General features: G+C 71.6%; 94 protein-coding genes and 2 pseudogenes. 47 read left to right on the top strand and 49 right to left on the bottom strand.

The features are described 5' to 3' along the window. Positions 1–458 precede the first annotated feature (458 nt). Together BCD48_RS54335 and BCD48_RS33810 are read left to right on the top strand one after the other, a co-directional pair. Complete coding sequence (locus BCD48_RS54335; protein ID WP_241842203.1) at positions 459–683, top strand: hypothetical protein; 225 nt, start codon at positions 459–461, stop codon at positions 681–683. Between the two features lie 1027 nt (positions 684–1710). After that, positions 1711–2676, top strand: a complete 966-nt coding sequence (locus BCD48_RS33810; RefSeq protein WP_071052440.1) for an isopenicillin N synthase family dioxygenase — start codon at positions 1711–1713, stop codon at positions 2674–2676. A 72-nt stretch (positions 2677–2748) separates the two neighbouring features. Here the strand turns inward: BCD48_RS33810 and BCD48_RS33805 are convergent, their stop codons facing one another. The 7 genes from BCD48_RS33805 to BCD48_RS33775 form a co-directional block, all read right to left on the bottom strand. Continuing rightward, complete coding sequence (locus BCD48_RS33805) at positions 2749–3120, bottom strand: hypothetical protein (RefSeq protein WP_206745035.1); 372 nt, start codon at positions 3118–3120, stop codon at positions 2749–2751. 76 nt (positions 3121–3196) lie between these two features. Beyond that, the gene (locus tag BCD48_RS55140; protein WP_071052438.1) at positions 3197–5014 is read right to left on the bottom strand and encodes a protein kinase domain-containing protein; all 1818 of its coding nucleotides are present in this window, start codon (positions 5012–5014) and stop codon (positions 3197–3199) included. 265 nt (positions 5015–5279) lie between these two features. Then, positions 5280–6152, bottom strand: a complete 873-nt coding sequence (locus tag BCD48_RS33795; protein ID WP_198543498.1) for an alpha/beta hydrolase — start codon at positions 6150–6152, stop codon at positions 5280–5282. A 339-nt stretch (positions 6153–6491) separates the two neighbouring features. After that, on the bottom strand, positions 6492–7337 hold the full coding sequence (locus tag BCD48_RS33790) for an enoyl-CoA hydratase (protein WP_071052436.1): 846 nt from the start codon (positions 7335–7337) through the stop codon (positions 6492–6494). Between the two features lie 84 nt (positions 7338–7421). Beyond that, positions 7422–8456: an aldo/keto reductase gene (locus BCD48_RS33785; RefSeq protein ID WP_241842202.1), complete on the bottom strand. Its 1035-nt coding sequence runs from the start codon at positions 8454–8456 to the stop codon at positions 7422–7424. Continuing rightward, positions 8456–8968 carry a MerR family transcriptional regulator gene (locus BCD48_RS33780; RefSeq protein ID WP_083419595.1) on the bottom strand — a complete coding sequence of 171 codons (513 nt, stop codon included), beginning with the start codon at positions 8966–8968 and terminating at the stop codon, positions 8456–8458. The genes BCD48_RS33785 and BCD48_RS33780 overlap by 1 nt, the downstream gene beginning before the upstream one ends. A 101-nt stretch (positions 8969–9069) precedes the next feature. Continuing rightward, positions 9070–9642, bottom strand: coding sequence for a flavoprotein (locus BCD48_RS33775; RefSeq protein ID WP_071052435.1), 573 nt, complete (start codon positions 9640–9642; stop codon positions 9070–9072). A 382-nt stretch (positions 9643–10024) separates the two neighbouring features. On the opposite strand from BCD48_RS33775, the gene BCD48_RS33770 reads away from it, so the two are divergent. Then, entirely contained in the window at positions 10025–10366 is a 342-nt protein-coding gene (locus BCD48_RS33770; protein ID WP_071052434.1) for an ankyrin repeat domain-containing protein, read from the top strand. Between the two features lie 91 nt (positions 10367–10457). Here the strand turns inward: BCD48_RS33770 and BCD48_RS33765 are convergent, their stop codons facing one another. Both BCD48_RS33765 and BCD48_RS33760 read right to left on the bottom strand, forming a co-directional pair. Then, entirely contained in the window at positions 10458–11663 is a 1206-nt protein-coding gene (locus BCD48_RS33765; protein WP_071052433.1) for an acyl-CoA dehydrogenase family protein, read from the bottom strand. A 197-nt stretch (positions 11664–11860) separates the two neighbouring features. Continuing rightward, positions 11861–12892 (bottom strand): phosphotransferase family protein, encoded by a 1032-nt coding sequence (locus tag BCD48_RS33760; protein ID WP_071052432.1) that lies wholly within the window; start codon positions 12890–12892, stop codon positions 11861–11863. A gap of 358 nt (positions 12893–13250) precedes the next feature. Here BCD48_RS33760 and BCD48_RS52615 point away from each other — a divergent pair, with 358 nt between their 5' ends. Further along, entirely contained in the window at positions 13251–14504 is a 1254-nt protein-coding gene (locus tag BCD48_RS52615) for an NAD(P)H-dependent oxidoreductase (protein WP_241842201.1), read from the top strand. Positions 14505–14547: 43 nt separating this feature from the next. On the opposite strand, the gene BCD48_RS33750 is transcribed toward BCD48_RS52615, so the two are convergent. Together BCD48_RS33750 and BCD48_RS33745 are read right to left on the bottom strand one after the other, a co-directional pair. Continuing rightward, complete coding sequence (locus BCD48_RS33750) at positions 14548–17121, bottom strand: hypothetical protein (RefSeq protein WP_071052431.1); 2574 nt, start codon at positions 17119–17121, stop codon at positions 14548–14550. Between the two features lie 522 nt (positions 17122–17643). Next, entirely contained in the window at positions 17644–18408 is a 765-nt protein-coding gene (locus tag BCD48_RS33745) for a class I SAM-dependent methyltransferase (RefSeq protein WP_071052430.1), read from the bottom strand. An 855-nt stretch (positions 18409–19263) separates the two neighbouring features. Here BCD48_RS33745 and BCD48_RS33740 point away from each other — a divergent pair. Then, on the top strand, positions 19264–20067 hold the full coding sequence (locus tag BCD48_RS33740; protein ID WP_083419594.1) for a Clp protease N-terminal domain-containing protein: 804 nt from the start codon (positions 19264–19266) through the stop codon (positions 20065–20067). A 400-nt stretch (positions 20068–20467) separates the two neighbouring features. Beyond that, positions 20468–21307 carry an NUDIX hydrolase gene (locus BCD48_RS33735; protein ID WP_071052429.1) on the top strand — a complete coding sequence of 280 codons (840 nt, stop codon included), beginning with the start codon at positions 20468–20470 and terminating at the stop codon, positions 21305–21307. A gap of 182 nt (positions 21308–21489) precedes the next feature. Here BCD48_RS33735 and BCD48_RS33730 read toward each other — a convergent pair whose 3' ends face one another. The 5 genes from BCD48_RS33730 to BCD48_RS33715 all read right to left on the bottom strand — a co-directional run bounded on the left by BCD48_RS33730 (position 21490) and on the right by BCD48_RS33715 (position 24814). Beyond that, complete coding sequence (locus BCD48_RS33730; RefSeq protein ID WP_071052428.1) at positions 21490–22023, bottom strand: flavoprotein; 534 nt, start codon at positions 22021–22023, stop codon at positions 21490–21492. 242 nt (positions 22024–22265) lie between these two features. Continuing rightward, a complete protein-coding gene (locus tag BCD48_RS51670) occupies positions 22266–22430 on the bottom strand; it encodes a hypothetical protein (protein ID WP_157910598.1) in 165 nt (54 codons plus the stop codon). Next, positions 22411–22620 (bottom strand): hypothetical protein, encoded by a 210-nt coding sequence (locus tag BCD48_RS33725; RefSeq protein WP_071052427.1) that lies wholly within the window; start codon positions 22618–22620, stop codon positions 22411–22413. The genes BCD48_RS51670 and BCD48_RS33725 overlap by 20 nt, the downstream gene beginning before the upstream one ends. A gap of 26 nt (positions 22621–22646) precedes the next feature. Continuing rightward, positions 22647–22958: a hypothetical protein gene (locus BCD48_RS33720; RefSeq protein WP_071052426.1), complete on the bottom strand. Its 312-nt coding sequence runs from the start codon at positions 22956–22958 to the stop codon at positions 22647–22649. A 272-nt stretch (positions 22959–23230) separates the two neighbouring features. Continuing rightward, positions 23231–24814: a DHA2 family efflux MFS transporter permease subunit gene (locus tag BCD48_RS33715; RefSeq protein ID WP_071052474.1), complete on the bottom strand. Its 1584-nt coding sequence runs from the start codon at positions 24812–24814 to the stop codon at positions 23231–23233. A gap of 225 nt (positions 24815–25039) precedes the next feature. Here BCD48_RS33715 and BCD48_RS33710 point away from each other — a divergent pair, with 225 nt between their 5' ends. Continuing rightward, on the top strand, positions 25040–25564 hold the full coding sequence (locus BCD48_RS33710) for a MarR family winged helix-turn-helix transcriptional regulator (protein ID WP_071052425.1): 525 nt from the start codon (positions 25040–25042) through the stop codon (positions 25562–25564). 333 nt (positions 25565–25897) lie between these two features. Further along, positions 25898–26965: a type IV toxin-antitoxin system AbiEi family antitoxin gene (locus BCD48_RS33705; protein ID WP_241842200.1), complete on the top strand. Its 1068-nt coding sequence runs from the start codon at positions 25898–25900 to the stop codon at positions 26963–26965. A 486-nt stretch (positions 26966–27451) separates the two neighbouring features. On the opposite strand, the gene BCD48_RS33700 is transcribed toward BCD48_RS33705, so the two are convergent. From BCD48_RS33700 to BCD48_RS33650, 11 genes are all read right to left on the bottom strand, one after another. Continuing rightward, a complete protein-coding gene (locus BCD48_RS33700) occupies positions 27452–28339 on the bottom strand; it encodes an SDR family NAD(P)-dependent oxidoreductase (protein ID WP_071052423.1) in 888 nt (295 codons plus the stop codon). Positions 28340–28344: 5 nt separating this feature from the next. After that, positions 28345–29409 (bottom strand): phosphotransferase, encoded by a 1065-nt coding sequence (locus BCD48_RS33695; RefSeq protein WP_071052422.1) that lies wholly within the window; start codon positions 29407–29409, stop codon positions 28345–28347. A 394-nt stretch (positions 29410–29803) separates the two neighbouring features. Continuing rightward, positions 29804–30238 carry a nitroreductase family deazaflavin-dependent oxidoreductase gene (locus BCD48_RS33690; protein WP_071052421.1) on the bottom strand — a complete coding sequence of 145 codons (435 nt, stop codon included), beginning with the start codon at positions 30236–30238 and terminating at the stop codon, positions 29804–29806. Between the two features lie 73 nt (positions 30239–30311). After that, the gene (locus BCD48_RS33685; RefSeq protein ID WP_071052420.1) at positions 30312–31559 is read right to left on the bottom strand and encodes a cytochrome P450; all 1248 of its coding nucleotides are present in this window, start codon (positions 31557–31559) and stop codon (positions 30312–30314) included. A 35-nt stretch (positions 31560–31594) separates the two neighbouring features. Further along, a complete protein-coding gene (locus tag BCD48_RS33680) occupies positions 31595–32383 on the bottom strand; it encodes an SDR family NAD(P)-dependent oxidoreductase (RefSeq protein ID WP_071052419.1) in 789 nt (262 codons plus the stop codon). A 4-nt stretch (positions 32384–32387) separates the two neighbouring features. Further along, positions 32388–32618 (bottom strand): ferredoxin, encoded by a 231-nt coding sequence (locus tag BCD48_RS33675; protein ID WP_071052418.1) that lies wholly within the window; start codon positions 32616–32618, stop codon positions 32388–32390. 3 nt (positions 32619–32621) lie between these two features. Continuing rightward, positions 32622–33830: an amidohydrolase family protein gene (locus tag BCD48_RS33670; RefSeq protein ID WP_071052417.1), complete on the bottom strand. Its 1209-nt coding sequence runs from the start codon at positions 33828–33830 to the stop codon at positions 32622–32624. A gap of 123 nt (positions 33831–33953) precedes the next feature. Then, positions 33954–35423: an aldehyde dehydrogenase family protein gene (locus BCD48_RS33665; RefSeq protein ID WP_071052416.1), complete on the bottom strand. Its 1470-nt coding sequence runs from the start codon at positions 35421–35423 to the stop codon at positions 33954–33956. 183 nt (positions 35424–35606) lie between these two features. After that, the gene (locus tag BCD48_RS33660; RefSeq protein ID WP_241842199.1) at positions 35607–37046 is read right to left on the bottom strand and encodes a thiolase family protein; all 1440 of its coding nucleotides are present in this window, start codon (positions 37044–37046) and stop codon (positions 35607–35609) included. Further along, entirely contained in the window at positions 37043–37561 is a 519-nt protein-coding gene (locus BCD48_RS33655) for a Zn-ribbon domain-containing OB-fold protein (RefSeq protein ID WP_491677190.1), read from the bottom strand. Before BCD48_RS33655 ends, BCD48_RS33660 begins: the two co-directional genes overlap by 4 nt. After that, a complete protein-coding gene (locus BCD48_RS33650; protein ID WP_071052471.1) occupies positions 37558–38781 on the bottom strand; it encodes a CaiB/BaiF CoA transferase family protein in 1224 nt (407 codons plus the stop codon). Before BCD48_RS33650 ends, BCD48_RS33655 begins: the two co-directional genes overlap by 4 nt. Positions 38782–39271: 490 nt before the next feature. Between BCD48_RS33650 and BCD48_RS33645 the strand changes: the two genes are divergently transcribed. The 4 genes from BCD48_RS33645 to BCD48_RS33625 all read left to right on the top strand — a co-directional run bounded on the left by BCD48_RS33645 (position 39272) and on the right by BCD48_RS33625 (position 45402). Next, a complete protein-coding gene (locus BCD48_RS33645) occupies positions 39272–40549 on the top strand; it encodes an ABC transporter substrate-binding protein (protein ID WP_071052415.1) in 1278 nt (425 codons plus the stop codon). Positions 40550–40745: 196 nt separating this feature from the next. Then, positions 40746–42245, top strand: coding sequence for a class I adenylate-forming enzyme family protein (locus BCD48_RS33640; protein WP_083419592.1), 1500 nt, complete (start codon positions 40746–40748; stop codon positions 42243–42245). Between the two features lie 82 nt (positions 42246–42327). Further along, complete coding sequence (locus BCD48_RS47650) at positions 42328–43293, top strand: TetR/AcrR family transcriptional regulator (protein WP_241842198.1); 966 nt, start codon at positions 42328–42330, stop codon at positions 43291–43293. Between the two features lie 99 nt (positions 43294–43392). Beyond that, a complete protein-coding gene (locus BCD48_RS33625; RefSeq protein WP_071052414.1) occupies positions 43393–45402 on the top strand; it encodes an alpha/beta hydrolase domain-containing protein in 2010 nt (669 codons plus the stop codon). Positions 45403–45763: 361 nt separating this feature from the next. On the opposite strand, the gene BCD48_RS33620 is transcribed toward BCD48_RS33625, so the two are convergent. Next, the gene (locus BCD48_RS33620) at positions 45764–46399 is read right to left on the bottom strand and encodes a Clp protease N-terminal domain-containing protein (RefSeq protein WP_071052413.1); all 636 of its coding nucleotides are present in this window, start codon (positions 46397–46399) and stop codon (positions 45764–45766) included. Between the two features lie 265 nt (positions 46400–46664). Between BCD48_RS33620 and BCD48_RS33615 the strand changes: the two genes are divergently transcribed. After that, positions 46665–47183: a TrmH family RNA methyltransferase gene (locus BCD48_RS33615; protein ID WP_071052412.1), complete on the top strand. Its 519-nt coding sequence runs from the start codon at positions 46665–46667 to the stop codon at positions 47181–47183. A gap of 383 nt (positions 47184–47566) precedes the next feature. Here BCD48_RS33615 and BCD48_RS33610 read toward each other — a convergent pair whose 3' ends face one another. Continuing rightward, positions 47567–48637, bottom strand: a complete 1071-nt coding sequence (locus BCD48_RS33610) for an EamA family transporter (protein WP_241842197.1) — start codon at positions 48635–48637, stop codon at positions 47567–47569. Between the two features lie 56 nt (positions 48638–48693). Between BCD48_RS33610 and BCD48_RS33605 the strand changes: the two genes are divergently transcribed. Further along, a complete protein-coding gene (locus BCD48_RS33605; protein WP_071052410.1) occupies positions 48694–49599 on the top strand; it encodes a LysR family transcriptional regulator in 906 nt (301 codons plus the stop codon). Between the two features lie 475 nt (positions 49600–50074). Here the strand turns inward: BCD48_RS33605 and BCD48_RS33600 are convergent, their stop codons facing one another. Beyond that, positions 50075–51088: a helix-turn-helix transcriptional regulator gene (locus BCD48_RS33600; RefSeq protein ID WP_071052409.1), complete on the bottom strand. Its 1014-nt coding sequence runs from the start codon at positions 51086–51088 to the stop codon at positions 50075–50077. A 946-nt stretch (positions 51089–52034) separates the two neighbouring features. Between BCD48_RS33600 and BCD48_RS55135 the strand changes: the two genes are divergently transcribed. The 8 genes from BCD48_RS55135 to BCD48_RS33560 all read left to right on the top strand — a co-directional run bounded on the left by BCD48_RS55135 (position 52035) and on the right by BCD48_RS33560 (position 60621). Continuing rightward, entirely contained in the window at positions 52035–55013 is a 2979-nt protein-coding gene (locus BCD48_RS55135; protein WP_071052408.1) for a sensor histidine kinase, read from the top strand. After that, positions 54997–55389, top strand: a complete 393-nt coding sequence (locus tag BCD48_RS33590) for a roadblock/LC7 domain-containing protein (protein ID WP_007520785.1) — start codon at positions 54997–54999, stop codon at positions 55387–55389. The genes BCD48_RS55135 and BCD48_RS33590 overlap by 17 nt, the downstream gene beginning before the upstream one ends. 16 nt (positions 55390–55405) lie before the next feature. Continuing rightward, positions 55406–55789, top strand: a complete 384-nt coding sequence (locus tag BCD48_RS33585; RefSeq protein ID WP_071052407.1) for a DUF742 domain-containing protein — start codon at positions 55406–55408, stop codon at positions 55787–55789. Continuing rightward, positions 55770–56471 (top strand): GTP-binding protein, encoded by a 702-nt coding sequence (locus tag BCD48_RS33580; protein WP_241842196.1) that lies wholly within the window; start codon positions 55770–55772, stop codon positions 56469–56471. The genes BCD48_RS33585 and BCD48_RS33580 overlap by 20 nt, the downstream gene beginning before the upstream one ends. Positions 56472–56556: 85 nt before the next feature. Further along, complete coding sequence (locus tag BCD48_RS33575; RefSeq protein WP_131804151.1) at positions 56557–57324, top strand: hypothetical protein; 768 nt, start codon at positions 56557–56559, stop codon at positions 57322–57324. Next, entirely contained in the window at positions 57308–58234 is a 927-nt protein-coding gene (locus tag BCD48_RS33570) for a hypothetical protein (RefSeq protein WP_083419590.1), read from the top strand. The genes BCD48_RS33575 and BCD48_RS33570 overlap by 17 nt, the downstream gene beginning before the upstream one ends. Before the next feature lie 11 nt (positions 58235–58245). Further along, positions 58246–59247, top strand: coding sequence for a thioesterase domain-containing protein (locus tag BCD48_RS33565; RefSeq protein ID WP_083419608.1), 1002 nt, complete (start codon positions 58246–58248; stop codon positions 59245–59247). 390 nt (positions 59248–59637) lie between these two features. After that, complete coding sequence (locus BCD48_RS33560; protein ID WP_071052403.1) at positions 59638–60621, top strand: NAD(P)H-binding protein; 984 nt, start codon at positions 59638–59640, stop codon at positions 60619–60621. A gap of 148 nt (positions 60622–60769) precedes the next feature. On the opposite strand, the gene BCD48_RS33555 is transcribed toward BCD48_RS33560, so the two are convergent. Beyond that, the gene (locus BCD48_RS33555; RefSeq protein WP_241842195.1) at positions 60770–61942 is read right to left on the bottom strand and encodes an MGH1-like glycoside hydrolase domain-containing protein; all 1173 of its coding nucleotides are present in this window, start codon (positions 61940–61942) and stop codon (positions 60770–60772) included. Between the two features lie 317 nt (positions 61943–62259). Here BCD48_RS33555 and BCD48_RS33550 point away from each other — a divergent pair, with 317 nt between their 5' ends. After that, a complete protein-coding gene (locus BCD48_RS33550) occupies positions 62260–63270 on the top strand; it encodes a 2OG-Fe(II) oxygenase family protein (protein WP_071052402.1) in 1011 nt (336 codons plus the stop codon). Positions 63271–63380: 110 nt separating this feature from the next. After that, the gene (locus BCD48_RS33545; protein WP_071052401.1) at positions 63381–64205 is read left to right on the top strand and encodes an aldo/keto reductase; all 825 of its coding nucleotides are present in this window, start codon (positions 63381–63383) and stop codon (positions 64203–64205) included. A gap of 49 nt (positions 64206–64254) precedes the next feature. On the opposite strand, the gene BCD48_RS33540 is transcribed toward BCD48_RS33545, so the two are convergent. After that, positions 64255–65205, bottom strand: a complete 951-nt coding sequence (locus BCD48_RS33540) for a helix-turn-helix transcriptional regulator (RefSeq protein ID WP_083419607.1) — start codon at positions 65203–65205, stop codon at positions 64255–64257. A gap of 109 nt (positions 65206–65314) precedes the next feature. Between BCD48_RS33540 and BCD48_RS33535 the strand changes: the two genes are divergently transcribed. Together BCD48_RS33535 and BCD48_RS33530 are read left to right on the top strand one after the other, a co-directional pair. Next, positions 65315–67030 (top strand): MFS transporter, encoded by a 1716-nt coding sequence (locus BCD48_RS33535; RefSeq protein ID WP_083419589.1) that lies wholly within the window; start codon positions 65315–65317, stop codon positions 67028–67030. A gap of 91 nt (positions 67031–67121) precedes the next feature. Then, positions 67122–68594 (top strand): benzoate/H(+) symporter BenE family transporter, encoded by a 1473-nt coding sequence (locus BCD48_RS33530; RefSeq protein ID WP_241842194.1) that lies wholly within the window; start codon positions 67122–67124, stop codon positions 68592–68594. A gap of 312 nt (positions 68595–68906) precedes the next feature. On the opposite strand, the gene BCD48_RS33525 is transcribed toward BCD48_RS33530, so the two are convergent. The 3 genes from BCD48_RS33525 to BCD48_RS33515 are packed head-to-tail and all read right to left on the bottom strand — an operon-like array spanning position 68907 to position 72300. Beyond that, positions 68907–69557, bottom strand: a complete 651-nt coding sequence (locus BCD48_RS33525; RefSeq protein ID WP_083419588.1) for a response regulator transcription factor — start codon at positions 69555–69557, stop codon at positions 68907–68909. Then, positions 69542–70786: a sensor histidine kinase gene (locus tag BCD48_RS33520; RefSeq protein WP_071052400.1), complete on the bottom strand. Its 1245-nt coding sequence runs from the start codon at positions 70784–70786 to the stop codon at positions 69542–69544. Before BCD48_RS33520 ends, BCD48_RS33525 begins: the two co-directional genes overlap by 16 nt. A gap of 2 nt (positions 70787–70788) precedes the next feature. After that, positions 70789–72300, bottom strand: coding sequence for an alpha/beta hydrolase (locus tag BCD48_RS33515; RefSeq protein ID WP_071052399.1), 1512 nt, complete (start codon positions 72298–72300; stop codon positions 70789–70791). A gap of 293 nt (positions 72301–72593) precedes the next feature. On the opposite strand from BCD48_RS33515, the gene BCD48_RS50870 reads away from it, so the two are divergent. The 3 genes from BCD48_RS50870 to BCD48_RS33505 all read left to right on the top strand — a co-directional run bounded on the left by BCD48_RS50870 (position 72594) and on the right by BCD48_RS33505 (position 75184). Beyond that, complete coding sequence (locus BCD48_RS50870) at positions 72594–72845, top strand: hypothetical protein (RefSeq protein WP_131804150.1); 252 nt, start codon at positions 72594–72596, stop codon at positions 72843–72845. A gap of 1 nt (position 72846) precedes the next feature. Then, positions 72847–73035, top strand: coding sequence for a hypothetical protein (locus BCD48_RS33510; protein ID WP_198543497.1), 189 nt, complete (start codon positions 72847–72849; stop codon positions 73033–73035). A 160-nt stretch (positions 73036–73195) separates the two neighbouring features. Continuing rightward, on the top strand, positions 73196–75184 hold the full coding sequence (locus BCD48_RS33505; protein ID WP_241842193.1) for a DNA polymerase: 1989 nt from the start codon (positions 73196–73198) through the stop codon (positions 75182–75184). 291 nt (positions 75185–75475) lie between these two features. On the opposite strand, the gene BCD48_RS33500 is transcribed toward BCD48_RS33505, so the two are convergent. Continuing rightward, positions 75476–75802: a hypothetical protein gene (locus tag BCD48_RS33500; RefSeq protein WP_131804149.1), complete on the bottom strand. Its 327-nt coding sequence runs from the start codon at positions 75800–75802 to the stop codon at positions 75476–75478. A gap of 428 nt (positions 75803–76230) precedes the next feature. On the opposite strand from BCD48_RS33500, the gene BCD48_RS33495 reads away from it, so the two are divergent. The 4 genes from BCD48_RS33495 to BCD48_RS33480 all read left to right on the top strand — a co-directional run bounded on the left by BCD48_RS33495 (position 76231) and on the right by BCD48_RS33480 (position 81314). Further along, positions 76231–76593 carry a hypothetical protein gene (locus BCD48_RS33495; RefSeq protein ID WP_071052396.1) on the top strand — a complete coding sequence of 121 codons (363 nt, stop codon included), beginning with the start codon at positions 76231–76233 and terminating at the stop codon, positions 76591–76593. Beyond that, the gene (locus tag BCD48_RS33490; protein WP_083419587.1) at positions 76590–78062 is read left to right on the top strand and encodes a sensor histidine kinase; all 1473 of its coding nucleotides are present in this window, start codon (positions 76590–76592) and stop codon (positions 78060–78062) included. The genes BCD48_RS33495 and BCD48_RS33490 overlap by 4 nt, the downstream gene beginning before the upstream one ends. Continuing rightward, positions 77965–78669: a response regulator transcription factor gene (locus tag BCD48_RS33485; protein ID WP_071052395.1), complete on the top strand. Its 705-nt coding sequence runs from the start codon at positions 77965–77967 to the stop codon at positions 78667–78669. The genes BCD48_RS33490 and BCD48_RS33485 overlap by 98 nt, the downstream gene beginning before the upstream one ends. A gap of 335 nt (positions 78670–79004) precedes the next feature. Beyond that, a complete protein-coding gene (locus BCD48_RS33480) occupies positions 79005–81314 on the top strand; it encodes an MMPL family transporter (protein WP_071052394.1) in 2310 nt (769 codons plus the stop codon). A gap of 252 nt (positions 81315–81566) precedes the next feature. Here BCD48_RS33480 and BCD48_RS33475 read toward each other — a convergent pair whose 3' ends face one another. Continuing rightward, on the bottom strand, positions 81567–82181 hold the full coding sequence (locus BCD48_RS33475) for a TetR family transcriptional regulator (RefSeq protein WP_071052393.1): 615 nt from the start codon (positions 82179–82181) through the stop codon (positions 81567–81569). Positions 82182–82285: 104 nt separating this feature from the next. Between BCD48_RS33475 and BCD48_RS33470 the strand changes: the two genes are divergently transcribed. From BCD48_RS33470 to BCD48_RS33460, 3 genes are all read left to right on the top strand, one after another. After that, a complete protein-coding gene (locus tag BCD48_RS33470) occupies positions 82286–83341 on the top strand; it encodes an aldo/keto reductase (protein ID WP_071052392.1) in 1056 nt (351 codons plus the stop codon). 120 nt (positions 83342–83461) lie between these two features. Beyond that, a complete protein-coding gene (locus BCD48_RS33465) occupies positions 83462–84466 on the top strand; it encodes an aldo/keto reductase (RefSeq protein ID WP_071052391.1) in 1005 nt (334 codons plus the stop codon). 157 nt (positions 84467–84623) lie between these two features. Next, positions 84624–85520 (top strand): NADP-dependent oxidoreductase, encoded by an 897-nt coding sequence (locus BCD48_RS33460; RefSeq protein WP_071052390.1) that lies wholly within the window; start codon positions 84624–84626, stop codon positions 85518–85520. A 170-nt stretch (positions 85521–85690) separates the two neighbouring features. Here BCD48_RS33460 and BCD48_RS56025 read toward each other — a convergent pair. Together BCD48_RS56025 and BCD48_RS33455 are read right to left on the bottom strand one after the other, a co-directional pair. Beyond that, a pseudogene (locus BCD48_RS56025) lies at positions 85691–85846 on the bottom strand (FCD domain-containing protein); the annotation flags it as partial. 437 nt (positions 85847–86283) lie between these two features. Beyond that, positions 86284–87264: an aldo/keto reductase gene (locus BCD48_RS33455; protein ID WP_071052389.1), complete on the bottom strand. Its 981-nt coding sequence runs from the start codon at positions 87262–87264 to the stop codon at positions 86284–86286. A 225-nt stretch (positions 87265–87489) separates the two neighbouring features. On the opposite strand from BCD48_RS33455, the gene BCD48_RS33450 reads away from it, so the two are divergent. Then, positions 87490–88395 (top strand): helix-turn-helix domain-containing protein, encoded by a 906-nt coding sequence (locus BCD48_RS33450; RefSeq protein ID WP_071052388.1) that lies wholly within the window; start codon positions 87490–87492, stop codon positions 88393–88395. Positions 88396–88958: 563 nt separating this feature from the next. Continuing rightward, entirely contained in the window at positions 88959–89993 is a 1035-nt protein-coding gene (locus BCD48_RS33440; RefSeq protein WP_071052387.1) for an alpha/beta hydrolase, read from the top strand. 139 nt (positions 89994–90132) lie between these two features. Here the strand turns inward: BCD48_RS33440 and BCD48_RS33435 are convergent, their stop codons facing one another. Continuing rightward, positions 90133–91134: a LacI family DNA-binding transcriptional regulator gene (locus BCD48_RS33435; protein WP_071052386.1), complete on the bottom strand. Its 1002-nt coding sequence runs from the start codon at positions 91132–91134 to the stop codon at positions 90133–90135. 156 nt (positions 91135–91290) lie between these two features. On the opposite strand from BCD48_RS33435, the gene BCD48_RS33430 reads away from it, so the two are divergent. Together BCD48_RS33430 and BCD48_RS33425 are read left to right on the top strand one after the other, a co-directional pair. Beyond that, the gene (locus tag BCD48_RS33430; protein ID WP_071052385.1) at positions 91291–92745 is read left to right on the top strand and encodes a sulfatase family protein; all 1455 of its coding nucleotides are present in this window, start codon (positions 91291–91293) and stop codon (positions 92743–92745) included. 254 nt (positions 92746–92999) lie between these two features. After that, positions 93000–94760 carry a glycoside hydrolase family protein gene (locus tag BCD48_RS33425; protein WP_131804148.1) on the top strand — a complete coding sequence of 587 codons (1761 nt, stop codon included), beginning with the start codon at positions 93000–93002 and terminating at the stop codon, positions 94758–94760. 102 nt (positions 94761–94862) lie between these two features. Here the strand turns inward: BCD48_RS33425 and BCD48_RS33420 are convergent, their stop codons facing one another. The 4 genes from BCD48_RS33420 to BCD48_RS33405 all read right to left on the bottom strand — a co-directional run bounded on the left by BCD48_RS33420 (position 94863) and on the right by BCD48_RS33405 (position 100137). Then, a complete protein-coding gene (locus BCD48_RS33420) occupies positions 94863–96023 on the bottom strand; it encodes a sensor histidine kinase (protein ID WP_071052383.1) in 1161 nt (386 codons plus the stop codon). Next, the gene (locus tag BCD48_RS33415) at positions 96020–96676 is read right to left on the bottom strand and encodes a response regulator transcription factor (RefSeq protein WP_071052382.1); all 657 of its coding nucleotides are present in this window, start codon (positions 96674–96676) and stop codon (positions 96020–96022) included. The genes BCD48_RS33420 and BCD48_RS33415 overlap by 4 nt, the downstream gene beginning before the upstream one ends. Next, positions 96676–98457, bottom strand: coding sequence for a beta-glucuronidase (uidA, locus tag BCD48_RS33410; protein WP_071052381.1), 1782 nt, complete (start codon positions 98455–98457; stop codon positions 96676–96678). Before uidA ends, BCD48_RS33415 begins: the two co-directional genes overlap by 1 nt. 354 nt (positions 98458–98811) lie before the next feature. Continuing rightward, complete coding sequence (locus BCD48_RS33405; RefSeq protein WP_083419586.1) at positions 98812–100137, bottom strand: lactate racemase domain-containing protein; 1326 nt, start codon at positions 100135–100137, stop codon at positions 98812–98814. Between the two features lie 136 nt (positions 100138–100273). Between BCD48_RS33405 and uxaC the strand changes: the two genes are divergently transcribed. The 3 genes from uxaC (at position 100274) to BCD48_RS55130 (ending at position 103713) form a co-directional block, all read left to right on the top strand. Beyond that, the gene (gene uxaC / locus BCD48_RS33400; protein WP_083419585.1) at positions 100274–101692 is read left to right on the top strand and encodes a glucuronate isomerase; all 1419 of its coding nucleotides are present in this window, start codon (positions 100274–100276) and stop codon (positions 101690–101692) included. Continuing rightward, positions 101689–103080, top strand: a complete 1392-nt coding sequence (locus tag BCD48_RS33395; protein WP_071052379.1) for a mannitol dehydrogenase family protein — start codon at positions 101689–101691, stop codon at positions 103078–103080. Before uxaC ends, BCD48_RS33395 begins: the two co-directional genes overlap by 4 nt. Positions 103081–103584: 504 nt before the next feature. Next, on the top strand, positions 103585–103713 hold the full coding sequence (locus BCD48_RS55130) for a hypothetical protein (protein ID WP_274536609.1): 129 nt from the start codon (positions 103585–103587) through the stop codon (positions 103711–103713). Positions 103714–103784: 71 nt separating this feature from the next. Here BCD48_RS55130 and BCD48_RS33390 read toward each other — a convergent pair whose 3' ends face one another. From BCD48_RS33390 to BCD48_RS33380, 3 genes are all read right to left on the bottom strand, one after another. Then, positions 103785–104798 carry a LacI family DNA-binding transcriptional regulator gene (locus tag BCD48_RS33390; protein ID WP_241842192.1) on the bottom strand — a complete coding sequence of 338 codons (1014 nt, stop codon included), beginning with the start codon at positions 104796–104798 and terminating at the stop codon, positions 103785–103787. A 79-nt stretch (positions 104799–104877) separates the two neighbouring features. Continuing rightward, positions 104878–105426 carry a Rossmann-fold NAD(P)-binding domain-containing protein gene (locus BCD48_RS33385; protein WP_071052377.1) on the bottom strand — a complete coding sequence of 183 codons (549 nt, stop codon included), beginning with the start codon at positions 105424–105426 and terminating at the stop codon, positions 104878–104880. A 116-nt stretch (positions 105427–105542) separates the two neighbouring features. Then, entirely contained in the window at positions 105543–106010 is a 468-nt protein-coding gene (locus BCD48_RS33380; RefSeq protein WP_071052376.1) for a helix-turn-helix domain-containing protein, read from the bottom strand. Between the two features lie 354 nt (positions 106011–106364). Between BCD48_RS33380 and BCD48_RS33375 the strand changes: the two genes are divergently transcribed. Both BCD48_RS33375 and BCD48_RS33370 read left to right on the top strand, forming a co-directional pair. Then, positions 106365–107585: a phytanoyl-CoA dioxygenase family protein gene (locus BCD48_RS33375; RefSeq protein ID WP_071052375.1), complete on the top strand. Its 1221-nt coding sequence runs from the start codon at positions 106365–106367 to the stop codon at positions 107583–107585. Positions 107586–107606: 21 nt separating this feature from the next. Further along, the gene (locus BCD48_RS33370) at positions 107607–109370 is read left to right on the top strand and encodes an ABC transporter ATP-binding protein (protein ID WP_071052374.1); all 1764 of its coding nucleotides are present in this window, start codon (positions 107607–107609) and stop codon (positions 109368–109370) included. A 116-nt stretch (positions 109371–109486) separates the two neighbouring features. Here BCD48_RS33370 and BCD48_RS33365 read toward each other — a convergent pair whose 3' ends face one another. Beyond that, positions 109487–110962, bottom strand: coding sequence for a glycoside hydrolase family 43 protein (locus BCD48_RS33365; protein ID WP_071052373.1), 1476 nt, complete (start codon positions 110960–110962; stop codon positions 109487–109489). 235 nt (positions 110963–111197) lie between these two features. Further along, positions 111198–112199, bottom strand: coding sequence for a LacI family DNA-binding transcriptional regulator (locus BCD48_RS33360; protein ID WP_071052372.1), 1002 nt, complete (start codon positions 112197–112199; stop codon positions 111198–111200). 227 nt (positions 112200–112426) lie between these two features. Between BCD48_RS33360 and BCD48_RS33355 the strand changes: the two genes are divergently transcribed. Further along, on the top strand, positions 112427–114946 hold the full coding sequence (locus BCD48_RS33355) for a DUF4982 domain-containing protein (RefSeq protein WP_071052371.1): 2520 nt from the start codon (positions 112427–112429) through the stop codon (positions 114944–114946). Positions 114947–114993: 47 nt separating this feature from the next. Beyond that, a pseudogene (locus BCD48_RS33350) lies at positions 114994–115343 on the top strand (glycoside hydrolase family 3 N-terminal domain-containing protein); the annotation flags it as partial.

Here is a 115343-nt window from a genome sequence, read left to right as displayed (position 1 = left end):
ATGGCCCGGCACGGCGGCTGCCGGTGCTGCTACACCTTGCGGTCGGGCGGTTACCGTATAGAGTCACGTGCTGACTACGGAGCGATGTCGCAAGCGGGCTGGAGGCAACGGTGAATCTCGCCCCGCGCCGCCTGGAGTGGGTGCCGCTCGCGTCGGATCGAGGGAGGTCGAGTGTGATCCGACGTCACGCGGACGCACGCTCAGGTGTCATGAATATTACGTATTCGCACGGTTACCGGCTGTTGCGCGATGAACCTCACCGTGACTGAGGCGCGGCCGTGAAGCATTGTTGGGAGAAACCGAATTCTGGATGGGTGAACCTGATGCATGTTGTGAGCGGCAACACTTCTTCTGCTCGTCGGAAGCCCCGGTTAGTAGCCGAGGCCCCCTCCGTTCCGAGCCAGCCGAGGCGGCTTCACCAGCCGCCCGCCGCGGCCACGCCAGGCCGCCCCAGCTGGGTGGCTGTCCGCCTGCACGCGGCCCTCTCAAGCGCCGACCGCCCGCTTCGGGCCCGCTCCCTCGCCTATGACCTCGGTCTCTCCGCCGCCGAGGTGACCGTCGAACTGCGTCGTATGCAGGATCTCGGCGTCGCGGCCTCGCGTGACCGCCGCTGGACCATCGTCGGGGCCGCTCCCACGACCGCCGACGCGCCGGCCGCCGCCCCCTCGCGCAAGAGCGCCTGAACCGTACCGGGCCGCGGGCGGCTGTTACCCTCGCCGTTTGTACCGGGTACGGACGCTGTTTAGGCCAGCCAGGCTCCCAGTGCGGGCCTCGGCCAGGGAATGTCGATTTCCTGACAACGGTCCGCCGGTGTACCCGGTGGCAAGACCCGCATCGGCCCTTTTGGGCGGCCCTTGTGGGCCGTCGCGGCCGGGGGAAATGACTCCTCGCCGCGGGACCGCCTCCCGCTGACCGAGTCCGATCGCCGAGCCCGATCGCCGGTGCCGGTGACGAGCCGCCCGGCCCCAGTGGCAGGCCGCTCGTGCCGGTGGCGGGTCCCGCGCCTAGACGGCCAGGCCGCCGGACGTGCGGGAGAACCGCCCGGGCAGTGATGGCTGGCCGCGCGCGCCGCCCGCCCTGGCCGCCGTTCCGCGCCGCGCGCTGTCTCCGGCAGCCGGAAACCAGGCACGCCGAGCATCCGCATCTCCGGAACGCCCGCCGATCGCGCTACTCTCCGAAGTATGGGGGACACGTACGGGAAGCGAGAGACGACCGGGCCGCAGATCTACCTGCCCTGCGAGGCGTGCCGGGACTTCCAGCGGGCGCGTTCGCGCGCGCTCGACCGTCAGGTCGTGCTGACCTGGCCGCCCGGCCGCCGGCCGCAGGGCTGCACCTGCAAACAGGTCCGGCGCGACCGTGACGGCTAGGGCTCCGTCGCCGGTCGCCGGTCGCCGTCGCCGGTTTTGACGTTGCTGACCCGCCTCCGACGCGGCTGTCGGACCGCGGCCAGCCTGTCGTGCCCGGATTGGCGATGGCCACGGTCTCGTAACTCGCGGGGCCGCCTGGCGAAACGTCGATGGGCCGTAATGGCAGGTAGACGGGTACCACCGCGCGGCGCCGCTGCCTGCCGGTGACGCGTGGCTCCGCCAGGCCAGGCCCCGCGAGGCGGCGATTCGCCGAGCGCCGTGGCCGGGTGCGTGCGGGCCGCGCCGATGCTCCGGCCGACGACTGGACGGCCCTGACCATGGGCCGCGGAGGCGAGGGACCTACGTGACGACGACACCGGACTTCCCGCTGCTCGACATCGGCCGTTGGCGCGACGGCACCGGTGACCAGCGCTACCGGTTCGCCTGCGAGCTGGACGTGGCACTGCGGCAGTCCGGGTTCCTGCTGGTCGAGGGGCACCGGATCAGCGCCGGGCTGCGGGCGGACATCCGCGCGGCCGCCGCGCGGTTCTTCGCCCTGCCGGCAGGGACGAAGGCGGCCTACGCGACGGCGGTCGGCGGGCGCGGCTGGATCGCGCCCGGCAGCGAGGCCAACGCCTACTACGGCCAGGCTGTCGACTCGACCCGCGCCGACCTCAAGGAGAGCCTGACCATCGGGCGTACCTTCGCCACCGGCGACGTGGACGTCGACCAGACGTGGTTCGCCCCCAACGTGTGGCCGGCCGAGTGCCCCGAGCTCGCGGCGCTCTGCGAGCGTTATACGGACGAGGTCCGCGGCCTCTACGCTGACCTGCTGCGGGCCTGCGCCGTCGCCTTCGGCCTGCCGGAGCCCTGGTTCGCCGAGCGGGTGCGCTCCAGCCCGCACACCCTCAACATCAACCGCTACCCGCCGCGCTCGCGGACCGGAACCCCGCTCGACGGCCAGTTCCGGGTCGCCCCGCACACCGACTGGGGCGTTCTCACGGTCCTCGACCGTCAGCCCGGTTACGGCGGCCTTCAGGTCCAGGACCGCGCCGGCCGCTGGATGAACGCCCCCTACGAGCCGGACGCGTTCACCGTCAACGTCGGCGACCTGCTGGCCCGCTGGACCGGCGACCGCTGGCGGTCCACCCGTCACCGGGTGCTCCCGCCGCCGGCCGAGGCCCCGGACGAGGAACTGATCTCCCTCATCGTCTTCCTCGAGGCCGACGTCGACACGGTCGTCGAGCCGCTCGTCGCCGGCACGGCCTACGCCCCGATCGTCGCGGGCACCTACCTGCTCGAACGCGCCAACGCCGCCACGGTCGCCTAACCTCGCGGCCACGGCCACGGCCACGGCCACGGCGCCGGTCAGGCCACCCTGGTCAGGTCGCGTCAGGTCGCGTCAGTGGGGCAGCTTCTTGTCGGCGCAGACGGACAGGGCGGCGCGGGCGTCGGTGTAGATGGAGGTCGTCTCGGAGTTCAGCGCGTCCCGGTAGACCACGGCGAACGGCTGGGAGAGGTCGCCGTACTTCTTCTTGTCGGCGGTGGCGGCGGCGACGCCCAGGTCACCGGCGGCCCGCAGCCGCCGCCAGTCGACGTCGGTGGGGTGGGTCAGGGTCGGCTTGGTCCGCACGAGCGCCTCGCAGGCGGCCTTGGCGTCGCCGGGCGCGGAGCTTGCGGCCTTGCTCCCGCCACCGCAGCCGGCCAGCGCCACCGCGGCCGTGAGTGTCACGACGGCGAGGACAACCCGAACCGGCCAGGCGTTCGTGAGCATGCTGCCATCATCGACCATCGACCGCGTCCAAGACAGGAGCCAGGCGGTTTCCACCGGCGATCCCTGAGGTCCCGAGCTAGCCGCTTCCGCTCCTGCGGGCCCACAGGACGGTGCCGTCCTCGAGGCAGATGACGAGCTCACCGTCGTCACGCATCCAGAGGTACGTGCCAGACCCGTGGGTACCCGAGTTCCAGTACACGGTCGTCTCGTCGGTGCCGTAGAGCACGAGGTCGCCGTCGTCGCGCATCACGGCGTAGGCCGCCGCGGTCCCGCTGGTCCCGGACTCCCAGGCGGGGGTGACCGGGCCGGGGCCTTCGGAGTACACGACGAGGTTCCCGTCGAACTGCAGGGCCGCGACGAACCGGCCGTTGCCCGACACCAGCTTCTGGCCCTGTTCCATCCGCTGGCCGGAGTGGAGGATGGCCTGCGCCGCGGCGGGCTGGGCCGTCTGCGTGGGCGGGACCTGCGAGCGCGTGCCGCCCGTCGGCGGCGTCGTGGAGCCCGCGGCGCTCGGTGCCGGCTGTGTCAAGGCCGGCGGCGGCGATGGCTCCGTCCCGACCAGGAGCGAGGATGTCGGCGTGGCGCCGGTGGGCAGGCCGGCACTGAGGCTGGTACCGAGCGACGGCTCGCTCACCGTGCTTGGCCCACGGCTGCGCGGTACCAGCATCAGGGCGAGGGCGACGACCACGACGATGGTGAACGCCGCCGGTATCCACCAGTGCGGCACCGTGCGGCGCGGCCCGGTGCCCGGCTGCTTCGCGGCGGTGCCCGGCGCCCGCTGCTCCGCGCCGCCCGCCAGGTCGTCGGGTGTCGCGGGCTCCTGGCTCGGGTCTACCGGTTCCTGGCTCGGGTGTACCGGCCGGCCGTCCGCCGGGGTGCCGCGCGCCCTGGGCGGGGTCCCGTTGGACAACGACGGCGGGCCGGCGGGGCTGGGCAGCAACGGCGGGAGCGTGGCGTGGATGACGGGCGCGTCGGCGACGAGGACATCGTGGGACGGGGGCGGTGCCGGGGCCGGGGTGGCGGGCGTGACGGGCAGGCCGAGCGCCGCCTGGGTGCTCCGGATCGCCGCGGCGAACGCGGCGGCTGACGGCCACCGGTCCTCCCGGTTGACGGCGAGGCCCCGCCGCAGCAGCGCGCGCAGCGGCCCGGACAGGCCTATGTCGGCGTCGCGGGGCAGGCCGTAGCCGACCCGCTCGATGAAGGCGCCCGTGCCCTCCCCGGGCAGCTGCTCGAACGGCGGCGTGCCCGTCAGCATCTCGAACAGCGTCGCCGCGAGGCTCCACACCTCCGACCTCGGCGAGAACCGGCCGTGGAAGAGCACCTCCGGCGCGGCGTAGGCCTGGGTGAAGCCCTTGACGGTGACGGACGAGCGGCCCGACGCCACCCAGACCGAGACGCCGAAGTCACTGAGCAGGGGATGCCCGTCGCCGGTGAGCAGGATGTTTCCCGGCTTCACGTCGCAGTGCAGGACCGGCGGGGTCAGCCCGTGCGCCCAGGCGAGCGTGTCGGCGACGAGGACGCCGGTGCGCAGGGCCTCGGCCTGGGTGAGCGGCCCACTGCGGCGCAGCGCCTTGGAAAGGGCGCCACCCGCGACGAACCGCATGCACAGCCAGGGGCGGCCGCTGGGGGTGACCCCGGCGCTGTGGACGGAGACGACGCCCGGGTGGGCACTCAGCCGGCCCAGCGTCGCGCACTCGAGGCGGAAGGCGGCGAGCGCCGCCGGGTCGTCCGTGAGCGGCCCGGTGAACAGCTTCAGCGCGACGGTGCGGCTCAGCGCCTCGTCGTACGCCCGGTACACCTGGCCGGCCGACCCGGATCCGACGGGCACCAGCTGGCGGAAGTTGGGCGGGAGGTCGCGGTCGAACCCGGAGTCCGCCGATGAATCGACCGTCATTCCCGTCCCCCGCACCGCTGGAGTCCAGCCCTTGTCAAGCCTACCGAGATCGGGATTAAACGACCGGTAAAGGCGGCGGTGCGGACTGTCCGTGCGGCGGGGGTGCACCGTCGGTGACGCCCCCGTAGGGAGCGTCCTTCCCGGCCGGGCCGACGGGCGGAGGCGCGCGGCCGCTCCGCGGGCCCGGTGGGAAGCCTTCTGCCTGGCGGGACCGCGTGCGGACTGGGCCGGCCCTCGTTGGCCGTGCCCGGCGCCGTCCTCATGATCAGGAGTAGCGGGTGAGGAAGTCGACGAGGTGGCGGGTGAAGACGGGGCGGGTGCGGCGTTCCAGGTGGATCCAGTGGCCGGCGCCGGTCAGGTGGACGACCTCGACCGACGGGTGGTCCTCGGCCAGCTGCTTGGCGTGGGCGGTGGTGAACACGGCACCGAGCGCCTCGTCGGCGGCGAGGAGGAAGACCGGCGCGGGCACCGGCGCGGACGTGTCGAGCGCGGCCAGCATCGAGCCGTCGAGGACCGCGTCGATCACCCGCACGTCGACGTGCTTGAGGCTGAACGCGGTCGCCTCGACCGCGTCGCTGGTGTAGGCGGCCCCCATCGTCGGCGCGGACGCGGGGCCGAACGACGTGTCGGCCAGCCGTTTCGCGATCTCGTCGATGGACACGCCCTCCCGCTGCCACTGGTCTGTGGCGGCCCGAAGCCGGGCGAAGACGGTCCCGGCCGGCGAGCCGGCGTCGTCGGCGCGGGATCCCTGGAACAGCGGCGGCTCCTCCAGGAAGAGCGCGGTGACGAGGCCGGGATGGCGCTGGGCCACGGCCCAGGCGACGGCACCGCCGAGCGAGTGCCCCACCAGGGTCGCCGGGCCGCCGACGACGTCGCGCAGCACCACGGCCACGTCGTCGGCGAAGTGGGGGAGCAGGTAGGCCTCGGGCGCGCGGTCGGAGCGGCCGTGTCCCCGGAAGTCGACCTTGACGATCCGCCGGTCGGCCGTGACCGCTGGAGGCAGCCAGTCCCACACGGTGCCGCTCGAGGCCAGGCCGTGCAGGAACACGACCGGCCGGCCGTCGGCGGGCCCCGCAAGATCGACGTAGACGCCGATCCCATCCCGGTCGACCCGCATGATTGCCCGTCTGCCCACCACCGTCGCCTCCGTCCTCGATCAGCGCCGGTCACGTCAGGCTAGACCGAGCAGGCTCCAGGCGCCGCTGTTACTGAACGTCCATTCATGAGATTGCGCGGATCCGTCCCGGTTGATCGCCGCGCGGCCTGACGGAAGTCCCGGCGTCGGAGAAATTCCTGCCGCGTAGCACAATCCCGGCCGTCAGCGGTGGTAGGCCCGCGGTGAGACCGCTGACCTCGCACCGCCGTGACCTGGGCCGACGATGCTCAGTTCGGTCGCCGCCGCCCCGCCGTGTCGCCAGTGTCGCGGCGCCGCCGGCCACGGCGGCGGGTCTGGCGCGAACAGGGCGCCCGGCGCGGTTCAGGGGCTGGACTGGGCGCGGCCGCGTGCGGCCACCGCGGCCCGCCTGGACGCCACGTCGCGCGTTCCCGGCTCCCACGTCTCGGCGAGCACGCCTTCGAGCAGATGCGCCTCGGTGAGGGTGGCCGTGTCGGCCAGCTGGCGATAGTGCCGCAGCAGCCGCCGCACGCCGCGCTGGTCGTTGCTGACGATGTCGGCGGCCAGCCGCCAGGCGAACGGCAGCAGTTCCTCGTGCGGCACGACGTGGTTGACGAGACCGAGGCGCATGGCTTCGTCCGCCGTGACGAAGTTGCCGGTCAGCGACATCTCGATCGCCCGGCGCAGGCCGATGGACTGGGCGAGCAGCACGGTGAGGCCGCCGCCGGGCATGATCCCGATCCGGGCGTGGGTGTCGGCGAAACGGGCGCGTTCCGACGCCACCAGGAGCGTGCACTGCAGGGCGATCTCGAGGCCGCCGGTGACCGCGACGCCGTTGATGGCCCCGATCACGGGTTTCGAGATGACGGGCAGGAACCGGAAGAGGCCGTCCTCGCCGCGCTCGGGACCAGTGCCCTCGGGCCGCTTCCTGGCCGAGGGTGCGGTCTCGCCCGAGACCTCCTTGAGGTCGACGCCCGCGCAGAAGGCCGGGTCCGCCCCGGTGACGATCACCGCGTCGACGCCGGGGTCGTCCTCGGCGGCGTTGACGGCGTCCCAGAGCGCGTACGTGACCGCGCGGCTGAGCGCGTTGCGCGCCTGGGGGCGGTTCAGCGTCACGGTCGCGACGCGGTCCGCCACCTCGTAGCGGACGACGGGCGCGTGGGCCGCCGCGTTGGGCTCATCGGCCAAAGGAATTATGTTCTCCGTCATCGGAACGTAATTCTCGCGCCCGGTCGACCCGAGGCGCAACCGCCGGGGGCGGCGCCTGGGCGCGGCGCCACCGGCTGACCGCGGCTACCGGTTGACCGTGGACATGTCGGCGTAGCGGTCACCGCGGACGGCGTCGCCGGCCGCGGCGAGCTCGGCCAGGTCCTCCGGGGTGAGTTCGACGGCGGACGCCGCCACGTTCTCCTCCAGGTAACGGCGCCGCTTCGTGCCCGGGATGGGCACCATGTCGGTGCCCTGGGCGAGCACCCAGGCGAGCGCGACCTGGGCGGGCGTGGCGCCGCGCGCCGTGGCGATCCGCTCGACCTGCGCGACCACGGCGAGGTTCGCGTCGAGGTTGTCGCCCGTCAGCCGGGGCATGTTGGCGCGGAAGTCGTCGGCCGCGATGTCGGCCGCCTTCCGGAAGGTGCCCGTCAGGAAGCCGCGGCCGAGCGGGCTGTAGGGCACGAAGCCGATCCCGAGCTCGCGGGTCGTCGGCAGGATCTCCGCCTCCGGCTCGCGGGACCAGATCGAGTACTCCGTCTGCAGCGCGGTGATCGGGTGCACCGTGTGCGCCCGCCGGATCGTCGCCGGTGCCGCCTCGGACAGGCCCAGGAAGCGGACCTTGCCCGCGGTGACCAGCTCGGCCATCGCGCCGACGGTCTCCTCGATCGGCACGTTCGGGTCGACGCGGTGCTGGTAGTAGAGGTCGATGTGGTCGATCCCGAGCCGGCGCAGCGACGCGTCGCAGGCCGACCTGACGTACTCCGGCCGGCCGCTGACGGGGCGTGCCGCCAGGTCCGCCGGGTCGTAGACGATGCCGAACTTCGTCGCGACGACCACCTCGTCGCGACGGCCGGCGATCGCCCGGCCCACGAGCTCCTCGTTCGTGAACGGGCCGTACCGGTCGGCCGTGTCGAGGAACGTCACGCCCAGGTCGAGGGCGCGGTGGATGGTGGCGAGGGACTCGTCGTCGTCGCGTCCGCTGTAGAAGTCGGACATCCCCATACAGCCGAGGCCCTGGGCCGAGACGACCAGCCCCTGGCCGCCCAGCGGGACCTGGGCCAGCGTCGACGAGGTCGACGTGGACAAGGCGGACGACGTAGACGGCGGTGTCGGTGACATCAGGTGAGCGTCCTCTCCGTGTTGAGCTCGCTCTTGCTCGCATACATCTCGATCTTTGTGTCGATGGCCTCGAGGTGGCGGCTGACCTCGGCCAGCCGCTCGGCGACCCGGCGGCGATGCCCGGCGAGCAGCTCCAGGCGCCGGGCCTCGTTGCCGTCCCCTGCCCGCACCAGGGCCGCGTACTCGGCGATCTGGCGGATCGGCATCCCGGTACGCCGCAGCGCCGTCAGCGTGCCGATCCAGCGCAGGTCCTCGGCCGAGTAGCGCCGGTGACTCGACGAGGCCCGGGCCACCCGGTCGCGCATCAGACCGGCCCGTTCGTAGTAGCGCAGCGTGTGCGCGGTGACTCCGCTGACCCGTGCCGCCTGGGTGATGCTCAGCCCGGGCCCGGTCTTCACGTCGGTCAGGGTGCATGACGTGTTACGAGCGTCCCGACGGTCCGTGTCGTCTCGGATACCGCCGCTGGCGGCGCGGGGCTCGGGCAGCCTCTGGGCGGTGCGACCATCGACCATGCCTCGACGCTAGAACTTCGAGCGCGCTCCAAGTCAAACATCGACCGCGACGCCCTGGCCGCCCGCCTGCCCCGGGCCGCCTCCTCGCCACCCAGCGCGCGTCAGCCGGCGGGCCGGACGGGGAACCCGGCGGCGAGGTGAGACAGCCGTGCGGTGAGCGCGTCCCAGGGAAACCGCGGGCCGCCGGCCGATGCCGCGTCCGGCTGGGCCGGGGCGAAGTCCTCCCCGTCGAAAAGGACGCGCACGCCCCAGGAACGCAACGCCGTGAGGCTCGCGGCGAAGGCGGGGTGCCGTGCGAGCTCCCGGTTGGGGAACGGCGCGAGCAGGATCGGTTTCCCGGCGCCGAGGCCCTCGTTGACCAGGCCGAGCACGAGGGTGTCGGATATGCCGGCGGCGAGCTTGTTCACCGTGTTGAACGTCGCCGGCGCGACGACGAACGCGTCCGCGGGCGGAAGCACGTCCGGCTCCTCGGGGCGCTTGTACTCGGAGCGCACCGGGTGCCCGGTCAGCTCGGCCAGGCGCGCCGCGTCCAGGAACTTCATCCCGGCCGGCGTCGCGACCACGCACACGTCCCAGCCGGCGGCGAGCGCCCGCTCGACGAACGGCTCGATCTCGCGCGCCGGCTGCCCGCCGCACACGAGGACGTAAAGCACCCCGAGCTCAACCCTGGCCATGCTCCGATGTCCTACCAGGCTCGCCTGAGGCCCGAGAGCGAACCATGCCCGTGACGTAAATGTCGCCGATACCGGCCGGGCTCGCTTACCCGCCGGTCGTCGGCGCTGCGGACAGCTCCCGAGCCGATCCCGGGAGTCTTGCCGTACATACCATTGGTATTCACTCGGCGACAGCGGGCATACCCGGCGGATGGTAGTCCGCCGCGGGTTTCTCCGCTATGGGGGCATCGGGCCGATCCCCTGGTAGGCCGTATCCGGCATACCGGGCGGAACCTGGCTCATGGCGCCCGGATAGGATCATCGACCTGCAGCCGTGTCCGGTCGAGGCGTGTCACCAGGAAGGGGCTGGTGGGCTCTGGTGCAAGGTTCAGGGGTAAGCGGCATGCTCGACGGCTTGACTCCCACGCACCGCGCCGTGGAGATGGAGGACCTGCCCGCCCTCCGGGACCTCCTGGACGCCGGCGCCGACGTCCACGAGGAACGAGACGGGTTTACGCTCCTGCACCGCGCGATAGACATGGAGCTGGACGCGCACGCGCTGACCGGTGAACCGCTGCACGTCGACATGACGGCGTACCTTCTCGCCCGCGGCGCGGACCCGCGCCGGCGGGGCGAGGGTGGGAACGGCATATCGGCGAGGCATATGGCCGTGTCGAGCGGTCACTGGCTGGCCACCTGCCTCATCGACGAGTGGATCCGCACCCACACCGACGGCGGCGACTAGACCTCGCGCCGACGAGTATCGCCCTCCCGCCGGATCCGCGGGCGCCCGAGAGCGTTTGCGGGCGTCCACGGATGTCGGCGGGCGGTCGCTGTCAGCCGAGGTAGGGGCGTTCGGCGCGCAGCTCGCGGCGGGCGATGGTGCGCCGGTGGACCGCGTCCGGGCCGTCGACGATGCGCAGGGCGCGCGCCGAGGCGTAGAAGTGGGCCAGCGGCGTGTCGTCACTGACGCCGGCGGCACCGTGGACCTCGATCGCCCGGTCGATGACCGCGGTCGCCACGGCCGGCGCGGCGACCTTGATTCCGGAGATCTCCGTGGCGGCGCCGCGCGCGCCATGCCGGTCGATCAGCCAGGCCGTCTTGAGCACGTACAGCCGTACCTGGTCGATCTCGATCCGTGAACGAGCGATCAGGTCTCGCACCACGCCCTGATCGGAGAGCGGCCCGCCGAACGCCGTCCTGCTCTTCGCCCGCTCGACCATCAGGGCAAGCGCCCGTTCGGCCATCCCGATCGCCCGCATCGCGTGGTGGATCCGTCCGGGGCCGAGACGCGCCTGCGAGATCGCGAACCCCTCGCCCTCGCCCGACAGCAGGTTGGACGCCGGCACCCGGACATCCTCGAACACGATCTCGGAATGGCCGTGCTGGTCCTGGAAGCCGAACACCGGCAGGTGGCGCACGACCGTGACCCCCGGCGTGGCCAGTGGCACGAGGATCATCGACTGCCGGCGGTGCGGGTCCGCGTCCGGATTGGTCTGGCCCATCACGATGAGGATTTCGCACCGCTCGTCCGCGACACCGGTAATGAACCATTTCCGGCCGTCGATGACGTACTCGTCGCCGTTGCGGACGATCGACGTCCGGATATTCGTCGCGTCCGACGAGGCGACGGCGGGCTCGGTCATCGCGAATGCCGACCGGATGTGCCCGTCCTTCAGCGGCTCCAGCCAGCGGGCCCGCTGCTCGGAGGTGCCGAACAGCTCCAGCGTCTCCATGTTGCCGGTGTCGGGCGCCTGGCAGTTGATCGCCTCCGGGGCGATTACCGGCGACCACCCGGAGATCTCCGCCACCGACGCGTAGTCCACGTTCGACAGGCCCGACCAGGCCGGCAGGAAGAGGTTCCACAGGCCGCGTTTGCGGGCGGAGGCCTTCAGCTCCTCCATTACCGGTGGGTACGCGTGCTCGCCATGCTCACGCAGCCAGTCGCGCCATACCGGCTCAGCCGGGAACACCTCCTCCCGCATGAAGTCCCACATCCGCTCGCAGGTGTCGCGCGCCTTGGCCGACAGCTCAAAGTCCATGGCCGTCTCCCGTCCTTCTCAGCAGTTCGGGCTCCCCGCCGCCCGAGGCTTTCCCACTGTCGGAGTGTCCCGGCTGACCCGGCTGTCCCGGGCCTCCAGATGACCCGGCTGTCGCGGGCCTCCAGGTGACCCGGCTGTCGCGCTTCGCCTTCGCCGCCGACCGGTCCGGGCCCTCCCAGGATGATCGGTGCCCCGGCTCATCCCTTCCAGCGATCCAGGCCGTCGAGAGCGATCCGTTCGGGCGCGCCGGACAGGTCGCCGAAGTCCTGGCCGGCCATCACGCCGGCGGCCGCCCGGGCGGCGACACCCTGCGCGATCGCGGCGAACTTGAAGTGGGCGAAGGCGAGGTAGGCGCCGAGGTCCGCGAGGTCCGCGCCACTTCGCGACGCATAGCGCTCGACGAGGTAGACCCGGCCCGGGAAGCCGGGCTTGGCCATGACCGCCGGGATCAGCAGCGGCGACCGTTCGCCTGGCTCGGTCCAGTAGAAGAGGAGCATGCCCAGGTCGGCCAGCGGGTCGCCGAGCGTCGACAGCTCCCAGTCCAGCACCGCGCCGATCCGGCTCGGGCCCTCAGGGTGCATGAGCACGTTGTCGAGGCGGTAGTCGCCATGCACGACGGACGGGCGTGCGGGCTCGGCGAACGGGTGTGCCGCCAGCCGGCGCCCCAGCTCGTCCATCGCCGGCACGTCGCGTGTCTTCGCGGCCTCCCACTGGCGCGTCCAGGTCCGCACCTGCCTGGCCATGAACCCGGAGTGCCGCCCGTAGTCGCCCAGCCCGACCGCGACCGGGTCCACCGCGTGCAGCGTCGCGAGCGTGTCGACCAGCGCGTCCGCGATCGCCGCCCGGCTGGCGCCGTCCTCGGCGTAACCGGGCGGGAGCATGTCGCGGATCGCGTGCCCCGCCACCTTCTCCATCACGTAGAACGGCACGCCCAGCGGGCCGGACTCGTCGCGGACGAGCAGGATGCGCGCGACCGGGACGCCCGTGCCGGCGAGCGCCGCCTGGACCCGCGCCTCCCGGCCCATGTCGTGCGCGCCGCGCAGGATGTGCCCCGACGGCGGCCGCCGCAGCACGACCGACCCCGCCGGGCTTAGCAGCTCGAACGTCAGGTTCGACTTCCCGCCCGCGATCAGCCGCGGCTCGATCGTGCGCCACCCGTCGTCGCCCAACGTCTCGGCCAATAACGGGCCCACCAGCTCCGGACGGGTCAAACCGTCGAGTTCACCCACGTTGCCGCCTCTCCAAGCCAGGTGCCCGGTGCCGCCCGGAACCGGTCAGTCCCACGCCGATCCACCGCATGGCTTCCGAGCCATCACATGCGACCCGAGCCGCCACAGGCGTTCCGGGCCACCACAGGCGTTCCGGGCCACCACATGCCGCCCGAGTCGTCCCGTGCCATCCACCAGGTTGCCGTCGTAAAGATCCACTCGCGTCGTCGGCTCCGCCGCCACCGGGGTGGCGCCGGCGCCGAGGTGAGCTCCGCGACAGACGCCCCCGGGCAGAACGAGGCAATGGAATCCGATTGTTGTCGACCGTTGGCGGACGTGTACTCGTCAGTGTGACAACGATCCGGCCAAGGAGGCGACTATGGCTGCCCGCGGCGACGGCAAGATCGGGCGGGTTGTGTCCGGGCTCGTCGGGCGGGCCGTCGCCGTCGGGCGGGCCGGGCGGCTGCGGGCTCTCCTCGAGGCCGGCATCGTTCCCGATCTGTCGGGCGGGTCGTCGGCTGGAGCGGCGACGCCCCGAGCATCCCGCCGCGCCGCGCCGGCTGCCCCGATGCGGCCGCAGTCCCGGCACACGCTGGAGCTTCTCGCGATATGCGCCGCCAGCCTCGTTCCGTGGACGATCCTTCTCGCCGTGACGCTGCCGGAGAACCGCGAGGTCCACCAGTGGCGCGCCGCGTGGGTGGGCTTCGACTCGATACTGATCACGGCCATGGCGGCCACCGTCGTACTCGGCTGGCGACGTCACCGCGCCGTGTTCCTGACCGGACCGGCTACCGCCGTCCTGCTCATCTGCGACGCATGGTTCGACATTTCGTTTGATGTCGGTACATCCGATGTCTGGGTGTCGGCCGCGCTCGCCGGCTTCGCCGAGCTTCCGCTCGCCGCCTTCCTCATCCAACGCTGTTACCGGCTGCTCCCGTCACCGGTGCGCTCGGGACAACGTCCGATCCGGGCCGATCCCGAGATACCCCGGCAACCGGCTCGTCCGCGAATCCTCACCACCACCGCGAACGCGGCGACGGACCCGAGCGGAACGGGAGAACCCGCGCCGATCAGGATCGGCGTCATCCTCGGTTCAGAGCGGCCCCATCGAGGGGGCGAGCAGGTGGCCACGTGGGTCCGCGACGTGGCCTCGCGCCGCGGTGACGCCGAGTTCGAACTGGTCGCCCCACACGACTATTCGCCGCCTCCGCCGGACGTGCCGCTGTCGTCCCTGGCCAGCCATGACCGGCACGACCACGCGACTGAGTGGGCAGCCAGGATCGCTTCCTTGGACGGGTTTGTCATAGTCGCCTCGGACCGCGACCACGGTATTTCCCGGATGTTCGAGGGCGCGCTCCAGCGCCTGTACGCGGAATGGAACAACAAGGCTGTCGGGTTCGTGTCGTATGGCGTTGTCGGCGGCCAGGCGGTCGAGCGCCTGCGGCTGATCGCTGGTGAGCTGATGATGGCGGATGTCCGTGAACGGTTGGTTCTGTCGCCCATGGCCGATTCCGGGCCCTCCGCCGTCTTCGAGGCCGGCGACGAGGACCTGGCCGCGCTGCACACGATGCTCGACCAGGTCGTCAGCTGGAGCGCGGCGCTCGCTCCGCTCCGCTCTGTCGCCGCTGCCTGACGACCCATCGTCCGGGGTCGACCTTCCGGCGGGTGCGGCTCGTTCAGGGGCCGCCGGCTGATTCCAGCTGGTGCCGCAGGGACCAGTAGAGATTCTCCAGATCGCGGTCAGTCTCGCCGGTCCACGAGGGGTTTGCCTGTTCGGCAAAGAGATAGGCGCCGTACTCGCTGGTCATCGAGACGTGGTCGCCGGATGCCGCGTGGGCACGCATCCGCAGCGCGAACAGACCGGGATGCGCGGGGTGGACGACGAGGCCGCCCTGCGTGGCGGCCAGGGCGGCGTCGGGACTGCCGGACCGCAGGTGTTTCTCACCGAGCAGGAGAGCGGCCCGCAGGGCCTTGAAACGGCGGGCCGCATCGGCATCCGTCCCGAGGGCGGGTGGCGGTGGGGGAGGGTCAGCAGGCCGCAGTACTTCCACCGAGATTGGCCCGCTGTCCGAGGAGTCGCCGTCCGGGCCGGCGACCGAGATCGTGTCCGACTCGGACTCCTCACGGCGGCGGCGCCGGGAGGAGGAGACGGAGGCGACGGTCGCGGCCCCGAGCAGGCCGGCGGCGGTCACCCACGTCTCGGCCTGCCATTTCGGGACGTCATGCGCACCCCGGCTCGGCCCGATGTGTTCCGCCGTCCCATCGCTTCCCGAGCGGCCATCGGCCGTTCCGCCGGTCCCGGGCGTCTGGGGTCCGGTGCCGGTGCCGGGCGAGGGCGCTCCGGGACCGGTCGGCGAACCGCTCGCCGTCGTCCGGCCGGGAGACGCCGGGCCGGCGGCGGATGACGGCCCTGCCTCGGGTGTCGTCGTCGGTGACGCGCCCGGCGTGGCCAGCGTGCTGGCCGGCGGCGTCGGCCGTGGTGTCGGCGCGGGTGGTGGCTGCGCGCCGCCCGGCGACGCCGTGGGCGGCTGCGTCGACGTCCGCGGCGTTTCCCCTGCGGGCGCGCCCCCAGGTGATGCCGGAGTATCGCCGCCGCGTGGAGCAGGAGCCCCGCCCGGAGCAGGAGCCCCGCCCGGAGCCGGAGCACCGCCGGGAGCCGGGGCACTGCCGGGAGCCGGGGCACTGCCGGGAGCCGGAGCGCCGCCTCCAGGAGCCGGGGCGGCGCGCCCGGCCGCGTCCAGGACGGGCAGCGCGAGCCGCATACCCGGATTGATCAGGTCCGGGTCGGCGAGGCGGTGGCCGGAGGGATCGGCGGCGCCGCGGTTGGCGGCGAAGACGGTGTCGACCGCGGCGGGCATCTGGGCGGGAGCCGCCTCGGGGTAGCCGTCCTCGACAATCGACCAGAGAGACTCGCCCTGCTGGACGGTGTGGTTACCGGCCGTGGGGAGCAGCGCGACCGGCTGCCCGTCACCCCCGGCCGCGCCGGAGACATCCGGTCCGGCCGGACCGTTTGGGTCCTCCGCATCGACTCGACTGGTCGGGTCCCCGGAACTAGGACCGGAGCCGTCGAAGCCGAAGCCGAAGCCGAAGCCGGAGTCGGAGTCGGAGTCGAAGCCGGGATCGGCGGAGGCGACTGGACTGACTGGGTCGACCGGACCGGTCGACGAGGCAGGCCCAGCCGGAGTGTCGACGCTGTGGTTCATCGGGCTGGCTGTGTCGGCCGGGCCCGGACTCGCGGTCGCGGTCGCGACGGTGGCCGGGCGCTGGTCCTGCTCCGTGGTTGCGAGCGCGGCGCGGCTGGACATCAGGGCCGCCACGACGACGCCCGCGGTGGTGACCAGGCGGGCGGCGCCCCGCCGGACGAACGGTGGTGCCGGCGCCGCGTGCCGGCGCCTGCCCCGCGCCTCGTCGGCGGCTCGCGCGGCCGGGCCGGACGGGGCCGCCTCACCGCTCGGCCTGCCGCCTCGACCGCGACGCGTGCCGCTCGGCCTGCTGCCCGGCGCGCCGGGCTCGAACCGTCCGCTGCTTCTGGCTGCCCCGCTGGTCCCTCCCGGCCGGGCGGCCCGGTCCCGGCCGGTCGCCCGTGCCCGCTGGGCGGCGATCTCGAAGCCGACGCAGACGACGAGCCATGCCCACAGCAGCCAGCTCACCGCGGCGACGACATCCCACCCGGCATACGGCTGGCCCGCCATGGGCAGCGGGTTGGCTCGCCAGGCCCACAGCACGACGGGGACGACGACCAGGAGCGCGACGAGCGACGCGAGCGCGGCCAGCCCACGGAGGATCTCGGCCACACCTGGCCAGCCGGCCAGCGCGCCGTCACCGGCCCATGCGCGGCCGCTTCGCCCACCGCCGCTCCACGTCGGGGCCGGCCGACCCCGGGAGGCCAGCGAGCCCCGGCGGGGCGGCGACGTCCAGCGGGGCGACGAGCCGACACCATGCGGCCAGCCGCCGTCGCCTGCCGGGCCGCCGTCCGTCAGGCCGTCGTCCGCCGAGCCACCGCCCGTCGGGCCACCGCCCGACAGGTCGCTGACTGCCCGGCCGGTGCCTGCCGGGCCGAGGCCGGCGGCTGCGTCCTCACCGGTGCCGGTGCCGGTGCCGCTGCCGCGGCCCGCCCGGGCGTCCCAGCGACCGCGGTCGCTCACGCCCCGCCCGGCGCGCGACGACCCGCGTGCGCCGCCCCGGCCGGTCACCAGCTCGGCGGGATCGGGCCGGCCGCGTGGCGCGGTGCGTGGCGTGGTCGCCGTCATCGGGCGGCTCACGCGGCCGGGCGACGGGGGCGGCGGTGAAAGCCGGGACGCATGGGCCCTCCCAGTAAGGCATGGCATGGGGACGCCTTCGCGCTGGGGCGCGGCATCCCACCAGAACCAGTGGCGAGCGCGATGCGCTGACAACTCAGCCCGGATGGCTCGTCTCGGCCCGGATGGCTCGTCGCGAACGGCGGAACGACGCGGCCGCGCGACCGACACAGGTGCCGATCGCCCCTTGAGTATTGGCTGTCTGGCAGAAATTGCGGCGCCGGACCGTCCGGACAGTCCGGCGTATTCGTTGACAAAGAGGTGCTACCACACAAAGCGTTGCCTGCGTAGTCACGTCCGGCAACCTGTGGATAACTGCTCGCCTCGGTTGCGTCAACGTTCGGTAGTGGAAGTCGTTCGGCTGGCCGCCCGCGAGGATCCGCCGCGGGTCGCCGGTCTTCCTGGGCTCGGTGGACCCGGTCGGGCTGGCGATCTGGCCACCAGCCGCGGCACGGCAGGACCGACGCGCGCCCGTCAGGCACGGGCCCTGCCGTAGAAGGCTTCGGTCACGTAGGGGAGGAGGACTCGGCCGTCCTTCTCGTGCTTGGCGCACAGCGCGCGGACCTGACGGAGGAACAACGGGCCGGCGGCGGCGATGGCGCGCTGGCCCTGAGTCGACGACGAGCCCATGGCGACGAACTCGTTGATCGTGAGTGGCTGCCGCCACTCCGTCGCGCGGCGTTCCACCTCGTCGAAGTGGGCCGACAACTCCGTCTCGACATCGATGGGCTGGAAGGCGCGGCTACGGCTGTGGAAGGGCGAGATCTCCTCGAGAAGGTTCTCGTACTCTGCGGCGAGGCCCCCTACCTGGAAGTCGCGGCTGTTCTGGACGACCATGCACACCCCGCCTGGCCGCAGTGCTCGGGCGGCGGCAGCCAGGAAAGCTGGCCGGTCCATCCATTGGTACGACTGGGCGGACACGACGAAGTCGATGCCTGTGAACCGCCCGAGGAACTCCTCGGCCTTGCCCTGTTCCCACGCCACCTGCGGGAACTTCTCCTTACCGAGGGTGATCATTTCCCCGGACACGTCGACCGCATGCACCTCCGCGTCGGCGGGAAGCTGCGGGAGCAGCGCCTCCAGAGCGATCCCGGTGCCCGCGCCCACGTCCACGACCGTCGGCCGGGCGTCCGCCGGCAGCAGGGTGACGGCGTGGGCGAACAGCTCGACCGGGTACCGGGGCCGGGTTCGTTCGTAGCTGTCGGCGGGCCCGTCGAGCTTCGTCGGGGGAGTAGCCATTCTCCGATGATCCCCGCGCCCGCGGCCGGTCTCCGAGGCGGGGCTGCCAGTGTCCTCCACGCGGTGACCTGTCGTAGATGCGTGGTCGCCGTCTGAGAGCGACCGCCGTATCACGCCCGCGCCCGCCCGGCCGGGCTCACCTGCCCACATGCGCTCGCGCCGTGCCGGATCGGGGCGCTTGCATCGCTGGTACCGACGATGACGGGCGAACGACCATGCCGCGGGTATCGACACTTCCCTTGTCTTGCGGCACTATCGAGTGAATGCCGGCCGGGCCGGCGCGGATCCCCCCGTACCGCGCCGACCGACCGGCATCCTCTATGCATCTCGGCTCCCGCCGAGCCGCGCGGTGCCGCTCGCGCCGCCCCGCCGGCTGTCCGCTCGCACGCGTCTCCACCGCCGGCCAGAGACTGGCGATGCCGTGCTTGCGCGCCGGCCGCCGCGGGTCCCTCTCCCTCTTCCGGTCCCGCTCTCGGTCCCGCTCCTGCTCTCTGTCCCAGTCTCGCTCCCAGTCCGGCGTCGGCGCCTTGCTCGCAGGTCTCGCGGGGATGGGTGTCGGTGGGGCGCCGGACGCCGGTTCTCATCCACTGTCAGCGATCATCGGTGTTCGGCCGGCGGGGCTCGGTTGTGATCCCCGGGCGGGTATGCGGACTGGCGTCGCATGGCCCGATTTGTCTCGTCTGGCGCATACCCGGCTCGTGATCAGTGCGGCCCACCGCCTCCCGGGCATGCCAAAGATCGCTGGCCGGGTATGTGGACCGGCGTCCACGCCTGGTCAACGAAGATCGGCGACGGATGGCCCGGTGTCGTCAACCATAGGTTGACGACGATCTCTCGTCAACCTATGGTTGACGCATGGTGGAACCAGTGCTGATGACGGCACCCGTGCGGCTCGACGACCTGATCGACGCAATCAAGACGGTGCACTCGAACCCCCTCGACCAACTCGCCGATGCGGTCATCGCGGCCGATCACCTCGGCGACGTTGCTGACCACCTGATCGGGCACTTCGTCGACCAGGCGCGCCGTTCGGGCGCCTCGTGGACGGAGATCGGCCGGAACATGGGCGTCACCAAGCAGGCCGCGCAGAAGCGCTTCGTGCCGAAGGACCCCGGCGAGCCGTCGGACCTCGATCCGAACCAGGGCTTCGCCCGCTACACCCCGCGGGCCCGCAACGTCGTGATGTCATCCCAGAACGAGGCGATCGCGGCAGGCAACGACCAGATCACCCCCGCACACCTCGTGCTCGGCCTGCTGGCCGAACCTGAGGCCATCGCGGCGAAGGTGATCGTCGCGTCCGGCGTCTCGCTGGACGTGGTCCGCGCCGCCGCCACGGAGGCGCTGCCGCCGCGCGTCGAGACGAGCTCGGCCGGGGGAGCGGGATCCGCGGCGAAGCTCGTCCCGTTCGACGGCCGGGCCAAGAAGGCGCTGATGCTGACCTTCCGCGAGGCGCTGCGCCTCGGCCACAACTACATCGGCACCGAACACATCCTGCTCGCCCTGCTCGAGTTGGAGAACCTGGAGGAAGGCAGGCCACTGCTCGGTGACCTGGGCATCACAAAGGGCACCTCCGAGGGACACATCGCCGGTCTTATCGCCCAAGTGGTCGCCGCGGCCCAGGCCGCCGCCCGTCCGGACAGTGAGGCTGGCGGTGCCTAGTGCCGCCCCCCACCAACGTTCGCCCGCCAGCACGCGACTGGTAGATCACCACCACCGTGTCGCCGTAGTCGTGAATCGGGCCAAATCGCGACCGCGGCGACATGCCCGTGGCGATCATGAACAGTCGCGGACGGGGCGGACCTTTGCCGGCGCGGCACCAGAACGAGGTGCCATGAACGCGTCGCTCTGGGGCATCGGCGCCGCGAAGGCGCGCACCCGGCCACGGCCTCACCATGCCGGACGTGACCCGTGCGGTCACCGCGGCGCACGCCGGCGCCGGCCAGCCGATCTCATGGAATGACACGGAAGCCACCGGCCGGACCGGCCGGTGGCTTCGGTCGGAGGAACGTGGTGCCTTCCGGTGCGGAGCGCGTTGCATCGGCTGTGCGAGTCTGATCCGGTGACGGACTGGCTGGCTCCGCCGGACGAGCTCATGGTTCTGACGACCGAGCGGCTCCGGCTGGTGGAGGTCGAGGCGCCGCGGCTGTCGGCCGAGGAGCAGAACCTCACCAACCGCGCATGGGACGACGCCCTCCTGGCCCAGCCGAGCATGTTCGACGGGTCGGTGGCCGCGTCCGGCGGGCTGGCGCGGGAAGGCCCTGACGGCTTGGTGCTCGCCTGGATCCGGACGACATACCGGCGCTACGTGCTGCGTAAGGTTCCCGGTGCCACCTGCTGGCTTCCGCACCTTTTCGTCAGCATTCTGCAACCGACGGACGACGAGCGGCTGCTGGTCGGGCGGATGGCGTCGTGGACGGCCGCTCCCGGCCGCTGGCAATTGCCCAGCGGGACAGGCGAGCCACCGAAGGCCGAGGGCGAGCCCTTGGATGTTGACGGGCTTCGCGCGCTCGCGGCCCGGGAGTTGCGAGAAGAGACCGGAACCGAGGCGGCGCCCGAGGACCTCGGCCTCCAGTGCCTCGTGCTCAGCACTCAGGGCGATGTCGGTGTCCTGTTCCATGCCCCGCCCAGGCCCGTCACGTCGCTGCGCGACCAGTACGCGTCCCTGCTCGAGGCCGAGAAGGCGCGCGGCCACGACCCGGAACTCGACCAGATCGCGTTCGTCTCGGCGCCCGGCGACCTGGCGGCCCTTGACGGCCCCACTGCCGACTACCTGGCCCTCGTCCTCGATCGGCACGGCCAGCACGGCCAGCACGGCCAGCAAGGGCTTGGCCGGGCGGGCCGGGAGACGGGCCCAGGCACCCCCACTGGCCCTCGCGCCGAGACCGCGGGATCAGGGTAAGAGAGACAGGATGGGTGGGTGAGCGATCCGAGGCGTTGACGGGGCGCTGGCCCGGGCCGGGCTTCGCGAGGTCGACGCCTCGGCGCGGCGCCGGGCCGAGTACTCGTCGGATGCGTCGAACTACCGGGTCGTGCCGGCGGCGGTGGTGTTCCCGCACGATGGCGACGAGGTCGCGGCGGTGGCTAGACCTTGACGTCGAGGGCCTGAACGGCGAGATCCCAAGGAAAAGTGTCGATCGTTCCGCCGCGCGGCGGGTGCGGCTCGAAGGCGCCTGGGCCGTAGAGGACCGTCACCCCGCTGGCTCGCAGCTCGTCGACGCTGCGCGTGAAGACGCGGTTGGCGGCGAACGCCGAGTTGACATAGGGCAGAACGATGATCGGCACACCGGCACCTGTCAGCTCGGCCAGCAGGGTGAGTGGGTAGGTGTCGGCGATGCCCGCGGCCCACTTGTTGATGGTGTTGTAGGTCGCCGGCGCCACGATGACGGCGTCGGCGCCGGGCAGGCGGCCAGGCTCGCCGGTCGTCCGGAAACGCCCGCGCAGCGGGTGGCCGGTGAGCTCCTCGAGCGCTGGCACATCGAGGAAGTGCTGCCGCGCCGTGTCCGTGGGAACAAGATAGGTATCCCAGCCGGCCTGCCGGGCGCGCGTCACCAGCCGCCCGACGTCCCCGGCGGGCCCCGCTCCGCACACGATCACGTAGACGATGCGCCGGCTCACCAGGCACCCCTCCCTCGCACCGGCCTCACCAGCCAGACCAGCACCATTCGGCGCCAGTCCGACATCAACATCACGAGAATGCCACCCGCTCGCTACCCGCAGCGCGGCGGGTAGCGGCGGTAGCGGCCTGGCAGGCCGCCCCGGCCTCCGGCGGCGGACACGCCGCCCACCCTCGTCAGGCGCCGCGGCCCTTTCCGCCGCCCGCCCCCCAGCCCGTGTCGAGGCCGGTCGGCCTTCGGCGTTCAGGTCGTCGGCGAGGGAGCTACGCCCAGACAGGCGACTACCCTGTCGAGGTCAGGAGCCAGGAAGATCTGGGAGTAGAAGCCACCCGCGGGGCGGGCGTCGACATGCCCGACTACCAGCTCCGGCCCGGGGAAGGCAGCGAGATCAGCGACGGCCTCGGGCATTCCCGATCGACGGCTGACCGACTCGCGCCACCGTCCCCGTCCGACGTCCGCAGAGCCGGTACCAGTGCTCCGCGGACTCCACGTCGTCGTCCCAGACCTCGAACGTCGCACCGGCCGCCAAGGCGTCGCCACAGAGCCGGGCGACCGCGCCGCCAGCCGAGAGCAGATCGGCGAGGCGTGCTCTGTCCATGGGCCGCGCCGGTCGTCGGCCGGTCGTCAGGAGGATCTGTCGGTGGCGGCTATGCCCACGAGGCCGCCGATGACGGTGCCGATGACGACCGGGAAGCCGTCGGGCACCTCCTTGTCCATCAGGACCATCGCGATCCAGCCGCCGAGCGAGCCCAGCATGGCGACGCCGAGAAGGCACAGGACGAGATAGCGAGGCGCGCCGAACCACCGTTGGGAACCCATGGGCGTCACCAGGCCGGGTCGGGAGCCGGTAGTAGCCATCGGCTTGGAACGGGAGCCGGTGGCCGCCACCGGGCTGGGGCGGGAGCCGGGTGTTGTCTCGGTCTCATCTGTCGACATTTGGGTCCTCCTCGCGGCAGGCCACTTGTGGACCGGCGCGCCAGCCGCGGCCCAGAGACAATCCGTGCTCTATACACCTACCCCCGCCGAGATCGGGAAAAGCGTAACCGGTCGGGCGTAGCCGTCGGTGCGGGGGACAACGAGAAATCCCCAGCCGACGACGCCGGCTGGGGATTCTCCTGGTGCTGTGCTGCTGTGCTGTGCTGCTGTGCTGCTGTGCTGTGCGGAGCCGTGCGGCCCGAGGCGGGGCCCTCGCGCGGCAACCGCGCTGCCTACTCGACCGCGACGACCTGGCGGGCGGGCACGCTGGGCCCGACGGCCTCGGCCTCGGCCGCGGCCGAGGCGTGGGCGGACCCCGCGGGGTGGCGCGGCAGGAGGAGGCTGGCGACGAGGCCGATGGCGGACAGGCCGATGATCCACCAGAAGGTCGCGCCGAAGGCCGCGCCCACCTTGTCGGCGATCGCCGCGGGCAGCTTCTGCGCGGACGACGCGGCGAGCGCCCCCTCCCCGCCGCCGGCGAGGCCCGGCAGCCGGCTCGCGATCCCGCGCTGCAGCTCGACGGCGACCAGCGCGGTCGCGAGCGAACCTCCGACCCGCTGCAGGATGTTCAGCGTCGTGGACGCCTTTGGCACATCCGTCGGCGCGAGCGTCTGGTACGCGGCGCCCATCGCCGGCATCATCGCCGCGCCGAAACCGAGGCCGCGCACGAACAAGGACAGCGCCAGCACGACCTCGTTGGTGTGCGCGTCGACCTGGGTGAACACCAGGGTGCCGAGCAGCGTCACCGCCATGCCGACGGGGACGACGTAGCCGGGGCCGCGGCGGTCGGAGATCTTCCCGGCGAGCGGCATGGCGATCATCGCGCCGAGGCCCTGGGGCGCGAGCAACAGGCCGGCGGCCATCGCGCTCTGCCCACGGGCGACCTGGTAGTACAGCGGCAGCAGGAACATCGCGCCGAACAGCATGGCGCCGATGACGAAGGTGGCGATGCTCGCGACGCTGAACGACCGGTTGCGGAACATCTTCATGTCGAGCAGTGGATCGGCCCGGCGCACGGCGTGCACGACGAACCCGACCAGCAGGACGACGCCGAGCGGGATCGCGACCTGCACCTTCGTCGCGCCGAAGCCGCCGCTGTTGCCAGCCTCGGACAGGCCGTAGACGAGTGCGGCGAGCCCAGGTGAGATCAAGGCGAGCCCGAAGACGTCGAGCCGGTGGTGCGATGCCCCGTGGTCGCTACGCTCCAGCACCCGCCAGGACAGGAACAGCGCGAGAATGCCGATCGGCAGGTTGACGTAGAAGATCCAGCGCCAGCTCAGGTTGTCGACGATCAGACCGCCGATGACCGGGCCGAGTACCGGGGCGAGCAGCGTCGGGACGCCGATGATGCTCATCACCCGGCCCATGCGCTGCGGGCCGGCCGCCTGGGCGAGCAGCGTCATACAGATCGGCATGATCATGCCGCCGCCGAGGCCCTGCAGCACCCGGAAGAGGACCAGCACCGGCGCCGACCAGGCCAGGCCGCACAGCGCGCTGCCGATCACGAACAGGGCCAGCGAGATGTTCCACATTCTGAAGGCGCCGAACCGTTCGACCGCCCAGCCGGCCAGCGGGATGACCACCGCCAGCGCGAGCAGATAGCCCGTGGTGACCCAGGAGATCGTGGATAGCGACGTGTCGAACTCGCTACCAAGGTCGTGGATGGCCACCGAGACGATCGTGGTGTCCAGGATCACCATGATCGCGCCGAGCATGACGGTGCCGGCGAGGCGAAGCAGGGCCGGGTCGAGCTTGTCGGTGACCGGTCCTGGCGCGGCGCTGGCCGGCGGTGGGGCCTCGGTGGGTTGGTCGGGCACGATGATCTCCCGGGGAGAGGGCGGTAGACGCGGGGAGGTCGGTCGCGCCGCCGACCATTCCGGGTCGGCTACGCCGACCTGGAGGGCCCGGACGCGGCCCCTCCGGCGAGCGGACGGGACGAGAACGATGCTGTCGTCGCCCAGCATGCGGGCGATCGTTGAGTGGTGTCAAACATATTGTTGCAACAATGACCGCACCGTGACGTCAGCCGCTACCATCAAGGCATGATCGAGGCCGCTGGGCAGGTTGGCGGGGAGGCGGCGCTCACCCAGGAGGCGACGCTCGCCCGGGAGACCTGGCGCGCGATGCTGGCGCTGACCATGGGCGGCGAGGCGCATACCCGGATGCATGACGTCTGCCAGGCGGTGGACCTTACTCCGGCCGCCATGAAGATCCTCATGGTGCTCGCGTCCGGGCCGCGCCCCATGCGCGAGCTGATCGAGACGTTCCGGCACGACCCGTCATACCTGACCAGCGTGGTGGACATCCTGGAGCGCCGCGGCGTCGCCCGCCGCGAGCCGCACCCGACCGACCGACGGGCCAAGACGGTCGCGATGACGGAGGAGGGCCAGCAGGTCCTGGCCCAGGCCCTGGAGATACTCACCGTCCCGCCGCGCTCGCTCGGCGTGCTCTCGCCGGCCGAGCAGGAGCAGCTACTGGCGCTCCTCATGCGCGTCCTCGCCGCCGAGCCCGCAGTCCCAGAGGCGATGCGCCCTTGCGTCCCCGCCAGCTTCGCCCGGCCCGTCTGAGGCCGCGCCACGTGGGGTGGTCATATGGCGGGCGCTCCGCGCCCGCTACCGTGCACCGCTTGTCGGGCGCTGAGCGCCCCACCGTCGCGCCGCCAGGATTCCCCGATCGAGGGCTCGCTGGCCGCGTCCAGCACTTACGGTGATTGACTGCACACGGCTGAAGCGGCCGCTGACGGCCCATCGTGGCCGGCCGGTGTGATTGCCTGGGGCGCGCCCCAGGCAATCTGGAGTGCCGTTCGGCCGGAGCCTCGTTCCGAACTGGAATCGTGGCATTTGGGCAAGCCTATTGGCAGGCTGAGCTGACACACTTCACGGCACCGCGATCGATGTGTGTTGGATGAGCAAGCCTATTGGCTGGGTGAGCTGACACGCTTCGTGTCAAGTTGCGCCCTGCGAGCGCGGATGGAGCCGGAGCCGGTACTGGGGCAAGGTCGGCGCATGCAGATCGACCTTCGGGACTGGGAGAACGCCCGGTGGGGCGCCCTCATCCGCGCACAGGCGGCGGCGTTCACCGTCGAGCAGGCGAAACGACACGGTATACCTGACTATCGTGTGTGGGCGCAGGTGGCCGCTCAACGGTGGCAGCGGGTGCACCCGAGAGTCTATGCCGCCTATAACGGGCCGTTGACGGCCGACACCCGGCTGTGGGCCGCGGTTCTCTATGCCGGGCCCGAGGCAGTTCTCTGCCGGGAGACCGCGGCGCACAGCTGGGGTCTCCTGGACGAGCCGCCTCCGGTCATCCATGTGCTCGTTACCGGGCCGATGAAGCTCACCTCGGCTGAGGGAGTCCAAATCCACCGCACTCGCCGGTCGTTGACGGCTATGGATATTTGCCGCTCGGACGCTCCGCCGCGTACGTCGCCCGAGCGCACAGTCCTCGACCTCGCCGAGCAGCTCGACGACTTGGAGGCACTCTGTGAACTGGTCGCGAAGGCAGTGCGTAGCCGTATTACGACGGGCACGCGGCTGAATCAGGCACTGGAACACCGCAGCCATGTCCGGCACCGCAAGTTGCTGGAAGAGTGCTGTTTGCTCGCGGCCGATGGTGCGCACTCGTTGCTGGAGATGCGACACGCGCTGCTGTGCCGGCGGCACGGTCTGCCGGAACCGGCTCGGCAGGTCCGTTTCCAGGGGCAGGGCGGCTGGTACACCTTCGACGGCTTCTACGAGCGTGAACGGCTCGTCGTCGAGCTGGACGGATGGAAATACCACGGGCATCACGAGGCGTGGTTAAAGGGCCAGCTGCGCGATTTTGACATCAAGGTCGACCATCTTGAGATCCTCCACCTGCCAGGCTCGTTGGTACTCGCCAACCCCTGCGAGGCCGCCCGCCGACAGGCCACCGCGCTCCACCTGCGTGGCTGGACCGGCAGCCTCCGCCCATGCCGAAGCTGCGCGTGAAGCAACGTGCCTGGAGGTCGTTTCTTGCGAGCCGTCGAAGGCCCACGGTGTCGCCGCGGCCAGCGTGAACGGACCGCGCGTCGGCTCCGACCGGCGGGAGCTCACGCCCGCGCAGGCTGACGTTCGCCACGCGCCCAGCGCGGCCCTCGTTGTGCCTGCTCCGTCCGTCCCCAACGTGCCTTGTCGCTCTCGCCGCCGGCCTGCCGAAGAATGCCGGTCTGACACGCGGGCCGGGCGTAATGCCCTGTCCGCGGGCCGGGCGTTACGCCCGGCAAGCCGGACGGCCGCGTCAGGCGTACCGACCGACCCACTGAGCCGTCGACCCACCGGCTGACCGATCGGTCGTCCGGCTGCCGGACGGCCGTGCCAGGCGTACCCACCCACCGGCCCGTCGACCCACCGACTACCGACTGACCGATCGGTCGTCCAGCGCTCCTGCTGCCCCTCGGCCGCCCCCAGGGCCGGCCAGGAAGCACCTTCACATCTTCAGGAACTACCAGGTGTACCGGGCCAGCCGGGCAGGAGGCCGAGGTCACGGCATACCAGCTGGGCCTCGATGTTGCGGCCGTCCTTGGTGGAGCGCATGGGAGGCGACGAGTCCTCCATGACCGCGTCGGCGGCGTCGGGGTTGGCCACCAGCCAGGCGACCACCGCGCCGACCACGTCGGGCGGGGCGGCGCCGGACGCGTCGAAGCCGAAGCCGCCCATGTCCTGCGCCATCCGCTCGGTGGCGATAAAACCGGGCTGGACGTTGTAGGCGCGGACCCCGCGACCCGCCACCTCAAGGTGGAGGACGCCGGCCACACGGTGCAGGGCCGCCTTGCTGAGGCCATAGCCAAGGCCCCAGCCTCCCTCGCCGGCGGCTGCCGGCGGGTCGTGGAAGCCCGCGCCGGACGTGATGTTCACGATGCATCCGGACCCGCGCTCGAGCATGCCGGGCAGCACTTTCTTGATGAGCGCCAGGGGAGCCAGGACGTTGGCCTCGAGGTGCAGTTCCAGCAGTTCCAGTGGGGTTTCCTCCAGGTAGTCCATGTGACCGGGGCCGACGTAGCGGCCGTTGTTCACCAGCACGTCGACCTGCCCCCAGGCCGCCAGCACAGCGTCGGCGGCGGCGACCACCGAGGCGCGATCGGTCAGGTCGGCGGGGACGGTGAGCGATCGCGCGCCTTCCGCCTCCACGAGCAGGGCCGTCGACGAGAGCGACCCGGGGAGGGGACTGGTGTCGGAACGGCGCAGGGTCGAGGAATGCTCGCGCTCCTCCCCGTCCTTGACGGTGCGGGCGGTGATCGCGACGTCAAAGCCGGCCCTGGCGAGGTGCACGGCGATCGCCTTGCCGATGCCGCGGCTGGCGCCGGTGACTATGGCCGTCGGCATCGCGGTCAGCCCTCGTCGACGAGGACGGCGGTCAGGGAGTCGTGGTCGGCGACGGCGGTCCCGATCCGGGTGAGCAGCACGTTGGTGATCTCCGGCTTGACCTTGAGGGTGATCCCCCAGAGGTAGAAGCCCTCGATGATGCCCCGGCGGAACCCGGTCCAGGCGTCGTCGAGCGGCGGGGCGTCGACGCCGCCGGCGCGCAGCTCGTCGAGGTAGTGGCGCAGCAGGTCGCGTTCGTGGCCGCGGCGGTCCTCGACGGTCAGCGCGGACGCGATGTGGTAGCCGACGTCAACCCACCACGGGCCGCGCTGCGCGAGCTGCCAGTCGACGAACGACGGCCGGCCCTCGGGGTCGAGGTAGACGTTCCCGACGTGCGGGTCGCCGTGCACGACGCACCAGGGGGACGCGGCGGCGACCATGGCGGCGAAGCGCCGGTAGGCGTCGACGAGCCGCTGGGCGTCGCGGACCTCGGCTGGCACGCCGGCGCCGATCGGGCCGGTGAAGTTGCCGTTGATCTCCTTGAAGCCGCGGTGCTTCAGATGGCCGTCCAGCCGGGGCGCGAGCCAGCCGACGTCCGCGAGCGCGGGTACGCCCCAGGTCGAGGCGTGCAGCCGGGCGAGCTGGGAGAGGCTCACCGCGGCCTGGTCCGGGGTGTACGGGGCGAGGGCGTCGAGGAAGACCGAGCCCTCGGCGACGATGTCCCGAGTGATGACCAATCCGGCGCCGTGCTCGGGGTGGACGTCGGCATAGACGGCGCTCAGCGTGCGTACTCCGGTGGAGTCGGCCAGATCCCGGTAGAAGTACGCCTCATGCTCTCCCGTGCCCGGTACAAGAGTGCCAGACTCGGTGAAGAACCCCTTGACGCACAAGGCCAATGGCGCCTTGTCCTCGCCCAGGCCATCACAGTCGACCTCGAAGCGGGCGTTCGTCGCGACCCGGGCGATGACGGGACCCCGGGTGACCCCGTTGACCCGGATGCCGGGGTACTGCTTGCTGAGGATCCCGGCCAGCCAGACCGGGGAGAGCATCTCGTCGAGGGTGTCGGGCACCCGGGGCGCGACCGTGCTCATAAGGCGGCCCCGACGGCGGCGCTGTCGCTGGAGGTTGGGACCGCGGCGCGCGGCGCGGGCGCGGTCTCCGTCGGGACTCGGGGGAGCATCTCTTCTCCTTGGTCGCGGTGGTTGGCACGAGGCCATGAAAACGGAACGGCGGCAATCCTGACACCGTGGGCGGCGAGTTCTCCCTGGTGGTCATGCTGTCGGCGGGCTTGCTCACGAACGCCGGACGACTCACGAACGCCGGGCGACTCACGAACGCCGGGCGACTCACGAACGCCGGGCGACTCACGAACGCCGGGCGACTCACGAACGCCGGGCGACTCACGAACGGCCGGACGGCTCACACCCGGCCCGGCGGGACGGCTCGCATACGGTCCCGGCGGGACGCTCACAACAGCGGTGGTGCTCACGAACGGCTGAGCACCACCAGCGGAATGACCCTTTCGGTGCGCGTCTGGTAGACGTCGTAGTTCGGCCAGGCGGCCGTCACGATCTTCCAGAGGCGTGGTTTCTCCTCGGGGGAGGCTGCCCGGGCGACGACCGGGATGTGCTCGGCCTTCACCTGGATCTCGGCGGCCGGGTCGGCCTGGAGGTTCAGGTACCAGGCGGGGTGCTTGGGCGCCCCGCCGGTGGAGGCGACGACGAGGTAGTCGTCGCCGTCGCGGGCGAAGATGAGCGCCGACGTGCGTGCCTGGCCCGTGCGGCGGCCGGTCGTGGTCAGCAGCAGGATCGGGACGCCGTTCCACAGGTAGCCGACCTCGCCGTCGGTCTCCCGGTAGGCCCGGATGTGGTCCTCTCCCAGCAGGGTGAGTTCGGGCCGGACGTAGGTTGGTTCGCTCACGGAGTTCTCCGGATGTCGGATGGCGTGGCGGGCCTGGACCCCCGGTGGTGGGCTGGCGGTCCGGGCCCGGTCATCAGTCGAACAGGACGGGGATGGCGGTCGCGCCGCGCTCGTACATGCCGATGTAGCGCGGGGGCTCGGCGCCGGGGTCGAGGCGCAGGTTCGGCAACCGGTCGAGCAACGCGTTGATCCCGACGCGTATCTCGGCCCGGGCGACGTGCATGCCGAGGCAGATGTGCGGGCCGCCGCCGAACGCCAGCGACGGCCTCAGCTGCCGGGACGGGTCGAACTCGTCGGGCCGGTCCCAGCGCAGCGGGTCCCGGTTCCCCGCGCCCACGCAGATATGCAGCACCGACCCCTTCGGCAGCCTGGTCCCGTAGAAGTCGACGTCGCGGGTGACATGCCGGGAGAACATCGGGTCGGTCGGCATCCAGCGCAGCGACTCCTCGATCGCCGGGCGCAGCAGCGACGGGTCGCCGCGGACCGTGCGCAGCACGTCCGGGCGCTGCAGCAGCGCGGTGAGCGTGATGCCCATCTGTTTCCAGGTGGTGCCCGACCCGGCGGTGAGCAGCAGCAGCGAGAACGAGTAGATCTCGGCGTCGGAGAGCCGGTGCCGGCGGCCCTCCTCATCGGTGATCTCGGCCTCGGCCAGGACGCTGATCAGGTCATCCGTGGGCGACGCGCGGCGGGCCGCGACGATCGGTCGCAGCATCTCGATGACCCTCGGAGGGTCATTGAGCGCGGCGCGCAGGTCGAGCGCCCGCTCGACCGGCACCCCGAAGCTGCCGGTGATCGTCAGCACCGGGATCGCCGCGCAGAAGTCGACGTTGAGCTCGGCCCGGCCGTCGCCCGCGAAGCTGTCGACGAGCAGGTGGACGGTCTGCTCGATCCAGTTGCGGATCCACCACTCGGCCCGCTTCGGGACGAACGACGGCTGAACGAGCGCCCGGTAGCGGCGGTGCTCGCCGCCGTCCATCGACAGCATGCTGTTTGTCGCGCTGGCCGGGCCGGTCTGGATGTTCACCGGCTCGGGGGAGGCGGCGAACGTCTCGGCGTCCCGGTAGACGGCGTCGCAGGCGGCGTAGCCGAACACGGAGAAGTGCGGCCGGTCGTCGAAGGGCAGGCCCTGGAACATCAGTGGCTCATTGACGCCGGTGAGCTCGTGGACGGTGCCGGCGTGCACCGGCCCGGTCTCCCGCAGCCGGTGCCAGACCGGGTAGGGGTCCTGTTCGAATCCGCCGCCGGAACGGGCGTTGTACGAGCCGCGCAGGTCGAAGAGTTCCTGGATGCGTGCTCGGTCGAGGGTGGCGATCTCGGTCATGGAAATGTCCGCCGTTTTCGGTTGGGGCGTCGCGGCTAGCGCGCGACGTAGCCGCCGTCGACCGGCAGCAGGACGCCGGTGACGTTCGCGGCCCGGTCGCTGACCAGGTAGATGGCTGCCTCGGCGCAGTCCTCGGCGGTGATGGGCCGGCCGAGCGGGTGGTTGGCCCCGGTCGTCTCGGCGACGCGGCGCAGCGTCTCCTCGTCGGTCGCCGCCATGCCGCCGGCCGCCATGAACCCGGTGAACGGCATCCCGGCCGGGCAGATCGCGTTGGCCCGGATGCCGAACGGCGCGCCTTCTATCGCGGCGGCCTTGGTGAGCTGATGCACCGCGCCCTTGGTGGCGCCGTACACGGAGCCGCCCCAGCTGACCAGGCCGGCGACCGACCCGGTGTTGAGGATGACCCCGCCACCGCCCTGCTCCTTGAACCGAAGGATCGCGTGCTTGGTGCCGAAGAACACGCCGGCGAAGTTCACGCCGACCAGGCGCGCGAAGTCCTCGGCCGTGTGGTCCTCGAGCTTGCTGCCGAGCCGCGGCGTCGGGATGCCGACGTTGTTGAACAGGATGTCGAGCCGGCCGAACGCCTCGGCGGCGGCGGAGATCATCGCGGCGACGTCGTCCTCGTTCGACACGTCGCAGCCGACGGCGATCGCCGTCCCGCCGGCCGCCTCGATCTGGCTCACCGTCTCCTTGACCGGTTCCAGCCGGATGTCGGCGCAGACGACCCGGGCGCCCTCCTCGGCGAACCGTAAGGCGGAGGCCCGGCCGACGCCGGAGCCGGCGCCGGTGACAATGGCACTCTTCCCGTCCAGCAGGTTTCCCATCAGGTCACGCTTCCTTCTTGTCGCCGGCCAGCAGCGCGAGCGCGCTGGTCGGGCAGGCTTCCACCGCGGTGCGGACCGCCGCCTGGTCGGCGCCGTCCGCCTCGCCGACGACCATCGCCTTGGCCTCGTCGTCGTGGGTGAAGAAATCCGGGGCGTAGACGACGCAGATCCCGCTGCCGATGCACTGCTCCCGGTCGACGGCGACCGACCAGCCAACGGGGGCGGACGCGGCCATGGCTCAGGCTCCGGCGAGGACGGGCGGCTCGGCCGGGGTGAACCGGTAGAGGCGCTCGGCGTTGCCGCGCAGCAGCTTGTACTGGGTCTCGGCGGGCAGGTGGCCGATGACGCTCTTCACCGTCTGGATGCAGTTCGGCCAGGTCGAGTCCGAGTGCGGGTAGTCGGTCTCGCACATGATGTTGTCCTCGCCGATCTCGGCGAGGCTGGCGATGCCGTGGTGGTCCTCGATGAAGCAACCGTAGATGTGGTCGCGGAACGTGGCGCGGACGTCGAGGGTGTCGAGGTCGACGCCGGTGGAGCCGCCGTGGTCCATGAACTTCGCGCCCCGCTGGACCCAGTAGCGCTGCTTGTCGAGGACCTGCTCGGCGCGCTCCAGGTAGTACGGCATCCAGCCGATCTCGCCCTCGGACAGGGCGATCTTCAGCTTGGGGTAGCGCTGGAACATGCCGGAGAACAGCCAGGAGAGCATGGCGCCCGAGGTGCGCATCGCGCCCCAGGTGAGGTTGGCCAGGAACGGCGTGTTGGAGGCGATCTTCGGCACCTGCGACGAGGAGCCGACGTGCATGGAGGCGACCATCTCCAGCTCGTTGGCGGCGGCCATGACCGGGTCCCAGTAGCGGTCCGGATCGTGAATGGTGGGCAGGCCGAGCGGCTCGGGGTTCTCGGAGAAGGCGAACGTCGTGGCGCCCTTCGCGGCGCAGCGCTCCAGCTCCGCCGCGGCGAGCTTCGGGTCCCACAGGGGTATGAGCGCGAGCGGGATGTAGCGGCCGGGGGCGGCGGCGCACCACTCCTCGATCATCCAGTCGTTGTAGGCCTTCAGGCAGACGAGGCCGAACTCGCGGTCACTCGCCTCCATGAACAGCTGCCCGCAGAACCGGGTGATCGTCGGGAAGCACAGTGAGGCGAGGATGCCGGCGCGGTCCATGTCCTTGACCCGCTCCACCGGGTCGTAGCAGCCGGGCCGCATCTCGCTGTAGGGCAGCGGCTCGGGGCTGAACTCCTCTTTCGTCTTGCCGGCGACGGCGGACAGGCCGGAGCTGGGGTAGCGCTTGCCGTCGTACACCCAGTAGTCCATGCCGCCTTCGTTGACCATGTGGGGGGCGCGGTCGCGGTCCTTGCTCGCGACCCGGTCGATCCACACGTGCGGCGGCTCGAGGATGTGGTCGTCAACCGAGATCAGCCAGTTCAGCCTGGGGTCGTCAGATGACATGGGGTACTCCTTGTGCTGAGGCTTGTGCTGGGGCGTGCCAAGACATGCTGGGACGGGAGGCGGGTGCGAGCCGGGTCCGGAACCGGTTCCGGGACTGGGACTGGGACGGGATCCGGGATCGGGTCAGCGCAGCTCGCCGATGGACAGGTGCTTGACCTCCTGGAAGGCGCGGATGCCGTCGGGGCCGCGCTCGCGGTCGAGACCGCTCTGCTTGTAGCCGCCGCTGGGGGCGTAGGCGCTGAACACAGAGGTGTTGACGTTGACCGCGCCGGTGCGCAGCCGGCGGGCGACGGCGGTGGCCGTGGCGACGTCCTTGCCGTACACCTGGCCGGACAGGCCGTAGACGCTGTCGTTCGCGATCCGCACGGCGTCGTCGAGGTCGCGGTAGCCGATCACCGACAGCACCGGGCCGAAGATCTCCTCCTGGGCCGCCGGGTTGGCGTTGTCGGGCACGTCGAGGACGGTGGGCTCGAAGTAGTAGCCGCGATCGAGGCCGGCGGGCCGGCCACCACCTGTGGTGACCTTGCCGCCGTGCTGCTCGGCCAGCGCCACGTACCGCTCGCAGCGCGCCCGCGCCGCGTCGTTGATGACCGGGCCCATCATCATGCCCGGGTCCGACGGCGGACCGACCTTCAACGACCCGTAGGCGCGGCTGACCGCCTCGACCACCTCTTCCTTGCGGTCCGCGGGCACGAGCATCCGGGTGGCGGCGACGCAGGCCTGGCCGGCGGTGGTGGCCACGACCATGATCGCCCCGGTCGCCACACGGTCGACGGCGTCGGGCAGGTAGATCTGCGCGGACTTCCCGCCGAGCTCCAGCGAGACCCTTTTCACCGTCGGCGCCGCCTGGGCGAGGATCCGCTTCCCGACGGCGGTCGAACCGGTGAACGACACCATGTCGACGGCCGGATGCGTCGTCAGCAGCTCGGCGCCGGCGGCGCCCTCCTCCACGACGACGGACAGGACTCCCGGCGGCAGGCCGACCGCCTCCGCCGCGGCGCCGAACACCAGCGAGGAGATCGGCGTCAGCGGGCTGGGCCGCAGGACGACCGAGTTGCCTGCCATCAACGCCGGGATGACCTTCTGGAATGCCATGATGATCGCGCCGTTGTACGGCGTGATCGCCGCGACCACGCCGATCGGCTCGTGCCGCCGGACACTGAGCGCCACCCGGCCGAGCACCAGCTCGTTGACGGGGACGGGGCTTGCTTCCTCGTGCCGCATCGACTGGTAGAGGTCGATCGTCGCGCGCCCGAGTGCCAGGCCGGAGGCGAACTGCGCCCGTTCCGCGTACGCGACCGGCTGGCCGGCTTCGGCGATCATCGTGGCGACGAGCGCGTCGTGCGAGGCCTCGATGTGGTCGAGGAACGCCAGGAGCACCTTCGCGCGTTCGGCCGCGGGCTTGTCGGCCCACACTCCCTCGTCGAAGCTGCGCCGTGCCTCGGTGATGGCCCGCTCGATCTCGGCGAGCGGTGTCACGCCGATCTCGGCGACCGTCGACTCGTCGGCCGGGTTCTCCACGGCGAACGAACCGTCGCCATCCACCCATCGCCCGGCGACGTACGAACGCCGTTCCTCGATGATTGCCGGCACCCCGGCCTCCCAACTGGACTACTGGATTCGCGTACCTGGGTTCGCGCCCCCCGCGGACCGCGCGCGCCGGGTCCTGGCGCTGGGTTCGGAACGGGGCTGCGTTGTCGTTGTCGTTGTCGTTCTCGTTGTCGGAGCGGTCCGCGCTCTCGGCGCGGACCGCGCGTTAGAACGGGTCAGAACGGGTCAGAACGGGACGGCGCTGTAGACGACGGCGCCGCCGTAGTGCGGCGACGAGTGGCAGGCGACGCCGATGGTTGCCTTGTCGCGCTGGCGTTCGCCCGCGCGACCGGACAGCTGCAGATAGCACTCGAGCATCTGGGGGACGCCGTGCATGCGGCCGTTCCCGAGCGCGCCGCCGCCGGACAGCGCCGGCAGCCCGTCTGGGCGGTCGGCGTCGATGCCACCGGCCTGGACGAAGCGGTGCGCCTCGCCGACCGGGCATAGGCCGAGAACCTCCAGCCAGAAGTACACGAACGGCGAGAACCCGTCGTACACCTGCGGAAGGTCGATCTCGGCCGGCCCGACCCCGGAGCGCTCCCACAGCCGGCTGGCCAGGCCGAAGCCGGCGTCCATGATGTCGTCGAGCGGCCAGTGCTGCGCCAGCCGGCGCCGCGGCGGCAGGCCGGACGCGTAGCCGGCGATGTAAACCGGCTTGTTCGGCAGGTCCGCGGCCCGCTCGGCGGAGGTCAGGACGAACGTGGCGACACCGTCGACCGGGATGTCGCAGTCGTACCGGCAGATCGGGTCCACCAGCGTCTGCGCGGCCAGGTACTCCTCGGCGGTGAGCGGCTTGCCGTGCCAGTACGACCAGGGGATGCGTGCGCCGTTCTTGCGTGCCTCCACCAGCACCGCCGCCATCGCCTCCCGGCTCGCGCCATAGCGCGCCAGGTACTCGTTGTACGGAAGGGCGATCATCTGCAGCGGGCCGAAGAAGCCCTGCGGAACGGTCCACTGCTGCCAGCCGACCGCCGCCTTCATCGGGTTGGCGTGATAGCTGCCCACCGGGTTGTGCAGGGCCCGGTGCAGCAGTACATAGTCGGCGGTGCCGCTCGCGACCGCGTTCACCCCGAGCGCCAGCGACCCGGTCAGCGCACCCACGCCGTCGAAGCCGGCGGTGTAACGCGCGTCGGCGCCGAGATGCGCGGCCATCCACTGCGACGACACGATGCTCGTCCCGTCCTCGACCGCGTGCGCCCCGGCCGTCGGGAACATGGAAGCGCTGACGAACCCGTCGACGTCGGCGACCTCGAGGCCCGCGTCGGCGATCGCCCGGCGGGCCGTGTCGACGGCGAGGACACCCAACGGTTCGGGCGCGTGCCGGCGGACGAGGCTGTGGGCGTAGCCGACGACGGCCACCTCGTTGCTCGGCCGGCCGCGTCGTTGCTGGCCGCTTCGAGCCCAGCTGCGCCGCTGCCGGTCGCTGGTCGCCCCACTGGCGCTGCCGCCGCTGTGCTGCTGGTCGCCCCGCGCCCGGTCGCCCCGCGCCCGGTCGCCCCGCGCCCGGTCGCCCCGCGCCCGGTCGCCCCGCGCCCGGTCGCCCCGCGCCCGGTCGCCCCGCGCCCGGTCGCCCCGCGCCCGGTCGCCCCGCGCCTGGTCGTCGCGCGCCGCGTCGTTCTCGCTCATGCCTCACCCGCCAGCTCGAAGGCGGGAATGGCGACCTCTGGCGCCACGTCCTCGAACGCGACGGTGACCGGGGTGCCGACGCGGAGCGGCGCGTCGGGCCCGTCGAGGAGCCGGCCGATCAGGCGCAGCTCGGACTGTTCGGCGAGCTCGACGTCGACGAGGACGAAGGGCACGTCGAAGCCCGGGAGGAATGACTGGCGGACCACTGTCCACGACCTGACGGTCCCGCGGCCGCCGACCGGCTGAAAGGTGAAGCCCGGGTCGGTGCTGCCGCAGTGCGGGCAGATGATGTCGGGTGGGTGGGTGAAGGCGCCGCAGCGGGCACAGCGAGCGATCATCAGCTCGTGGCGGGCGACCGCGGCCCAGAACGGCGCGGACTGCTCGTCCGGCACTGGCAGCGGCCGACGAGTGGGCGTGGCGGCGGGTGACGCCGTGGACGCGTCGGTCGGCGCCGTGGAGGTGTTGGCCGGCGTGGAAGTGTCAGCCGGCGTGGTCGGGGGTGCCGGGGCGGTCACGGGATGACCTTCGCTTCGTTCAGCTCGCCGATCTGCTCCCAGGTACGGCCGAGCTCCAGCAGGATTTCCTCGGTGTGCTCGCCATGCTCAGGGGCACGCCGCAGCGGCGGCGGGCGCTCGTCGAACTGCACCGGAACGGTCGGCAGCCGGTAGGTCGACCCGTCCTCGACGTGGACCTCGCCCAGGTAGTCGTTCGCCAGCACCTGCGGATCGGTGAGCAGCTCCTCCACCGCCTGGACCGGCGCCCAGGGCGCGTCGATCCCGGACAGCAGATCCTTCCACTCCTCGAAGGTGCGGCTGGCGAACTCGGCGTCCAGCTCGGCGACGCAGGCATCCCGGTTCGCGCCGCGCGTCCGCAGGTCCGCGAACCGCGGGTCGGCGGCCAGGTCGTCGCGTCCGAGCAGCTGGCAGAAGTCCGCCCAGTAGCGGTCAGCCTCGAGGAACACCAGCTGGATGTGGCGCCCGTCCTTCGTCCGGTAGGTGCCGACCAGCGGGTTCGGGCCGCCGGTGCGGCCGGGCATGGCTCGCGGCTGAGTGCCGGACAGCGCCGAGAGCACGTCAGACGACAGCGTCCACATCGCCGTCGCGAGCAGCGAGACGTCGACGACCGAGCCGGAGCCCGTCCGTTCCCTGCGCAGCAGGGCCGCCGTCACGCCGAACGCCAGCGCCATCGCGCCGTTGCGGTCGCCCATCGCGCCGCGCTGGCTGATGGGGTAGTCCCGCTCCGGCGGGGTCAGCACGTGCGCGAGGCCGCCACGCGCGAAGAACGCCGACGAGTCGTAGCCCGGCCGGTCGGCGTCCGGCCCGCGGGCGCCGAAGCCGTGGCCCCGGGCGTAGACCAGCCGCGGGAAGCGCTGGCGCAGGGTGTCGGCGTCCAGGCCAAGACGGGAGAGCGCCCCGGGCCGGAAGTTCGTCAGGAACACATCCGCGGTCGCGAGTAGCTCGTCCAGCAGGGCTCGTCCCTGCTCACGGCGCAGGTCGAGCGCGATCGAGCGTTTGCCTCGGTTGGCCAGGGCGACGGACAGGTTGACCCCGCCGCTGTCGGTTCCAATGCCCTGGGTGGCCAGGCCCCGGTATGGGTCGCCTTCGAGGCGTTCGATCCGGATGACATCCGCGCCCCAGTCGGCCAGCAGCGCGCCGGCGACCGGGACGAACACCCATTGCGCCAGCTCCACGACGCGGACGCCGTCCAATGCGCCTGGAGCCTCGGGTGGGTCCAGCGGGTCTACCGGGCCTGCTTGGCCTGACGTGTCTAACTCGGCGTCGTCCACTCGACGGACCTCCCCTCGCGTCGTGCCGCACCCCTCGGCCGTGCCGCAGGATGTCACGACGCCTCGCACTGTAGAACGGGACTCTCGTTGCTGAGAAGCCCTCAATTCACTTCTAGGTAGAGCTTGACGTCCCCGTTGAATGTTGCGAGCATGCGTGCACTCCCGGTGCGCGGACGGCTCGAGCCGGCGCCGAGGTCTCGTTCGGCGGCCATGTCCGGCTGCTCACACACCTGCGGCGGGTCCCCGATCCCGAGGCGCGCCGCTGAACGCTTCGATTGACGGCTGCGGCGTGCCCTGGGCGTGGTTGCCCGCCTGCTCGTCGTCCCGACTGATCATTCCCAAGCCGTCGCCGCTGGGCGGGGCTTCGACCACGAGGTGAGGGCAAGTGGCACACACGAGGGGCCTGCTGGGCAGGCCGAATCGCCGACGTTCACGGCGGATGACCGGCCGGTTATCCGGTTTATCCCGGTCTGCCGGGTTATCCGGGCTGGTCTTGGCACTCGCCGCGACCGTTGGCCTCGCGGCCTGCGGGAGTGACGACGGCGGTGGTGGCGGCACTCCGGCCGCCTCGACAAGCGCGGCGACGTCGTTGCTCGGCCCGTCCGCGCCGGCAAAGGGTGCGCCCGTCAAGATCGGGATCGTTACCGAGGGCAAGTCGCAGGTCTCGGACATGTCGGCCCAGAACACCGTCGCCGACGGTACCGCGAAGTGGCTCAACGAGCACCGCGCCGGCATCGCCGGCCGGCCGATCGAGCTGGTCAAGTGTGACGCTCTGGGCGACCCCGGCAAGGCGACCGACTGCGGGAACAAGTTGATCGAGGCCGGGGTCGTCGCGGCCGTGTTCGGTGAGTCCGCCGTCATGCAGGACGCCTGGAAGCCGCTGCACGACGCCGGCATCCCGGTGATGCTCTACGCCACCAGTGAGCGGGCGCTGCTCGCGGACAAGGACTCGACCTTCATCCTGTCCGACCCGTCGGCCGGGCCTATCGCCGTGCCGATCCAGGTGGCCAAGGACAAGGGCTACAAGAAGGTGACGTCGATCGTCATCGACGTTCCGGCCGCGCTCGGCCTGGAGACGACGGTGGCGCCCGGCAAGTACAAGGACGCGGGCCTGGAGCACGAGCTCATCCGGATCCCACCGGGCACCGCCGACATGACGCCGCAGCTTGGACCCGTCGTCGCGGGCGACCCCGGCATGGTGTTCGTGCTCGGCAACGACTCGTTCTGCATCAGCGCCTTCAACGGCCTGCGCGCGGTCGGGTACACCGGCCAGATCACCAGCATCGCCCAGTGCATCACCGACGCCACCCGCAAGGCGGTGCCGGGTGACCTGCTCAAGGGCATTGAGATCACGGCGTCGGCGCCGATCGGGACCGACAACCCCTCCACCCAGCTCTACAAGGCCGTGGTCAGCGCGTACGCCAAGGGTGTGGACACCAGCCAGATCGGCGGGATGAGCATGTTCAGCGCGCTCGCCGGCTTCCAGATCGCGACCTCCAAGATCAGCGGCGACGTCACGCCCGCGAGCATCCTCAGCGCGGTCCGGGCGATGCCGGAGGCGGAGCTGCCCGGCGCCGGCGGGCTGAAGTTCAAGTGCGACGGCAAGGCCACCCCGCTGTCGAGCGCCGTGTGCACCCGCGGCTCGCTGGCCGCAACCCTCGATGCCAAGGGGAATCCGAGCAGCTACGAGTTGGTCGGCACCTCCGCTGCCGGCTGAGCCGGCTCGCGACCCCGGGGCCGGGAACCATCCCGGCCCCGGGCCTGCGCGGTTCGCGCCTGCCGATCGGCGACGTTTCCACCAGGTGCCGGCGAATCCGCCACGTTCCGCGGAACAGCCCGGCCCGCGGTAGGCAGCCCCACAGGACAACGACTCCGAACGTGAAATTTTGGACGGAACGTGGAAGGGACGGGCCGTGGAAGCCGCCTTGGACACCGAAACCAGCAAAGTCGAGGCCGGCGAGGGTGAGGTCAGCATCTCCCGCCGGATTCGGCAGCTCGTCGAGGAGAACCCGACCGACGTGGTGTTCCGCCACATCGGGCTGGACGGCTCCGAGCCGGCATACACCTGGCCGATGCTGGACCGACGTGCCAGCCAGCTCGCCGCCGCTCTCGCGGACCGCGGTCTGCGAGCCGGCGACCGGCTCGGGATCGGGCTGCGCAACTCGCCGCAGTTCGTGCTCTCCGTGCTCGCGACCTGGAAGCTCGGCGCCGTGCCGGTGCCGGTCCGCTGGGATGTGCCCGACTGGGAGCTCGAACGACTGCGCCAGGTGATCGACCCGCGGATCTACCTGGGCCCGCAGGACATCGCCTGGATTGACGAAACCGAGCGGCTCACGGTCCCGGACCTGCCCGACGTCGTCTCTCCGCACGTCAACGGCATCTGCAGCAGCGGCTCGACCGGGACCCCGAAGATCATCCTTTCCGAGCGGCGAAGCATCCACGACCCGCGTTATGCCGGGAGGCTGCTCGAGAACTGGCGCCCGGTGCGCGAGCCGCAGACCATCCTCGTGCTCGCGCCGATGTACCACACGAACGGTTTCTCCACGCTGTTCAGCCTGCTGATGGGCGACCGGCTGGTGGTGATGGAGAAGTTCGACGCCACCCGGGTCGTCGACGTCATCGAACGGCACCTGGTCACCACGTTCACCGCGACCCCGACAATGCTGCAGCGGATCGCCGACCTTCCCGGCATCGACGGCCGCGACCTGTCGAGCATCGACTGGTTCATTCAGGGCGCGGCTCCCATGCCACGGTCGCTCGTCCACCGGTGGGCCGGGCTCGTCGGCCCCGAACGCATCGTCATGGCCTACGGCATGACCGAAGGGCTCGGTCTCACGGCGATCCGTGGCGACGAGTGGCTCACCCACCAGGGCAGCGTCGGCCGCGGCATCGGCGGCACCGAGCTGCGCATCCTGGACGCCGACGGCGCCGAGTCACCACTCGGCGAGATCGGCGAGATCTACCTGCGTTCCCCGTCCTATGGCGGATACCGGTACCTGGGCGACGCCCCGCGGCTGCGCGGCACCGACGAAGGCTTCCACACCGCCGGCGACATGGGCTACCTGGACGCCGACGGCTACCTGTACCTCGTCGACCGCAGGGTCGACCTGATCGTCACCGGCGGGGCCAACGTGTTCCCCGCCGAGGTCGAGTCCGCGCTCATCGACCACCCCGCCATCGCCGACGTGGTCGTCGTCGGCCTGCGCGACCCCGAATGGGGCCGCCGGGTGCACGCCGTCGTCGAACCGGCCGACCCCGCGAACCCTCCGTCCGCGGATGACGTCATTGCCTACGCCAAGAACCGGCTCGCCCACTACAAGGCGCCCAAGACCGTCGAGTTCGTCGCGGCGATTCCGCGCAGCGAGGCGACAAAGGTCAACCGCGGCGCCCTCGTCGCCGCTCGTGGCGGCTGATCCGGGTAATCGCGGCCACAGTCCGGGCGACCCGCCCGGACTGCGCGCCGCGTCCGCCCCGACGAAAGGTAGCGTCGAGCCTGTGTCCTGGGCAGAACGCGCCGCCGACCGATCGCCGTCGGTCCGCCGCTCACGCCTGCGCACCATCCAACAGGCAAAAGTGATCGTCCAGGCGGCCCGGCGGCTGGTCGACGAGAAGGGCGACCAGTTCACCACCCAGGAACTGGCCCGCGAGGCCGGCGTCGCACTGCAGACGTTCTATCGGCATTTTCCCGGCAAGGACCAGCTGCTGGTCGCCGTCATCGAAGACATGATCGCCGAAAACGCGGAGCTCTATGCCGCCGCCGCGAGCCACCTCCCCGACCCGGTGACCCGCCTGCGCTTCTACATCACCGAGATCCTCTCAGGCCTGACCGTGGCCGACGGCGCGGGTGACGGCGGCCTCGCCGCTGTGGCCGACGGCGCCGCCGGCGAAAACGCCCCTGGCACTGACGGCGTCCCTCCTGGCACTGACGGCGTCCCTCCTGGCACTGACGGCGTGCCAGGTATTGGCGGCGTCCCTGTGGGCGACGTTCCCGGCGTTGGCATTGGTGGCGTCGGCTCGGCCGGTGGTGGCGCGGTCGGCGAGGCCTCCGTCGGCGCCGGGCGGCGCGGCGGACCGGGCGACGCCGACGCGGTGGATGGCACAGCACGTGCCGGCACCGGGCCGCGTTTCATCACCGCCCAGCACTGGCGGCTGCACCAGCGTTTCCCGGAGGACATGGCACACGCCATCCAGCCGATCACCGATTTAATCGCCCGCGAGCTGCACGAGGCCCAGGCCGCCGGCCTGCTGCACCCGACCGACCCGGACCGGGACGCCGCCCTCATCACGAAGCTGGTCATGACCGTCTACCACCACTACGCCTTCGCCCCGCCGGGCGAGGCGACCACGGCCGTCACCGAACACCTCTGGTCCTTCTGCCTCACCGGTCTCGGCGGCCCCGCACCCGCCGCGCGTCCAGCGGCGACGGCGACCCGCGCGTCCACCAACGGAGAGCGCGTCTAGTCGGGCTTTGTCTGAAGCGGCTCTCGCGTTTCCGCGGCGCGTGGCGCGGGGTGATCGGATGCGTGGCGGCTGGTCAGCCGATGTGTGACGATCCGGGGCATGGCGTTGGTCGGCCTGCGGGACGAGAGCGTGTCGGCGTTCGCGGACGGGCGAGAATGGGGGACAGCCGGCGCCTACGAGGCAGTCTCCGCGGTGGCTGGGTTCGCCGTCGACCCGGGCGCCGCGGCCAACCGGGGGATCGTCGATCTCGAGCGCGTCGCCGGCGCGGACGGCCTGGCGCGTTTCGAGGCCGACCTTCGGGTGCTGCGCCCGCGCGCCGGCGGCAACGGCGGGCTGGTCTTCGTCGTCCCGAACCGGGGGCTGCTCGGCGGCATCCCGTTCTCCGCGGGCGCGCCGATACAGCTCGCCGACCTGGACACGCTCGACGCGGGCGACGGCTTTCTGCTCGCCCGCGGCTGGACGGTCGCCTGGTGCGGCTGGCAGTGGGACGTGGCGCGCGGCGAAGCGAGCGTTGGTCTCACCGCGCCGACCGTCGACGTCGGGCCAGGATGGCTACGGATCGAGTTCCGTCCGGACACGGACCAGCCGGACCATCCGCTTTCCGACTCGTCGCCGTTCTTCGCCTTCACCGACTTCCCGACCGTCGGCGTCGACGACCCGGACGCGTTCCTCACCGAGCGGCTGACCCCCGACGGGGCTCCCCGGCCGGTTCCTCGCGACCGGTGGCGGTTCGTCGACGCGACGACGGTGGCGCTCGACGGCGGGTTCCGTGCGTTCCACTGGTACACGCTGACCTACCGGACGTCGCTGTGCCCGGTGGTGGGAACCGGGCTGCTCGCGGTTCGGGACGCGGCCTCATGGCTGCGCCGGACTGGAGACCTGACGCATGCGTTCGCCTTCGGCGTCTCCCAGTCGGGCCGGTTCCTGCGACAGTTCCTGTATGAAGGCCGCAACGTCGACGAGGCAGGCGCCGTTGTCTTCGGCGGCGTTTTCGCCCATATCGCGGGTGCCCGGCGCGGTGAGTTCAACCACCGATACGCCCAGCCCTCGCTCACCCACCCGCTCGGCTTCACAAACCTGCCTCCGTACGACACGGCCGGCCTCCTCGCCCCGCCCCGCGCGGCTGCGGCGAGCAGCGGGGCAGTGAGCAGCGGGGCGGCGAACAGCGGGGCGGCGAATAATGAGGCGGGGGACCACGAGGCGGAGGTCCCCAGCGCGGTGCCGAAGCTGTTCCTGACCAACAGCTCCTGGGAGTACTGGCGCGGCGACGGCGCGCTGGTACACATCCATCCGGAGACCGGCGAGGACCTGCCTGACGACCCGGACGCGCGCGTCTACCTGCTGCGCGGCACCGACCATTTCGGCGCACTAACCCTCAAAGAGTTCATGCCGGGGGCGAACCCGACCCACGCGCATGACGTCGGCCCGATCCTGCGCGCCCTGTTCGTCGCGCTGGTGGAATGGGTCTGCATGGGCGACGACCCGCCACCGAGCAAGGTTCCCCGCTGGAAGGACGGAACGGCGTCGACGCGCGAGGCCGTCCTGAAACAGTTCGCCACCACGATCGACGCCGCCGCCACCACGGCCGCCGTCGCCATCGCCACCGACGCCACCGACGCCACCGACGCCACCGGCGGCGCGTGGCTCCCGGATCTCGACGCGCTGAACGTCACCCGGGACATGGATCTCGGACCCGGCGCGGAAACCGGCACCGGCCGCTGGCCGCCGGTGTTCGGTGCGGCGAAACCAGCTGTCGTCGCCGCGGTCGACGCCGATGGCAACGAGACCGCCGGCGTCGCGCTGCCCGTCGTCGCCGTCCCGGTCGCGGCGTACACCGGTTGGAACCCGCGTCGCCCCGTCGCCGGGCTGCCGAACCCGCTGTACGAGTTCCTCGGCAGCATGTTGCCGCTGCTCACCGACCCCGGATTCCCAGCCCGCGACGCCTACGAGTCGGCGGTCCGTGCCGCCGCCGCGGGTCTCGTCGAGTCCCGTTTCCTGATTGCCGAGGACGTCGAGTCCACCGTTCGCGAGGCGCTCACCGTCTATGACCGCGCGGCTGTTCCCGGACGGTCGCCCGGCGGCCAACCGGGCGCCACACCAGCGGGCTGACGCCGGCCTGGCCCGCGCCGCGCGAGGGAGGCCGGCCCGCCGATGCGACCTGGGCTGGCTGGCCCGGTGCCGGGAGCTCAGTGCGGGGGAAGTTCAGTGCGGGGGAAGTGAGGAGCCGGGGAGCGGGCCCGGCCCTGGGACCAACCTGGCCCGTGCCGCTGGTGCAGCCGATGCGGCTGGTGCGGCCGAGGGATCGTCGGACATGCACCGGCCCGGCATACGCGGAACGGGGGGAGCCGCGCGTGCCGGGCCAGCGTGCACAAACTACACCAAAACCATGGGCGAGGTTGATCCGCGACCGCATCCGTCTTCGGCGACGGACTTCCCCGGTCCTCGGCGACGGTCGGGCCGTCTCCGAGGATCAGGCGGTGGCACGGGCGCGCTGCGCGAGCAGGGTTCGCTCACTTTGGCGAACCTCGACCGCCAGGGCGAAGTCGCGGTTGTCGAGGGCCTCGTCCTTCGCCTCGCGCAGGGCCGCGATCTGGGCGTCGAGGTCGCCCGACACCGAGTCGAGCAGGGTTGGGCCCGGATAGGGCAGGACGCCCAGCGCGACCAGCGTCCGCCGGCGGGCCTCCTCCCGGTTGAGCCGCAGCCGGTCGAGGATCTTGGCGCCTTCGCCCCCGTCCTCGCGCAGCAGGCTGAGCAGGATGTGCTCCGGGCCGACGTGGGCGTGGTCGGCCGTCTTCGCCTCGAGCCGGGCGCGTTCCAGGATCCATTCCGCCCGCTGAGTGAAGGACGGGCGACGGTCTCGCCGGGCCTTTCCTCGCATCGTGGCTGGCCTGGCGAGGCCGCGGCCCACGACGGCCTCTACCGCGGAGCGGGCGTGTTCCAGCGTGACGCCGAGCGACGCCAGCACCCGGGCTCCGGCGCCAGTCCGCCGGTTCAGCAGGGCGAGCAGCAGGTGTTCGGTGCCGATCTGTTCGTGGCCGAGGTCGAGGGCCTCTTCCTGAGCGACGGTGAGCAGACGGCGGGCAGGGTCATTGAACAGGTCATGCATCGGTGAGCTCCCCGGCGCGGCGTCCCCCCGACCGCCCGATGAAGTTGATCGTTTGTTGTTATTCCATTCTCGTGGACGGCGGGGCCCCATGTGGCCGTTAAGGCTGAAATGCCCGTCGCGCGCGGTGCGGAGGCCGTGGCCCCGCAGTCCCGCGGAGACGTTCGGCGGGAGGGCGCCTCGCCGGGGGCCGCCGAGCGCCGGCGCGCGGTACCTTTGATCGCATGACGTCACCCATGTGCAAGGGGGCCGCGCTCCTCGTCACCGCATGAGCGGTGCATCCGTGCGCACGCCGGCCGAGCTGCGTCGGCTTCGCCGCCAGCGGCCACATCGTTGCTGGAACCATCTGCTGGCCGCGCCGTTGTGGCCGAAGCACGGCGTCAATCTGGGCACGTTGCTGCGAACCTGCGACGCCGTCGGGGCCTGTCTCGCCGTGCCGCGCGGGCCGCACTGGATCTCCGAGGCACTCGCTCAGGGAAACACCCTGCGTCACCGATCGTGTGTCCACCGCGTGGCCGACCCGCTCGACTGGCTGGCCTCCCACCGCGCCGCCGGAACCGCGATCGTCGGAGTGGAACTCGCGGAGGGCTCGGTCCGCCTCGGCGACCTGCCGGCGGCGCGCGGTCGCACTGTGATGGTGCTCGGCCACGAAGGCACCGGGATCCCCGACGAGGCTGTGCCCCTGCTGGATACCGTCGTCGAGATCCCCATGGTGGGCACCGGGCATTCGCTGAACGTCGCCGTCGCCGGCTCGCTCGTCCTCTACCGGCTCGCAGGTCTCCTCTGATGCTGACGCCCCAGCCAGCCGTGGCCTCCGCCCGCCACGATCATGGCGGTGTGCGCCGCAACGCGCCTGGCGGCTACCGTCTCGCCCAACGGCTACATCATGTAGTCGTGCATGTACGGCTCAGGTGGTCGCTGGCGGGCGATCGCGGGTGGCCAGGGTGATTGCCCAGGCCCGCCGCGGGTGCCCTCCCGACCCGGCTCCGTCCCGACAGCGATTCGTGTCAGATAGGCCAGCCCATAGACAGGCTGAGCTGACACGCTTCGGGGCACCACTGTCGATGTGTGTCAGATAGGCCAGCCCATAGACGGGTCCACATGCCACGGTTCGGCGCTCGGTGGGCTCCTCGGGCGTGGGCCGACCACTATTTCCCTGTGGGCGGGCGGTCAGAGCGGGCGGCCACGGGCGTTGGTCCCGACCACCGCGGGGGATCGCGGCCTGTCCGGCCGGCCCGTTGCCGCGGCAGCGGCGATCGGACCAGCCGGAGTGGGCGGACGAGGCAGAGTGGTCGGGCTGGTCGTAGTGGTCGGGCCGCGGCTCCCGCGGCGCAGGGGGAGCCGGAGCGTTCGGGCCATCGAGCCGGACAGGACGCCGCCCACCACCAGGGCGGCGCCGACGATTTCCAGCGCGGTGACGCGCTCGCCCAGAAGGACGGCTGAGGTGGAAAGGCCGACGACCGGGACGAGCATCGAGAACGGTGCGACGAGCCCGGCGGCATGCCGGGCCATCAGCCAGCTCCAGATGCCCGAACCGAGCAGGGTGCCGATCAATACCGTGTAGGCGAGCCCGGTGAGCGCGCCAGGCAGGTGGTCAGTCGTCGAGAATGCCGCGCCGATCCGGTGCGGGCCTTCGACCAGCAGCGACAGAGCGAACATTGGGACCGGCGGCACCACCGACATCCACAGGGTCAGGTGAAACGGGTTGGGCGCCTTCGCCCGGGCGTTGCAGATGTTCCCGATCGCCCAGCCGAAGCCGCCGGCCAGTACCAGCAGGAACGGCCCGATCGCCGCCGTGTGCGACCTCTCCCAGCCGACGACCGCGAGACCGAGCACCGCGACCGCCAGGCCCGCCAACCGGCGCGGCGTGACCGTGTCGCCGAACAGCGTCGCCCCCAGCAGCACCGTGAAGGGCGCCGACGACTGCAGGACCAGAGAGGCGACTCCCGGCTGGATCCCCGCATGCATGGCCCAGTACAGGAAGAGGAACTGCAACGTCCCGAAGCCGAGCCCGTAGCCGAACAGCCACCGCGCTGGCACCGGCGGCCGGGGCACCAGCAGCAGCGTCGGTACCGCGATGATGGCGAATCGCACCGCGGCCAGCAGGAACGGCGGGAAATGCTCGAGCGAGGCGTCGATGGCGAGGAAGTTCACGCCCCAGGCCACCGCGACGATCATGGCGAGGAGACGGTGACGAGCGGGCATGCGGTGACTGTCGCGGACGCCAAGCTGTAAGGACAAGTGAAACTTATCTGTGGATTCCTGTAGGCCACCTACAGGGTCTGTAGCCTGGCGGCGTGGACGTCCGCCACCTGGACCTGCTGTGCGAGCTCGCCGCGCGCGGCAGCGTTACCGCGGTCGCCGCGGCCACCCATCGCACGCCGTCCGCCGTCTCCCAGCAGCTGCGCACCGCGCAGCGCGAGTTCGGCGTCCGCCTCGTCGAACCGCACGGCCGGGGGATCCGGCTCACCGAGGCGGGCCGCCTGCTGGCCGACGCCGGCCGCGACGTCGCCCGGGTGCTCGCCGAGGTGCAGGCGCGGTTCGACGAATTTCGCGGCGAGCCCGCCGGCGTCGTCCGGGTGGCCGCCCTTCCGAGCGCCGCGACGCTGCTGCTCCCCGGGGTGCTGAACGAGCTCGAGACGACGGCGGTCCGGCTGGAATGCGACGATGTGGACCTCGCCGAACACGAGTACGCCGCCCTGGTGGCCGACTACGACATCGTCATCGGCCACTGCCTCGGCAAGGGACCGCCACCGGGCGCCGACGACCTCGTCAGCGTGCTGCTGGCCCGTGAGCCGCTCGACATCGCGATGCGTGCCGACCATCCGCTTGCCGTCCTGGAGCGGGTCGCGGCCGATGATCTCGTCGAGGTCGAGTGGTACGGCGTCCCGGTCGGCTACCCGTTCGACACCGTCCGCCTGGCCGTCGAGGAGGCGACCGGACGAAGCGTGTCCGTCGTCCAGCGGCTGCGCGACAACCGGCTGGTCGAGGCTCTTGTCGCCCGCGGCGACCGGGTCGCCGTTCTGCCACGCTTCACCACGCCGACCGGCGGCGCGATCACACTGCGCGAGGTCGCCGGCATCGAGACCGGCCGCTACCTGATCGCGCTGCTACGCCCCGATCGCGCCGAGCGTCTCGCCGTCCGCCGCGCCCTCGCCAGCTTCCGCCACCACGCCACGACCATCGCGACCCGCCCTACCTAGGCGGTCCCGCCACCCACATGCAAGCGGCGACATGGGTGTAGACGCATACCGGCAATCCATCCACGCAACTCGGCCATCGCTAGTGACGGCGCATCAGCGCGGTACCAACCCAGCCACCTCGTCAGCCCGGACCCAGCTCTACCACCGCCATACGCCAGGGCCCGGCACCACGCAGGGAGCAGGGTCACTGCGGGATCGGCGAAGCCGATCTGGGAGGTCAGGTTCAGCGCCTGACAGACATTCCATGGGCCCGGATGTGCAGCCGCGGCAGACCGCGACGCCGTTCCAGCCACCAGTAGGCGAAACTCGGCCACAACTGGTGACGGCGCATCGGCGCAGTGCCAGCCCAGCCATGTCGTCAGCCCGGTCCGGGCCCTGCCACCGCCATATGCCAGGGCCCGGCACCACGCGGGGAGGGCGCCCAGCGCCCGACACGGGGCGAGCGCGCCCAGCGCCTCGCCCCGACCGGAGCGCCTCAGGTCTCGATCGGGGGGAGGAGGCCGAGGCTGGCCGTGACGGCGCCGAGCTCGAAGCGGCTGGTGACGTTGTGAGCCTCGTAGAGGTCGGCGACGTCCCGGCGGACGGTGCGGATGGTGACGCCCAGCTCGGCGGCGATCACGTGGTCGGTATGGCCCTGCGCCAGCAGCGCGAGCACCGCGTTCTGGCGGCGTTGCACGGCGGGGTCGGCGGCGGGCGGGGGGGCCGCCAGCGGCTGCGCGTCGCGGTGAATGCGTTCGATCATGTCGGTGATGATGACGAGCAGGCTGGGGGCCTCGATGACGAGCGCCCCCCGGTCCAGGTTGTTCGGGTCGACCGGGAGGATGGCCGCGCGGGCGTCGGCCACGACGGCGCGCATCGGCACATTGGAGCTCTGGCGGACCCATCCCAGCGGCGGCAGCCGCCGCGTACCGCTGGCCGCGCGGGCCGCGGCGACATATTCGGGCGCCCACACGGACGCGACCCGTACCCCGCGCTCCACGGCGCGCGCCATCCCCCACACCAGGTCCTGGATGTACTGGACCTGCCCCGGGCCCGCCGGGCTTTGCCCGCCGAGCAGGAAGTGCACCTGGGACTCGGCGCTGTCGACCAGCTCGGCGATCTTCAGCAGAATCTGGTGGTGGTCGAGGATCGTGACGACCCGGTCGTGGGGGCCGGGGCGGCGCCGGCCGGCCAGGTAGTCCGCGAACAGCCCGCTTCGGTATAACGCCGCGCGCTGCTCGACCATGACCGAGCGGCTGGCCTCCAGTTCGACGCGTTCGGACGCGTGTTCCGCCTCGAGCACCAGCGCCGGGTCCTGGGCCTCCCACGTGTCACCGACGAGGCGCAGCAGGCCGCGCTGCATCTGCCGGTGCACCTCGGCCTGGACCTGCGGCACCGGCCTGCCGACCCATTCGGCCAGCGACTCGATGTCGGAGTACCGGTGCCCGGCGGCCGCGCGGTAGACGGCGACGCCGAACTCGTCGAGGCCGAACAGCTTCTCCAGCAGCACCGGGGCGTCTCCCTCTGTAGGCGGCGCGGCGTGGGGAGGAGGGTGGCCCCGCGCCGCGCCGCCGCGCTCCGGGCTAGGGGAGCGGTGTGGTTGGACGTGTGGTCGGACGTGATCAGACGCCCGTGGGACGTCCATCGGGACATGGCCAGCGGCGATCGACGCCCGCCGGGCCTCGGTCGCCGTCGGGTTGGACGCGCTCGGACGCCCGTTGGATGTCCGGGTGGCGCCCTCCTGCCGTCTCCGGGAGGCGGCAGGAGGCAAGCGGGGCAGTAGGTAAGCAGTGGGTAAAGACGCCAGCGGACGTCCACCGGAGGTCCGTTGGACGTGGGGACGGGTGGGCGGGTGGACCGTCTGAGCGGTCGGCGATCGGCGTAGCTGCGCCGCTACGCCTGGTCGAAGGGTGTGCCGGGCACGCTACACCACGACACGAGCACGGACTATCCACATGGGCGCCTCTATGACCCCTATAGGACGCGTGTCCCACATAGGACCGTTCATCCTGACCCCTATAGGACGCGTGTCCCACATAGGACCGTTCGGTGACCTATCCGCGCGGTCCGTGGCGGGTTAGCTTCTGCTGCACCGCCGGGGCTCGGGACGGCACCCGCAATCAATGGCGAGAAAGGGGTGCCGCCTCGCCGCAGCCACGTCCCCCTCCGTTCCTGTCGGCGCCGTCGGTGCACCCCCCTCCTGTGCCGGCGCGGCCCCGGCGGCTCTTGGCTCTCAAGTCCGTAACGCTCCTGCCCCTTCGCGTTTTTGTTACCTACATCCACCTCTATCACGTCATGGCCCCATGTTTTGGCCCCGCCGCGTATCTGCTCCACACCCGCGGCGGGAGCCCGTGTCCCGCGGCCGTTCCCACGGCCTTCCGTGTCCCGCCCCTGCTCCTCCGCCCTCTGCCCCAGGGCCCCAATGTCGTCGTTGCGCTTCTGCCGATGGGAGCGAGATGGAGAACTGGCCGGTTCGGTACCGGTTGGCGGTCGCACTGGTCGTGCCGCTGCTGGCGCTCGCTGGGCTCGCCACGCTGCTCGTGACCGGGCAGGCGGGCGCGGCGCACGCGGCCAGCCGCAGCGAGGCCGCCGCCCAGCTGACGATCAAGGTGAATGCGCTGGTCCGGGCGTTGTCGCAGGAGCGCTACGCGTCGTCGTCCTACATTGGCTCGGCCTACCACGCCCTGGAGGCGGAGACCAGGGCCTCCCGCGCCCCGGTGGACCGGGCGTACGCGGAGGTCAAGAGCGTCGCCGGTTCACTGCCGGACGACCCGCGCCTGGTCGCCGCCGTCAACGCCGCCGAGACCCAGACCGACAAACTGCCCGGCCTGCGCCGCCAGATCGACACGCACGCGCTCAAGCCCGGAACGGGCACGGATGTCTTCAACGGCATCGTGCGCGCCTGGCTCGGCGTCACCCCGGCCCAGGCCGGCGTCGGCACGACCGACCCCGAGGTGGTCCGCACCGTCGCCGCCCTGACGGCGATCAGCAACGTCGCCGAGCAGTCCGCCCAGCAGCGCGGCTATGTCAGCATCCTGCTGATCCTGAAGCGCCTGGACCCCGACAACTTCGGCCTCATCCGGGCCGCGAGCGGCGCCGAGGCGGCCTGGGTCAGCCAGTTCGACGTCTACGCCGACCAGGGCCAGCGCCAGCTCTACGACCAGGCCGTCGGCCCGACGCTGGGCCCGGTGACCGCCCTGCAGGACCGGGCGCTGCGCGCCGCGCAGACCGGCGGAACCGTCGACGTCACCGGCACCGACTGGCTGGCCGCCGCCAACGCGAAGATCGACCAGCTGCGCAACGTCGAGGCACAGATCACCCTGGACCTCGCCGATCGCAGCAGCACTCTCGCCTCGTCGGCCAGGACCCGGGCGTGGCTCGCTGGTCTGCTCGCCGGCATCGTGATGGTGATGACGGTGGCCGTCTCGGTCATGATCGCGCGCCGGCTCGCCCGGCAGCTGCGGGCCCTGCGCGAGGACGCCCTCGACATGGCCGAGCAGCGGCTGCCCGCGGTGACGGCCGCGATCCGCGACCGCCGCCCCGTCGACGCCGACGTCGGGGCGGACAACGCGGCGCGCGGACCCGCCGACGAGATCGGGGACGTCGCCCGCTCGCTGCGCGAGGTCTACTCGGCGGCCGTCCAGTCGGCGACGGAGGTCGCCGCGCAGCACTCGCTGTCCGCCTCGATGCGCAACCTGGCGCGGCGCAGCCAGACGCTGATCCACCGCCAGCTGAAGCTGATCACCGACCTGGAGCGCGACCAGCAGGACCCGGACATGCTCGACCGGCTGTTCAAGCTCGACCACCTGGCGACCCGCATGCGCCGCGAGGTCGAAGGCCAGATCGCGCTGTCGGGCGGCCGGCCGAGCCGGGTGTTCCGCTCGCCGGTGAAGCTGGTCGACGCGATGCGCGCCGCCGTCGCCGAGGTGGAGGCCTACACCCGGGTCGAGGTGAGCTCCGCCATCGACATCCGCATCGTCGGCCCGGTCGTCGGCGACGTCATCCACCTGCTCGCCGAGCTGGTGGAGAACGCCACCCAGATGTCGCCGGAGAACACCATGGTCACGGTGTCCGGCAGTCCGGTCGGCACCGGGGTCGCGGTCGAGATCTCCGACCGCGGCATCGGGATCGTCACCGAGACGATGACCGAGCTCAACGCGCGCCTGGCCGATCCGCCGCCGTTCAACCCGGAGCAGCAGGGCGACAAGCTCGGCCTGTGGGTCGTCGCGAACCTGGCGGCCCGGCACGGGATCGACGTGCAGCTGACCCGCAGCGCCTACGGCGGTGTCACGGCGGTCGTGCTGCTGCCCTCGGAGGTGCTCGTCGACGACAGCGCGGCGGTGCCGCCCGTGGTCGACGACCCGCTGCGCGCCGCGCTCGACCGGATCAGCGCCCTGGAGCGCCTCGACGCGGCCGGCGTGGGCTACGAGAACCCGTTCGCGGTGGGCAACGGCGGTCTCGCCGCCACGGGGAGCGGTGCGGGTGACGACGGTCTCGCGGACGACGGGGCGTACCTCGACGACCTCGACGTCAGCTACGACGGCGACCCGTCGCAGGTCCTCACCGTTCGCGAGAGCTTCTTCCGCCCCCTGCCACGGCGGGAGACCACCTCGGGCGGCTCGAACGGCGCCGGCGCGGACGACGCGAACGGCGCGAACGGCGCTGGCCGGCCGGGCTCGGACGGGGCGGGTTCCGATGGGGTGGACCCCGCGGACGCCGGCGCGACGGGCCCGACGCTGTTCGACGCCGTCCGGGCCGACTGGGGCAACACGCTCGAGCTCCCGCCGATCACGGTCGGCTCCCCGTCCGGACCCACCCAGCGCCCGCCGGCCGCTCCCACCGGGCCAGGCGCGTCAACGGGACCGGGGGCGTCAACGGGACCGGGGGCGCCAGCCGGACCGCCGACGCCGACGGGACCGCTGACACCGGCGGGACCGACGGCGACGGGACCCGCGACGCCTACCGGGCCGGCGGGGCCAGCGGGGCCGAAGAGCCCGGCGGCGGGACCGGCCGGGCAGAGGCCGGCCGCGCCAAGGCCAGCCGCTCCGAGGCCGGCTGCGCAGAGGCCGGCTGCGCAGAGGCCAGCGACGCCGAGGCCGGCCGCGCCGTTCGCACCGCGCCCGCAGGCTCCGCCCGCCCCGGGAGCCGCGTCCGGCTCTGGGGGGCCGTCGGCCCTGGCGGGGGCGACCAGCCTGGCTGGGGCGGCGGGCCTGGTCGAGCCGCCGCTCGGCCACCTGCCGCACCGCCGCCGCGGCGAGCACCTGTCCGCGGAGCTGCGCGGCGGCCGGCGCGTGGCCGCCGCGGCGACGCCGGGAGCCAAGGGCCCCGGGCCGGACCCCGAGAAGGCTCGCAACCTGGTCACCTCATTCCGGGCCGGCTTCCGCCAAGGGCTTCCCGGCGACGACGAAAGGATGGGCGATGCCTCCCACCGGTAATCTCGGATTCCTGCTGAACGATCTGGAAAGGCGTATCTCCGACGTCCAGTGGGCGGTGGCGCTGTCCTCGGACGGCCTACAGCTGGCCCGTTCCTCCGGCCTTTCCCGGGAGGGCGGCGACCACATCGCGGCCGTCGCCTCCGGATTCCGCTCGCTCGCGCTCGGCGCGTCCCGGTACATGAGCGGCGGGGATGTTCGCCAGACCATTGTCGAAATGGACGACGGCTATCTGTTCGTCGCCGCGATCGGCGAGGGCTCCTGCCTGGCGGTCGCCGCCTCCGCCGCCGCGGACCCGGGGATGATCGCCTTTGAGATGGCCCGACTCGTGACGCGCGCCGGCCAGGTCCTGACCCCGCCGATGCGCGTCCAGGTCTGACGGAGGGGGGTGCACCTTGCCTCGGGACGACGAGGAGCTGCCCGACGAGGCAGCCGGACCGGTCGTCCGCCCTTACGCCGTCACGGGCGGGCGTACCCGGCCCCACAGCGCGTTGGAACTGGTCGCACTGGTGGCAACCACCTCGCACGGGGTGGCTCTCGCACGGCGGCCACCTGCCGGTATGCCCCCCGAGCAGCGTGAGATCGCCTTCCTGTGCCGCCAGCTCCAGTCCGTCGCGGAGATCTCGGCGCGCCTTGACCTGCCGCTGGGTGTAGCCCAGGTGCTGGTCGCCGACATGGCCCGCGACGGTCTCGTCGTCGTGCACCGGCCCGAGCGCCCCGACTGGCGGCCCGATTCCGAACTGCTCCGAAAGGTGCTCGATGGCCTTCAGCGGCTCTAGCGGCCCGACCCGCCCGGGTGGCCCCCCGAATGGCCCGACCCGCCCGGGTGGCCTCCCGAACGGCCCGGCCGGCGGGGACGCCGACCCGGATGTCACCACCACCCCGTTGAAGATCATCATCGCCGGTGGTTTCGGGGTCGGCAAGACAACGTTCGTCGGCTCCGTCAGCGAGATCCCGCCGCTGACGACCGAGGCGCACATGACCGCGGCGAGCGTCGGCGTCGACGACATCAGCAGGATCGCGGGGAAGACCACCACGACCGTCGCGATGGACTTCGGCCGGATCACGCTGCCCGAGCAGGACGTCGTCCTCTACCTGTTCGGCACCCCCGGCCAGGACCGCTTCTGGTTCATGTGGGACGAGCTGACGGTCGGCGCGGTCGGCGCGGTCGTGCTCGCCGACACCCGCCGCCTGCCCGACTGCTTCGCCGCGATCGACTTCTTCGAGGACCGGAAGCTGCCCTTCGTCGTCGCCGTCAACCAGTTCGACGGCGCGCTCGTCCACCCGGTCACCGACGTGCGCAAGGCGCTCGACATCGAGCACCCGGTGGTCATGTGCGACGCCCGCCACCAGCCGTCCACCCGGGCGGCCCTTATCGCCCTCGTCCGCCACGCCCTGGAAGCGACCCTCGCCGAAGAGGCCCGCGCCGCCCGGCCCCAGCCAACCCCGCAGAGAACGTGACACCAGGAACGGGCTTTCGGGCACGCGAGGCTTCGCCATCGTCGCGCACCGGTCGGCCCTAACCCTCGAGGGAGGGCGTGTAACGATGAAGCCTTCGACGCGACCGATGCCGGTGGCACCGCCGGTAATGCCCGAGTACCCCCCGCTACCACTGCTGCTGTCCGTCATCGAGATGGAGGTGGACGTCGACCGGGCCCGGCTGATCGCAGCCGAGGAGCCGGGCGGCGCCGCGCTGCCCGCCGTCGTCGTGCGGATGCCGGCCTACGTGGCGGGCGCGCTCGCCAAGGTGCTCGACACCTGGGCGATCGTCTGCCAGGCGGCCGGTTCCGATGACACCGCCGAGTGGGTGACCGCCGCCCACGCCCTCCTGCTGGCCGGCCGCGAGGCCGCCGACGGCATCCCGTACCCCGAGCTGTCCGACCTGCGCCATTCCGTGCCGGACACCCTCTCCACGTTTCCCGCCCCCGCCGACGACCTCCCCGTCCCCGGTCCCGGCGTCTCGGTCCCCGCCCCCGCCGTCCCGTCCGCGCCCGTGCCCTCCGCGGCCGAGCCGCCCGCCGCGCTCGCGCGTGGAGACGACCACCGCGTCGCCGGCCGGCCCCTCGGCCAGCGCGCCCCGGCCGGCGCCGAGCCGGCCGCCGCCGGCCGCCGCGGGGACAGCCGTCGCGTCGCCAGGGTTCCCGCGGGCGCACGCGGTGCGGCCGCGGTGACCGAGCCGCGCTCGGCCGCCGGCTCCGTCGAGGGCCGCCGCGTCGGCGGTCTTGCCGGGCCGCACGCCGCTGGCGACGGTGCGAGGAGCCCCGCCACCGGCACGCTGGTGGACGGGCGTCGCGCCGGTGACGAGTGTGCGTGACCTGCGCGTCCACCCCACGGTCGCCGCCCTCCTGCCAGCCGACCTGCTCGCGGCGCTGCGCCACGGGCCGCACCCCAGCACCTATCGGTGCCCGGTCTGCGAGGGCGAGGGCGACCTCGCGATGGGCGAGGCGACGTCGCTGGTGCTGCGCCGCTACCCGCACCGCTTCGTGCGGCGCGTCCAGCTCGTCCACGCCGAGTGCGCGCCGTCCACGGTCACCGTCGCACCGGCGGCGCTCGCGGAGGAGGAGCTCGCCGCCAGCGGGTCGAGCATCGTCTACGCGGACCTGCTGGGCATCGGCACCGCGGCGCTGACCGGCTGCCGGCCGCAGCCGCTGCTCGCCGTCGATGACGACGACGACCTGATGACGACCGATCCGCGCGCCCCCGGCGACCCGTGCCGGCTGCGGCCGGGGGAAGTCATCGACCCGGCGGTGTCGCACGCGCTCGCGACCGGGCTCGCGCTGCACTCGTCACTGCGGGATGACCCGCCGTTCGTGGCCGGCTGGACGGTCAGGATCGGCCCGGCCCTCCTCGACCTGGTCCACCCGCGCGCCGACGGGCGGCAGGGGATCGAGCGGCTCAACCACACGATCCCGGCCGAGTGGCGCGCCGCCGTGCGCGCCGCAGGGAACCAGGTAACGCTGCTCGTCGGCCGGATGGGCTTGTCCACCGCCGTGCGCGCGCCCTATCTGCCCGCGCGCCGCCCGCGGGCGCCGATCCCGCCGTCACCGACCCCTACCGGCCATCACCCGGCCCAAGGCCCGGTCCCGGCCCCGGCGGCCTGGCATGCGAGGCCGCGGGTCGCGTCGGCGACGTCGCCGGCGGCCACGTTCGCCGTCCTGTCCGCCGTGAGCGCCGGCCGCGTCGCGGCCGGACGGGTCACCGTCACCTGGGCAGGCCCGGATTGAAGCCCACCGACATGCCCGTGGCCACCCGCCCCGCGCCCCGGCCCGCCCCCCGGCGTGCGCCCGCCGGCGCGGCGGCGCGGAGCCGCCGCCCGCCGCCGCTGTTCCTCGTCGGCGGCCTGGAAGGCCCGCCGCACCCAGGCCTCCCGCTCGCCGGCGCGCTCAGTGTCAGCACCGTCTGCCGCGGGCTCGACCTCCCCGGCCGCGACGGCGCCCGCGCACCGCTCGGCGACGTCCGCGCGATGGCGGTGCACCTGCTTCCGTCGGTGCTGCTCGACCAGCCGGGAGGCGGCCCCTACCAGCTGGGCGGGTACGGGTTCGGCGGGGTCGTGGCCTACGAGCTGGGCCGGCTGCTGCGCGGCCTCGGCCAGCCGGTGGCCCGGGTGTTCCTGTTCGACGCCGCGCTGCCGCTGCCCGGGCAGGCCTCGCCGGCCGACAACCCCAAGCTGGCCGTCCGTGAGCTCGCCCGGATGCGCCACCTGGCCTGCGTCTGGCAGGGCGCCTGCCGCTGCGGCGTCGACCACGGGGTGCCGCTCAGCACGCAGGGCGTCGCGATCGCCCGCGCGCTCGGCGCCACCGACCCCGACCGCTACGAGGACCACCTGCTCGACGCCGTCGACACCTACTCAGCCGCCGTGCGAGCCTATGCGGCCTACCGCCCGCCGCCGTCCGACCTGCCCGTGGTCCTCGTCCGCCCGGCCAACCCGGCGAACCCGTGGGGCCAGCCCTCCCAGCTGCGCCTCTCCACGTCGCCCTGCCTCGGCTGGGAGAACGCGGGCATCGCGGACCTGACCACCGCCGTCATCCCCGGCGACCACATCACGATGTTCGCCAACCCGTACCTGTGGGATGTCGCGACGATCGTCCAGCGTTTCCTGTTCAACCCACAGCCCGCTCCCCGCCCCGCGCCCGCCAGTCGCCCCGCGCCCGCCCTTGGCCCGGCGCCCACCGGCCGCGTCCGCGCGGCCGGACCCGACCGCCAGCGCCCGGGCGTCGGGCACGCCGGGCGCCGGTAAGGGTCATCAACCGGCACCGGTAACGGTTCTCGTCCGGGCGGTCGGGGACGGTCATCGTCCGCCGAAGCCGCGTCGTCTGACCGCGTCGCCTGACCGCGGCGGATGACCGCGGCGGATGACCGCGGCTGACCCGCGTGCGGCTACCAGCGGTTTTGGGTGGATGGGTCGAGGGGAAGCAGACCGGAGGAGCGCCGTGGACGCTGGGGACGGCGTGGACGCCGGAGGCGCTCGGGTGCCGAGGGCTGGTTGAGGCGCGGCCGTCAGCCGGGGACAGAGCCGCCTGCCTGGCGCGGAGCGCGGGTAGCGCGGCACTTGGCATTCGGTCGGAACACAACCCACGGTCCCGGAACGTGGCCCAGTGGGCCGCGGCCGCGGCCGGAGGAGGCGATCGTGACGGACACGGGCCCGATTCTGGTGACGGGGGCGGCGGGCGGACTCGGCGGGGTGGGCCGCTCGGTGGTCGAGCTGCTGGTAGCCCGGTCGTTGCCGGTGCGCGCAATGGCGCACCGCGATGACGAGCGGGCGGACGCGCTGCGCGCGCTCGGCGTACCGGTCGTCGTCGGCGACCTCACCCGGCCGGAGGACGTCGCGCGGGCGCTGGACGGCTGCCGGCGGATGTTCTTCAGCATGAGCGTCTCACCCGAGTACCTGGAGGCGGCGGCGACGGTCGCCGACGTCGCCCGCGCCGTCGGCGGCGCGGCGGGCGACGGAGCGGGCGGCCTGGAGACGCTGGTCGCCATGTCCCAGCTGACGGTGTCGCAGATGACGGCGCTTCGGCTGAGGGAGTCCCGCCAGCAGCGGCTGCACTGGCTGTCTGAGCAGGTGCTCGACTGGTCGGGGCTGCCGGTGACACACGTGCGTCCGACGGCGTTCCTCGAGAGCCCGCTGTTCAGCGCGCTCGCCGCTTACACGCTCCGCCACGACGGGACGCTCAGCCTTCCGTTCGGCTCGGGCCGCACCTCGCCGATGGCCGCGCGTGACGTCGCCCGGGTCGTCGCCGAGCTGCTCGCCGAACCCCAGGCGCACCGTGAGCACGTCTACGAGCTGACCGGCCCGCGATCCCAGGACATGACGGGCGTCGCCGAGGAGTACTCGCGGGCGCTCGGCAGGGACATCCCATATGTGGACGTCCCGCCCCAATGGTGGGCGGAGCATGTGCTGCCCGTCGCCGGCCTCGCGCCGCACGCCCGCCAGCACATTCTCACCCTCGCCCGCATGCACCACGAGAACCGCTTCGACCGGCTGACTCGCATCGTCGAACAGGTCACCGGCTTTCCGCCCCAGACCGTCGAGTCCTACGTCGCGGAGCACCGCGACCAGTTCACCCCGGTCGCCTCCCGCCCCACCGCGGGCGTGGGCGGCCGGCGGCGATGACGGACCTCCCACCCCGGCCGGCCCCACCACTCAGCGCGTGCCGGCGGACAACACCAGGAGAACGCTGGTGTGCCAGGCCCGGGAGGCCCGCTGCCAGGCGGCGCGTCTCACCAGTGGCCCGGGGGAATCCCGCCGCGGTCCGCCCAGGTCAGCCGGCGGCCGGCGGCTCGGGCTGGGCGGGGATGGCGGGGTAGGCAGCGGCCAGCGCGGCCCAGCCCTGCGGGATCGCGCCGAGACCCGCGCCCGTCTCCGGGTTCCAGTACTCGGCGAAGCCGGAGACGAGTGCGGCACGGCGGCTGGCGTCGGCGATCGCCTCCGCGAGCGTCGTCGCCTCCCAGCGGCGGGCGGCCTGGTAGAGCATGTAGTTCAGCTGCGGCCAGGCCGGGCCGCGCCAGTACTGTTCGGGCTGGTAGCGAGGGTGGCCGGCGGGCAGGAACCGCAGCCCGAACGGGGCCGCGTAGCCGGCGGCGTCCTCCGCCTGGGCGAGCGCAAGCCGGGCCCGCTCGGGGTCGGGCGTGACGAGGGCGGGCATGAGTCCGTCGAGCGTCGGAAGGACGGTGCTCGGGCCACCACCGACGATCGGCTTGTCCACCCAGTGGTGCTGCTCGCCGTCCCACAGCAGGTCGTCGATGGCGGCCGCGAGCTCGTCGGCGCGGCGGTGCCACTCCTGCTTGCCGGTGAGCGCACCGAGCTCGCGGGCGGCGTGCGCGGCGAACGCGTTGATCGCGGCCGGGGCGACGACGAACTCCCGCGACCACACGGCCGCGCCCTCCTCGTCGAACTTCGTGGCCTCCACCAGCTGATGGTCGAAGATCGTGAACGCCAGGCGTGACCAGGCCGACCGGCCGATCCAGTCGTCGAACCGCGGCGAGTCGTCCGACCCGGACTCCCACGGGTGGACGATGAACAGCAGCCCGTCCGCCGTCATCCGGTGGTTCCACAGGTAGTCCAGCGCGCGCTCGATCCGCTCGAGTGTGCCGGGCGCGAGCGGCAGCCCGCGCTCGGTCAGCACCCGGGCGGCATGGGCGTAGATCGGCGGCTGGGTGAAGGAGGAACGGTCGGTAAGCGGGCCGGAGCCCTCCGATGGCGCCGCGTAGCGCATGTGCGGGACGAAGCCACTGGGCAGCTGCGCGTCCAGGCACGACGCGAGCTCGACCGCCGCGCGCGGGTCGCCGAGCGCCGCCCACGAGATCGAGTGGAAACACGAGTCCCACAGCCACAGATGCGGGTAGACGTCCGGGTTCGGCACGCAGTAGCCGTCGCGCCAGCACCGCTCCAGTACCGCCGCGGCCCCGTCCACCTCACCGAGGATCATGCGCATCAGGCTAACTCGCCGACCGGGCCGGACGCCGACGACCCAGCAAACGCCCGACGACGGCCTGGGCACAGCGAGACACCGCCGGCCTCGCGCGCGATTACCTGGTGGACGGTTCACCCTGGCGCTCCTGCATGATCGTGCCCGGCATTGACCGGGGCGCGCGGGCGCGGCTAGCGTCGGAGGCGTCCTCGGGTATCTACCTCCAGCGTCGGAACGGCGGCCCGGTTACCCAGGTCTGGCTATCCGGCCTTGGCTACCAGCCAAGGCCATCCAGCCCTGGTCACCCAACGCTGGTCACCCAGCACCGACCTGGAGACGCGATGGACTTCTCTGCCGCTGCCGCTGCCGTTCCCGCGGCCTCTCCCGCCGCGCGGGTACCCGTGCTCGACCTTCCGGTGACATCCGCCGACGCGTTGGTGGACGCCCTGCGGCGGAACTCGTGCGTGTTCCTGACCGGGCTCGACGAGTTCTCCGCCGACGGGTCGTTCGGCGCGGACCTGGCCGCGATGGTCGAGGCTTCCCGGGAGTTCTTCGCCCTCGAACCGGAGCAGAAGGCGCCGGTGCGCTGGTCGGGCTCGGGGGAGTGGGCCGGCTGGCAGCCGCTCTACGAGGGCGGTGCGGACGCCCTGCTGCTGGAACGCTACGAGCTGGCGCTCCCCGACCCGTCGGGGTATGTCGACGACGTCGAGTGGGCGGCGTCGTTCCCCCTGTGGCCGAAGCGGCCGGCGAGGCTGACGGTGACCTGGACGACGTACTACCGGACGGCGCGGGCGCTGACGAACCGGCTCGTCGAGATGATCGGCGAGGCGCTGGGGCTGCCGGGCGCGGACCTGCCCGCCTGGACGACGCGGCAGCACTCCAACCTGTGCGTGAACCACTATCTTGCCCAGCCGGAGGCGCCGGCTCCCGGCCAGACCCGGCAGCGCCCGCACGCGGACATCGGCGGGCTGACCCTGCTCTGGGCCGACGGCCGGTCCGGGCTCGAGGCGGCGCTTGGCCCGGACGGCGCGTGGGTGCCGGTCGAGTTCCCGCCCGGCGCGGTCCTGCTGCAGGCCGGCGACCTGCTGCACCTGTGGACCCGCGGCCAGATCCCGAAGAACCTGCACCGCGTCGTCAACCCACCGCGTACCCCCGGCGCACCGGTTCCGGACCGGTACTCGGTCGTCTTCTTTCACCACCCGGACCTCGACACCTGGGTCGCCCCAGCACTCCCCGGGCAGACCGCGGCCGCCTCCGCCGCCGATGGCCCCGCCGCGGCCGCCGAAGGCCCCGGCACCGGTGCGCGCGACCACGTCCTGGCCCGCCAGCGCGCCGCCTACACGTTGCCCTGACCCCGGCCGTCCACCCGGGACCCGCCGCGACCTACCCAGGGCTCGCCGTCGACGCCGCGGCTGGCCGCCCCAGGGGCAGGACGGTGAAGCGGCGATGGGAGGGTCGGGGCATGGGGATGGCGCCGACGCGGGTGATGAACGATGGCCGTGAGCTGCCGGTGGTGGGAATCGGGACATACAAGATGACGGACGCGGCGGCCGGGGTCCGGGCCGCGCTGCGAGCCGGCTACCGGCTCGTCGACACCGCCTCCGCATACGGAAACGAGGACGCCGTCGGGAAGGGCATCGCGACCAGCGGCCTCGGGCGGCACGAAATCGTGGTGACGACCAAGCTGCGCGGCCTCGACCAGGGCTATGAGTCAGCCCTGCGCGCGTTCGAGGAGTCACGCAAACGGCTCGGGCTCGAGTACGTGGACCTTTTTCTCATCCACTGGCCACTGCCGCGCCTGGACCGCTACATCGACTCCTGGCGCGCCATGATCAAGCTTCGTGACGACGGCGTGCTGCGCTCGGTCGGCGTCTCGAACTTCACCCCCGCCCACCTCGGCCGGCTGGTCGCCGAGACCGGCATAGTCCCGGCCGTCAACCAGATCGAGCTGCACCCGCACTTCACCCAGGACGCCCAGCTCGCCTACGACACCGGGCTCGGCATCGTCACCCAGGCCTGGCAACCACTCGCCCGCAAGACGGCCCTGCTGTCCGACCCGGTCCTAGCCGTGATCGCCGACCGCCACCAGGTCAAGCCCGCCCAGGTCGTCCTGCGCTGGCACCTCCAGCGCGGCGTCGTCCCCATCCCGAAGTCGTCGTCGCCCGCCCGCCAGCAGGCCAACCTCGACGTCTTCGGCTTCGAGCTCACCACCGACGAGATGGTGACGATCGCCGCCCGCCCGCAGTCCCGCTCCGGCGGCGACCCCGACGTCGACGACATCCGCTGACCCGCGCACGTGCCGCCACCGCGCTCGGCGGGCTCGGCACGTGCGCGGGTCAGCCCTGGAGGCGGCCCGCGGCCGTGGCACGAGCTCGCAGCTCGGCCAGGCGGTCGCGGCTGGCGTCGTCGATCGGTGTGTAGACCACCAGCCGGACGCCGGGCAGCGCGCCGACGTCGAGGTGGGTGGTCCGCGCCGCGATCTCACCGACCTCCGGGAAGCGGAACCGCTTGTTGCAGGGGCGCGGCGGGGCGACGTTGTGCGTCGCCCAGAGGCGGGCGAACAGGGGGCTCGCCGCACAGAGACGGTGGACGAAGTCCTGCCACTCCGGGTCGCCCAGGTGCTGGCTGTAGCGGTAGCGGAACACGGCCACGCCCTCGGGGGCCTGCTCGTCAAGGTTCACGATCGGGTTGATCTCCGGCGGGGCGGTGAACATGAACCAGAACGAGTTCCGCTCGGTGGCCGGGGCGTTCACGACGTGCGGGAACATCGCCGCGTACGCGTCGTTCCAGGCGAGCACGTCGGAGCGGGCGTTCACGAGCGAGGCCGGCAGCGGGTCGAGGCCGTCCAGGATGACGCGCAGGTCCCGCGTCGCCTCCTGTGGCTCGTCGGGGGCGGCCGCCGCCTGTGGCACGTCGGCCAGCCGGAACAGATGCTCGCACTCGGCGACGTCGAGCCGCAGCGTCCGCGCCACCGCGCCGAGCACCTGGGCGCTGGCGTTGATCGGCCGCCCCTGCTCGAGCCACGTGTACCACGTGACGCCGACCCCGGAAAGCTGGGCGACCTCCTCCCGGCGCAGGCCGGGGGTGCGCCGGCGCGGGCCGGGCGGCATGCCGACGTCCTCCGGGCTGACTCGCTCCCGGCGGCTACGCAGGAACGACGCGAGCTCCGCGCGGCGCTCGCTCGCCCGCGCGCCTGACCTCGCCTCACCGGGCGGCCGCTCCGCCGGCCGCGGCTGCCTCGGCCGGCGCGGCGCGGGCACGTACTCGATCTCCGTCGGCTGCGCCATGGTCACGCCCTCCAGACTGCCCGACGGTGGCCCGCTGTGCCTGGTGCTGACAGTACCAGTATGGACAGGCTCTCTTTACCGGTATCCGTGATGGCGCAGGCTGACAACCATGACAGAGACGACCGAGATGGCCGGGCATCACGTGCCCCACCCGGCCGCGGGCGGGCCGGTCGAGGCCCGCACTCCCACCGACCTGCACCGCGTCATCCCCCGCACACCTCAGCAACCCACGGCCCAGCCGCGTTCCCAACCGCCGGAAACAACAGAAACAACAGAAACGGCGGAGACGGCCGAGACGGCGGAGACGGCGGAGACGGCGCCAGCCGAGGCAGTGCCCCGCGTGGTGGTGCCCACCCAGCCGCGGCCCACCGACTCGGCCGCACGACCGGCCCCGGGCACCCGGGCCGGCAAGGTCGCGGCTGTGGCGGCGGCCCCGGCCCCGGCCCCGGCAGGACGCGGCGGCGGGCTCGCTCTCGCGGTCCTGCTGCTGGGCCAGTTCATGGCGATCCTGGACGTCAGCATCGTCAACGTCGCCCTGCCGACGCTGCGCGCCGACCTGAGCACGTCCGACGCCGGCCTGCAGCTCATCGTCGCCGGCTATGTGCTGTCCTACGCGGTGCTGCTGATCACCGGCGCGCGCCTCGGCGGGATGATCGGGCACCGGGCGACGTTCCTCGCCGGGCTCGCCGTGTTCACCATCACCTCCGGCGCCTGCGGCCTCGCGCCGGGCTCCGGCACACTGATCGGCTTCCGGTTCGTCCAGGGCGCCGGTGCCGCGTTGATGACGCCGCAGGTCATGAGCATGATCCAGCGGACCTTCACCGGGCCGGCGCGAGCCAGGGCGCTGGGCCTCTTCACGGCCGTGGTCGCCGGCGGCGTCGTCGTCGGCCAGGCGGCCGGCGGACTGCTGGTCAGCGCCGACCTGTTCGGCTCCGGCTGGCGGCCGGTGTTCCTGCTCAACGTGCCGATCGGCGCGGTGCTGCTCGCGATCGGCCCCCGCGTCCTGCCCAAGGACCGCGGCGGGCACGGCGTGCGCCTCGACGTGCCGGGACTGCTGGTGGTCAGCCCCGCGGTGCTGCTCTTCGTGCTGCCCCTGATCCTCGGCCACGACGAGGGCTGGCCCGCGTGGTGCATCGCGTCACTCATCGCCAGCGTGGCGCTGTTCGGCCTGTTCGCCGCGGTGGAACGCCGCGTCGCCGCCCGCGGCGGGCAGCCGCTGATCTCCGGGCCGGTGCTGCGCGCGCCCGGCCTGCTGCCGGCGGTCGGCGTGCTGCTGCTCGCGCCGGCGACCTGGGGCGCATTCCTGTTCACCACGACGCTGCATCTGCAGGGTGACCTGGGCATGGGCCCACTCGGCTCGGGGCTTGCCTTCATACCGTGCGTCGCCGCCTTCGCCCTGGTCAGCCTCAACTGGCAGCGGATGCCGGGTCGCTGGCACAGCCGCCTGGTCCCGGCCGGGTTCGCGCTGGCCGCCGTCTCCTACCTGTGGATCGGCCCGCTCGCCGGCGGCGGCGTCGGCTACGAGCTGATCACCGCCGTGATCGGCCTGGGTCTCGGCGTGATGCCGATCGTCATGACCCTCGCCCTGCAGCACGTCCCGGTCGAGAACGCGCCGGACGCCAGCGGCCTGCTGCTGACCGTCATGCAGCTCGGCCAGGTCACCGGCATCGCCACCGTCGGCACCGTGTTCCTGACCGTCACCGAGAACAGCCACTCCACCGGCCACGCCGAGTACGCCACCGGATGGGCCCTGGCCGCCGTCGCCGTCGCCGCGGCCGCCACCGCACTCCTTCTCGCCCGCAGGCGAGGCTCCCTCACCGGCTGAAGCACGGCGAGCAAGGCTCGGATGATGCTCCGGGTGGTCGGGCCAGTCGAGGCCCGGCCACCCGGGGCTTGGTCGCTCCTATGTTCTGTATGTGGAACAGCGCCATCTCGACTCGCCGGACGCCGCGGCCGACACACTCGACGCCTCGGGCGCGGACGCAACGGCCAGCGCGACGGACGCAACCGCCGGCGCGACAGACGCGGCAGCCGGCACGGCGGGTGCCATGGCAGGCGTGGCGGGCGGCCCGCCCGGCGCGGCCGGTCCGGGCGACCAGGCCGCTTCGGGAACTCGGGCCGCTTCGGGAACTCGGGCCGCTTCGGGAACTGAGACCGCCTCGGGAACTGAGGCCCCCTCGAGAGCTGGGGCGGCCTCGGGGGTCCGGGCCGCTCATCTGGTCAGCGCGGGCGTCGTCACGGCGCTGGTCGGGTTCGCGAGCGCGTCCGTCGTGGTGCTCACCGGGCTGCGGGCAGCCGGGGCGAGCCCGGCGCAGGCCGCCTCGGGCCTGCTCTCCGTCACCGTCACCCAGGCACTCGGGACGCTGTGGCTCAGCCGCCGGCACCGGATGCCGGTGCTGCTCGCCTGGTCGACGCCGGGCGCGGCGCTGCTCGCCTCGACCGGCGCGGTCGACGGCGGCTGGCCGGCCGCCGTCGGGGCCTTCCTCGTCGTCGGCGGGCTGATCCTGCTCACGGCGCTGTGGCCACGCCTCGGCGGGCTCATCGCGTCGATCCCCGCGCCGATCGCGCAGGCCATGCTCGCCGGCGTCCTGCTCACGCTGTGCCTGGCCCCCGTCCACGGGCTGGTCGACCATCCGGCGCTCGTCGCGCCGGCGGTCGTGGTGTGGCTGGTGCTGCTGCGGCTCGCGCCGCGCTGGGCGGTGCCGGTGGCGTTCGCCGCCGCGGTGGTAGCCATCGGGATCTGGCTCGGCCGCCACGGCGGTCTCGACGGTCCGCTGCTGCCGCGCGTCGAGCTGACGGCGCCGACGCTGACCTGGGCGTCGGTGCTCTCGCTCGCCATCCCGCTCTACATCGTCACGATGGCGTCGCAGAACGTCCCCGGCGTCGCGGTGCTGTCCTCCTACGGCTACGCCGTCCCGTGGCGGGAGTCGATGACGGTGACCGGTGTCGGCACCGTCGTCGGCGCGTTCGCCGGCGGCCACGCGATCAACCTGGCCGCGATCACCGCGGCGCTCGCCGCGAGCCCGGAGGCGCACCCCGACCCGAGGCGGCGCTGGGTCGTCGCCCACCTCGCCGGCTGGACCTTCCTCGTCCTCGCCCTGGTCTCGACGATCCTGGTGACTGTGGTGACCGCCGCCCCGGCCGGCGTCACCACGGCCGTCGCCGGCCTCGCCCTCGTCGGCACGCTCGCGTCGTCGCTGACCTCGGCCCTGGCCGACCCGGACGACCGCCAGGCCGCCATCGTCACCTTCGTCGTCGCGGCCAGCGGCATCACCCTTGCCGGTGTCGGTGCCGCCTTCTGGGCACTCGCCGCTGGCCTCCTGATCCGCTCGGCCCTGCGCCACCGGCCCGCCGCCCCGGCGGCCGTCCCCACGCCGCCGCGAGACTGACCGACCGGGCACCTCGGCTGGCAGGCGACCTGCCCTAGACCGCCACTACAATGCGCGACAAGACGGGCACGGCTGTACGGGCCGTGGAGGCCCGTTCCCGAGGCGACCGGGGTGATAGCCGGGCCGCCAGGCGGGCGGCAGCGGTGCCGCCTCGCCGGCACTGAGTCCCGAACCGTGCCATCCCAACCAGCCTATAACCGATGGTCGGCATCGCATGACCCCGCTTTTGGTGACTTTCCTGGGTTGACGATTTACGTACCCAACACCACAAGGACAACACCCATGTCGGATACCGGGGTCCGGAGCGGTCGGTCAGTTCCGCAGGTAGGTCAGGACGGCGAGCACCCGGCGGTGACCGTCCTCCGTGGGGAGGTCGAGTTTCATGAAGATGTTGCCGATGTGCTTGGCCACCGCGGCCTCGCTGATCCCGAGCATGCGGGCGATCGACGGATTGGAGCGGCCTTCGGCCATCCGGGCGAGCACCTCACGTTCCCGCGGCGTCAGCCGGTCAAGTGGGTTGGTCGAGCGTTGCCGGTTCAGCAGCTGGCGCACCACGTCGGAGTCGATGACGGTCTCGCCGCCGGCGACCCTGGACACCGCGTCGGTGAAGTCGGCGACTTCGCCGATGCGGTCCTTGAGCAGATAACCGACCCCGGCCTGGCCGGACGGGCCGAGCAGCTCGGCGGCGTACGCGGTGGCCGCGTACTGCGACAGCACCAGGACCGCCGCGCCCGGGTCGCCTGCCCGTAGCGCCACCGCGGCGCGCAGCCCCTCGTCAGTGAGAGTGGGCGGCATACGGACATCGGTGATGACGAGGTCGGGCCGGTGCTCCCGGGCGGCCCTCAGCAACGAGTCACCGTCACCGACCGCCGAGACGACCGTATGGCCGAGACCTTCGAGCAGGCTGACGAGACCGGCACGCATGAGGGTGGCGTCCTCGGCCAGCACTATTCGTAGCGACACGGAAGATCGATCCGCACTGTGGTGGGCCCTCCTCGCGGGCTGCTGATCTGCAGAGTGCCATCCATGACAGCGACGCGGTCGGCCAGGCCGCGCAGACCCGTGCCCAGCGAGGGGTCGGCGCCGCCCTGCCCGTCGTCGACGACCGTCAGTGTCAGGCGTTCGTTCGCCGCCACCACGCCGCTGACCCGGATGTGGTCTGCCGCGGCGTGCCGGACCACGTTGGTCAGGGCCTCGGAGACGACGAAGTAGGCGGTGGACTCGACCGCGGGCGGCAGGCGTCCGGGCAACACGACGTCGACCTCGACCGGAATCGGGCACCGCTCGGCGAGTTCGCCCACCGCCTCGGCCAGCCCGAAATCGGTGAGAACCTGGGGATGGATGCCGCGGATCTGCTCTCGGATCGCGGCGAGCGCCATCCGGGCCTGCTGCTGCGCCTCACCGACGAGCGTCCCTGCCCGTCCGCTGTCGCCGGCGAGTTCCACTTCGGCCAGGCCCAGATTCATCGTCAGGAGTACGAGGTGCTGCTGGGCGCCGTCGTGCAGGTCGCGCTCGATGCGGCGGCGTTCGGCCTCGAACGCGTTCACCAGCCGGGTGCGCGACTGGAGGAGTTCGTCCACCTGCCGGTTCATCTCCGTGCTGGACGGCGCCAGCAGCCACCTGGCGAGTCCCGCCTGGGCACCGGCGAGAACGGCCAGGCCGTAGAGCGTGAGAAGCGTCGCGGGCACCCCGACCAGGCCGGCCGCCGCCCATGCCTGGGGAACCGTGTGGACCGACCAGGTACCCAGCTGGATCTGGACCAGGTCCGGGACCGTCGCGACGAACAGTGGCAGAGCCAGCAGCACGGCGCAGACGAACAGGGCGAGCAGCGCGCCCGCGTCGAGGACGAGCAGGAGCGACAACAGGCAGGCGGCATAGCCGAGTTCCCGCCAGGTCGCGGCCTCGCGTACCCGGCGCCGCGCCCACGTCAGCGCGCCCCCACTGATCGGCCTGTGCGGGCCGCGAAGCGGGTCCGACGCCAGGAGGCGGAGCCGGTGACGCTCCAGCGCGCCGATCGGCACCCCGATCAGCGGGAGCGACGGAGGGAACAGCAGCAAGGGGACGACGGCGACCCAGGCACCCAGGCTGACCGCCACCGTGCTGCCGACGTAGGCGAGGCTTCGCCAAGGCCACGTGGACACCAGGAAACGGACCGGACTGCCCGCCATCGCCCGCCACACGCTGGCCGCCATTCTCAGGACCCTACAACGCAGTCTGTGTCGCGGGTCGGGAAAGCCCCGTCGACCAGATACCGGTTCACGGTGCCGTCGACGCAGGCATTTTCCGCGGCCAGGTACTCGGTATGCGCGAAACCGCCGCGCAGAGTCACCATCCGCGAGCCCGTCAGTGCCCCATGCATCGCCTGCTGTCCCGGATACGGGGCGACCGGGTCGCCGTCGGCACCGACGATCAGCGCCGGCACGTCGGTGCGAATCGTTGTAGGCTTTTCCGCCGGCCGCGTCGGCCAGAACGCGCAGGGTGTGATGTTGTGGGCCAGGGGCCCGAACAGCGGCTCGTCATGACGGTGGCTCTCGATGTCGCGGAAATACGTGTCCGGGTCGCGGGAGGCGGCGCGATCGGCGCAGATGACGGCGGTCCCGGCCCGGTCGGCAGCGTAACCGGCGCCGGTGAACAGGCCGGCGAGAAACGTCTCCAGCGAGAATGTGGGCGTCGCCGGTCCACCGCGCGCGGCGGCGTCGAACACCCGCAGTTGCTCGGCGAGGTCCGCGTAGCCCGCGGTGCTGTCGTCGTAGAGGTGGGCGAACAGGAAGTACGGCAGGACATGCGAGTCCACGGTGTACGTCCCGACTTTGAGGGGGCTGCGCGCACTTGCCTGGTTGATGCGGTCGACCGTGGCCAGCACCTCGCCGGGGGTGCCGCCGAGGCCGTACTCGCTGTCGCGGCCGGCCGCCCAGGTGGCCCAGTGCTCCAGTGCTGCCTGGATCGCCGGCGCGGCGTGGGAGATCAGACCGGGGCCGAAGACGTCCGGGTCGACGGGGCTGTCCAGCACCACCCGGTCAGCATGGGAACCGAACATCTGCAGGTAGACCGCGCCCAGGTACGTGCCGTAGGAGTAACCGAGGTAGGAGAGCTTCTGTTCGCCCAGGGCGCGGCGGATGAGGTCCATGTCGCGGGCGGTGTTCCGGGTCGACGCGTACGGCAGGAGGTCGAGATTGCCTCGGGCACATCCGGCCGCAAGCTCCTTCGTCAGCGTGACACTCTCGTCGAAAGTGCGCCGGTCGGGGCCGGCGGAACGCAGGAAGGTGTCGGTCTTCCACTGGCACTCGATCGGGCTGCTGCGGCCCACGAACCGCGGGTCCATCCCGATCAGGTCGTAGCCGGCCGCCACGTCCGGCATCAGCTTGTTGATGAGCACCGTCTCCATTCCGCTGCCGCCCGGGCCGCCCGGGTTGAGCATCAGGATCCCGCGACGCCGGCCCGGATCAGTCGCTTTGATCCGGGCCATCGCGACCGAGATCTTCCGGCCGTGAGGGTGGTTGTAGTCGACCGGTACGGTCACCTCGGCGCACTGGGCACCCGCGGCGTCGAGAGCCGCTCCCAGTTCGTCGGCCGGGCCGGTATGACAGCCATGCCAGTTCACCGACGGCTGGCGGGTGCTCCCGGCCGACGCCCAGGTCGTAGACGATGCCACGCCAAGCACCAGTACACCGGCGACGACGATCGTCGTGAGCCCTCGAAATCTCATGTGCCGACCGTAGAAAACACCCGTTCGGAACGCGATGGCGTGGACGCCAGTAGCCGTGGTAAAGCATTCTGGGCCTGCGGGGTATACCTGGCTCTACCACATCCGAACAGCCCGCCTGCTATCGGCGCGAGCCTGGTCTTCGACGAACGCGCGCAGCCCGCGACAGGAGTCCTCGACCTCGGCCCACCGGGCCGAAAGGGCGTTGGAGCTCAACCCCGGTGCGCGGATCGCCGCCGAACAGAACCGGGCCTTCCTGCACCGCGCGATCCGCCAGCGCGGCTGAGGACGCCTGGTTGAAGCAGTACGACTCCGACCAGCCGGAAGCTGGGCTGCTGTACCTCTGTCATTGCGGCTGTTCGTCGTGGGAGGCGCTCGTGGTCAGCGGCCCAGCGAAAGGCCAGATGTGGGCCGACGATACGGGCACCGACGGAGGAATCCAGCCGCTGCGCGACGATGGGAGCAACCGCTGGGGTTCGCTTGATGGTATCGGCGGTGGTTGGACGGCGCGACAACCCAACTGTCCCTATGCTCCGGCGGGAGGCTGACATGCGGTTGGGAACACATATCATCTCGTTCGATCATCCGGATGGGGCCGCGGGGCTTGGGCCGCGGCTCGCCGACGTCGGTGCCGCGGCGGAGGCGGCCGGGGTGGGCTGGCTGTCGGTGATGGACCACTACTTCCAGCCGGCGATCGCTCATGACCGTCGCGGGCGTGTTGTCACGGCCTTGGTTTAGCCCCATTCGCGACGGCGACAACGCGGGGCGGTGATCAGCCGGTCGCGTGCCGCCGGGCGGCCGCCGGCGGGGGCGGGGGCGGTTTGTCGGTGGTGTGCGGCAGCATGCGGGTGTGGCCTCGGCAGCGCGTCCCCCCGGTGCGACGGCATCGGGTGGCGCCGTGCGCGCGGTGGAGGCGCTGCGCGCGGCCGGGGTGGGGCGCGGTGGCGCGGTGGCCGTGGTCGCGGTCGCCGGAGTCGGGACGGCATTGGCGTGGGACGGCGGCGGGTGGGCCGAGGCGGCCGAGGCCGGCGGAGTGCTGGCGGAGGTGGAGGGCGCGGTCGGGCCCCGCTGGGTGTGGTGGTCGACGCGGGGGAAGGGATCGCCCCTGACCGTGGCCACCGGCGGTGGCGGGCCGGCGCTGTGCTGGGATCTGGCGGCGGTGCACCGGGTGCTGCGCGGCGGGCATCGGGACGATCCGGGAGCGGTGTGGGCGGCCGCTCGCGGCCTCCCGCTCCCGCCGCCGCCGCACCGGCCGCGCCGCGACGGGCAGCTCGACCTGCTCGCCGTCGTCGACGACCACGCGGACGGCCCGGAGGCCGGCGACGCGGACGATCCGGTCGGGCCAGACGGGCAGCTGCGGACCGGCTGGGTCGAGGAGACGCTGCGCGGCACTGCTACGGGCGGGTTGGGTGAGCGGCTGGTCAGGGCGGGGCGGTTCGCCCGGCTCGCGCTGGTCGTGATGGCCGCGCAGGAACAGGCGCTGCGGGCTCTGCCCGACCCGCGGGCACGGCCGGCCCGGATTCCGCTCGCGGTGCTGACGGCGCGGGCCGAGTCGGCCGCCGAGCTGCTCGCCCACGAGCTGTGGCGTGACGGCCTGCCCGTCGACCGCGCGACGGCCGAGTCGACGATCCGCGAGATCGTCGGGCCGCGGTCGCGGGACGCGGCCGGCGAGGCGGCGTCGAGACGGGAACGAGACGCCCCAGTGCTGCGGCATCTGGGCGCGTCGGTCGACCTGCGCAACCCCGCGTCGATCCGGGCGGGCCTGGCGGCGCTCGGGATCGACGTGCCGGACACCAGGGCGGGCCGGCTGACGCCGCTGCGCGGGACGCATCCGGTGGTCGACGCGCTGCTGGCCTGGCGCAAGGCCGAGCGGATCGCGACGACCTACGGCTTCCGCTGGCTGGACACCCACGTCGGCGCCGACGGCCGGCTGCGCGGCGAGTGGCACGGCAGCGACGGCGCCGCCGGGCGGATGACCGCCGCCGCCGGGCTGCACAACCTGCCCGCCGACCTGCGGGTCCTGGTGGTCGCCGAGCCTGGGTACCGGTTCGTGCGCGCCGACCTCGGCCAGATCGAGCCGCGGGTGCTGGCCGTCGTCTCCAGCGACCCGGAGCTCACGAAGGCCACGGCGCAGGACGACCTGTACGCCCCGGTCGCGGCCCGGCTCGCGGTCGACCGGCCGACCGCGAAGATCGCGGTGCTCGCCGCGATGTACGGCCAGACGACCGGTGCCGCCGGACAGGCGCTGCGCCAGATGCGCGAGACCTACCCGGTGGCGCTGGCCTATCTCGACGCGGCCGACGCCGCCGGCCGCGCCGCCGCCCTCGGCCGTCCGCTTGACACAGCCTCACCTGCCGGGACGGCGGCCGGACATCCGTCGCCCCCGCCCGTCCCGGACCGGAACGGTCCGGCATCTCCGGAGCGGGCCTCGCCGGACGTGCCCGCTCCCCGAGCGGGCGAGGCGGCCGAGGGCGCGCTGCGGACGTTCGGTGGCCGGCGGATCCCGCTGCGCGCCATCACCGCGGACGCGGCCGCAACCGCAAACCCGGCCGCAACCGCAAACCCGGCCGTGGACCTGGACCTTGGCCGGGCGAGCGCGGCCTGGGGCCGGTTCGCGCGTAACGCCGTCGTCCAGGGTGCCGCCGCCGAGCTGTTCAAGGCCTGGGCGGTGACAGTCCGCCAGGCTCTGGTGCCGCTCGGCGGTGAGATCGTGCTCTGCCTGCACGACGAGCTGCTCCTGCACGTCCCCGCCGAGCACGCCGACCGGGCCGTCGCCGCGACCCGGCACGCGCTCGCGGCGACCGCCGCCTACTGGGCCGCCGGCAGCCCGGTCCGCTTCGTCGTCGACATCGCCGTCGTCGACCGCTGGTCCGATGCCAAGGCCTGACCTCGATGTGTCCGCCGTCGATGTGCACCTTGGCTCGGCGGTGAGACCCCGAGGGGGATTACGGCGACGGCCGGACGGAATAGTCCCACTCATGCCCGCCCATAGGTCGCGCCCGGCCGCGGGCGCTTCGGGGCGACCGGGCCCCGACGAAATGCCTTCCGCATGGCTGAGCACGAACCGCCGACGGCGTTGCCGACGGTGATGTGCTGGCCGGAGGATTCGTCCACCCGACGGCTGACAGCGAGGCGAGAGGCCGTACCTCACGCGGCCCCCGACGCGCGAGGGCCGTCATCAGGTCGTCGCGGCGGGCAGCGCGGCGCGCCTCGATACCAGCTGGCCGACCAGGAGGACGAGCAGAACGCGTCGCCACCGGCGGCGGCACCGGTGGCGACGGGGCGGCGGCCCGCCGACCGGGTCGGTCATCGAGGGCTGCGTCGGGTGCTTTCGGGGATCGGCTGGTTCGGCGATCTTCGGCTCCGGCCTGACCCTGGCCTGCCCGAGCATCTCGGGCCGCGGCGGGACGGAGCCCTCGGTCCACACTGGCGGCGCGGTATCGGTCTCGGGCCATTTGGGTACGGTGTTGCCGGGACTGGCTAGCCTGCTATCCACGTTCTCCACGCTCCTGTCCGCGCTAGAAGCGGTCCGACGGCGCACGGAATTCCGGCGGCGCGGGTTGTCATGCGCCAGCGTCGGTTTCGCCTTTTCGTCATCCTGTCCGGAGTCCTTCGGCTTGTCGTCGTGCGCACGCCGACATTCCCCCTACGTATTCCGTGGTACTCCGCGGTGGCGTCGTGGCGCGGCGGCTAGGCGGAGCGGAACTGAGGCCCGGCGGGCCCAACCAGCCAATCGGGTGGGTAGCGAGCGGTGCGCTGGGGTGACTGGCTGGACTGGCTGATCGTGAGCCGGCGAGGCTCCTGCGGGCCGACGCGGCCAGGCGGCACGTACTGCGCTCGTCGTACGCGGAAATGTCGGCGCAGGGACGACGACCGGGCAGGGGTCGGCAGGGCAGCCTGGAACGGAACCCGAGATAGAGACGGAGACCGCTCGTGGCGAGTGTCCTGTATCGGCTGGGCCGACTTGCCTATCGGCGGCGACGGTATGTCGTCGTGCTGTGGGTGGCAGCCCTCGCCGCTCTTGCCTTCGCCGCGGCGAAAGCACCGCCGGCTCCCGACGAAGCGTTCTCCATTCCCGGTACCGAGTCCGAGAAGGCGTTTGATCTCCTGGACGAGCGCTTTCCGGGGACGACGGCGAACGGGGCGTTTGCTCGGATCGCCTTCGTAGCCCCGGCGGGGCGGGCGCTGCACCGGCCGGAGATCGCGCACCAGGCGGCAGGCGACCAGCCCGCGCCGCCGCCGCCGGCCGCCGTCGCCGTTGGTCCCGCTTCCGCCGAGTCCGCCTCGGTCCGATGAGGAGCCCCCGCCCGGCCGGCCATCCCGGCAACGCCGTGCTGCACCGGCCGGCGAACACGTACCGTGGGCGGCACGGTTACAGCACCCGACGGGAACTCCTGATCATAGCGACGGTCTGGCGACGGTTCGCGAGCGACCACCGCGGGGCGACCACCGCCGTGGTCGCACTGCTGATGTTCGCCGCGGCCGGGCCTGGTAGCCGCATCGCTCCCGGCAACGCCACCCGCCCGGACTCCGCCTGGCCGGCGGTGATACTCGCCGCGATCTCTTGCGTCACTCTGCTGTGGCACGAACGCCGGCCACGCACGGTCGTGACGGTAGCCGCCATCTGCGCCGCCGGCATAGCGCTGCACGGCTACCTCCTTAGCATGCTGCTGATCGCCCCGGCCATGGCCGCGCTCTACTGGCTGGCCGACCACACCGACCGGACGACCGCGATCGTGTTCACCGGCGCCACCGCCACCCTGGTCGTGACGGCCGCACTGATCGGTGATCCAGCCAGTTACCCGCTGGTGTTGAAGACCATCGGCCCGATCGCCTGGCTGATGCTCCCCGCCGCGCTTGGCAACACCGCGCGGCTACGCCGCGCCTACCTGGCCGCCGAGCGGGCCCGTGCCGAGCACGCCGAGCACACCCGGGAGCAGGAGGCCCGCCGACGTGTGATCGACGAGCGCACCCGGATCGCCCGCGAACTGCATGACGTCGTCGCCCACCACATGACCCTGGCCAACGCCCAGGCCAGTACTGCCGCCCACCTCGCCGTGACCCGGCCCGAGCAGACCAGGGAGATCCTGGCCGGCCTCGCCGCGACCACCTCGGCGGCGCTTCGGGACCTCAAGGCCACCGTCGGCCTGCTCCGGGCCGACGACAGCCCGAACGCGCCGCTGGAACCAGCCCCCGGGCTGGGCCGGCTACCCGACCTGACCGCCGCGTTCGCCGAGGCTGGTCTCGCGGTCACCGTCGACGTGGCCGGGGACCCGCGGCCGCTGTCCCCCGGGGTGGACCTGACCGCGTTCCGCGTCGCCCAAGAGGCATTGACCAACGTGGCAAAACACGCGGCCACCGACACCGCGCACGTACAGATCACCTACTTCCGCGACATGCTCACCATGACCGTCACCGACCATGGCGGCGCGACGGGCCGGCCCCACTCCACAGCGGCCGGCGTGGATGAGAAGGAGGCGGGTACCGCGAGCGGCCACGGACAGGCGGCCGGCGGCCGGGCGACCGGCGGATTCGGCCTCATCGGCATGCGCGAACGCGCCCGCTCGGTCGGCGGCGAGCTGACCGCCGGTCCCCGGCCCGACGGCGGCTTCCAGGTCGCCATCTGGCTCCCGCTGCAGCCCACCTCCGCCACGAAGGCAGGTACCGATGACGATCCGCGTGCTACTCGCCGACGACCAGGCTCTACTGCGGGCGACCTTCCGGATGCTGATCGACTCCCAGGAGGACATGACCGTCGTCGCTGAGGCCGCCGACGGCGGAGAGGCGACCACCCGCACCCGTCAACACCACCCGGAGGTCGTCGTCATGGACATCCGGATGCCCGGGACCGACGGCCTGACCGCGACCGCCACCATCTGCGCCGACCCGGACCTGGCCACCACGCGGATCCTCATCCTCACCACCTTCGAGCTCGACGAGTACGTCGCCCACGCACTGCGAGCAGGCGCCAGCGGATTCCTCGGCAAGGACGTCGGGGCCGAGGAGCTCCTCTCCGCGATCCGGCTGGTGGCCGCCGGCGACGCCCTGCTCTCACCAACCGCCACCCGCGCGCTGATCACCCGCTTCCTCGCCGTGCCCGAACCCACCATGACCCGCGCGACCTCCGACACGCTGAGCGTCCTGACCACCCGCGAACGAGAGGTAGTAGCACTCGTCGCCGAGGGCTACTCCAACGACGAGATCGCCGCCCGCCTCGTCATCAGCCCACTCACCGCCCGCACCCACGTCCATCGGGCCATGGCCAAACTCCACGCCCGCGACCGGGCCCAGCTCGTCGTCATCGCCTACCAGACAGGCCTGGCGGCCCCGCCTCGCCGACCCGAGCGGCCAGACCTGCCCAGCGCGTCGTGACGACGGTCTGTCCCTTTGACCGCCGCGGGCAGTGCCGGAGTCTCGCCGGCTTCCCTCCTACGACGTCCCTCCCAGGCCCGCGGCCCGCAGGACCGGGTCAGACGGGCCCGGCAACGGCACGAAGCGAACCCTCCGCACCGCGCGCAGGATTCTGATCGAGGCGTCCGCGAAGCCGGCCGGACGAGGGAGTGCCGTGCCTCGCGCCGGCCGCGAGCACCCGCCGCTCATCTGGCGTGCCCCTTGGTGGGCACGGGCCGACACATCGTGCGAATGCGGCCACGCTCGGAGTCCGAAACCCTGGTTCGACGCCAACCATTGGGGTTAGTTTGTCGCGAATGAGGCGAAATCGCAGCTACACCTCCGCCGGGCGAACGCTTCTCGCCGCGCTGTGCGCCCGTCACCGCTGGGTCGTCGTCGGCCTGTGGGCCGTCTGCCTGGTGACGCTCGTTCTCCTCGCACGCGCACAGGGCGCCCGCTTCGACACCGATGTCGCCGTCCCGGGCAGTGACTCCGCGCGTGCCCTCGACCTCGCCGGCCGGGCTTTGGGCGGGACGGATCTTCCGGACACCGAGACGGTGGTGCTGCACGCCCGCCATGGAACGGTCGACGACCCGCTGGTGCGGGCGCAGATTGCCGCGATGCTGGCGCAGCTCGGCAAGGTGCCGAAGGTCGCCGGCGTCGTCGACCCGTTCTCGCCGGGCGGCGCGGTCGTCCTCGGCGTCGACCCGGTGAGCGCGAACCGGCACACCGCGGTCGTCTCGGTGATCGTGAAGGGCTCGGCGCTGCACCCTGACCGGGCCACCGCCCAGCGCCTCGTCGCCGCGGTGCGGTCCTATGACGGGCCCAACCTGCAGGTCGAGATCGCCGGCCCGGATGCGGCCGCGGTCAACGCCACCGCCATCTCCTGGTGGCCGATCCTCATCGCCCTCGCGGCCGCCCTGCTGCTGCTCGGGGCCACCCTCCGTTCTCGCGGCGCGGTCGCCGTCTGTGCCGTGACCACCGCGGTGGCGACCGTGACCGCGCTGGCGATCGCCGTGCTGCTCTCCCACGCGACGACGATGACGGTGTACGCGCCGCTGCTCGCGGCCGTGGTCGCGGCCGGGACCAGCCTGGGCGGTGCGGTCGTCGTCGTGCACCGGGCCCAGTCCGGCCTGCGGGAGGGGGGCGGCGCGCTCGAGGCGGTGACGCGGGCCGCCGCGCAGACCGGGTTCGCCATCGCGTGCGGCGGTTTCTGCGTCACCCTGGCGATGGATGGCGTCGTGGCGCTGGGCCTGCCCTTCTTCAACGGGGTCGCGCTGGGCTCGGCCGCTGCCGGGACGGCGACTGGTCTGGTGATCCTGACCTTGCTTCCGGCGCTGCTGGCGATCTGCGGGCCGCGGCTGCTCGGCTGGACGGAACGCCAGCACCTGACGACCAGCGGCCGTGGCCTGAACCAGCCGCCGGGGCTGCGGGCGAGGTGGGCTGGCTGGGTGCATCGCCGTCCGCTGGTCGCCGCCTGTGCGGCGGGCTTCCTGCTGTTGGCGCTCGCCGCGCCGGCGTTGACCCTCAAGCTTGGTGGTGCCGACGACGGCGCCGAGTCGACGTCGTCGACCACCCGGCGGGCCTACGACCTGTTGAGCACCGATTTCTTTCCCGGGTTGAACGGGCCGATGCTCGTCGCCGTCGACCTCGGCCACGCGCCGGCGGCGGTGTCCCCGGACGCCGTGGTGGCTGCGCTCGCCAAGGCTCCCGGGGTCGCGCGGGCGGCGGTGAACCTGAACAACGCGCAGGCGGGAGTCGCCGTGATCCGGGTCTTCCCGACGGCCGGCCCACGCTCGCCGGACGCCACCGCCCTGCTGCACCGGCTACGTGACCAGGTCCTCCCACCCGTGCTGGCCGGCACCGGTTCGCGGGCCTATGTCGGTGGTTCCACCGCCCTGTTCGCCGACATGGCGGCGAACTTCCACGGTGCGACGACCGGGTTCCTCGCGGTGGTCCTGCTGGCGATGTTGGGCTGTGGGCTCCTGATGCTGCGGTCGGTGACGATCGCGACCGCCCTGGCACTCACCAGCGCCCTCGCGGTGCTCGCCGCGGCCGGTGTCCTTGCGCTGCTGTTCCAGACCGGCCTGGTCACCCGGGTGCTGGGACTGGCGACCGGGCCGGTCGAACCGTCGCTGCTGGTGATCGTCCTGGTCGCCGTGTTCGGTCTGCTCCCGGGGCTGAACCTCGGCCTGCTCGCCCGGCTCATGGAGCCTGCCGCCGCCCCCGGACTGGGCCGACAGGCTCGTCGCCGCAACGCCTCCGGGCCCGTCCGGCTCGGCCATGCGGACGTCGGCCACGTCATGCTCACGATGAACCTGGTGATGCTGTTCCTCTTCGCCGCGGTCGCCGCACAGCCGGCGCGCCTGATGAAAGTGACTGGATGCGGCCTCGCCGCCGGCGTCGCCATCGACGCGTTTGTACTGCGCGCGACGCTGCTGCCCGCACTCCTCCACCTGCTCGGCCCCCGCCGGCGCCGGGGCGTGCCGGACCTCGCCTGGACGCAGCCGCTGGTCGGCGGACCGTCCGACCAGGCGGCCGCCGCACGGGACGGCACCGAAGCCGCGACAGTGCCGATCCGCATCCGCCGACCGGAGCAGACGGCGCCACGGCCAACCCGCCTGTAACCGCCCGCCCGACCGCCCCCTCGCACCCCAGCGAGCACCGACGTAGGCGAAAATCGGCCCGGCGTCGATGGCGAGAGCTACGGCGTCACCTCGCTGGCGAGGATCTCCTCGATCCGCTCGGAGATGTCCCGCCGGCCGCGACGCCCAGCGGCAGGCGACCATCGACCGAAAAGCGAACAGCGCTCGCATAAGAAGTCGTCGCGGCCACGAATCCGTCTATGGAACAGTCCCGTCGTTGGAGGCAGGCGGTTGTCACCGCGTGGCGGTGTGAACCGTGGCGAGGGCGTTGGCGTACAGGCTGTGGATGTCGGCGTTGCCGTCGGAGCGGGCCCATTCGTGGATGGCGGCGTCGGCGCAGCCGAGGACGGCGGTGACGAGAGCGCGGGCGCGGGCGTCAGGGGTGGTGTCGTGGCCGTGGTCGAGGCGTGCGCGCACGTCGGGAATGAGTAGTTCCTGCCAGAGGAGCTGCTTCTCGATGCGTCGTGCGCGCAGCGACGGGGTGTGGGTGAGCATGGCACTAGCGCGCAGGCTGCGTTCGGGGTGGTCGACGAAGCTGCTCAGGAGGAGGGCGGCCGCGTGACCCAGGGCTTCCCAGGCGGACTCCTGGGGCGGGCGAGCCTGGAGTGCGTCGCGGACGCGTTCGCCGGCGGTCACGAAGCTTCCGAGGACGACGTCCTCCTTGGTGGGGAAGTGGCGGAAGAAGCTGCTGCGGGAGACGCCGGCCTTCTCGGCGATCTGGTCCGCGGTGGTCTCGTCGAATCCGTTGGCCAGGAACAACTCCATGGCCGCGGCGGTGATCTCGGCGCGGACGGTGGCGCGCTGCCGTTCGCGCAGCGACGGCCGGGGGGTCGCCGGGTTCGCCTTCATACGGCCAGGTTAGCGGATCCCCATTCAAACTGACACTGAGTGTCATGTAGGGTCTCAGTGTCAGTCATCCGAGGTGTGTCCCTCTGGTCGAAGGCAGGCTCCCCATGCAGTTCAGGACCCTCGGTCGCACCGGCGTTCAGGTCAGCGCGCTCGGGCTCGGGACCATGAACTTCGGAGCGTTCGGGAACACCGCCGAGGCCGAGACCACCGGCATGGTCCGCCGCGCCCTGGACGCGGGCATCAACATCATCGACACCGCCGACGCCTACTCCGCCGGTGTCTCCGAGGAGCTTGTCGGCAAGGCGCTCAAGGGCGTCGACCGCGACGACGTGGTACTGGCCACCAAGTTCCGCCTGCCGCTGGGAGATATCACCAAGCTGGGCGAGACGAACAAGCACGGCGGACCGAACAAGCAGGGCGGGTCGCGCCGTTGGATCGTCAGGGCCGTCGAGGACAGCCTGCGCCGTCTGGGTACCGACCACATCGATCTCTATCAGATGCACCGTCCGGATCCGGCCACCGACATCGAGGAGTCGCTGTCGGCGCTGACCGACCTGCAGCGCGCGGGAAAGATTCTCTACATCGGCTCGTCGACGTTCTCCGCCGCGGAGATGGTCGAGGCGCAGTGGGTGTCCGAGCGGCGCGCGCTGGCGCGTTTCGTCACCGAGCAGCCGCCGTACTCGATCCTCGTACGCGGCATCGAGGCCGACGTGCTGCCCACGGCGCAGAAATACAGCATGGGCGTGTTGACCTGGAGCCCGCTGGCGAGCGGATTCCTGTCAGGCAAGTACCGGCCCGGCGTCGAGGCGGAGCAGTCGCACCGCGACAAGCTCAGAGCCGGCCGCCCGATCCCCACCGACCGCGACGACACGCTCAAGCGCGAGGCCGCGGAAATGCTCCACACCCTCGCCGGCGAACACGGGATGTCACTCGTCGAGATGTCGATCGCCTTCGCGACCAGCCACCCCGGCGTAACCAGCGCGCTGATCGGTCCGCGCACCATCGAGCAGCTCGAGGCACAGCTACCCTGCGGAGACCGCGTGCTGTCCGCCGAGGTCCTCGACCGGATTGACGACATCGTCGCCCCCGGTCGCACGGTCAAGGCCGGCGACTCCCACGCCGTCAACCCCGCCCTCGACGCAGCCAACCGCCGCCGCTGAACCACACCCCGCCTCTGTCCCCGCCGCCGGCCATCCCGGGAACATCACCACGGCCGAGTTCCGGACTACTCAAGCAACTGATGCCGCGTTTCCACCACGCGAACCTGGGAGGACAAGACGATGGAACGCCGACGCCTTGGCACGGGTGGGCTCGACGTCTCGAAGCTGTCGCTCGGTGCGATGACCTTCGGCTCGGGGATGCCGCCGATCACGAAGGTCGACGAACGGAACGCTCGCGCGATGGTCGATCGGGCGCTCGACGCGGGTGTCAACCTGGTCGACACCGCCGACGTCTACGCCTCCGGCCAGTCGGAAGAGATCCTGGGCGCCTGTGTTCGACACCGGCGTGACGACGTGCTGATCGCCACCAAGGTCGGCTTCGGTTCCCTCGAACCAGGGGCGTTGGCGTACGACGCCGTGGTCGCGTCGTGCGAGGCCAGTCTCCGCCGGCTCGGCACCGACTGGATCGACCTCTACCAGCTCCATCGCCCTGACCGCACGACGCCCATCGAGGAGACTCTCCGCGCGCTCGACGACCTCGTGGCACGCGGGCTGGTCCGCGCTGTCGGCACCAGCAACTTCCGGGCCTGGGAGACCGCCGCGGCCGTGGCCAACCAGCGAGCCCTGGGCCGCACACCGTTCAGCGCCGCCCAGCTCTACTACTCGCTCGTCGGGCGCGAGGCCGAACATGACCTCATCCCGCAGTGCCGCGCCGACAACGTCGGGGTCATCGTGTGGAGCCCGCTGGCGGGCGGGTACCTCACCGGGCGCTACCGCGACGGCGGGGACGGCGGGCGCCTAAGTGCACATACGTTCCCTCCCGTCGCCCCCGGCCTCGGCGCACGCGCTCTCGACGCGGTCGGCAAGGTCGCCGCGTCTCGTGGCGTGTCCATGGCGCAGGTCGCACTGGCCTGGGTGTTGGCGCAACCGGGCATCACCTCGGTCATCGTCGGCGCGAGCACGCTGGAGCAGCTTGACGACAACCTTGCCGCCGGCACGCTCGAGCTCGACGCCGACGAGCTCGCGGCCCTGCACGCGGCCAGCGCGCTGGCACCTGTCTACCCCACCTGGTGGGACGCGGCGATGGGTATCCCGGGCCCGAACGACTGCGCCCAGCAAGCATGACGAATGGTGGCCGCGGAGCGCGCGATCCTGAGCGTCGGGATCGGCACTGCCGTCTGCGTCGTCCTCGTCAACGCCTTCTGATCCTTCTGGCTGCGCGAGGGGAGGTCTACCGATCCGGTACGAACTGCTCGGAGCCCACGACTCGCAGCAGTTCGAGGTGGTCGATGTCGCCGGTGCCGGGTGGCGCGGTGTAGGTACCCCGGCCGGTCCCGGGTCCGGTCAGGTCCTGGTCGAGGTGAAAACGGCGGCGATCAACCCAGGCGAGGCGGCCATCCGTGCGGGCGCCTTCGCGCAGCGCTGGCCGGCGATGTTCCCCTCGGGTCAGGGCAGCGACCTCGCCGGGATCGTGGCGGAAGTCGGCCCGGGCGTGACGCGGGTCATGGCCGGCGATGAGGTGATCGGGTTCACCGACAACCGTGCCAGCCACGCCCAGTTCGTCCTTGTCGAGCAGGGGAACCTCACGCCTCGCCCGTCCGGTGTCCCCTGGGAGGCGGCCGGTTCCCTCTACGTGGCCGGGACGACGGCGTACGCGGCCGTCCGGGCGGTATCCCTCGCGCCCGGCGACACGCTCGTGGTGTCGGCCGCGGCGGGCGGGGTCGGCTCCATCGCCGTACAACTGGCCACTGCCGCCGGCGCTACCGTCATCGGCCTGGCCGGCCCGGCCAACCATGACTGGCTCGCCGGCCACGGCGTGATCCCGGTCGTATACGGCGACGGGGTCTCGGACCGAATCCGGGACGCCTCGGGCGGCCGGGTTGACGCGTTCCTCGACGCCTTCGGCGGTGGCTACGTCGACCTCGCGATCGACCTCGGGGTGCGTCCGGAACGGATCGACACAGTCATCGACTTCGCGGCGGCGGAGAGGTACGCCGTCAAGACGGATGGTAACGCCGCCGCGGGAACGGCCGAGGTGCTCGCGGAAGTCGCCGCTCTGATCGACAAGGGCGTCGTTGAAATCCCGATCGCGAAGGTCTTCCCGCTGGCCGAGGTGCGCGACGCGTATCGGGAACTGGAGCGCCGGCACACCCGCGGGAAGATCGTGCTGCGTCCCTGACGACCCCGCCGGCGATGTTCGCAGCCTTGGCGGCTACCCGACCAGGTTGGTGAGAACCGGCAGCCGGCTGCGGCGCGAGGCGCCCAGCCGCTGTCCGGTTCGGTCGCAGGGCGCAGGGCGGCGGCGAGTTCGCGGTGTTCGTCCGGGATGTGTGCGAGGTAGTCCTCGGAGCCCTGGGCGATCCGGGTCAGCAGGAACAGGTGGACCTGGGACCGGATCCCCTCCCAGGCCTCCCGCAGGCGCCGGTGGTGGGCGGCGGCGAAGACGGCGTCGTGGAACGCGATATCGCACCGCGCCATCTCGTGCTCGTCCTCGACGCGCCGCATGCGGTCAGTCGCTGTTTCCATGGCCGTGATGTCCAGCCGTCGCCACCGGCACCGCCCGCGGCTTGGTCACCCAGCTGCGCACCGACACCCATTTCGCGCTCGATGGTCAGGCCGACCCAGCGGCGCCGTAGGACGCGGACCCGGCTCGGTCTCGGTCGGCCTGGTCAGACGCAGTCACTGCTCTGCTTGCGGACCTAATCGGAGACGAGGTAGCCGAGCGCGCGGGATGACCGTCGTCCTTCGCGCTCGGCGGACGGGGCCGACCGAAGACGGAACGACAGGAAGCAGTCTCTGCGTTGGCGACGCTAGTCGCGCGGTGGGAGCAGGCCGGCAGCCCCACCAGCCAACGCGACCAGACGGGCTGAACCGCTTCCTACCGGGCGCACGCGTCATCCCCCGTGACTGCCCATGCTGTTCTCCTTGTCGCGTGCGGCGGGTCAGCGGTCGATCGTGGTCATGTTGGCTTCGTCGTGGCGCTCCCCGGCGGCAGGGTCGAGGGTGTTCAGCCGTTCGATCTGGTCTGCGGTGAGTTCGATGCCGTCGGCGGCGGTGTTCTCCTCGACGCGGGCGACGCGGCGGGTGCCGGGTATGGGTGCGATGTCGTCGCCGCGGGTGAGGAGCCAGGCAAGGGCGGTCTGCGCCGGGGTCGCGCCGATCTCCGCGCCGATCGCCGTGACGGTGTCGACGATGGCCAGGTTGCGCTGGAAGTTCTCGCCGGTGAAGCGCGGGTTGGTCTTGCGCCAGTCGTCGTCGGCGAAGTCGTCGACGGAGCGGATCTGCCCGGTCAGCAGCCCGTGGCCGAGCGGCGAGTACGGCACGAATCCGATCCCGAGCTCGCGCAGCAGCGGCAGGATCTCCGCTTCCACGTCGCGGGTCCACAGTGAGTACTCCGTCTGCAGCGCCGACACCGGCTGCACAGCGTGAGCGCGCCGGATCGTCGTCGCGGACGCCTCGGAGAGCCCGAAATGCAGCACCTTGCCTTGCGCGATCAGGTCGGCGACCGCCTGCGCGGTCTCCTCGATCGGCGTGCTCTGGTCCACTCGATGCTGGTAGTAGAGGTCGATGTGGTCGGTGCCCAGACGCCGCAACGATCCCTCGATAGCGGCCTTCACATTCGCCGCACTGCTGTCGACGACACCAGGGCCACCGCCCGTGTGCGAGAACAGGCCGAACTTCGTGGCGATCTTCACCTGGTCGCGGCGATTCTTGATCGCCTGCCCGACGATCTCCTCGCTGAGGAACGGTCCGTAGATCTCCGCGGTGTCGATGTGCGTCACGCCGAGATCGAACCCGCGGTGGATGGTGCGGATCGACTCGTCGTTATCTAGGGCACCCTCGGAGGTGTAAGTGCCGGCCATGGTCATCGCGCCAAGGCCGATGCGGGAGACCTCCAGGGTCCCGAGGTGGGCGTTCTTCATCAGGTTCGTCCTTCCGGTGTCGTTCGGGACCTGGCCAGCTGTTCCCGGTCCCGGTCCCGTTTCCAGGTCAGACCTGGTCTCCCGTGGCCGCCCGAGGTCCGTCGCGGCCCGCTCCTCGGGTGGCGACACTGATGCAACCCGATCGCGGGCGTGCGAAGAAGTCACCGCTGGCAGGTGTACTGACAGCCCACCCCTCGCCTGCGAGTTCGTGCCTAGCCTGGACCGGTGGGTAACCAGGGCGAGGTCAAGGCGTTCCTCACGTCCCGCCGCGCGAAGATCACCCCCGAGCAGGCCGGGCTGACCAGCCACGGCCGCGGCCGGCGGGTCCCGGGACTGCGGCGCAGCGAGGTCGCCGACCTGGCGGGCGTCAGCGTCGAGTACTACGCCCAGCTCGAACGCGGCAACCTCGCGGGCGCCTCCGACAGCGTGCTCGACGCCGTGGCCCGAGCCCTGCAACTCGACGACGCCGAGCGCGCTCACCTGCTCGACCTCGCGCGTGCTGCCGGCCCCGCCGCCCGCACCCGCCGCCGGCCCGCGACCCAGCAGGTCCGGCCCAGCATCCAACGCCTGCTGGACCTCATGACCGAGATCCCCGCGATCGTGAACAACGCCCGCCTAGACACCGTGGCCGCCAACGCCTTGGGCCGGGCGCTGTTCGCGCCCGTCTACACCAGCCCTGTCCGCCCGGCCGGCCAGCCCGTCAACCACGCCCGGTTCACCTTCCTCGACCCCCACGCCCGCGACTTCTGGCTCGACTGGGACCGCGCCGCCGACGACAGCGTCAGCACCCTGCGCACCGAAGCCGGCCGCGACCCGCACGACAGAGACCTCATCGACCTCGTCGGGGAACTCGGCACCCGCAGCGACGCCTTCCGCGTCCGCTGGGCAACCCACGACGTTCGCCTCCACCGCACCGGACGCAAACACCTCCACCACCCCGCCATCGGTGACCTTCACCTGAACTTCGAGGTCCTCGACCTGCCCGCCGACCCCGGCCTGACCCTCATCGCCTTCCACGCCGACATCGGCTCGCCCAACGCCGACGCCCTGCGCCTCCTCACCAGCTGGGCAGCAACCCAAAACCTGACCGCCGCCCCCGATGCGGCCAGAAATCCACGAGCCAGCCGCTGATCCGACCGACGAACGGCACGGGAATGTCGTAGGAAACGGGTCGAGGCCACGGAGCGGCCCGCGTCAAGGCAGGATCGACACAGGTGCACGCTGGGTCGAGCGCTCGCTCGCGGGCAGCCCGCAGCGACACGGCTGTCCTGTCGGATCAGGCCATCGTTAGCTGCGGGCCGACAAGGGCGTACGACTTCCCGGACCTACGCCGCTACCTACGCCGACAACGCATCACCCCACGCATCGCCCGGCGCGGCGTGGAGCGCGCCGACCGTCTCGGCCGGCACAGGTAGAAGATCGAGAGGACGACCGTGTGGCTCGGCGGCTACCGCCGCCTGACCATCCGCTACGAACGCCACGGCCGTAGCTTCCTCGGGTTCCTGACTTGCGCGCGCTAGCGCCGTGGTGGTAGTTTTGCACCCGAAGACGCAAGATCGTTTTAGTGACGTCGCGGCGAAAGTGGGCCGGCGCGTTGGTGATGCCGCTCCGTGGAAGGCGAAAACGGAGCCTGCTCCGGTTAGGCGGTCGAGTGCCCCACGCGTGCCATCAACAGTCGGGAATGCGAGGGCAAGATGGGGAAATTTGATTCTCCGGCGCCGCCCATGGACGAGGAATGCGCTGCGACCTGGCGGTTCCTCATCGACACGCAGTTCGGCGGAGTTGTCCCTGAGATCACCGAAGAGATAGTCCCGCTGGCCCGCGCATACAAGCTGCCGACCCGTGAGACGGTGCTCAAAGAATTCCCTGTCTCTGAGGAGGAGCGTTCAGTCCCGGGGCCGGATGCAGAGATCATCGTCTCGGTTTTCACGCCGCGGAATCATCCCGGAACTGGCCCTGGAATCGTCTGGCTGCATGGCGGCGGAATGGTGGCCGGCCATCGTTTCGGGGCGGAGTCGGCCTTGCGGCTCGCGGTGGCGTCCAGCAGCGTCGTCGTGTCGGTCGAATACCGGATGCCTCCTGAAGCCCCCGACCCCACGCCCGTCGACGACTGTTACGCCGCGCTTCTCTGGACCGCGGATCACGCCGCCGAGCTGGGGATCGATCCGGCCGCGCTCATCCTCGCCGGCGGCAGCGCCGGCGGAGGCCTCGCCGCAGGTACAGCCCTACGCGTACGCGACGATGGCGGCCCTACCCTCGCCGGAATGCTTCTCCTGTCCCCGATGCTCGACGACCGGATGCAGACGGCCTCGGCTCACATGACCGGCGTGCTGTCGTGGAGCCGGACCAGCAACGAGACCGGATGGCGCATGTTGCTGGGGGACCGTGCCGGCACCGACGACGTCTCCGCCTATGCGGCGCCCGGCAGGGCGACCGATCTGTCGGGGCTCCCGCCAACGTTCATCGACGTCGGCTCCGTCGACCTGTTCCGCGACGAGGCTGTTGCCTTCACCTCCACGATCTGGGCGTGTGGAGGCGACGCCGAGCTTCATGTCTGGTCCGGCGGATTCCACGGTTACGAGGGCTACGCGCCCAACGCCCTACTTACCGTTGACACTCTCGCGGCCCGCGAGCGATGGCTCACACGCGTACTCGCCCGCGCCCGCGGCCACCATTCCGAGTTCGAGGCCGCGCGGGAAGTTCGCCCTCGAACGGAGGACCATTCGTGAAAAGCTGCCGTGGCGACCGCGGATAACACATCCATGCCCTCACCGGCGTCCGGCGGGCTACCGTGACGAGGCCCGGATCATCGGTGTCATTCGACCCCATGGGCTACCGTTCGCCATTCCCACGGAGCTCCCGGCCATGTCAGGCGGACTCTCGGACGATCAGTCGTGGCTGCACCGCTGCCGCCAGGGCGGGATCGAGCTCGCGGCCGTCAAGCAGCCGTCGGAGGGAGGAGGCGACGGCATGGGCGAGGTCCGGCACGAGGAAATGGGTGGTGGTCAACGTGGGGCGAAGGATGGCCCCCAATGGCTGGTTGCCGGATCCGACCACCGCGATGTCCCTCGGGACGTCGAGGCCAGCCTCGCGCAGGGCGTAGATGAGCATAAGGGCGAACTCGTCGTTGTAGGCGTAGACGGCGTCGGGCCGGTGGGCCGGGTTGCGCCAGCGGGCGACGGCCGGGGCTATGGAGCTGACCGCGAGGCTGCAGTCCACGCGTTCGACGAGGGCGTTCTCAATCTGCGCGGCCTCCACGACCGCCTCGAAGCGCCGTTCGGCCAGGGCCGCCCATTCGCCCCCGGGCACCAGACAGGACAGCCGACGATGCCCCTGACTCAGTAGATGCCGGGTAGCGACGCGGGCCACCGCGGACGGGTCGATCGGCACGCTCGGGGCGTACGGTCCGGCCGGGACGCCGCTGAGCAGGACCGCCTGCACGCCTGCCTGCCGTAGCAGCGCGACAGCCGGCTGGGTCCCCCGTGACGTGTCGAGAAAGACGGCGGCGGGGCGCAGCTCTGCCCACATACGGGCGCCCTCCACCCCGGAGGCGGTGTGGTCGCCATGCAGCAGCAGGTCCAGGCCCATCCCGGCCAACTCGCGGCCCAGATGGGCCAGAAACACGTCCTGGCCGGGCAGCGACCCGGACCGCGGCATGGGCAGCAGCACAATATTGCTTCGGCCCGCCCGCAGCGCCCGCGCCGACGCGTTCGGCGCGTAGTGCAGGTCCCGCGCCGCGGCCAGGACCCGTTGCCGGGTCGCCTCGCTGATCGGGTGGTCGGTGCCGTTGAGGACATGAGACACCGTCGCCCGCGACACTCCCGCCCGGCGGGCCACGTCGGTACTGGTCGGCCGCGACACGGCGCTCATGCGGTCCTCCTACGGTCGTGCGGACGGCCGGGACCTGCCCTGCCCGGCGACACGGACTTCCCTCGGGCGGGTAACACGTGTCACTATAACTGGTGACACGTGTTACCGGCGAGCTTCGACCCCACTCACGCTTGTTCACGCACGAGGAGCGTATTCATGGTGGATACCCGTCCGAATTTTGTGATTTTCATCCCCGATCAGCTCCGCGCGGACGCGCTCGGCGCATTCGGTAACCGGCACGTCCGCACTCCGAACTTCGACGCGCTGGCGGCCCGGGGTACCCGGTTCACCAACGCCTACGTGCAGCATCCGGTGTGCGTTCCTAGCCGTGCCTCGTTCCTGATCGGCTGGTATCCACATACCTCGGGCCATCGCAGCCAGAACCACCTGCTGCGGGGGCACGAGCCGAACCTGCTGCGCATCCTGAAGGACGCCGGATATCACGTCACCTGGGCCGGTCGCCGCGGCGACACGTTCGCCCCGGGGGTGACCGAGACCAGCGTGCACGAGTACGGGTACACCGAACCGCCCCCTGTCAGCGCTTACCGGCCCGAGTTGGCGACCTGGCCCGGCGGGGATCTGTGGGCGCGCCTGTTCTACTTCGGCCGGACGGCGGGCAACCTCGACCAGGACGAAGCCTCGATCCGCACCGCCGAGCAGAGGCTGGCCGCGCCTCCGGACAAACCGTGGGTGCTGTTCGTGCCCGTCATCGCCCCGCACTGCCCCTTCCGCGCGCCCGAGCCGTGGTTCTCGATGTATGACCGCGACGCGATGCCCGACCCGATTCCGCCGGGCGACACCGAACCCCGGTACGTTCCGGCGCTCCGCGACCTGCACGGGCTGGAACGGGTGACATCGGAGATGTGGCGCGAGGTGATCGCCACCTACTACGCCATGGTCTCGCGTATGGACGACCATCTCGGGCGGGTCCTGTCCGCTGTCGAGCGGACCGGGCAGGCCGACAACACGGTCACGATGTTCTTCGCCGACCATGGCGAGTACCTCGGGGACTTCGGGCTGATCGAGAAATGGCCCTCGGCGATGCATCCCTGCATCACCCGCGATCCCCTCGTCATCGCCGGCGGCGGGCTGCCCGAGGGCCAGGTCCACGACGGCATGGTGGAACTCGTCGACGTCCTGCCCACCGTGCTCGACCTGGCCGGCATCCCCGCGCCGCACCGGCACTTCGGGCGCAGCCTGGTGCCCGTCCTGCACGACCCCGGCTCCGAACACCGCGAGTACGCGTTCACGGAGGGGGGCTTCACCATCGAGGAGGAATCCCAACTGGAGCACTCGGTCTTTCCTTACGACCTGAAGACGGCACTGCAACACCGCCAGCCCGACCTGGTCGGCAAGGCCACCGCGGTACGTGACCGGGAATGGACCTACGTATGGCGGCTGTACGAACCCCCGGAGCTCTACCACCGAGTCACCGACCCCGACGAGCGACACAACCTCGCCGGACGCCCAGAACACTCCGAGGTGGAACGCCGCCTGAGCCAGGCGCTGCTGCACTGGCTGATGACTACTGCCGATGTCATCCCCCCCGATTCTGACCCACGCATGCCCGACGTCGACCTACCCGCCCCACAACTCGTCCACTCCGAATAGACCTCCGAGGCTCCGCGTTGTCGCCGCGCCAGTGGGTGGGCGACCACCGTGGTCGCCGTCGCGTCGGGTCGGCGTCCAGCTAACGCTCTACTTACGCGGCTTCCCGATATGTTCCCGCTGGCCTCTGGACGAAGCCGCGACCGGGTCGGCGAGGAACCCATGACACAGTGCGGCGGGGGTCCCTTCTGTCCTGGGTGCCCGGGCGTAGACCGAGCGTCATTGCTGGGCGCCGGCCGATGGGAATGGATACAAGAATGCAGCATGACAATTCGCCAGCGTTGGCGGAGGAGCCGGATTCTCCGGCCGGCGGGGCGCCGAGGCGGTTCAGCCGGCGCGGCATGGTGGCTGGTGTCTCGCTGGGCGCGGCGGCAACCGCCGCCGGATTTCTGGTGCCACGCGGGTTCGACCAGTCGACGCCTGCGCGCGCGGTGGGGAACGACGCGGAGGACAGGGTGCCGGGCCTGCCCGCGTCGCTGACAAAAGTGGTGGACTCCTGGGCGAGGGAACCGTCGTCGCATCCGCTCATCGGTGACTGGCGGCGGGTCGGCTACCGTCGCGGCGCGGCGGAGCCGCGGAGGCCTGATCACATCGTGGCGGCAAGTTCCGTCGGGATCAGGCCGGGCGGGTCGGAGGATGTGAGTGGGCGGCTCCAGAAGGCGCTGAGCGACCTTGGGGCCGCGGGCGGAGGCGTGTTGAGTCTCGACGCCGGCCGCTATGTCCTGGACAACCCGCTGTTCATGCACGACTCGAACGTCGTGCTCGCCGGAGCGGGCAAGAACCGCACCACGCTTTTCTTCAAGCGGCCTCTTCGGGACACCATCCGGGACACCACCGCCTGGTCCTGGACCGGCGGGCAGATCTTCTTCCTCGCCCGGGAGCGCCTCGCCGCGCTGCGGTCACCTGACCAAAGCCAGGGCCGTGGTGAGGGCTGGCTCTCCGGCCCACGGCTTGCCAACGTCGCGCCCGCCGTCCGCGGCACCCAGGTACTCCTCGTCGACGACACCAGCGCTGTCAAGCCGGGGCAGATGGTGGTACTTGAGGTCGACGATCCGGCCGACAACCAGCTACTCCGTGAGATCGCCGGAGACGTGCCCGGAGCGGCCAGCTATGACTGGGCGAAACGCGCTCCTGGGCTGAACAGAACGACCTGGACCTGGCCGGTCGTCGTGACGGACGTCCTCTCGTCACGGACGGTCCGGATCGAGCAGCCGCTACGGATCTCTATCCGCCAGTCAACCCCGGCGCGTCTGGTGACCCTCGGGCCGACCGTGCATGACAGCGGCGTCGAGGGCCTCACCATCGAGAACGCGCTGCTTACCCAGACCAAACACAACCAGAATCCGGGCTCCAACGGCGTGTGTTTCCAGGCCGTCTATGACTGCTGGGCCAAGGACATCCACGTGCTCAACGCCGACATGGCCTACGGGATGACCTCCGCGAAATCCTGCACCCTCACCGGGATCTCCGCGGGAGGTCGATCACTCCACCACTTCACCATCTCCCGTGTGGCGTCACACGACAACCTCATCCAGGACTTCGTCCTCGAGGACTTCACGATCCCCGCCGTCCCGGGCTCCTACCTGCACGGACTCAGCGTCGAGGCGCTCTCCAGCGGCAACGTCTGGCGACGCGGAACACTGCACACCGGCACCTTCGACTCACACCGGGCGATGTCCTTCGAGAACCTCCGGACCAACATCACGGTTACCAACAAGGACGCGGTTCCGGGTGGCGCGCTGAACGCCGGCCCCTATTTCGGCGCCCGTATGGTGCACTGGGGTGTCACCGTTACCAACAACGAGAACCTCTGCATGGACATCACCGACCAGGCGCCACGGGCGCTGACCGTCGGCATGGATGGACTGACAAAACCCGGTTCCCGTCTCAACGGTGCGGGGATTGATTTCGAAGGCGACCTTCAGTCCGAACGCCTTGAGTTCGGCACCAGACTCCAACGACAAGCACGAGACCTCCTCGACGTCCAACGAGCCGTCCGCCCCACCGCCACCTTCTAGAGGGCCAAAGGGCGTGCGGAAATGATCTTCCTTCGCACGCCCGGCGGCCGTGGTCCCCAGGATCACTGAGGGGAATCCGGCGAGATGCCACCGAGCGCGGCGTCAGCTCACGGCGAGGGGCAGCTCGACGCGGGCGGTCACCTCGCCGGGCCGACGGCTCCACCTGATCGTGCCGCCGTGAGCCTGGAGGACCGCCTGCACGATGGACAGCCCCACTCCCGGCCTACCCGGGACGGACTCCGTGTCGTCGGTCAGGTCAGAAACCGAGTTGGCGACGCACAGTGACGCCGTGCGGCCGTCGTCGCCCGGGGCGACGGTCACGGTGACCCAGCCGTCCGGTCGGTTGTGCCGCGCGCTGTTGTCCAGCAGATTGCGCGCGAGGCTCTCCAGTAGCGCCCGGTCACAGGCGACCTCGGCGGTCCGCAGGTCGACGTCGAGTCGGATCCGGGTGAACGACGGCGTCTCGACGACCCGGCCCAGCACGTTCCCGACGAGCTCGTCCAGCGGGAACGTCGTCTTCTCCAGGTCGTTCAGGTCGGTCCGGGACAGCACGAGCAGCTGCGACACCAGCCGCTGGCTGCGGTCCACGGCCTCCGAGACGGTCCGCAGCCGCCGCTGGACGTCGGCGTCGGCCGTGTCGTCGAGCAGCATCGCGAGTTCGGCCCGCGACGTGGCCAGCGGGGTGCGCAGCTCGTGAGCGACCTGTCCGGCGAAGCGGCGCTGGGCGACGAACGCCAGGGACAGCCGGTCGAGCATCGCGTCGAACGTGTCGGCGAGCTCTTTCACCTCGTCGTCCGGGCCATCGATGGATACCCGGTCACCGAGGTCGGACGCGGATGCCGAGCGGGCCCGGTCGGTCATCTTCCGGATAGGTCGCAGAATGCTCCCCGACAGCATCCAGGCGGTGGCCACCGCGCCGACAAGCACTACCAGCAACCCGACGAACGACCAGCGGCGCGCGTTGCCGAGAGCCTGGTCGAGACGACGTTGTTGCACCTCCCGGGCGACCTCGTCCACGGTCTTGCCGTTCCGCAGCCGCGTATCGTCGAACTTCGTCGAGAACAGCTGTTCGGGATGAGCCTCGATGTAGCTGAGGCCCGTCTCCTGACGGACTCCCATCTCGGCCATCAGCGCGCTGTGGAACGAGTACACCGACGGATACGGTACGTTCCGGAACGCAAAGGTGTTGACCACCAGCGTGAACGACCCGGCGACAACCAGGCTCAAGGCAATCATCAGGGCGATACGAGTGCGGATCTTCATGCCAGGCGGTATCCCACCGCCGGGTTGGTCACGATCATTGGCGGGTCCCCGAGTTTGCGGCGAAGGGTCAGGATCGTGACCCGCACCGCGTTGCTGAACGGGTCCAGCCGTTCGTCCCACACCCGCTCCATCAGCTGCTCCGCACTGAGGCACGCCCCGTCCGCGAGCATCAACGTCTCCAGTACCGCGAACTCGCGGTTCGTCAGCCGCAGGTCGCGACCGCCGCGCTGGGCCGTCCGTCGGGCGGCGTCGAGGGAGACGTCCCGCCACTGCAACACGGGTCCGGCGGCGTGTGGGCTACGCCGGCCGAGCGCCCGAAGCCGGGCGACCAGCTCGCGCATGTCGAACGGCTTCGGAAGATAGTCATCGGCGCCCAGCATCAGCCCTTCGACGCGTTCGGAGACGTCGTCCGAGGCCGTCAGCATCAGGATGCGCGTGGCTGCTCTCTCGCCCACAATCTTTTCGCACACGGTGTCACCATGCACACCGGGAAGATGGCGGTCGAGTACGACGATCTCGTACTCGACGACACCAATCTTGTCGAGCGCCTCCTCGCCGTTGTACGCCACGTCCACGGCAAATCTCTCCCGCCGCAGGCCACGGGCGACCGCGTCGGCGAGCGGCGCGTCGTCCTCGACGACCAGCACGCGCATCAGGCAGCCGGGCGCCAGCGGCGGCGGAGGGCGAAGGCGGCGGACTTGGGCCGGCGGTCGCGGGTGAAGACGCCCTTCTTGTTGCCGTCGACCCGCATGATGCCGGGCTTGGTGGCGAAGTCGGCGAAGTTCCACACGTGTTCGCCGACGACGGCGTCGATCCGGTCGAAGACGCGGTGGTTCATCTCCAGGTACTCGACCTGGTATTCCTCGCTCCATGGTGCCGCGGGCATGGTGTGCAGCCCGGAGACGGTGTCGGCGCCGTACTCGGTGACGATGATGGGCTTGCCATGGGCGGCCCAGGCCTCGAGTTCCGCCTGCCAGTTGGTCTCGGCCCCGGCCAGGTCGCCGGTGTTGAGGTACCAGCCCCAGTAGCGGTTGAGCATGATGACGTCGGTCAAGGGCCTGAGCAGGTCCTTGTCCGGTGTGGCGAGCAGCATGTTCACGAAGCCGACCGGCCGGGTGGGGTCGAGCTTGCGGGTCAGGGCGAACAACGGCTCGAAGTACTCCACCGAGGCTGGTGTGGTCGACTCCGGCTCGTTCGCGACGCACCACAGCACGACGCTGGGATGGTTCTTGTCCCGGGCCACGAGTTCGCGGATTGCCTGGGCGTGGACCTCACGGCTGGCGTCGTTGATGGTCTCGGGTGAGAAGGTCGAGAACGAGCGGCCGCCACCGACGATGCCGCTGGCGATGGCGGTGTTCTGGCCGACCGCGGCGGTCTCGTCGATGACGACGAAGCCGTGCCGGTCGGCGTAGTCCAGAACCTCCTCGGCATAGGGGTAGTGCGAGGTGCGGAAGGAGTTCGCGCCGGTCCATTCCATCAGGGCGAAGTCGTGGACCATGAAGACGTCGTCGTGGCCCTTGCCGCGGACGGGCAGGTCCTCGTGCCGGCCGAACCCGGTGAAGTAGAACGATTCGCCGTTGATCAAAAACTTCGTTTCCCGCACCTCCACGGTGCGTATGCCGACGGGGAGCGCGTAGGCGTCGACCACCTCGGCGCCGTCGATGACCTCCACGAGCAGGTCGTACAGGTAGCCCTCACCGGGTCGCCATGGGTGTACGTCGGCCACGGTGAGGACGCCGGCTGTCCCAGCGGCCCTGGCCACCTCGGTTCCTTCGGCATCCGTCAGGACGGCGCGGACGGCCAGGGCGTCGCCGTCCGTCACGTCGACCCGGTAGTCGACGGTGCCGCCGGCGCCCGCGAGGCCCGTCACGACGGTGACGTCGCTGATGTGGGCCCGCGGGGTGCTGTACAGCCAGACCGGCCGGTGCAGGCCGGCGTAGTTGAAGAAGTCGTGGAAGTAGACCTGTTGCCTGCCGGTGGGGGTGTCCTGGACGACGCCCGGTGGAACCGACTGCCAGGTCAGCTCGTTGCTGACCACCACCGTCACCCGGATCTCGTGGCCTGGCTGTGCCAGTTCGGTGATGTCGGCCTCGAACGGGGTGTAGCCGCCTTCGTGCCGGGCGACCTCGACGTCGTCGACCCAGACGACGGCGCGATGGGTGGCCGCGTCGAACCGCAGCGCCACGCGTTGCCCCGCCCAGCCGCGGGGCACCCGCACCGTCGTCTGATACCAGGCGTCACCGACATGGTCGTGCGTTGCGGCGTCGGCGAACACATCGTTGTAGCTGGCAGGTACCGGAACCTCCCGCGCCTCGGCCAGCCGGCCGCGCCACCAGCCGTCCTCGTGGCCGCGGGTCTCGGGGTCGAGGCGGAACAGCCAGAGTCCCTCGATGCGTCGGCGTTCGCGGGTGGCACTGTCCTGGGGGCGCAGCATTGGTGTCCTTCCGAGATGGAGACTCGGGACGGCTGCGGGTGCCCGGTCCGCGTCGAGGCCGGCACGGCCAGTCCCGGCCCGTCCGGTCACGGCATCTGCGCAGTAGGTCACACGTCCGTATGCCAGGGCAATCGGTTGCCATCAGTTGCCTGGGAGGCGCTCCGTCTCGGGGTGGCGCTGGGAACCGGACGTAGGCGCACAGCGGTCTGGACGAGCGATGGCCGCGTCACCACTGGTCCGCTAGCGCGCTGTCCAGGTGATCCGCCGGGCTGACGCGACGAGGTTCTTGCGTGGCCGGCCATACCGACCGCCGCATGACCAACCGGCCTGGCTCACTTTCAGCGACCGCGCACACTATCGAAGCCGGAAGAGGATCTCGCCTGCGTCGGGGACGACGAACGTTTCGGGGTCCGCCTGGCAGGCGGCGACGTCCACTTGGGCCGGGTCCAGGTAGTCGAGGTTCACCGCGCGGACGATGTCCTCGGGAATGCCGGTGGCCAGGGTCACCCGTACTCGGCATCGTTCTCCGGCGCGCTCGTCGTAGGTGCCGGCACCCCGCAGATGGGTGGAGTGAGCGAGCACGCTGCGGTGTACATGCCGATAGCGGTCCCATTGCTTCATGAAGTAGTCGCGGCAGTGGTAGCCGATATCCAGGATCTCGGGATGCGTGCCGGCGACCTGCGTGATGTGCGGGGCGTAGAGGATGACCTCGCCGCCGTCGGCGACGACGGGCTCGAGTTTGTAGAAGCCCTTGGCGGCGGTCCAGATGTCGTCATACTTCTCGGGCATGACGGACAGCACCCGCCGGACCGGCGCGTCCAGGTAGCTCACGTGGGTCGCGGCGGAGACCTTCGCGGCCGCCGCCCAGGCCGCCCTGGGCTCGCCGAACGCCGCCGCGTGCAGCGCACCGCTGCCGGACCGCGCCACGACGCACAGCGCCAGGGTCTCGGCCGGGATCAGTGCCGCGGCCTCGTCGATGAGCGCGCGGACTGGTGTCGTGCCCGGCCTGCCGATGATGCCGGCGCTGGTGATCAGGGCGCCCAGCCAGTGTGAGAGGTCAATGACCTCCGGGCCGGCGACTCCCGGGAAGAAGTACTTGTTGCCGCCGGAGAAGCCCACGACCTCGTGTGGGAAGACCGGGCCGACCACGAGGGCGACGTCGTGCTCGACGACGGCGCGGTTGAGCCGGACCGCTACGTTCTCGCGTAGCCGACCCTCGGAGATCTCCGCCACCCGCTCCGCGGGGATCGTTCCGAGCGAGACGAACGTCCGGGGATCCCGCCACTCGTGGTTGCGGATTTCCATGCCCGGATAGCGGGCACCAGGGTTCCCTGCCGGGTGGCCGAGGTGCCTGGCGAGCTGGGTCTGGGTCATCGCGGCGTGGGTGCCGAGCGCGACGAGCGTGGTGAGCCGGCTCGCCCGGCCGGTCAGTGCTCCGTGCACGGCCGAGAGCAGCAGCGGCAGCGGGCAGCTGCGGGTCCCGTCCGGGACGATGACGCAGACACTTCGGCCGTCGACGTTGTGCGCGGCAAGCTGCTCATGGATGAATGCGGCGACGTGGTCGTCGGCGAGCAGATTGGTTGGGCCACCGATGATCGTCGCCTGGTCCGCCGTGTCGGCGAACGGACCGGCGACGTGGCCGGCCTCGGCATCCGCGATGGGGATATTGGTCCAGGCCATGCCTTGTACCGTGCGCCCGACCCCGGCCCTGGACAAGGACGTGGTGGCAAGAGATGGCAACACCGGACCGTCACGGTAGAGGCAACAGGTGGCAATCGATTGCCACCTACGTCGGCGCGCACCAACGATGACCGCTATGTCCGCCTCCGTAGTCCTCGCTCGGCACCCCGACCGACTGTTGCCGGCAGAACCGGGTGTCCGCGCTATAGCCCGGCGGCTGTATGACTCCGTGCGCGACCTGCCGATCCTCTCGCCGCACGGCCACGTTGACGCCAGCCTGCTCGCCGACGATTCGCCGTTCCCGGACCCGGCGGCCCTGCTCGTCACGCCGGACCACTACGTGACGCGTCTGCTGCACGCCAGCGGCGTGCCGCTGGACGATCTCGGCGTCGGGCGTGGCCGGCTGCCGGACGAGGAGTCCCGGACGGTCTGGCGCCGGGTCTGCGCGCACTGGCAGGTCTTTCGCGGCACGCCGGTGCGGTACTGGCTCGAGGCGGAACTCGCCGAGGTCTTCGGCGTGGAGGAACGGCCGTCCGCCAAGAATGCGGATGCGATCTACGACCAGATAGCCGCGTGCCTGACCAGGGATACGCACCGCCCGCGCGCGCTGTTCGACCGGTTCGGCATAGAGGTGCTCGCCACGACCGACGACCCGTGCGACGACCTGGCGGCCCACGCGCGGCTCGCCGCCGACCCGACGTTCGCGGGCCGGGTCCTGCCCGCGTTCCGCCCGGACCGTTACCTGGAGGCGGCCCGGTGCGGGTGGGCGGCGGCCGTGGCCCGCCTTGGCGAGGTGGCCGGCGTGGACACCGGCAGCTATGGCGGCTGGGTATGGGCCATGGAACGGCGACGGGCCTACTTCATCGAGCACGGGGCGACGTCGACCGACCACAGCCACGACGACGTCGGCACCGAGCCGCTGGCGGCGGCCGAGGCCGAACGCCTCTACCGGGCGGCGCTGACCGGGGACGTCACGCAGGCGGAGGGCGTGGCCCTGCGCCGGCACATGCTTTTGGAGATGGCGCGGATGTCATGCGACGACGGGCTGGTGATGATGCTGCACCCGGCGGTGCGCCGCGGCCACCACGGGCCGACCCTCGCCGTCCACGGCCCGGATACCGGACACGACATCCCGGTCCGTGTCGAGTTCACTGACGCGCTGCGGCCACTGCTGGACCGATTCGGTACCCACACGAACCTGCGCCTGGTGCTGTTCACCCTCGACGAGACGACGTACTCGCGGGAGCTCGCCCCGCTGGCCGGCTTCTACCCGTCGGTCTACCTCGGCGCCCCGTGGTGGTTTTTGGACGCGCCCGACGCGGTCCTGCGTTTCCGCGCCGCCGTCACCGAGACCGCCGGGTTCACGCGCACCGCGGGCTTCATCGACGACGCCCGCGGCTTCTGCTCGATCCCCGTCCGCCACGACATGTCCCGCCGCCTCGACAGCGGCTTTTTGGCCCGGCTGGTGGCCGAGCACCGGCTCGACGAGGACGAGGCGTTCGAAATCGTGGCCGACCTGGTGGCGAGCCGGCCGCGGGAGGTGTTCCGGCTGTGAGCCCGGCTGGACGGCTGCGCAGGCGGGACCCGGCGGCGCCTGTCCGGCTCGTGCACCTGGGGCTCGGCGGCTTCTTCCGCGCCCACCAGGCCTGGTACACCGACCAGGCGAGCGACGCGGACGACTGGGGCATCGCCGCGTTCACCGGTCGGCGCCCGGACCTCGCCGAGGCGCTCGCCGCCCAGGACGGCCTCTACACCGTGGTCACCCGCGGTGTCGGCAGCGACGATTTCGCGGTCGTCCGTTCGGTCTCGAGGGCCCACGCCGGCTCCGACCACGAGGCGTGGCTCGGCCACCTCGGCTGTCCGGACGTGCGGGTCGTCACCCTGACCATCACCGAGGCCGGCTACCTGCGCGGCGCGGGCGGCGGGCTCGACACGGCCGACCCACGTGTCGCCGCCGACATCGCGGCGCTGCGCGCCGACCCCCGCGCCCCGGTCGTCACGGCGCCCGCCCGACTCGTGGCCGGCCTGCTGGCGCGACGATCCCGGGACGCCGGGCCTCTGACCCTCGTGCCCTGTGACAATCTGCCACGTGCCGGATCCGTGCTGGCCGCGGTGCTGCGGGAGCTGGCCGCCGCCGTCGACATGGACCTGCCCGGGTGGATGGACGGGCAGGTCCACGTGGCGTCGACGGTGGTCGACCGGATCACTCCCCGGCCGACCGACGCCGACCGGCGGGCTGTGCTCGCCGCCACCGGGGTCGACGACCACGCGCCGGTGGTGACGGAGCCGTTCACGGAGTGGGTGCTGGCCGGGGAGTTCCCCGGCGGGCGGCCTGCCTGGGAGAGCGCCGGAGCGGTGTTCACCGACGACGTCGCCCCGTTCGAGGACCGCAAGCTCTGGCTGCTCAACGGAGCCCACTCGCTGCTCGCCTACGCGGCCCCGGCCCGGGGGCACACCACTGTCGCCGAGGCCGTGGCCGACCCGGTCTGCCGTGGGTGGCTGGGGGAGTGGTGGGACACCTGCGTTCCCCACCTGGCGCTGCCGGCGGCGGCCGTGGCGGCATACCGGGAGGCGCTGCTACAACGGTTCGCCAACCCGCGGATCCGCCACGAGCTGGCGCAGATCGCCGCCGACGGCTCGCAGAAGCTGCCCGCCCGCCTGCTACCCGTGCTACGCCGCGAGCGCGAGCGCGGCCGGCTGCCCGCCCCCGCCGTCACCGCGCTCGCCGCCTGGGTGACGCACCTGCGCGGATCGGGCCCCCCAGTGACGGACGTTCGCGCCGCCCAGCTCCTGCCCTTGGCCGCCGCCGGCGGCCTCGCCGACGCGGTGCCGAGGGTGCTCGCGGCCCTCGACCCGGCCCTGTCAGACGATGCCGATCTGGTCGGCGCTGTCCGCGCCCAGACCCGCTCGATGCTCGCTGGCGGCGTGTCACCGGCTTCGTGAACGGGCCAGGTTCACGACGCCGGCCACGTGCCCGGCGGCCTCCTGTCCTTGACGGCTGACCGGGGATCTCGGGTGCCTGCGGCTCGAGCCGGCATCGGTGCCCGCGCTCTGAGGCCCGGCAGCGCTAGGCGACATGTTCGGCGAAGCGCCGGGCGACCAGGCTCACTGTCTCGCGGATCGCCAGGACCGACCGCAGCAGGTGCTGCCGATACCCCATTCTGCCGGTCACGCCGTTCATCACGACACCAATACGCTGCGTGGCCATTCACCCCCAAGGGAAAGCGCTTTCCAAGAAATAGACGCCCGGGGGGCGCATGGCAACGTGTTCTGGGCCGCCTCCAATCGACCGAGTCGTCCGATCTTGCTGCTGTGACTATGCTTTGGGAAGCGCTTGCCAAGTGAGGTGCCCTGTGACGTCGTCCGCGGCCGGAGTGGGCCCGTGCTCCGTGACGTACCGTGCCCTGCCGGTGGGCCAGGTCGTGGAGCTCGCCGCCCAGGCGGGTCTTGGCGTCGTGGAGTGGGGAGCCGACAGGCACGCCCCGCCCCGGCGACCTGCCCGCGCTGCGTGCGGTGCGAGCGACGACCGAGGCCGGCGGACTGACCGCCCGCACGCTGCGCTCCTGGCTGTGCTGACCGCTCCCGCCGGCGTCCTATCCTGCCGGCCCCTCGCTGTCCTGGCCGTCCTCGTCGTCGGACGAGGGCCCTCAGCGCCCGGGAGTGCTGGCGCGCACCACGACCTCACCACGGACCCGCCGGATACGCGGGGACCCACCGGGCTCGGCGGTGACCACCAGGTCCATCGCGAGCGCGCCCATCCGCTCCAGCGGCAGGCGGACGGTGGTGAGACCCGGCGTGATGTCGCGCAGGGTGCTGATGTCGTCGAACCCGGCGACCGCCAGGTCGCCCGGGAGCTCGATGCCATGGTCCCGGCAGGCCGCCATCGCGCCCACCGCCATCACGTCGTTGACCGCGAACACGCACTGCGGCCGCAGGTCCCGGGCGATCAGCTCGGTCATCGCCGCGTACCCGCCGTCGCGGGTGAACGGCCCGGTCACCACCGCGGCCGGAGAAAGGTCGCCCCCGGCGCGGGCGATGCCGTCTTTGAAGCCCTGCAGCCGGTCGCGGGCGGTGAGCAGGTCCGTGGGGCCGGCCAGCGCCGCGAACCGGCGATACCCCAACGCGGTGAGCTCCTGGCCGAGCTGCCGGGCGCCGGCGCGGTTCTCCACGACCACGGTGTCGATCGGCAAGGCCCGCTGGCTCACCGCGACGACGTGCCCGCCGGTCTCGGTGAACGTCTCGACCTCGCGCCGCAGCGCCTCCGTGACGTCCCGGTCGCGGGTCCGGCTGCCGACGAGGATCATCGCCCGGCCGCGCTGCCCGCGCAGCAGGGTGAGGTGCTCGGCCTCGGTGCCGTAGCGGCGTTGCGTGCTCACCAGGGTGACGAGCAGGCGGTGCTCCTCGGCCGCCTGCATCACCCCGGCGGCGATCGACGAGAAGTACGGGTCGGCGATGTCGTGTACCAGCAGGCCGACCACTTCGCTGCGCCCGCGCGCCATCGCCTGTGCCTGGGCGTTGGCCGCGTAGTTCAGCTTCCGCGCCGCCTCGGCGACCCGCAGCCGCAGATCCTCGCGCACCCGCCGGCTGCTGCCGTTCAGCGCGCGCGACGCGGTGGCCAGCGACACGCCCGCCTCGGCGGCGACATCGGCCAGTGTGACCACGCCAGCACGCTCTCCGTTCGGCGGCCTCATGTCGGGTGGGTGCCCGTCACCGGGTGCTCGCGTCGGAATGTACGTCAGGCTATCCGCGCGAGGTCGTCGCGCCGCACCGGATGCGCGAGCGGGAGGCCCGCGGCCAACCGCGCGGCCTCCCGCGCGACGGTCTGGCCGAGCCGGGCGAGCTCGTTGCCGGCCGAGCCCGAGATGTGTGGGGTGCGGAGCTGCCCTCGCGGTAGCTGTCGCGCAGCCCGAACGCGTTCTTGCCGGTGAGCAGGATCGCCGCCACGGTGTACTCCGCGACCGGCAGCGCGTTGGCCGCCACCGCGCTCGACACTTCCACGCCGCGTTCCCAGCAGGCGTCGCTCACCAGGCTGCGCACGCTCCCGGCGGCGTGCAGCACCGCGCGCAGCCGCGGGGCTCTCGCGAGCACCGTCTCGTCGAGCCTTGGGCAGCCCCAGCCGGTGACCAGGACCTCCGCCTCCGCCAGAAGGGGCGCCACCGCTGGGTCGGCGAGATTCATCGTCGCCAGCGCCGGGTCGATGCGCACGGCCTCCCGCAGCTGACGCAGGACCGGCGGCGGGAACAGGCCTGGCAGGAATGAAGGTGCGAGCGCGAACAGCGCGTCGGGCATGGTGCTCCCTTGGCTCCGGCGGCGAGGGTGGGCGTCACGCTAACCAGAGCTCTTCCCTTGGTCAACCCTTTCGGGAAAGCGCTTACCGGTCTACAGTTGACCCGCGCCGACGAGCATCAGGGTTCCGCCTGCCCATGCGAGGCGGCCGAGGCGCCGTCGTGATCGTCTCTCCGGAGCAGGTCCGCCACGGCATCCAGCGCGTCCTTGACGCGCTGGACCTCGGACGGGTCGCTGGTGCCGATCGCCGTGATGATGGCCTGGTCGATCTTTGCGACGGGACGATGCCGCGCTCGGTCCCTCGCGTCGGCCGTGGGCTGGACCAGGGTCCTGCGCCGGTCCTCGGGGTCGCTGATCGTCTCGACGACACCGGCCTCGCGTAGCCGCGCCACGCACGCCGAGATCTGGCTCTGAGGGAACTGGACGCGGGCGGTGATCTCCGAGATGGAGCTGCCAGGGTTCTCGAAGACGTCGAACACGACTGCCCGGGTGGGGCCGGACAGGCGCAGGATGCCGACCTCCGGGATCGACTGCTCGCCGAGCTTCATCAGCCTGCGACCCAACTGAAACAGCTCGAATCCATCCATGGCATCCTTACATCAGGGATGATACATCTATGTTGATGGAACTCCGGTCCTGGCTCAGTGTGCCAGGCGCGCAGGCCGGGCCCCGCCTGTCAGCCGGACCCGAACGCCGAGGGGAGACCGCGTGCTGATCCGTTTGTCTGGGCCGTATGCGCGCCCGCGCGGACGCGATGTTGACCTCGTGGCCGCCTCCGGATCGTCCCGTGCTCTGGTGCGCTCCATCTTCCCGACCTGAGCGCGGACGTGATCGACAGGGGCGTCCTGACGGGCGACACCGGCCACGCCTGGCGGGGGACGCCTCGGATGGTGACGATTCGGTAATTCTTGATCCCCGAGAACAGTGGGAGTGGGAGACGTATGCCAATAGCTCTGGATCGCCGTACCCGGTTCGACGCCGACGTGCGCAAGATGGGGATGGAGGACTTTCTCGCGAGCGAGTTCCCCGACCTCGCCGCGCGTAACGGTGCTCTTGTGGTGCAAGGGATCGAGGCATTCGACGCGCCGCCGCTCGCTGTCGAGGTCGGCGACCGGTCCTGGTCGTTTTCGGGCGCCGGCGGCGGCCTGGCCGTGTCTCCGGGTATCGCCGACGGCGCGCTCGTAGTGACGTTCGACGAGGACGCGTTCTCCGACTGGGTGCAGAACCAGCGTTCGTTCAATGCCATGATCGTCGCGCGTGAGCTGCGTTATCGTGGCGGCAGCGAGCGGGACGTGTCGGTCTGGGACTCGCTGTGGCTGGCATTGCTCGAGGGCTGGCCGCTCGTCGACGACGGGATCGAGTTCCTTGACCGTCATGGCGCGTCACTGGACCTCGGCCGTGTCTTCACCCCGGATGACGACCCGGCGGACGTCGCGCACTTCCTGCGCGAGGCCGGTTTTCTCCATCTGCGAGGCTGGGTGGACCCGACCGACATGCAGCTGGTCTCGGACGATATGGACCGGGCGCTCCCCGACTACCACGAGGGTGACGGCCGGTCCTGGTGGGCGACTGTGGCCGACGGAACCCGTCTGTGCGTCCGGCTGCAGGAGTTCGTCGGCAGGTCCCCGACGACCGCGTCGATTCTGCGCAGCGACCGCTGGGACCAGCTGCGTCGTACACTGGCCGGGAGCGACGATCTCGTCCAGAAGCAGGGCGACAGCCGTGCACTGGAAGCGCTCATCAAGCCCCGAGATGTCGTGGCCGGCGCGTCGGACGTGAGCTTCCACCGCGACTGCCACTTCGGCCGGCACGCCTACCAGTGCTCCGGCACGGTCGTGGGCATCGCCGTCACCGCCAGCAGCGAGGCGAACGGGCAGCTACGCGTCATCGCCGGTTCGCACCGGGTGCTGATGCCGGTGGAGATCGCCAAAACCCGGCCCTACCTGCCCGTCGTCGCCGTCCCGACCGATCCGGGCGATGTCACGGTGCACCTGAGCTGCACGTTGCACGAGTCGACGCCGCCGCTCGTCCAGGAACGCCGCGTCATGTACACGGGGTTCTCGCTCGTTCGGCGCGAGACGGACGCCGAGGGCGCCCGGGCCCTCTCCGAGCTGCGTGAACGGGTATCCCGGATTCTTCTCGAACAAGGTGGCCGGCCGTGACAGGGCACCGCGAACACCTCAATGGAACCTGACCGCCGCGCGCGGGAACCGCACGCGCTGCGCACATTGTTCGAGCACGCCGGTGACGGCGGGCGGCTCCTCGTCGGCGGCTACCTGCTCATTCTCGTCGACGCCGTCGCGCAGAGTCTCACCCCTGCCGTGTTCCGGGTCGTGCTCAACCGCATCCAACGTGATCCGCACCAGTTCGTCCGCGCGGGTTGGCAGGGACCCGTGTTGGGCGCGATCGCCATAGCCACGACTTTCCTCGTCGCGGCCTACCTCGCGCATACCTGGACCCGCCGCGGAGCCGCGCGGTGGGCCAACAACCTGCGGCGCGCCTTGTACGAGCATGTGCAGCGACTGTCGATGGACTTCTTCCACCGCTCGCGCGTCGGCGACGTCGCCGCCCTGATCAACCAGGACACCGAGCGCCTGGAGCTGGCGGTCTGGCAGGGCCTGGTGTTGTGGTGGGCGGCGGCGCTGCTGGTCATCTCGGTGGGGCTCATCGCGTGGGTCGACCTGTGGATGGCGCTGCTCGCGCTCGGGTTGCTCGCTGTGGCCGTCGTGTGGACGCTGCTGGTCCTTCCGCGGCTTCGCCGCCACAGCCGCGACATCAGAGACGAGCTGGGCAGGACGTCCGGGACACTCGCCGAAATGCTCGGCGTGAACGCGCTTCTCAAGGCGTTCAACGCCGAGGACGACGCCCTGGACCAGGTCCGCGGCGGAACCGAACGAATTCGTATCGGCTCGGAGATCTTCGCACGGCTCCAGCACCGTTACGCCGACCCCCTCGGCTTCCACCTCTCGTTCGTCGCACCCTTCCTGCTCCTGTTCATCGGTGCCTGGCGCACGGCGACAGGCACGCTCGAGATCGGTGACGTGGTCGCCATCTGGGGCTTCTGGCTGCGCGGGTCGAACGCGCTCACGCAGGTCATGACCACCCTGCCGGAGGTCATCGCCGGCCTGACCGCGAGCGAACGCACAGCAGAGCTGCTTCACGAACGGCCCGCGGTGGCTGACCGCCCCCACGCACCTGCCCTGGCCATCACCCGCGGCGGCGTCGCCTTCGAACAGGTCTCGTTCGCTTACCCGGGAAGGGAGTCACGCCTGGTCCTCGACCAGTTCGACCTGACCATCGAACCCGGTCAGGCAACAGCGCTCGTCGGCCCGTCCGGCGCGGGGAAGTCCACCGTCGCCCAGCTGCTGCTTAGGTTCTTCGACCCGACCGGCGGCCGCGTGACGATCGACGGTCATGATCTCCGCGAGGTCACCCAGGCCTCGGTGCGCGCCGCCGTGGGTGTCGTCTTCCAGGACTCCGTCCTGCTCAGCGGCTCGCTGGCACGCAACCTTCGAATGGCCAAGCCGACGGCCACCGACGAGGAGATCATTTCGGCGCTGGAGGCGGCGAACGCCTGGGAGTTCGTAAGAATGTGGGACAGCGGAATCCATGCCGAGCTCGGCGAACGCGGCGTCACGCTCTCCGGCGGCCAGCGACAACGCCTCGCCATCGCGAGGGTGATGCTGAAGGACCCGGCGATCGTCGTCCTGGACGAGGCGACGAGCGCACTCGACGCCACCAGTGAGCGTCTCGTGCTCGGCGCCCTCGACCGGCTCCTCGCCAACCGGACGTCACTCGTCATCGCCCATCGCATCGCCACCATCCACAAGGCCGACCAGATCGTGGTTGTCGAACGGGGACGAGTCGGCGACATCGGCACCCATACTTCGCTGCTTCGTTCGTCGTCGACGTACCGCTCCTACTGCCGCGAGCAGGCAGTCGCGTGACATAGAGCAGGAGATGAGGTCCTGCGGGGCGGCCGGCGGCGATGAGGGCGAGGCCCCCACCTGGCCGCCTCCGCTCCGCGGCCCGCCTCCGACGGTTCCAGCCGCGGTTGACCGGCTCAGGGCGTGCCCGGTTCCAGGGTGAGGTATTCGAATCGCGCCAGTACGGCGTCGGTGCCGATCGCTTCGACCCCGATGACGCGTCCGGTGAAACCGCCGGCGACCTCTGTCGAGAGGTAGCGTCCGTCGACCCTGGCGAGTGGTCGGAATTCGCCGCCGGTGATGTGGCCGAGCTCGAGCTGGTCGGGGCCGGCGCGGAAGGTGGCGGCGTCGGCGTGCGCTACGGCGCGAACGGCCAGTGCGTCGTCCGCGCTGATCCCGGCGGTGGTGGCGAGGGTCTGGTCGAGCGGGCCGAGCACCATTCTGGCGGTGAGTACGTCCCCGCGCCGTTCGACGGCGGCCCAGTGCGCGTCGTCGATCCGGACGGTCAGGCAGACGTCACCCTCGGGGAGAGTCGCGGTGGCCTGCCAGTGCGGGTCCTGGGCGCGCACGGCCAGCAGATGCTTCGCTTCGCCCACGTCGGGTGCCCGGCCCGCGGCGAGGGTGATGCCGCCGCCGGGTCGGTGGCGGGTGAAGGTCTGAGGGTCGGTCCCGGGGGAGATCCAGCGGGGGTGCAGCGTCGGCGTGAGGAACTCGTCGGCGAAGGAGTTGGCCCGGACCGGCACCGTGAACCGGTCCTCCGCCACCACTGGCCAGCCGTCGGCCCAGGTGATGCCGGTCAGGAACGATTCACGACCGTTGACGTGGAACTTGGGGAACGTGCCGCGTGGGCATACCCCGAGGTGCACCATCGCCCATTCGCCGTCGGGAAGCTCGACGAGGTCCGCGTGGCCGGTGCTCTGGACCGGGTGCTCGGTGCCGCTGTGGGTGAGGATCGGGTTGGCGGGGTTGCCGGTGAAGGGGCCGGTGATGGAGCGCGAGCGCGCGATCGACACGGCGTGGCCGCGGTCGGTGCCGCCTTCGGCGATGACGAGGTACCACCAGCCGTCCCGGCGGAACAGGTGCGGGCCTTCGGGGTGCGCGAGCCCAGTCCCGCTCCATAGGCCGTGGGGCTCGGAGAGCAGCTTCCCGCTCTCGGGGTCGACGGCGGCCTGCATGATCTTGCCGGGGAAGCACCACGTCAGGTAGCAGGTGCCGTCCTCGTCCCAGGCCAGGTCGGGGTCGATCCCGACCGTCGCGCCGCCGGTGTGGACCGGGTCGGTCCAGGCGCCGGCCGGGTCGGTTGTCTGGACGATGAGGTGGCCCCTGCGGACGTCGGTGAAGTTCGTCGTGACGAGCCAGAATCTGCCGTCGTGGTGGCGCAGGGTCGGCGCGAAGATCCCGGTGCTGGCGGAGGCGAGGCCCGGGGCCACGTTCAGCTGGGCGGGGCGGTCGAGCACGTTGCCGAGCTGTTCCCAGCCGATGAGGTCCGTGCTGTGGAAGATCGGTACCCCGGGGAAGTACTCGAAGCTCGAGGTCACGAGGTAGTAATCCGCGCCGACCCGGCAGATCGACGGGTCCGGGTGGAAGCCGGGCAGGATCGGATTGACGTTCATGGCACCTCAGGCTAGCGCGCGCTAGTTCCTCGATGGTCGGTCGACCGGGGACGACTGCCACGGCTGTCGGCTCGCGCTCCGGCCGTGCCGTCGTAGGTCGTGACCGGATTGGCGGAGACCTTGCGACTACCCGAGGCCGCGCGGATGGCGAGACTCGGTCGTGTCGCGCAGCTTGGCGGCAAGCGTGGTGCGGATCCGCGTGCTGTCAGGATGCCCGACTTCGCCCGTCGGCGGTTTAGGTGGTCTCACGTCGCACGACGGTGAGATTCGGCAAGGTAAGCGAGGCGGGCAGTGGGCGACGGTCGACCCGGTGCAGCACGAAGTCGGCGAAGCCGCGTCCCAGGGCGGCGGTGTCGATCCGGATGGTGGACAGCGCGGGTACGAACATCGTCGCGATCGGGGAGTCGTCGTGGCCGATGACCGCGATGTCCGCGGGCATTCGCAGGCCGGCGCGGACCGCCGCGCTGGCTATCGCGGCGGCGACGTCGTCGTTGAAGGCGACCACGCCGGTGATGCCGGCGTCGATCCATCGGCGGACCGCGTCGTCAGGGGAGTCATCGCGGTAGTTGATGCGCTCCAGGCCGAGTGCCGCCAAACCCTGAAAGCGCGCTCGGTCGGATGCGGCTTGGTGTCGAGCGAGGACCATTGAGGATGTTCGGGCCTCGACGAAGGCAGCAAAGATCAGATTGCGGTGGCCGCGTTCGTGAAGGTGGTCGACCTGGAGTTCCGGCCCGGCGCTGATCGCGAGTGAGACATCAGGAGGGTCCGGGCGGTCGGGATCTGGATAGATCTGCCGGACTCCGCACGCGAGCATGGACGCGACGTCGGGTGAGTTGAACGGGATGGTACCAACCACAAGATCAGGGCTGAGAGACTCCCAGAGTGGCCGGGCTGCCTGGTCGGGGTGGCGGGTGTAGGTCACCAGTGAGTAGCCGGCCTTGTCCAGCGCGAGGGAGACCTCGTCCAGGTAGTCCTGCATCCGGAACTCCACCGGCCAGTCGGGCAGGACGAGCAGGATGATGCGGCTGCGTCCGCTGGCGAGGGCGCGTGCGGCGCTGTTGGGTCGGTAGCCGAGGCGTTCGGCGGCCTGTAGCACCCGTTTGCGGGTGCTCTCCGGGATCGTCTGGCCCGGGGTGTTGTTCAGGACGAACCCGACGGTCGCCCGCGAGACGCCCGCTTCGCGGGCGACGTCCAGGGCGGTCACCCGCCGACTGGTGGTCGGCTCTGGCACGGCCACCGCCCGCCCTCCCGTCACGTTGGTCCGAAACACGTTGGACTTGTGCGCGCTAGTCGCCGATGCTAGCTTACATCCCACATCACTAGCACCCGCTAGTGATGTTGGGCACGAGGTGTGTCGTCCGGCCAGGTTCGCCGCCTCATGCCCTTGCCCGCCGTAGGGCCGACCTGCCTTCGGCTGTCACCTCTCGTGGCAGCCAAGCCTGGCACACGACCGGGAGAGCTGGATTGATCCGTAGATCGTTCAACGACGGCTGGTCGTACCGCCGCAAGCCCGACGCGTTCCAGGCGCTGCTCGGCCGGGCGAATGACGGGTGGGAGGCGGTCCGGCTGCCGCACGACGCGATGGTGTGCCGTGAGCGGGACGGTTCGGATGCTGAGGCGGGTCACCGCGGCTACTTCCCGGCGGATGGCTATGAGTACACGAAGACGTTCTTTGTGCCGGTGGAGTACCGGGCGCGGCGGGTCACGCTGGAGTTCGAGGGCGTCTACCGCCATGCCCGGGTCTACCTCAACGGCGACCTGGCGGGGCAGTGCGCCAGTGGCTACTCCACCTTCCGCGTCCGCGCCGACCATCTGCTGCGGTACGGGGCGGACAACGAGGTGCGGGTGGAGGCGCGCAGCCAGGACGACAGCCGGTGGTACAGCGGCGGCGGCATCTACCGCGACACGAGCATCATCGTCGCCGACCTACTGCACCTGGCGCTCGACGGCGTGCGCGTCACGACCCCGGTCGTCGACGACGACCTGGCCATCGTGGTGGTGGCAACCGAGATCCAGAACGAGTCGGCTGTGACGCGGACGGTCGAGGTGGCCAGTGAGATCGTGGACGCCGATGGCGAGGTCGTCGCCAGGGACGTCGCGCCGGTCACCGTGTTTCCCGGGGACGAAGCCGTCCTGCGCCAGCGGCTGACCGTGGTCGGGCCTCGATTGTGGGGTGTGGAGCATCCCTACCTCTACACGTGCAGGACGACCGTCACCGCCGGCTCTGATCGTCTCGACGAACAGGCGACGCCTTTCGGCATCCGCTCGCTGACGGTCGATGCCCGCCGGGGCCTGCGGATCAACGGTGAACCGGTGAAGCTGCGCGGCGCCTGCATTCACCACGACAACGGCGTGCTCGGCGCGGCCACCATTGACCGGGCCGAGTGGCGTCGGGTGGAGATCCTCAAGCAGGCCGGCTTCAACGCGATCCGCAGCGCTCACAACCCGGTCAGCAGGGCGTTGCTCGACGCGTGCGATCAGCTCGGCATGCTCGTGATGGACGAGCTGAGTGATGTCTGGACCCGGTCGAAGTCCGCGCACGACTACGCCGACGACTTCGCCGGCCAGTGGGAGTCGGACGTGCGCGCGATGGTGACGAAGGACGTCAACCACCCCTGTGTCGTCTTCTACTGCATCGGCAACGAGATTCCAGAGGTGGGCACAGCGCCCGGGGCGGTGCTCGGTCGCCGGCTCGCCGAGAAGGTCCGTGAGCTCGACGGCACCCGGTTCGTCACGAACGCCGTCAATGGCCTGCTGGCCGCCGGGCCGGACCTGTTCTCGGTCATGGCCGGCGGCGGAACTGGGTCCGCGGAGAAGCCCAGTGCGGACGCCGCTTCAACGGGCGACACGACCGGCGACGTCAACGACCTGATGACTCGCTTTCGTGAGTTCATGCCGACGTTGATGACCTCCGAGATCGTCACCACGCGGACCGCGGAGTCCATGGCGTACCTGGATGTCGCTGGCTACAACTATCTCGACTCCAGGTATCAGCTGGACCGGACGCTGTTTCCCAACCGGGTGATCGTCGGTACCGAGACGTATCCGTCGGACATCGATCGCAACTGGCGGCTCGTCCAGGACAACAGCCACGTCATCGGGGACTTCACCTGGACCGGCTGGGACTACCTCGGCGAGCCGGGGATCGGCCGGGTCGAGTACCAGAGCGACCCTGAGGCGTCGGCCGGCGCGATGCTGGGTCATCAGGGCCCCTATCCGTGGTTGGCGGCGTGGTGCGGTGACATCGACATCACCGGTCATCGTCGTCCGGCCTCCTACTACCGGGAGATCGTCTTCGGGCTGCGGGCCGAGCCCTTCATCGCCGTCCACCGCCCCGAGCGGTATGGCGAGCCGGTCCGGCTGGCGACGTGGTGGTCGTGGAGTGACTCCCTCGCCAGCTGGAGCTGGGACGGCCGGGAGGACAAGCCGGTCCGGGTCGACGTCTACTCGGCCGCGGACGAGGTCGAGCTGCTGGTCAACGGCCGTTCGGTCGGCAGGGCGCCGGCGGGGGAGAAGAACCGGTTCATCGCCGCGTTCGACACTGTCTACGAGCCCGGTGAGCTGACCGCCGTCGCCTACGCCGACGGGCACGAGACCGGCCGGATGTCCCTGCGGTCGGCAACCGGTGACGTCCGGCTGGACGTGACGGTCGACCGGGCCCGGATCACGGCTGATGACCGCGACCTGGCGTTCGTGGCCGTCAGCCTGGTCGATGCCGAAGGCAACCTTTACAACACGGCCGACCGCCGGGTGGTCGTGGAGGTTGCCGGGCCGGGGGTGCTGGCGGGTTTCGGCAGCGCGGACCCGCGGTCGGAGGAGAACTTCTTCGACACAATCCGGACGACCTTCGACGGGCGGGCGCTCGCTGTCATCCGCCCGACCGCGCCCGGCGCGATCACCGTGACCGTGACGGCCGATGGCTGTCCACCCGTCGCCGCCCGCCTCGAGGCGGTGCCGGCGAGCCGGGCGGAGGAACCGCGATGACGGACACGCTCTCTGGACGGCCGGGCGAACTCGGCAAGGAGTCACGCATGAGCCGGGACGCCACCTCGAGTCCAGCGGATCGGGCGACCGAGCTCCTGCGGACGATGACCGTCGAGGAGAAGGCGCAGCAGGTCACCTCGACGATGCCGACCGGGCTTCTCGGCGTCGACGGCTTGCTCCAGGACGCGGCGGAGCGCGCCCTGGGGCTGGGGATCGGTCACGTCGCGGCGCTCGGAATGCTGGGCCACAAGACGCCCGACCAGGTGGCGAAGGCCGTCAACGAGATCCAGCGGTTCCTGGTCACCCGTACCCGGCTCGGCATTCCGGCGATCTTCCACGTGGAGGCGCTGAACGGGGTGGTGTCACCCGGGTTCACGTCGTTCCCGACGGCGATCGG

It is taken from the genome of Pseudofrankia coriaricola (assembly GCF_001854805.1).
GTDB lineage: Bacteria > Actinomycetota > Actinomycetes > Frankiales > Frankiaceae > Pseudofrankia.
The sequence above is the reverse complement of the archived record's forward strand: the minus strand, read 5'-3'. Positions and strand labels throughout refer to the sequence as shown.

Bases quoted from the DNA above. Each gene is read 5' to 3' on its own strand.
- BCD48_RS33805 (WP_206745035.1), bottom strand. From the start codon at position 3,120: ATGCTCACGAACGCCTGGCCGGTTCGGGTTGTCCTCGCCGTCGTGACA.
- BCD48_RS55140 (WP_071052438.1), bottom strand. From the start codon at position 5,014: ATGACGGTCGATTCATCGGCGGACTCCGGGTTCGACCGCGACCTCCCG.
- BCD48_RS33790 (WP_071052436.1), bottom strand. From the start codon at position 7,337: ATGACGGAGAACATAATTCCTTTGGCCGATGAGCCCAACGCGGCGGCC.
- BCD48_RS33785 (WP_241842202.1), bottom strand. From the start codon at position 8,456: ATGTCACCGACACCGCCGTCTACGTCGTCCGCCTTGTCCACGTCGACC.
- BCD48_RS33780 (WP_083419595.1), bottom strand. From the start codon at position 8,968: ATGGTCGATGGTCGCACCGCCCAGAGGCTGCCCGAGCCCCGCGCCGCC.
- BCD48_RS33775 (WP_071052435.1), bottom strand. From the start codon at position 9,642: ATGGCCAGGGTTGAGCTCGGGGTGCTTTACGTCCTCGTGTGCGGCGGG.
- BCD48_RS33770 (WP_071052434.1), top strand. From the start codon at position 10,025: ATGCTCGACGGCTTGACTCCCACGCACCGCGCCGTGGAGATGGAGGAC.
- BCD48_RS33765 (WP_071052433.1), bottom strand. From the start codon at position 11,663: ATGGACTTTGAGCTGTCGGCCAAGGCGCGCGACACCTGCGAGCGGATG.
- BCD48_RS52615 (WP_241842201.1), top strand. From the start codon at position 13,251: ATGGCTGCCCGCGGCGACGGCAAGATCGGGCGGGTTGTGTCCGGGCTC.
- BCD48_RS33750 (WP_071052431.1), bottom strand. From the start codon at position 17,121: ATGACGGCGACCACGCCACGCACCGCGCCACGCGGCCGGCCCGATCCC.
- BCD48_RS33745 (WP_071052430.1), bottom strand. From the start codon at position 18,408: ATGGCTACTCCCCCGACGAAGCTCGACGGGCCCGCCGACAGCTACGAA.
- BCD48_RS33740 (WP_083419594.1), top strand. From the start codon at position 19,264: ATGGTGGAACCAGTGCTGATGACGGCACCCGTGCGGCTCGACGACCTG.
- BCD48_RS51670 (WP_157910598.1), bottom strand. From the start codon at position 22,430: ATGCCCGAGGCCGTCGCTGATCTCGCTGCCTTCCCCGGGCCGGAGCTG.
- BCD48_RS33725 (WP_071052427.1), bottom strand. From the start codon at position 22,620: ATGGACAGAGCACGCCTCGCCGATCTGCTCTCGGCTGGCGGCGCGGTC.
- BCD48_RS33720 (WP_071052426.1), bottom strand. From the start codon at position 22,958: ATGTCGACAGATGAGACCGAGACAACACCCGGCTCCCGCCCCAGCCCG.
- BCD48_RS33710 (WP_071052425.1), top strand. From the start codon at position 25,040: ATGATCGAGGCCGCTGGGCAGGTTGGCGGGGAGGCGGCGCTCACCCAG.
- BCD48_RS33700 (WP_071052423.1), bottom strand. From the start codon at position 28,339: ATGCCGACGGCCATAGTCACCGGCGCCAGCCGCGGCATCGGCAAGGCG.
- BCD48_RS33695 (WP_071052422.1), bottom strand. From the start codon at position 29,409: ATGAGCACGGTCGCGCCCCGGGTGCCCGACACCCTCGACGAGATGCTC.
- BCD48_RS33685 (WP_071052420.1), bottom strand. From the start codon at position 31,559: ATGACCGAGATCGCCACCCTCGACCGAGCACGCATCCAGGAACTCTTC.
- BCD48_RS33680 (WP_071052419.1), bottom strand. From the start codon at position 32,383: ATGGGAAACCTGCTGGACGGGAAGAGTGCCATTGTCACCGGCGCCGGC.
- BCD48_RS33675 (WP_071052418.1), bottom strand. From the start codon at position 32,618: ATGGCCGCGTCCGCCCCCGTTGGCTGGTCGGTCGCCGTCGACCGGGAG.
- BCD48_RS33670 (WP_071052417.1), bottom strand. From the start codon at position 33,830: ATGTCATCTGACGACCCCAGGCTGAACTGGCTGATCTCGGTTGACGAC.
- BCD48_RS33660 (WP_241842199.1), bottom strand. From the start codon at position 37,046: ATGAGCGAGAACGACGCGGCGCGCGACGACCAGGCGCGGGGCGACCGG.
- BCD48_RS33645 (WP_071052415.1), top strand. From the start codon at position 39,272: ATGACCGGCCGGTTATCCGGTTTATCCCGGTCTGCCGGGTTATCCGGG.
- BCD48_RS33625 (WP_071052414.1), top strand. From the start codon at position 43,393: ATGGCGTTGGTCGGCCTGCGGGACGAGAGCGTGTCGGCGTTCGCGGAC.
- BCD48_RS33620 (WP_071052413.1), bottom strand. From the start codon at position 46,399: ATGCATGACCTGTTCAATGACCCTGCCCGCCGTCTGCTCACCGTCGCT.
- BCD48_RS33615 (WP_071052412.1), top strand. From the start codon at position 46,665: ATGAGCGGTGCATCCGTGCGCACGCCGGCCGAGCTGCGTCGGCTTCGC.
- BCD48_RS55135 (WP_071052408.1), top strand. From the start codon at position 52,035: ATGGAGAACTGGCCGGTTCGGTACCGGTTGGCGGTCGCACTGGTCGTG.
- BCD48_RS33590 (WP_007520785.1), top strand. From the start codon at position 54,997: ATGCCTCCCACCGGTAATCTCGGATTCCTGCTGAACGATCTGGAAAGG.
- BCD48_RS33580 (WP_241842196.1), top strand. From the start codon at position 55,770: ATGGCCTTCAGCGGCTCTAGCGGCCCGACCCGCCCGGGTGGCCCCCCG.
- BCD48_RS33575 (WP_131804151.1), top strand. From the start codon at position 56,557: ATGAAGCCTTCGACGCGACCGATGCCGGTGGCACCGCCGGTAATGCCC.
- BCD48_RS33565 (WP_083419608.1), top strand. From the start codon at position 58,246: ATGCCCGTGGCCACCCGCCCCGCGCCCCGGCCCGCCCCCCGGCGTGCG.
- BCD48_RS33555 (WP_241842195.1), bottom strand. From the start codon at position 61,942: ATGCGCATGATCCTCGGTGAGGTGGACGGGGCCGCGGCGGTACTGGAG.
- BCD48_RS33550 (WP_071052402.1), top strand. From the start codon at position 62,260: ATGGACTTCTCTGCCGCTGCCGCTGCCGTTCCCGCGGCCTCTCCCGCC.
- BCD48_RS33545 (WP_071052401.1), top strand. From the start codon at position 63,381: ATGGGGATGGCGCCGACGCGGGTGATGAACGATGGCCGTGAGCTGCCG.
- BCD48_RS33540 (WP_083419607.1), bottom strand. From the start codon at position 65,205: ATGGCGCAGCCGACGGAGATCGAGTACGTGCCCGCGCCGCGCCGGCCG.
- BCD48_RS33535 (WP_083419589.1), top strand. From the start codon at position 65,315: ATGACAGAGACGACCGAGATGGCCGGGCATCACGTGCCCCACCCGGCC.
- BCD48_RS33520 (WP_071052400.1), bottom strand. From the start codon at position 70,786: ATGGCGGCCAGCGTGTGGCGGGCGATGGCGGGCAGTCCGGTCCGTTTC.
- BCD48_RS33515 (WP_071052399.1), bottom strand. From the start codon at position 72,300: ATGAGATTTCGAGGGCTCACGACGATCGTCGTCGCCGGTGTACTGGTG.
- BCD48_RS33510 (WP_198543497.1), top strand. From the start codon at position 72,847: ATGCGGTTGGGAACACATATCATCTCGTTCGATCATCCGGATGGGGCC.
- BCD48_RS33490 (WP_083419587.1), top strand. From the start codon at position 76,590: ATGAGGAGCCCCCGCCCGGCCGGCCATCCCGGCAACGCCGTGCTGCAC.
- BCD48_RS33485 (WP_071052395.1), top strand. From the start codon at position 77,965: ATGACGATCCGCGTGCTACTCGCCGACGACCAGGCTCTACTGCGGGCG.
- BCD48_RS33480 (WP_071052394.1), top strand. From the start codon at position 79,005: ATGAGGCGAAATCGCAGCTACACCTCCGCCGGGCGAACGCTTCTCGCC.
- BCD48_RS33475 (WP_071052393.1), bottom strand. From the start codon at position 82,181: ATGAAGGCGAACCCGGCGACCCCCCGGCCGTCGCTGCGCGAACGGCAG.
- BCD48_RS33470 (WP_071052392.1), top strand. From the start codon at position 82,286: ATGCAGTTCAGGACCCTCGGTCGCACCGGCGTTCAGGTCAGCGCGCTC.
- BCD48_RS33465 (WP_071052391.1), top strand. From the start codon at position 83,462: ATGGAACGCCGACGCCTTGGCACGGGTGGGCTCGACGTCTCGAAGCTG.
- BCD48_RS33455 (WP_071052389.1), bottom strand. From the start codon at position 87,264: ATGAAGAACGCCCACCTCGGGACCCTGGAGGTCTCCCGCATCGGCCTT.
- BCD48_RS33440 (WP_071052387.1), top strand. From the start codon at position 88,959: ATGGGGAAATTTGATTCTCCGGCGCCGCCCATGGACGAGGAATGCGCT.
- BCD48_RS33435 (WP_071052386.1), bottom strand. From the start codon at position 91,134: ATGAGCGCCGTGTCGCGGCCGACCAGTACCGACGTGGCCCGCCGGGCG.
- BCD48_RS33430 (WP_071052385.1), top strand. From the start codon at position 91,291: ATGGTGGATACCCGTCCGAATTTTGTGATTTTCATCCCCGATCAGCTC.
- BCD48_RS33425 (WP_131804148.1), top strand. From the start codon at position 93,000: ATGCAGCATGACAATTCGCCAGCGTTGGCGGAGGAGCCGGATTCTCCG.
- BCD48_RS33420 (WP_071052383.1), bottom strand. From the start codon at position 96,023: ATGAAGATCCGCACTCGTATCGCCCTGATGATTGCCTTGAGCCTGGTT.
- BCD48_RS33415 (WP_071052382.1), bottom strand. From the start codon at position 96,676: ATGCGCGTGCTGGTCGTCGAGGACGACGCGCCGCTCGCCGACGCGGTC.
- uidA (WP_071052381.1), bottom strand. From the start codon at position 98,457: ATGCTGCGCCCCCAGGACAGTGCCACCCGCGAACGCCGACGCATCGAG.
- BCD48_RS33405 (WP_083419586.1), bottom strand. From the start codon at position 100,137: ATGGCCTGGACCAATATCCCCATCGCGGATGCCGAGGCCGGCCACGTC.
- uxaC (WP_083419585.1), top strand. From the start codon at position 100,274: ATGTCCGCCTCCGTAGTCCTCGCTCGGCACCCCGACCGACTGTTGCCG.
- BCD48_RS33385 (WP_071052377.1), bottom strand. From the start codon at position 105,426: ATGCCCGACGCGCTGTTCGCGCTCGCACCTTCATTCCTGCCAGGCCTG.
- BCD48_RS33380 (WP_071052376.1), bottom strand. From the start codon at position 106,010: ATGGATGGATTCGAGCTGTTTCAGTTGGGTCGCAGGCTGATGAAGCTC.
- BCD48_RS33375 (WP_071052375.1), top strand. From the start codon at position 106,365: ATGCCAATAGCTCTGGATCGCCGTACCCGGTTCGACGCCGACGTGCGC.
- BCD48_RS33370 (WP_071052374.1), top strand. From the start codon at position 107,607: ATGGAACCTGACCGCCGCGCGCGGGAACCGCACGCGCTGCGCACATTG.
- BCD48_RS33365 (WP_071052373.1), bottom strand. From the start codon at position 110,962: ATGAACGTCAATCCGATCCTGCCCGGCTTCCACCCGGACCCGTCGATC.